The sequence below is a fragment of the Pseudomonas sp. CC120222-01a genome (assembly GCF_003097235.1).
Classification (GTDB): domain Bacteria; phylum Pseudomonadota; class Gammaproteobacteria; order Pseudomonadales; family Pseudomonadaceae; genus Aquipseudomonas.
In genome coordinates this window covers 111,993-227,335 of sequence record NZ_QEQQ01000002.1, presented here as the reverse complement: position 1 = coordinate 227,335, position 115,343 = coordinate 111,993, and the positions used below count along the sequence as shown (strand labels likewise).

The window sequence follows — 115,343 nt, the reverse complement described above, 5'->3', positions numbered from 1 at the left end:
TTGGCGACAGCGGTGGCCAGGACAGTGCAGGCTTGTACTTCGCCATCCGCCAGCAGGGCCGGCCTACCGACCCTTCGCAGTGGTGCCGCGGCTGACACATTACATACGGCATGGCGCCAAGCGCTGCGCCGATGCTCCGCAGGGAGCGTTTACAGGATCAGGAGTTCGTTCGACATGCTGCACTCGCCTCGCCTCACCCAGCTGGCCCTGACCATCGCCCTGGCGATCGGTGCGCCCCTGGCCAGCGCCGCGGAGCCGGCGAAAGCCTCGCCAGCCAAGACTGCCGCCGTGCCAGCCACCGAAGTGACCGCCAAGGCGCCACTGCCGCTGGAAGAGCTGCGCACCTTTGCCGAAGTCATGGACCGTATCAAGGCTGCCTACGTCGAACCTGTGGACGACAAGACCCTGCTGGAAAACGCCATCAAGGGCATGCTCAGCAACCTTGACCCACACTCGGCCTACCTCGGCCCTGAGGACTTCCAGGAGCTGCAGGAAAGCACCAGTGGCGAATTCGGCGGCCTCGGCATCGAAGTGGGCCAGGAGGACGGCAACATCAAGGTGGTGTCGCCGATTGACGACACCCCGGCATCGCGTGCCGGCGTGCAGGCCGGCGACCTGATCGTCAAGATCAACGGCGCGCCAACCCGTGGCCAGACCATGACCGAAGCCGTCGACAAGATGCGCGGCAAGGTTGGCGAGAAGATTACCCTGACCCTGGTGCGCGACGGCGGCAATCCGTTCGACGTGACCCTTGCCCGTGCGGTGATCCAGGTCAAGAGCGTGAAGAGCCAGCTGCTGGAGAGCGGCTATGGCTACATTCGCATCACCCAGTTCCAGGTCAAGACCGGTGACGAAGTGGGCAAGGCCCTGGCCAAGCTGCGCAAGGACAACGGCAAGAAGCTGCGCGGGGTGATCCTCGACCTGCGCAACAACCCCGGTGGCGTGCTGCAGGCTGCGGTGGAAGTGGCCGACCACTTCCTGACCAAGGGCCTGATCGTCTACACCAAGGGCCGCATCGCCAACTCCGAGCTGCGCTTCTCCGCCGACCCGGCCGACGCCAGCGAAGGCGTACCGCTGGTGGTGTTGATCAACGGCGGTAGTGCCTCGGCCTCGGAAATTGTCGCCGGCGCCCTGCAGGACCATAAACGCGGCGTGCTGATGGGCACCGACAGCTTCGGCAAGGGCTCGGTGCAGACCGTGCTGCCGCTGGCCAACGACCGTGCGCTGAAGCTCACCACTGCGCTGTACTACACCCCCAATGGCCGCTCGATCCAGGCCCAGGGCATCGTCCCCGACATCGAAGTGCGCCCAGCCAAGCTGACCGCCGACGCCAGCGACAATGACACCTTCAAGGAAGCCGACCTGCAGGGCCACCTGGGCAACGGCAACGGCGGCGCCGACCGCCCGACCGGCAGCAGCAAGCGCCAGGAGCGCCCACAGGACAGCGACTACCAGCTGAGCCAGGCGCTGAGCCTGCTCAAGGGCCTGAACATCACCAAGGGCGACTGATCCACCCCATGCGTTATCTGCTGTGTCTGCTGTTCTGCCTGATGGCCGGGGTCGCGCAAGCGGCGCCGGCCGGCAAGGCCTACCTGAGCATCATCATCGACGACCTGGGCCAGAGCGCCGATCGCGACAGCCGAACACTCGCCCTGCCCGGGCCGGTGACCATGGCGATCATGCCCGATACCCCGCATGCCACCGACTTCGCCCGCCAAGCCCACAAGGCCGGCAAGACGGTGATCCTGCACATGCCCATGGACCCGGCCACCGGGCCCTATGCCTGGCACCCAGGCATCCAGATCGAAGAGCTGGCGCGACGCCTGGACGCTGCCTTGGCCAAGGTGCCGTACGCCGCTGGCATCAACAACCACATGGGCAGCCGCATGACCGCCCAGCGTGAGCCGATGGCCTGGTTGATGGGTGAGTTGCAACGCCGGCACCTGTTCTTCGTCGACAGCCGCACCAGCGCGGCCACGGTCGCAGCGGCCGAGGCCCAAGCCCAAGGGCTGGCGCATGTGTCGCGGGATGTGTTCCTCGACGACGTGCGTACCACCGAGGCAATTACCGCGCAGTTGCAACAGGGCATCGCCCTGGCGCGCAAGCAGGGCTCGGCGGTGCTGATCGGGCATCCTTATCCACAGACCCTGGAAGTGCTGGAGCGCGAGCTGCCACGGCTCAAGAGCCAGGGCATCGAGCTGATCCCGCTCAGGCAGATGATCGCCGTGCGCAGCAACCTGGCGATGCCGGGGCATGGCAAGAACGGGCGCTACACCAACCGCTGACATTGCAGTACGCACGGTCATTGTGGGAGCGGCCTTGCGTCGCGAAAGGGGCGCGTAGCGGCCCCAGGGTTTCAGCCACGCGGCACAGATTGCCGGGGCCGCTTTGCGGCCCTTTCGCGACACAAGGCCGCTCCTACAAGGGACCGCATAGCCTTCCAGGCATAAAAAAACCCGCTCAGGTGAGCGGGTTTTTTGTTTGCCTCAAGGCCGATCAGCTATACACACGGCCCAGCAACTGCCGGTGGCTTTCGAACTGGTCAAGCACATCGCGCACGATCTGCTCTGGCGCAAAGCCCATCAGGTCGTACTCCTGGCTGCCATCGTGCAGGTACACCTCGGCACGGTAGAAGCGCTGGCGCACTTCCGGCTCGCCTTCCACCGGTGCTTCACTCGGCGCAGCCATGTAGCCGTCCAGGCTCACTTCGTAAACGAACGGGTTGCCCTCGTCCATCATCACCCGCAGGCCCATCATGTTGCGCGACTGGCCAACGCGGGTTTCCACCTCGAAGCCCAGGGTCTGCAGCTGTGCGGCAGCTTCCTTGAGTGCCGGGCTGACCTGCTTGTCCATGAAGCGCTGCACCACGGCCTGGGTCGGCTGCAGGTCCAGCTGGCTCAGGCGCTCGGTGAAGCCGCGGCGACCACGGGCGGCCAGCTCGGCTCGCTCCTGCTCGACTGCCACGTCCTGCTTCATGGCCTTGTACAGGCCGAACATGAACAGTACCAGCACCACCGAGAACGGCAGGCCCGCCAGCACCACCATGGTCTGCATGGCCTCGAAGTTGCCGGCGAACAGCAGGCCGATGGTGACCAGGGTGATGACCACCGACCAGAACACCACCATCCAGTGCGGGGCGTCTTCGTCGACCTTGCCGCCTTTGCACGACAGGTTGGCCATCATCACCGCGCCGGAGTCGGCCGGGGTGAGGAACAGCACGAAGCCGACGAACACCGCCACACCGATCACGATCTTGGCCGCCGGGAAGTATTCCAGCAGCTGGTAGATCGACATCGACGGCTGTTCAAGGGCGGTCTTGCCCAGCTCCACGGCGCCCTGGTTGATTACCAGGTCCAGCGCGGTGTTGCCGAAGATCGACAGCCAGGCCAGGGTGAAGCCCAGCGGGATCAGCAGCACGCCGCTGACCAGCTGGCGCACGGTACGGCCCTTGGAGATACGGGCAATGAACATGCCGACGAATGGGCCCCAGGAGATCCACCAGGCCCAGTAGAACACGGTCCACAGGCCCAGCCAGCGCTCGGACTTGCCGGCTTCGCCTTCATACACATAGAGGTCGAAGGTCTTCAGCACGATGCCGTTCAGGTAGTCGCCGATGTTCTGCACAAAACCGTTGAGCAGGTGCAGGGTCTCGCCGCCCAGCAGGACGAAGATCAGCAGGCCGCTGAACAGCATGATGTTCAGGTTGGACAAGCGGCGGATGCCGTTTTCCACACCCGATACCGCCGCCACAGTGGCCACGCCGGCCATGACCAGGATCACCACCAGCAGGTTGGTCTTGCTGTGGTCCATGCCGAACAGGTATTCCAGGCCGGACGAAACCTGCATCGAACCGATGCCCAGGTTGGTCACCAGGCCCAGCAGGGTCACGAACATGCCGAAGATGTCCACGGCATTGCCCGCAGCGCCCTTGACCCAACGCTCACCGACCAGCGGGTACAGCGCCGAGCGCAGTGCCAGCGGCTGGTTGTGGCGGTAGGCGAAGTAACCCACGGCCAGGCCGACCAGGGCGTAGATCGCCCAGCCATGCAGGCCCCAGTGCAGGAAGGTCAGCTGCAGGCCCTGGCGCGCGGCCTCGAGGCTGGCAGAGGTGCCTTCCGGTGGGTTGAAGTAGTGGTCCAGCGGCTCGGACGCGCCGAAATACAGCAGCGAAATGCCGATACCGGAGGAGAACAGCATGCCGGCCCAGGCGCCATAGCTGAAGTCAGGCTGGTCGTCCTTGCCGCCAAGCTTGAGCTTGCCGTAGTCGGAAAACGCCAGGTAGATGACGAACAGCAGGTAACCGCCGATCACCAGCATGTAGTACCAGCCGAAGGTGCGCGTCAGCCATTTCTGGGCCACGCCCAGCACCTGGCCGGCGGTTTCAGGTACAGCGATCAACAAGGCAGTCAGAACGAGGATCATCAGCGCGGAGGTGAAGAACACCACGCGGTTGACCCGTACCCTCTCGGCGGGGGGCTTGGTAAGTGAGGCAGAACTCATTGCACGAATGCTCCGGGCAGTACGGCTGTGGAGGCTAATCAGTCTTTTCCCGAGCAATTGGTGGAATTCCGCCACTGCATCAGGTGTTATAAAAGCACCCTGGAAACCGCGATCCCGAATCGATACGTTGCAAAAAAACAGACAGGTGGCCTGCTGAAAATGCCACGCCTCAGCGGAGGTGCGCGCATTCGTCACAGATCACCCCGCCCGCTCCAAGGGCCTGTCGCAGGGCCAGTGACCGTACGGCAGAATCTGCATTTCGCATCGCTCATGCCCGTCAACGCCTTGTATTCCGGGGGTTACGCGATTTCCTGGGGTGTCAATCAGTGCCTTCTCGACAGCCTGAAAAACTGTCAATGGCACAAATTGTCGCAGAGCTTATTCTTTATTGATTGAACGTTCAATCAAAACAAAATAGACTGGCCTTCGCCGAGTCAGCCGCCTGTCGTCTGCTCGCAGGCCTGAGGAGATAGCAAGATGCCCAAGGTCGGTATGCAACCCATCCGCCGCCAGCAGTTGATCGAAGCCACATTGCAGGCGGTCGATCAGGTCGGACTGGGTGACGCCAGCATTGCGCTGATTGCCCGTTTGGCCGGTGTGTCGAACGGCATCATCAGTCACTACTTTCGGGACAAGAACGGCCTGATCGCAGCGACGATGGGTTACATCATGAACATGCTCAACGAAGGCGTTAGAGCACGTCGCCAGGCCCTGACGGACGACAGCCCGCGTGCCCACCTGAAAGTGATCATCGAGGGCAACTTCGATGCCAGCCAGGTGAACGGCCCGGCAATGAAAACCTGGTTGGCCTTCTGGGCTTCCAGCATGCACCAGCCCGATTTGCACAGGTTGCAGCGGATCAACGATCACCGCCTGTATTCCAACCTGTGCTGCCAGTTCCGCCGCACCCTGCCGCTCTACCATGCGCGCAAGGCAGCCCGCGGCCTGGCGGCCCTGATCGATGGCCTGTGGCTGCGTGGTGCCCTGTCGGGAGATGCATTCGACACCGACCAGGCAGTACGGATTGCATACGAATACATGGATCTACAACTGGCTAAACAGCACACCCTGGGCACAACCGACCAGGCCGCTGATCAAGCACGCACGGCTCACGCCAACCCGGCAGGAGCGTGACGCGCAAGCCAACCACACACTGCACTTGCGAGGACACTATGGCCCGTTTCGGAACGCAAAAACTCTACATTGATGGCGCTTACGTCGACGCTGGCAGCGATGCCACCTTCGAAGCCATCAACCCGGCTACCGGCGAAGTCCTCGCCCACGTGCAACGTGCCACCGAGGCCGACGTCGAGAAGGCCGTGGAAAGCGCCGAGCGCGGCCAGAAGGTCTGGGCTGCGATGACCGCCATGCAGCGTTCCCGCATCCTGCGCCGCGCCGTCGACATCCTGCGCGAGCGCAACGATGAACTGGCCATGCTGGAAACCCTGGACACCGGCAAGTCGTACTCGGAAACCCGCTATGTCGACATCGTCACCGGCGCCGACGTGCTGGAGTACTACGCTGGCCTGGTACCGGCCATCGAAGGTGAGCAGATCCCGCTGCGCGAATCGTCCTTCGTCTACACCCGCCGCGAGCCGCTGGGCGTGACCGTCGGTATCGGCGCGTGGAACTACCCGATCCAGATCGCCCTGTGGAAATCCGCCCCGGCCCTGGCCGCTGGCAACGCGATGATCTTCAAGCCATCGGAAGTCACTTCGCTGACCACCCTGAAACTGGCCGAGATCTACACCGAAGCCGGCCTGCCGAACGGCGTGTTCAACGTCCTGACCGGCAGCGGCCGCGAAGTCGGCACCTGGCTGACCGAGCACCCACGCATCGAGAAAGTCTCCTTCACCGGCGGCACGACCACTGGCAAGAAGGTCATGGCCAGCGCCTCGAGCTCGTCGCTCAAGGAAGTCACCATGGAACTGGGCGGCAAGTCGCCACTGATCATCTGCGCCGACGCCGACCTGGACAAGGCCGCCGACATCGCCATGATGGCCAACTTCTACAGCTCCGGTCAGGTCTGCACCAACGGCACCCGCGTGTTCATCCCAGCTGAAATGAAGGCGGCCTTCGAAGCCAAGATCGCCGAACGCGTTGCCCGCATCCGCGTTGGCAACCCGGAAGACGAGAACACCAACTTCGGCCCACTGGTCAGCTTCCAGCACATGGAAAGCGTGCTCGGCTATATCGCCAAGGGCAAAGAAGAAGGTGCTCGCGTGCTGTGCGGCGGCGAGCGTCTGACTGCCGGTGACTTCGCCAATGGCGCCTTCGTGGCCCCGACCGTCTTCACCGACTGCACTGACGACATGACCATCGTCAAGGAAGAGATCTTCGGCCCGGTGATGAGCATCCTCACCTACGAAACCGAAGAAGAAGTCATCCGCCGTGCCAACGACACCGACTACGGCCTGGCCGCTGGTGTCTGCACCAACGACATCTCCCGCGCCCACCGCATCATCCACCAGCTGGAAGCCGGTATCTGCTGGATCAACGCCTGGGGCGAATCGCCAGCCGAAATGCCGGTTGGCGGCTACAAGCAGTCGGGCGTCGGCCGTGAGAACGGCGTCAGCTCGCTGGCTCAATACACTCGCATCAAGTCGGTCCAGGTCGAGCTGGGCGGCTACAACTCGGTCTTCTAAGGCCCTGTCCAGCCACGCCCGTGCCACTGCGCACGGGCGTTTCCGCTCCCTGATCACCGCCAACACGAGGGTACTTCCATGTCCCAAGAATTCGATTACATCATCGTCGGAGCAGGCTCCGCCGGTAACACCCTGGCGACCCGCCTGACCGAAGACGCCGGCGTGACCGTGCTGCTGCTGGAAGCCGGTGGCCCTGACTACCGCTTCGACTTCCGCACCCAGATGCCGGCCGCCCTGGCCTTCCCGCTGCAGGGCCGCCGCTACAACTGGGCCTACGAGACCGACCCGGAGCCGCACATGGACGGCCGCCGCATGGAATGTGGCCGCGGCAAGGGCCTGGGTGGCTCCTCGCTGATCAACGGCATGTGCTACATCCGCGGCAACGCCAAGGACTTCGACGGCTGGGCAGAACTGCCAGGCCTGGAAGACTGGACCTACCTGGACTGCCTGCCGTACTTCCGTAAAGCCGAAACCCGCGACATCGGCCCGAACGACTACCACGGCGGCGACGGCCCGGTCAGCGTGGCCACGCCGAAAGCCGGCAACAACCCGCTGTTCCACGCCATGGTCGAAGCCGGCGTGCAGGCCGGTTACCCGCGCACCGAAGACCTCAACGGCTACCAGCAGGAAGGCTTCGGCCCGATGGACCGTTCGGTGACCAAGAACGGCCGCCGCTCCAGCACCGCCCGCGGCTACCTGGACCAGGCCAAGAAGCGCCCGAACCTGACCATCGTCACCCACGCCCTGACGGACCGCGTGCTGTTCGACGGCAAGCGTGCCGTTGGCGTGACCTACCTGGTCGGCGACAGCGAAGAGCGCGTCGAAGCCCGTGCCCGCAAGGAAGTGATCGTCAGCTCCGGCGCCATCGCTTCTCCACAGCTGCTGCAGCGTTCCGGCGTTGGCCCGCGCGCCCTGCTGGAAAGCCTCGAGATCCCGGTCGTGCACGACCTGCCGGGCGTCGGCGAGAACCTGCAGGACCACCTTGAGCTGTACCTGCAGTACGCCTGCACCCAGCCGGTGTCGCTGTACCCATCGCTGCTGTGGTGGAACCAGCCGGCCATCGGCGCCGAGTGGATGTTCAACGGTACCGGTATCGGCGCCAGCAACCAGTTCGAGGCCGGCGGTTTCATCCGCACCCGCCCTGAGTTCGAGTGGCCGAACATCCAGTACCACTTCCTGCCGGTCGCGATTAACTACAACGGCTCCAACGGCGTGAAGGAACACGGTTTCCAGGCGCACATGGGCTCGATGCGCTCGCCAAGCCGTGGCCGCATCCAGGCCAAGTCGAAGAACCCGCGCCAGCACCCGAGCATCCTGTTCAACTACATGGCTACCGAGCAGGACTGGCAGGAATTCCGTGACGGCATCCGCCTGACCCGCGAAATCATGGCCCAGCCGGCGCTGGACCCGTACCGCGGTCGCGAGATCAGCCCGGGCGAGCACGTGCAAACCGACGAGGAACTGGACAAGTTCATCCGCGAGCACGCCGAAACCGCCTTCCACCCGTCCTGCTCCTGCAAGATGGGCACCGACGACATGGCAGTGGTCGACGGCGAAGGCCGCGTGCACGGCATGAAGGGCCTGCGTGTGGTCGATGCGTCGATCATGCCGATCATCATCACCGGCAACCTCAACGCCACCACGATCATGATCGCCGAGAAGATCTCGGACAAGATCCGCAACCGTAAGCCGCTGCCGCGCAGCACCGCCAAGTACTACGTGGCCAACGGTGCACCGGTGAAGGGCAAGGCGATGCGTGAGGTGAAGCAGGCGTAATCCTGCCCCGGCCTCTTCGCGGCTAAAGCCGCTCCCACAGGGTTCGCACAGGTTTTGAAATCTGTGCAGTACCTGTGGGAGCGGCTTTAGCCGCGAAAGGGCCCTCCCAGGCAACACCCGAAAAGGCACCCTCCGCGGTGCCTTTTTTTCATCTGCAGAAACGCTTTACAGCCTGCCAATTCATCAGGTTAGAATCAATTGGCACGCGACTTGCCAAGTCAAGGAGCCAAGCCCCTTTCCCGCGATATCCCGGAGTACCTGCCTTTGGATGCCAGCACCATCAACAGCCTGTTCTTGATCGGCGCATTGCTGGTGGGCGCAAGTATCCTGGTCAGCTCGCTGTCGTCGCGCCTGGGCATCCCTATTCTGGTCATCATCCTCGCCGTCGGCATGGTCGCCGGTGTCGATGGTGGCGGCATCATCTTCAACAACTACCCGACTGCCTACCTGGTGGGCAACCTGGCATTGGCCGTGATCCTTCTGGACGGTGGCCTGCGCACCCGGGTGGCGAGCTTCCGTGTAGCACTGTGGCCGGCGCTGTCGCTGGCCACCGTCGGCGTGATGATCACCACCGCACTCACCGGCATGGTCGCCGCCTGGCTGTTCAACCTGAGCCTCATCCAGGGCCTGCTGATCGGCGCCATCGTCGGCTCTACCGACGCCGCGGCAGTCTTTTCGCTGCTCGGCGGCAAAGGCCTGAACGAGCGGGTTACCGCCACCCTGGAAATCGAATCGGGCAGCAACGACCCGATGGCCGTATTCCTCACCGTTACCCTGATCGACATGATTGCCAGCGGCCAGACCGGCCTGCACTGGAGCCTGCTGGGCCACTTGCTGCGCGAGTTTGGTATCGGCGGCCTGCTGGGCCTGGGTGGCGGCTGGTTGATGCTGCAGCTGGTCAACCGCATCAACCTGGCCGGTGGCCTGTACCCGATCCTGGTGGTGGCCGGCGGCCTGGTGGTGTTCTCGCTGACCAACGCCCTGCACGGCAGCGGCTTCCTCGCCGTTTACCTGTGTGGCCTGGTTTTGGGCAACAAGCCGATCCGCAGCCGCCACGGCATCCTGCACATGCTCGACGGCATGGCCTGGCTGGCCCAGATCGGCATGTTCCTGGTGCTGGGGCTGCTGGTCACGCCCCACGACCTGCTGCCGATTGCCCTGCCAGCGCTGGGCCTGGCGCTGTGGATGATCCTGGTGGCGCGGCCGCTGTCGGTGGTGGCCGCACTGCTGCCCTTCAAGGCCTTCCACGGCCGCGAAAAGGGCTTCATCTCCTGGGTCGGCCTGCGCGGCGCGGTACCGATCATTCTGGCGGTGTTCCCGCTGATGGCCGGCTTGCCGGACGCCCAGCTGTTCTTCAACCTGGCGTTCTTCATCGTACTGGTGTCGCTGCTGGTGCAAGGCACCAGCCTGCCGTGGATGGCCAAGCTGCTGAAAGTCACCGTACCACCGGACCCGGCGCCTATTTCCCGCTCGGCGCTGGAAGTGCACGTCACCAGCGAGTGGGAGCTGTTCGTCTACCGCCTGGGCGCGGAAAAGTGGTGCATCGGTGCTGCCCTGCGCGAGCTGAAAATGCCCGAAGGCACGCGTATCGCCGCACTGTTCCGCGCCGAACAGTTGCTGCACCCGTCCGGCAGTACCGTACTGGAAGTCGGCGACATGCTCTGCGTGATCGGCCACGAACATAACCTTCCGGCACTGGGCAAACTGTTCAGCCAGGCACCACAGCGCGGCCTGGACCTGCGCTTCTTCGGCGACTTCGTGCTCGAAGGCGATGCCGAGCTGGGCGCGGTGGCCGCACTTTATGGCCTGAAACTGGACGGCCTGGACGCGAAAATGCCACTTGCGCAGTTCATCCGACAGAAGGTCGGAGGCGCTCCAGTAGTAGGCGACCAGGTCGATTGGCACGGCACGATCTGGACGGTGGCGACCATGGACGGGAACAAGATTCAGAAAGTCGGCGTCAGATTCCCCGAAGGAACGCGACCCGGACCAGGATTGTTCCTCTAAACTCCGTTTCCGCCTGATCCACAAGTAGTCTGCCTATGTCCTTGCGCGTGTACCTTCGCACAGCCCTGCTGGGGTTGTGCCTGTCCCTTCCTGTCGCGGTCAACGCGGCGGAAACCCCGAGCACCGCCAGCATCCAGAACAGCCTCGACAAAATTGCCGAGCGCAAGTTGCCCGAAGCCGACCAGAAGGCCCTGCAGCAGGTGCTCGAGCAGACCATGGCCCTGCTAAACAGCAAGGATGACAGCGAGAAGAAGCTGGCCGCGCTCAAGCAGCAGCTGACCAGTGCCCCCAAGGAAACCAGCGACAGCCAGAAAGAACTGGCCCGGCTCAAGGAAAGCAAGGCACAGCCAGTCGCCCAGCGCTATGCCAGCCTGACCGTGCCGCAGCTCGAGCAGATGCTCAGCGAGCGCAACACCCAGCAGGGCGAGCTGCAGAAGGCGCTGTCCGAAGCCAACAGCCTGATCATCAACTCGCAGACCCGACCCGAGCGCGCCCAGGCCGAGATCAGCAACAACCAGACCCGCACCCAGCAGATCAACAACAGCCTCAAGAGCGGCAAGGACGGTGGCAAGCCGATCAACGCCGACCAGCGCAACCAGCTCAATGCCGAACTGGCCTCGCTCAACGCGCTGACCCTGCTGCGCCGTCAGGAGCTGGCCGGCAACGGCCTGCTGCAAGACCTCGGCAACGCCCGCCACGACCTGCTGATCGAGCGTGCCGCGCGCCTGGAGCAGGAAATTCAGGACCTGCAGACGCTGATCAACGAAAAGCGCCTGGCCCAGTCCCAGCAAACCGTCACCCAGCAGTCGATCGAAGCGCAGAAAGCCGGCGGCAGCAGCCTGCTGGCCACTGAGAGTGCGGCCAACCTGAAGCTTTCCGACTATCTGCTGAAAAGCACCGACCGCCTCAACGAGCTGACCCAGCAGAACCTGCGCACCAAGCAGCAGCTCGACAGCCTGACCCAGGCCGACCAGGCCCTGGATGAGCAGATCAACGTACTCAAGGGCAGCCTGCTGCTGTCGAAGATCCTCTACAAGCAGAAGCAGGCATTGCCGCACCTGAAGGTCGACCGTGACCTGGCCGACCAGATCGCCGACATTCGCCTGTACCAGTTCGAGATCAACCAGCAGCGCGAACAGATGAGCAACCCGGTGACCTACGTCGACAAGCTGCTGGCCAACCAGCCGCAGGAAGACGTCACGCCGCAACTGCGCAAGGCCTTGCTGGAGGTGGCGATCACCCGCAGCGACCTGCTCGAACGCCTGAACCGCGAGCTGTCGGCGCTGCTCAACGAATCGATCACCCTGCAGCTCAACCAGAAGCAGCTGCTGGGCACCGCCCAGGGCCTGCGCAACACCCTCGACGAGCAGATGTTCTGGATCCCCAGCAACAAGCCGCTGGACTGGGACTGGCTGCGCCTGGTGCCGGAACGCTTCCCCGAACAGGTTGCCAGCCTGCCCTGGGGCTCGGGCATCAAGGAGCTGGCCGACGGCCTGAGCCAGCGGCCGCTGCTGTTCCTGCCGCTGCTGCTGGCGATCGGTGCCTTGCTGTGGCGGCGCAAATACCTCTACCAACGGCTGGGCAAGGTGCACCAGGACATCGGCCACTTCCGCCGTGACAGCCAGTGGCACACCCCTCAGGCCATCCTGATCAACATCCTCCTGGCGATGCCAGTGAGCCTGGGCCTGGCGCTGTGCAGCTACGCCCTGCAGATCGACGCCCGCGGGCAGAACGCCAACCTCGGCGCGGCGCTGTGGCAGCTGGCCCAGGCCTGGCTGGTGTTCTACACCGCCTACCGCATCCTCGCCCCCGGTGGCGTGGCGGAAATCCACTTCCGCTGGCACAAGCCGCAGGTCGAGTTCCTGCGCGGCTGGGTACGCCGGCTAGGTACCGTGGTACTGGCGCTGGTCGGTGTGGTGGCAGTCGCCGAGCACCAGCCTTCGGCACTGGCCGATGACGTGCTCGGCATCGGCGTGGTGCTGACCTGCTACGCATTGATGGCCTGGCTGCTCAGCCGCCTGCTGCTGAGCAGCCCGGCGCACCGTGACACGTCGCTGTTCCGCAGGGCTGTCGGGGTGGCCTTCACCGCCCTGCCGATCGCGCTGTTCGTGGCCGTGTGCTTCGGCTACTACTACACCGCGCTGAAACTGACCGACCGACTGATCTACACCCTCTACCTGCTGCTGTTCTGGCTGGTGATCGAGGCCGCCTTCGTCCGCGGCCTTTCGGTGGCTGCACGACGCCTGGCCTACCAGCGCGCGCTGAGCAAGCGCCAGGCCGCCAAGGAAGGGCTGGATGGCGAAGTCATCACCGAAGAGCCGACCCTGGACATCGAACAGGTCAACCAACAGTCGCTGCGCCTGATCCGCCTGGCCCTGCTTGGCGGCTTCATCGCCGGGCTCTACTGGGTCTGGTCGGACCTGATCTCGGTGTTCGCCTACCTCAACAACTTCGTGCTGTACGAGTACACCAGCGGCACCGGTGCCGCCGCCAGCATGGTGCCGATCAGCCTCGGCGACCTGCTCGGCGCGCTGGTGATCGTCGGCATTACCTTCGCCCTGGCCGGCAACTTGCCGGGCCTGCTGGAAGTGCTGGTGCTGTCACGCCTGAACCTGGCCCAGGGCAGCGCCTACGCCACCACCACGCTGCTGTCGTACACCATCGTCGGTGTCGGCATCGTCAGCACCCTGTCGACCCTCGGGGTGAGCTGGGACAAGCTGCAGTGGCTGGTGGCGGCACTGTCGGTGGGCCTGGGCTTCGGCATGCAGGAGATCTTCGCCAACTTCATCTCCGGCATCATGATCCTGTTCGAGCGCCCGGTGCGGATCGGCGACACCATCACCATCGGCAACCTGTCCGGCACGGTGAGCAAGATCCGCATCCGCGCCACCACCATCACCGACTTCGACCGCAAGGACATCATCGTCCCCAACAAGACCTTCATCACCGGCCAGCTGATCAACTGGTCGCTGACCGACACCGTCACCCGGGTGACGCTGAAGCTGGGCATCGACTACGGCTCCGACCTCGACCTGGTGCGCGACCTGCTGCTCAAGGGCGCCCACGACAACCCACGGGTGCTCAAGGACCCGGAGCCGATCGTGTACTTCCTCAACTTCGGCGAGAGCTCGCTGGACCACGAGCTGCGCATGCACGTGCGTGACCTCGGTGACCGCAACCCGACGCTGGACGAGATCAACCGCTACATCAACCGCGAGTTCAAGGCCCACAACATCAAGATCTCGGTACGCCAGGTCGAAGTGTTCCTGATGGACCCGAAAGGCGGCAAGCAGCAACTGATCCCGATGGAGCAACCTAAACCGGATGGCACTGCACCGGCCTGAGTAAGCTCGAATGCTTTATTCTGTGCTGAATCTCAGGAGCAGCCCGTGAAAGCCCTCGACCAACTCACCTTCGACAATCGCTTCGCCCGCCTGGGCGATGCGTTCTCCACCCAGGTCCTGCCCGAGCCGATCGCCGAGCCGCGCCTGGTGGTGGCCAGCGAGTCGGCCATGGCCCTGCTCGACCTCGACCCGGCCCAGGCCAATGAGCCAGTGTTCGCCGAGCTGTTCAGCGGCCACAAGCTCTGGGAAGAAGCCGATCCGCGGGCGATGGTCTATTCCGGCCACCAGTTCGGCTCCTACAACCCGCGCCTGGGCGATGGCCGCGGCCTGCTGCTGGCCGAAGTGCTGAATGACCAGGGCGAGCACTGGGACCTGCACCTCAAGGGCGCCGGCCAGACGCCTTACTCGCGCATGGGCGACGGCCGCGCCGTGCTCCGCTCGTCAATCCGCGAGTTCCTCGCGTCGGAGGCCCTGCACGCGTTGGGCATCCCCAGCAGCCGGGCCCTGTGCGTGATCGGCTCGAGCACCCCGGTGTGGCGCGAAACCCGCGAGAGCGCGGCAATGCTGACCCGCCTGGCGCAGAGCCATGTGCGTTTCGGGCATTTCGAGTACTTCTACTACACCAAGCAGCCGGAACAGCAACGCGTGCTGATCGACCACGTGCTGGAGCAGCACTACCCCGAATGCCGCGATGCCGAGCAGCCTTACCTGGCCATGTTCCGCACTATCGTCGAGCGCAACGCCGAGCTGATCGCCCGCTGGCAGGCCTATGGCTTCTGCCACGGGGTGATGAACACCGACAACATGTCGATCCTCGGCATCACCTTCGATTTCGGCCCGTATGCCTTCCTCGACGATTTCGACGCCAACTTCATCTGCAACCACTCCGACGACCGCGGCCGCTACAGCTACGCCAACCAGGTGCCGATTGCCCATTGGAACCTCAGCGCCCTGGCCCAGGCCCTGACCACGGTGATCGAGGTGGAATCGCTCAAGGAAGCGCTGGGCCTGTTCCTGCCGCTGTATCAGGCGCACTACCTCGACCTGATGCGTCGGCGCCTGGGCCTGACCACTGCAGAAGACGACGACATGGCGCTGGTCGAGCGCCTGCTGCAGCGCATGCAGAGCGGTGGCGTGGACTACAACCTGTTCTTCCGCAAGCTGGGCGACCAGCCCATCGCCGAAGCGCTGAAGGTAGTGCGCGACGACTTCATCGACCTCGCCGGCTTCGATGCCTGGGGCACGGATTACCTGGCCCGCTGCGAACGCGAGGCGGGCAATGCCGAAGGCCGTCGTGAGCGCATGCATGCGGTGAACCCGCTGTACGTGCTGCGCAACTACCTGGCGCAGAAGGCCATCGAAGCGGCCGAAGCGGGGGATTACAGTGAGGTGCGCCGCCTGCACCAGGTGCTGAGCCAGCCGTTCGAGGAGCAAGCCGGCATGCAGGCCTACGCCGAGCGCCCACCGGAGTGGGGCAAGCACCTGGAAATCAGCTGTTCTTCCTGATTAACGCCAAACCCGCTCCCACAGGGATCTGCGATACACATATTGGAGATGAAATGTCCGACCCACTGGTAATCCCCTGCCCCCACTGCAACGGCCTCAACCGCCTGCCGGCGGCACGCCTGGGCGACGCCCCGAAATGCGGCCGCTGCAAACAGGACGTGCTGCTGAGCCAGCCCTTCGAACTCAGCGAGGCCAACTACGCCAGCCAGATCAAGGGCGACCTGCCACTGCTGATCGACGTCTGGGCCGACTGGTGCGGCCCCTGCAAGTCCTTCGCCCCGACCTTCGAACAGGCTGCCCGTCAGCTCAGCGGCCGCTGCCGCCTGGCCAAGCTCGACAGCGAAGCCAACCGCAACCTGGCCGGGCAACTGGGTATCCGCTCGATCCCCAGCCTGATCCTGTTCAAGAACGGCCGCGAAGTCAGCCGCCAGGCCGGCGCGTTTCCACTCCAGTCGTTGCTGGAGTGGTTGCGTAGCCAAGGGGTTTAAGCGTTCTCTTCGAGCAGCGAATGCAACTCGACAAACTGCTGTGTCAGCTTGTGCCGCGGCTCCAGGTGAATCAGCGGCAGGTTGGCATGGTGCGACTCGCGCATTTTTACCGAACTGCCCAGGTACACCGGTAACACCGGCAGCCCTTCGGCCAGCAGTTCGTCAAGCATCTGCTGGGGCAGGCTGGCGCGGGACTGGAACTGGTTGACCACGATGCCTTCGACTACCAGGTCTTCGTTGTGGTCGTCCTTGAGCTCTTCGATTTCGGCCAGCAGGCCGTACAGTGCCTGGCGCGAGAAGCTGTCGCAGTCGAAGGGGATCAGCACGCGATCAGCGGCGATCAATGCGGAAACCGCATAGAAGTTGAGCGCCGGTGGCGTGTCGATGTAGATACGCTCGTAGTCCTCGTCCAGCTCGTCGAGCAACTTACGCAGCTTGTTGATCTTGTGCTTGGCCTCAAGCTTCGGCTGCAAGTCGGCCAGCTCCGCCGTGGCGGTGACCACATGCAGGTTGTCGAACGGGGTTTCGTAGATATCGACCTTGTTCTTCTTGCTGAACGGCCCACTGGACAGGCTCTGCTTGAAGAAGTCGGCGATGCCCATGGGGATCTCGTCGCCAGTCAGGCCGGTCAGGTACTGGGTCGAGTTGGCCTGGGCATCCAGGTCGATCAGCAAGGTCCGATAACCTTCGCTGGCGCTCACTGCCGCCAGGTTGCAAGCGATGCTCGACTTGCCCACGCCACCTTTCTGATTGAACACCACGCGCCGCATGATTGACCTCCGTGTATCAACGAATGCCCGAGTATGTGGCGGCGCAGCGGCAATGGCCAGTGCCATTTGCCCATTCGCTGGCCCCGCCCGGAATCATCACCCTTGGCCAGCCATCAGCCCCGTCAGCAACTCGGCAAACGCCCGGGCCATCGCCGAACTGCCACGCTCGCGCTGCACCAGCCACACCGCCGACATCGCCCCTTCATCCAGCAGCGTGCGGTACACCACGCCTTCGATGCGCATGCGCTGGAACGATGCCGGCAGCACCGAGACCCCAAGCCCGGCGGACACCAGGCCAATGATGGTCATCGCCTCCCCCGCCTCCTGGGCGAAATGCGGGCTGAATCCGGCCTGGCGCGCCAGGCTCAACAACTGCGCATGCAAGCCGCTGCCGTAGCTGCGCGGGAAGAACACGAACGGTTCCTGGGCCAGGGCAGCCATGTGCACGCCCTGTTCGGTGCCTTCGGCCAACGGGTGTGAGGCATTGATCACCGCCACCAGTGGTTCGCGGAACAGCTCAGTGGCCACCAGGCCCTCCGGCAGCGGCATCGGCCGCATCAGACCGACCTCGATGGATTCGTCGAACACCCCTTCGGCGACATCCCGGCTGCTCATTTCCTTGAGGTTCAGGTGCACTGCAGGGAAGCATTGGCGAAAGGCATGAATAGCCTTGGGAATCTTCGACGTGAACGGTGCCGACGAGGTGAAACCGATCTTCATTTCACCGAGTTCACCCAACTGCGCACGCCGGGCCACATCGGCTGCCTTCTCCACCTGCGCCAGCACCTGGCGCGCCTCTTCGAGAAACAGCCGGCCAGCCTCGCTCAGCTCGACCCGACGATTGGTCCGCTCGAACAGACGGGCACCCAGTTCCTGCTCCAGCGCCTGGATCTGCTGGCTCAATGGCGGCTGTGAGATGCCCAGCTGCTGGGCCGCACGGCCGAAGTGCAGCTCTTCGGCAACGGCGATGAAGTAACGCAAATGGCGCAGTTCCATGATCGGCTCCAATCAGGTCGCTAAACGTCTCAAATAGGTCGAACAATATATTGGATCTAATCATTAGCCAGCTATATGCTTTTTTCATTGCGCCAGAGGTACCGCCCGTGAAAACTGCTGTAGCCCCCCTTCCTGCCGGCCCAGAACCTGCCCCCCTGAACGACATGTGGATCGAAAAAGGCACCCCCGCCTTCATGAAGACCGTGCTGGCCCTGTTCAGCGGCGGCTTCGCCACGTTCGCCCTGCTGTACTGCGTGCAGCCGATGATGCCGCTGCTGTCGAAGGAGTTTTCCATCAATGCGGCGCAAAGCAGCCTGGTGCTATCGGTATCCACTGCGATGCTGGCGTTCGGCCTGTTGATCACCGGCCCGATCTCCGACCGCATCGGCCGCAAGCCGGTGATGGTCTTTGCCCTGGTCTGCGCCGCCCTGTCGACCCTGGCCAGCGCGATAATGCCAAGCTGGGAACTGGTGCTGGCCACCCGCGCCCTGGTGGGCCTTTCGCTGAGCGGACTGGCGGCGGTGGCGATGACCTACCTCAGCGAAGAAATCCACCCGCAGCACATCGGCCTGGCCATGGGCCTGTACATCGGCGGTAACGCCATCGGTGGCATGAGCGGGCGGCTGATTACCGGGGTACTGATCGACTTCGTCAGCTGGCACACGGCGATGTTGACCATTGGTGGCCTGGCCCTGGTGGCTGCGCTGGTGTTCTGGAAAGTGCTGCCCGAGTCGCGCAATTTCCGCCCGCAGTTGATGAGCCCGCGTAGCCTGCTGGACGGTTTCGTCATGCATTTCAAGGACGCCGGGCTGCCTTGGCTGTTCCTCGAAGCTTTCCTGCTGATGGGCGCCTTCGTCACCCTGTTCAACTACATCGGCTACCGCCTGCTGGCCGAGCCCTACCACATGAACCAGGCGCTGGTCGGCTTGCTGTCGGTGGTGTACCTGTCGGGCATCTACAGCTCGGCGCAAGTCGGCGCACTGGCTGACAAGCTGGGCCGACGCAAGGTGTTCTGGGCCAGTATCGTGGTAATGGCCGGCGGTCTGCTGATGACCCTGGCCACCCCGCTGGCGCTGGTGATCGTCGGCATGCTGGTGTTCACCTTCGGCTTCTTCGGCGCGCATTCGGTGGCCAGCAGCTGGATTGGCCGCCGGGCGCTGAAGGCCAAGGGGCAAGCTTCGTCGCTGTACCTGTTCAGCTATTACGCAGGGTCCAGCGTGGCCGGCACGGCCGGTGGCGTGTTCTGGCACCAATGGGGATGGAACGGGATCGGCTTGTTCATCGGCAGCCTGTTGGCGGTGGCGTTGCTGGTGGCCCTGCACTTGAGCAAGTTGCAACCCAAAGCTGCCTGAAAGGCCGAGGCATCATGCCTCGGCCAGTATCATCACGAAACGCGCCTGAAGCAGCTCGCCTTCGGCTTGCAGCTGGAGGCTGAGCGGTTTGCCACCTTCCTGCTCCAGTACGTGCAACCAGGCCAGCACGGCAGCCGCAGCGCCTTCCAGGCTGACATCCACTTGCCCGGACCTGGCCTCCAGGTTGGTGATACGCAGGCCCGCAGCCTTGGCGCGCTCGTTCAATCCCGCAGGTGTCAGCACCTCGACGGGAGTTGACGACCGAGGTGGCCCCTGCACGATTCGCTGCAGTTGGGCACCCAGTTCATGTTCGCGTGCCAGGTCTCGCTCAGCCTGTTGCAGGCGGGCCTGCCCCGGCAGCCACAGTAGTTGGCAAATGACGATCAAGCTCAGGCCCCATGAAGCGGCCTTCAATAGCGTGCGTCGGCTGGTTGATAGCTGTTGCCACTGGCGTACCAACGCAGATTCCCTCCAGTACTTCATTCAGCCTCCCGCCAGGACAGGGTCGCCCGCACACCTAGGTCGGCCTGCCGCCCCTGTTCCATCCGCATACCGGGAACGCGAGCGCCAAGCCGTTCGAGATCGTCAAAGCCGTGGGCAACAACGTCGACGCGCCAACCCTGTTCAGGTGTCGATTCAGCCCGTTCGATCACCACATTGCCTGCGCCGACCAACTGCTCCGAAAGCAGCGCCAACTGCTCCACGGTAGTCGCCTGCCTTGGGCGGTGTTCGAGCAACCTGATCTGCGTAGCCAGGTCGCCGCCTGGAGCCTGCTCAGGTGCCCAGCGCTGCAACACCCGAACACTCTGGGCATGCAGCTGTGATGCCTGCTGCATAAGCCACTGCGCACGCACCTGATCGACCAGGCAAGCCATGAGCAAAGCCAGCACCACGCCACTTGCCAGGCCTCGCCATGCCGGCCGTATGCGCCGCCGACGCATTGCGCCCTGGCGCAGGTCCACAGCGCCAGCACTGCCTTGCATCAGGATGCCCACGGCACTGGCGACTTGCTGATCACAATCGACCGCACCTGTTGAGCCGGCCTCGGCCATCCAGGGCATCGAAGCATATCTCTGCTTCAGTGCCTGTGCGGCCTGGGCACTGAGCGCCAGGCAAGCGCCCTCGCTGCCCCCCAACAGCCATCGCCCCTCGAACCACAGGGCGCATGCCCGCTCGGCACTCAGCAGGTCGGCATCGACGTGTACGGCGATGGGGTCGATGCCCTGCTGCTGAAGCGTCGACAGCAGCTGGCGCAAGCATTCCCGCGCGATCACCCACACCTTGCGCCGGCCCTCTTCATCTTCTGCCCCGAATGCCAGGTGCAGCGCCTCCAGCGGTGCTGCCAGCTGTTCTTCCGTCGCATAGCCCAACGTCTCCCGGCTGGGGCGCCTGCCCGGTATCGGCCCGATCACGCAGTAGCCCGCCAGCTCCATCGGCAAGACAAGCACCACCGCTGCAGCGGCCAGCTCTGGCGGCAAGTTGCCCAAGCGTGACCGGTACTGGTGGCCCTGCGCTGTGCGCACGAGCACCGGCCATGCGCCGTCGTCTTCGACTACGCCCCCGGCCAGCAGAAACAGGTAAACCTCACTCATCTTGCATGTGCTCCGGCTGTGCAGAAAAAAACCGACGCAGCACACGCACCTGATGTGTGTTCGGGTCGATTTCAAGGTCGCTGTAGAGATAACCAAGGCTGCCTTCCAACGCGGCCTGTACCTCCAGGCGGTACCAGCGGCTGGTCACCGACAACCCATGGCTGTCGATGCCAAGCCCCACCAGCTGCGGTTGCGCCAGAAACTGCTGAACGCTGGCATAGCCCCCTTCGGGCCGCTTGCCCATCACGCTCCGTGCAATGGATGCATCGACGCCTTCAAGGCCTTCGAGCACTCGCACCAGGGCGGTATTGACGTTGAGCCCTGCCTGGGTGGGCAACGCCACGACCCATGGCTGCAAGCGTGCCATCACCTGCGCATCAACGCCCGGCAAGGCGCGCAACTGGCTGGGGTCGAGCATGCGCTGCCCGGCCAGAGACTCCAGCGCCGGCGCCTCGATCTGCAAGGCATGGCACAACCGCTGCCAACGTTCGAGCAGCACAGGGTCGGGGGTTTTCCGTGCGGTCAGCGCAGCGATATTGAAGCGCCCGGAGAGATCCTCCAGGCGCAGCCGGAGCTGCCCCTGCTCAAGTTCCAGCAAACGGGTTTGCGCCCAAGGTTGACCGCCATGGGTCACCTGCAACAGGGTCGTAGCCTGCTGCTTCAGCTGCTTCAAGGCATGCTGTTCGCCAGCGTGGGCGAGTTGCAGCAAGCGCGAGGCATCGATCTGCTGCCGGATGCTGCCCAGCATCCCCTGGTGGCTACGCAACATGCTGGCGACCAGCAGGGTCGACAGTGCCATTACCAACAGAACGGTGATGAGCGCCACGCCCTGTTGCCCCGAGTTTTTCACAGGCTTGCCCCCGCCAGGGGCAGTACTCGGCGAATCCCCTGAAAGCGCTGGGTCGACAAGGTGATTTCAAGAGCCTGGGGCGGTTGCACAGCAGTCCAGCGGGAGACCCATCCGCTTTCTGCTCCATACAACCTCCAGCGCAGTTCCTCGACACCTTCAAGCAACCGTTGAGGGTGAACCTGCCCGTGCTCCAGCGTCCGCCGCTGACGCCACAACACACCGTCCTCCAGCCAGTACTCGACAACCCGCAAATCGCTGCGCGCAAACGATTGTCGATCACGCTCGGCAGCAAGCAACCAGCCCACCCGCTGCGGCGTCAGCAACACCCCATGACTCCCACCCTTCTTGCTGCTCGTGGGCCAGTACCCTTGCAGTGCATCCCGCTGCATCAAGCTCATGGCCCGCCCCAGGGCACGCAATTCATCGGCCTGGGCCTGACGTGCGGCATCTGCCCGTACCAATGCAGCCAACAATTGGCTGGTACCTGCCGCCAGCAAGGCAAAGATGGCGATGGCCAGCAACAGCTCCAACAGGGTAAAACCGCGCTGGATAAAGGCAGACTCACTGCGTTGCATCGGCAACCTCCAGCCAGCCAACGACGTGGTAAAGCGGCTGCCGGTCCGATGCCAGGCCGACACTCACGCCAACTTCGACAAGTGCCAGCTCAGCCTGATGACGCCTCGACTCAACGATGAACCAGGCGCGCTGATCGAACTGGATCTCGTGGGGCCGACGTTGTGCAGCCGCAGTCGCGTGCAAGCGAAGCTCGTTAAGGTGGTTATCGGCGATCCAGCTGGCAAACAGTCGATCACGCATACCCTGCGACTGTGCCAGTACCTGCTGGCTGGCAGTGGTCACCGCTGCGGCCAGCACGGCGAATACAGACAGCGCCACCAGCACTTCCAGCAACGTGAACCCACGCTCAGCGTTCGAGCCAGGGGTCATTGAGGCCATCGCTTGAGAGTTGAGCAAGGCCGACACCCGCTTCATCGAATGACAACGAGAAAGGGGTGTACTCGTCGTTACGGGCAAACACCAATTGCGCGGTGCTTCCTGGCCCGGCGAGCATCACCGGGAAGCCGTCGATACTCAGGCGCAAGTCCAGGCCAGTATCCCGGCGCGGCCCTGCCGCTATCCAACTGCTGCCGGACGCCTTCATCAGCTGATAGCCGCGGGCATCAATGTGCACACCCATCTCCTGCCCCTCCAGCACAGCCTGCTGCCTGGCATGTTCGACCAGTTGCAGGAACAAACCGGCCTCCTGGCTGGCCAGGCGTTGCGGGTCGCGCCCCAACTGCAACCCCGCCATGCCCATGACAACCCCTGCCAGCAATAGCACCAGCATCATTTCGAGCAGGGTGAAGCCTTTCGCGCGACGCAGACTCATTCGACCCAGTTACCAATATCGGCATCCGCATCTTCACCGCCAGGCTGGCCATCGGCTCCCAGGGAGAACAGGTCGTACCCCTGCCCCGATCGCGTACCGGGGTTGCTGTATTGATAAGGCATGCCCCATGGGTCCAGCGCCTGGCTCTTGAGGTAGCCTTGGGCATTCCACTGGCGTGGCAAAGGTGCAAGGGTCGGCCGCCGGATGAGCGCCTCCAGGCCTTGGGCGGTGGTCGGATAGCGCCCATTGTCCAGGCGGTATATTTCCAGAGCCGTGGAGATTGACTGGATATCGGTACGCGCCGCCGTGAACTTGGCATGGTCCGGGCGGCTCATCACGTTGGGCAGCACCAACGCGCCGAGGACGCCCAGAATGATGACCACCACCATGATTTCGATGAGCGTGAAGCCACGCTGGGCACGCCGTGCAAAGCCAGAAGACATATCAGTTGACCAGTTGGTTGAGGTTGAGAATGGGCAGCAGGATGGCCAGCACGATGAACAGCACGATGCCGCCCATCAGTAACAGCATCAGGGGTTCGCACAGGCTCACCAGCAGGGTTATGCGACCAGCCAGTTGCCTGGCCTGGAGCTCGGCGGCACGCTCGAGCATGCAGTCCAGTTCCCCGGCACGCTCACCACTGGCGATCATGTGCAACATCAGTGCGGGCATGCTCTGGCTCCGTGCCAGGCTATGGGCCAGCGTTGCGCCTTCACCCACTTCACGCACCGCGGTTTGCAAGCGCTCGCGCAATACCAGGTTGCCCACCACGGCTGCGGCGATGTTCATGGCATCGACCAGCACGACACCACTGCGGCCAAGAATCGCCAAGGTACTGATGAAGCGCGTGGCCTCACTGGCAAGAACAAAGCTGGCGTAACCTGGCAAGCGCAGGGCCATGGCATGCCACTGCTTTCGCCTCGCAGGCGCGCGCAATAGCAAGGCAGCAGCGGTAACCCCTGCCAGCAGTACCAGCAAGGCCAGCAACCCAAAGCGGCCAAACCCATCGCTGAGTGCAATCAGCACCTGTGTCGCCAGCGGCAACTGTGCCTGGTCGCGGGCAAATGCCTGCACCACGTCCGGCACCACATAGCCGAGCAGAAAGCCCACCACCAGCAGCGCGACGATCGTCAGTATCAGCGGGTAGAGCATCGCCAATTGCACTTTCTGGCGCAGGGCCTGTTGATCTTCACCATGCCCAGCCAGGCGCTCCAGTACCCCTGCCAAGTGCCCGGAGCGCTCCGCCGCCTCGACCGTGGCGCGGTAAACCAGCGGGAAGGCCAATGGGTAATGGGCCAGTGCATCAGCAAAGGTATTACCTTCGGCGACTCGCTCAGCCACGCCGAGCACTACCTGCCTGGCCTGACGCTGGCCACTTTGCGCCGCCACCGCCTGTAGCGCCTCGCTCAGTGGCATGCCCGCCTGCAACAGCGTCGCCAGCTGCCGGGTCAGCAAACAGCGGCGCGCCAGGGAAAGACGATTGCCTGGAACCAAGGCGGCAAAAGGCGAAGGCTTCAAAAGTTCGATCGTCATGACCGACCAGCCCTGCTCGCGCAACTGCTGCCGGGCCTGACGCGCACTGGCAGCCTCTAGCGTGCCGCGCTGGCGAGCGCCATCCAGGCGTTGGGCCTGATACCGGAAGACCGCCATGTTCAGTCCTGGCCCGTCACGCGCAGCAATTCCTCAAGACTGGTCTGCCCTTGGCAGACACGCTGAACGCCATGTTGAAACAGGCTGGTCGTGCCCGGGCGAAGTAGACCCTGCATCTGTGCCAACGATGCGCGGCCATGGATTGCCTGCGCCATCTGCGGGGTAATGACGACCATCTCATGCAAGGCCATGCGCCCGCTGTAACCCATCTGACACAGCTCACAACCTACAGCCTGGTAAAGCTGCCGCGGCAGGTCGTCAGGGTTGCCCAGGGCGCTGGCGGTGGCGTCATCCACCTCGTACGCGGCCTTGCAGTGCGGGCACAACACCCGTACCAGGCGCTGTGCCATGACACCGGCAAGGGAGGATGCCAGCAGGCAGGTGTCTACCCCCATGTCCGCCAGCCGCGTGATGGCACCCAAGGCACTGTTGGTGTGCAGGGTCGACAGCACCAGGTGGCCTGTCAGCGAGGCCTGCACGGCAATTTCCGCCGTTTCCCGATCACGGATCTCCCCGACCATCACAACGTCCGGATCCTGCCGCAGGATCGCCCGAAGTCCACGGGCAAAGGTCATGTCGACCTTGCTGTTGACCTGGGTCTGGCCGATGCCGGGCAAGTGGTATTCGACTGGATCTTCGACGGTGAGGATATTGCGCGACTCACGGTTCAGTACCGAAAGCGCCGTATATAGCGTGGTGGTCTTGCCCGAACCGGTCGGGCCTGTCACCAGGAAAATACCGTGGGGTTTTTCCAGCAAGGCCAGGAACGCCTTCTGCACCGAAAGCTGCATCTGCATGTGCTGCACATCCAGGCGCACAGCCTGCTTGTCCAGCAAGCGCAGCACCACCCTTTCCCCATGGGCCGCAGGCAAGGTGGACACACGCACATCCACCTCATGGCCGGCCAGCCGCAGGCTGATGCGGCCATCCTGTGGCACGCGCTTTTCAGCAATGTCCAGTCGCGCCATGACCTTGATCCGCGACACCAGCAAAGCCGCGAGCGCTCTGGGTGGCGACAGCACTTCGCGCATGACCCCATCGACGCGCATGCGAACACGCAACTGCTGTTCGAACGTTTCCAGGTGGATATCGGAAGCGCGCGACCTGACCGCTTCGCTGAGCAAGGCATTGAGTAAACGGATGATCGGCGCATCATCCTGTTGATCGAGCAGATCGCTGGTCTGCGGCAACGCCTCAGCCAGGCTTGACAGGTCAATGTGCTCATCCAGCCCTTGGATGACCGATTGCGCTGCATCCTGGGCGCCGCCGTAGCAAGCGGCGAGGCGCTCTGCAAACTGCTCGCCATCTACCAGGCGCAGTGGCCAGTTCTGCCCCACGACACGCAGCGCCTCTGAAAGCGCTTCGAGAGAAGCATCGTCGCGCATCAACAACACGGGTTCGGCTGCCTGCCGGTCCAGCAAAATGCCATGACGCCGTGCGAAGCCGAATGGAATCAACGGGTTCAAGGCTATGGCTCCCGGCCTTCCGGCATCGACCGCGCTTCGAACAACCTGCGGGGGTCCTGGGGCACGCGCGCCGGGTCGGTGGCGCGAACATCATCGTAAGCACGAAGCCCGGACTCCACCAGTTCAGCCTGGGTACGCAAGATGGTAGGCCGCAGGAACACCATGAGATTGGTCTTTTCCTGGGTATCCCTGGTCCAGCGGAACAAGCCACCTAGCAGAGGCAAACGGCTGAGCAAAGGCACGCCGCGCTGCTCTGTGCGCACACTGTCCTTGATCAGGCCACCGATCACGATGATCTCGCCGTCCGCCGCAAGGATGGTGCTCTTGAGCGTTCGCTTGCTGGTGACCAGGTCACCTTCAAGCGTGCTGGGTGCCAGTACCGAGCTTTCCTGCTCAACCTCAAGGCGCAGGCTTCGGCCTTCGTTGATGTGCGGGCGAACCTTGAGGCTGATGCCGATATCCTTGCGTTCCACGGTGGTGAACGGGTTATCCGCGCCATTGCCCGAAGTGGTGTACGAGCCGGTCTTGAAAGGCACGTTTTGCCCCACCAGGATTTGCGCCTCCTGGTTGTCGAGCGTGAGCAGGCTGGGGGTGGACAGCAGGTTGCTACGGCTGTTGCTGGCCAATGCGGAAACCAGCAGACCGAAGCGGTCGGAGCCCAGCGCCAGCGCTGCGCCACTGGGCAGCGCCTTGTCTGCCCCCAGTACATCGGCCAGTAGCGCACCGCTGTCCGGGAATGTCACCCCGCCTTTGAGGCTGCCGCTGTTCATTCCCCACTGCAAACCCAAGGCCTCATTGATATCGCCACTGACTTCGACAATGGCCGCATGTATCAACACCTGTGCACGGGGCTGGTCCAGTTGCTCGATGATCTTCACCACGCTCCCCAGCGCTTTCGGTTCCCCCAGCAGCACCAGGGCGTTCTGGCTGGAGTCTGCCTTGACCATCGCCCCGGCCGCGAGCGGCTGACCCAAGGCTTCTGTGCCCGCCTTGCCATCCAGCCGCTTGCCCACCTCACCGAGGACCTCGGCCAGCTGCTCGGCATTACCATGCTGGAGGCGCACCACGCGCCAGTTATGCGCGTTTTCAGGTGCCGGTACATCCAGCTCGCGGGCCAGTCGTGCCAACCGTTGGCGGGACTTTTCCGGCCCAAGCACGAGCAGGCGATTGCTGCGCGTGTCTGCCAATACCCGCACACCGCTGTCCGGGCTGCCAGCCGAAGCCTCGACGACAGGCAACACATCGGCGGCTTGCGCTATACGCAGCGTTACCACTTCGTAGTCATGCCGCTGACCGCTGTCCAGTTGGCCCACCAAGGCATGCAAGCGCTCGAGGTTGGCAGCCGAGTCGGTGACGACCAAGGCATTGGCGGAGCTGGACGGGCCGATATAACCGTTGCTCGACACCAGCGGCCTGAGCAGGCCGGCCAGGTCGGCGGCAGTGCTGCCAGACAGGCTGAACACACGCGTGGTAAATGCGGAAGGAATCGCATCGGCCTGCTGGTTGGCCCAGGCCTTGGCTTCGCTTGCCGGTAAAACAAGCAAGCGGTCACCATCGTTCACTGCGGCAAAGCCTTGCGCATTCAAGACCGAGTAAAACAACCTTCGTACACCCTCACGGTCGTGCGCCTCATTGGACAGAACGGTGATGCGCCCTTGCACACGAGGGTCCAGCACAATCGTCTGGTCAAGAATGGCCCCGACTTCGCGAACCACATCACGCACATCGGCATCGCTCATCGCCAATTGCCAAGTTGGCGCATCAGCCAAAGCCAGTGGGCAGGTCAAGGTCAGGCAAGCCCCAAGTGAGGCGGCCCGCAGGTAACGTTGAAAAATCATTGCACCTCCCGCAACAGGCGGGGTGAATCGGCAGGGGCAGGACCGCGCACGGCGCTACTGCCAGATTGAACGAAGACGTTGGCGCGGCCGCCGGACAAGGTCAGGGTTTCTTCACGCCCGTCGACCCAAAGGGTGATCGCTCCCACGTCGATACGCCGTAACACACTGCCTCCCGGCAAGCGCTCGCCCACGCTGTAGAAACTGTCACCCTCGCGGCTTCCCACCAACGCACGGGTTTGGCCACGACTGGGGATGAAACACGCCTTGAGCACCAACCCGGCCTGGCTTGCCAGCCGTTCCCCTGGCTCGCTAAAACCAAAGGCCAATGCCAGGGTCGCCGTGGGTAATAGCTGTTTCGCGGGTAAAGCACTGGCCACACTGACTTGCCCGACAGCTTCAACCAAGCCGGGGCGCGTCACTTCGCGCCAGGCCAGCACGACCAACGCCAGAAGAGGGATTGCGACCCAGGACAAGACCGAAGAATGCTTCATTGGATTAAGGCAGCATTCGGCGAAACACACGCCGCCCGGCAAACTCGTGCATGGCAACTGCCCCCACGTGCAACGCCACGAGCAAAGCCAGGGCGACGTTTGCTGCGATATGCAGCGTCAGCCAGGCGCTTAGCCAGAACGGATCAGTCAGCCAGGGCGGGATTGCAAACCAGCCAAACACGTCGATCGCACGGTCCATCATCAGCACGCCTGAGGTCAGCACCAACGCGGTCAGCCAGTAGATGCCTTCGTGAACAACATGCGCAATGCGCCGTACAAAAGGGTTTTCGTTCAGCGCGCGCGGCCTGGGCTTGAGGTAGCGCATCAACCAACGCAGCAGAAACACCGGAATAAACAGCGTGGTCAGGCCAACATTCACGAAACCGACCCATTGAGCTGTGGCAGGTTCGACAGTAAAGCCTGATACGTAAAAGCCGCTTACCAGCGCCCAGACGATCACCAAGGCAGAGACCCAGTGCAACAGGATCTGCTGCATGCAATAAGTGTGTTGTTGCATAAGAAGACCTGGCATGCCCTATTGGGCTGCCAGGCCGTACTCCTCTTTAGCGCTTGATCCAGGCGTCTTGCCAGTTGCTGCCTACACCCGGCTCATAGTGGTTGGCACTTTCCGAGTAGCTCTTGCACCAGCCCTCGAACGGGAATGGCTTGCACTCGAATACCTCGCCGGTCTTGGGCTGCAGGACAAGCGTGCCTTCCTTGTAGCTGGCAATCGATTGAGGGAATTCGAAGTCGTAGCCTTCAGCCGCGGCTTTGAGCGCGACATCACGTTGCTCTTGCAGCAACACGCGCTGTGCCTTGTCGACACCAACGACCTTGAGCGTGTGCGGGCCCTCGACGCTGCTGGCTTCCAGCACCAACTTGCCAGTGCCTTCGACCTGCTGGCGAACATAGCCAACCTGCTTGTTGTCGGCATCGAACAACCGCGCGCTCACCTGCAGGTTCTTGTTGCTCATGACCGTGAAGTCGAGGGTGGTCTTGCCATCCTTGAGCGGGTACTCAGGCTTCAGGTCATGCAGATGCAGGTAGCCAGGCTCAGGGGTCGCAGCGTCGATTTCCAGCTCGAAGCTGGTGATGCCGCTCTCACGCTTGGCGTAGAGCGTGTTGGCGCCTTGCACGGGCTCGAAGTCGCCATCCGCATTAGGCTTGCCAGCTCGCACGAGCGCTTGGGTTTCATTGATACGACTGGCCAGTTTATATGCCCAGTTGAAGGCAATGCCTTCCTCGGCATGCTCAATGGCGATAGATGTACTCAGTTGTTCACTTTCCGCCCCATTGGCAAAAGCGCGGACCTTGACCTTGTCACCAACTTCCAGGTCGCGATGCGGGTTGATCGTGCCAACCACGGGCCATTCCGGCGCGGGCCCACCTTCAGCCTGGATGTCGACGTCGATCACATTGTGGAATGCGGCAGCGGTGTTGTCGATTGTCCACAGCCCCAGAATGACATGGTGCCCGGTGCGATCGGCTGGCAATGTACATGCGTGCTTTTCAGGCGCCGGGCCACTGCCCTCATGCTCGCCGCCGGTAGCAGGCTTACCATGGCCGTCCACAGTGCAGAAAGGTCTGCTTTCAAATGCCTCACGAGCCAGCGGCGCATTGGGATTCCAGCCTGCCTTGGTAATGAAATACTCCCACTTGGTGGTCTTATGCCCAGTGGTGTAGTACCAGTCGAAGTTGATCTGACGGTCGAGAATGGGTGTCAGATGCCAGCGAGCGGCTGACTGCTCATCAACCAGGGCGAAATCAGGGCGAACACCACCGCTCGCGATTTTTCCATTCTCCGGGCCGAGTTGGGGGAAACCTTTAGCAGCCTCTCCCACAGATTGAGGCTCAAACGTGGCACCACCACACTCGGTATTCAAACCTAACTTACACGCATAAGCGCGGGACGGCGGCTCACTGGCATAGCCATGCGCATTGGCCAACTGGGCATGCATACCCGCACCGGCAACCGCCAGCCAGAGACCGCTGGCAGCAAACTTGCGCAGATTCATTCTTGTACTCATGACGCACTCCGGACTACTTGAGCTTGCGTCGGGGAGGCCCGACAGAAGTGCACGAGTCTAGGAATGGCCATGGCGCCGATATGTAGGAAAAGACCTGAGGATCTTCGGGCTCTTCTTTCTTCAACAAAAAGCCCGGCACTTGGCCGGGCTTTTCGTCTCAGCGCACTTACTGGTGGTACTGCGCCGACAGTTCATGCACGGCGTTGATGAATACACCTGCGTGCTCCGGGTCGACTTCCGGGGTGATGCCGTGGCCGAGGTTGAACACGTGGCCAGTGCCCTTGCCATAGCTGGCCAGGATGCGCGCCACTTCCTTGCGGATGGCTTCTGGCTTGGCGTAAAGCACGGTCGGGTCCATGTTCCCCTGCAGGGCTACCTTGTCACCCACACGGCGGCGGGCGTCGCCAATCTCGCAGGTCCAGTCCAGGCCCAGCGCATCGGCGCCGGCTTCGGCGATGCTTTCCAGCCACAGCCCGCCATTCTTGGTGAACAGGATCACCGGCACCTTGCGCCCCTCGTGCTCGCGGATCAGGCCGCTGACGATCTTGCGCATGTAGGCCAGGGAGAACTCCTGGTAGGCCGCTGCCGACAGGTTGCCGCCCCAGGTGTCGAAGATCTGCACCGCCTGGGCGCCGGCAAGGATCTGGCCGTTGAGGTAGCTGGTGACCGACTGGGCCAGCTTGTCCAGTAGCAGGTGCAGGGCTTGCGGGTTGTCGTAGGCCATGGCCTTGGTCTTGCGGAAGTCTTTCGACGAACCGCCTTCGACCATGTAGGTGGCCAAAGTCCACGGGCTGCCAGAGAAACCGATCAGCGGCACGCGGCCATTGAGCTCGCGACGGATGGTGCTGACCGCGTCCATCACATAGCCGAGGTCTTTCTGCGGGTCGGGGATCGGCAGCGCTTCGATATCGGCCGGAGTGCTGATGGTCTTCTTGAAGCGCGGGCCTTCGCCGGTTTCGAAGTACAGGCCCAGGCCCATGGCGTCGGGGATGGTGAGGATGTCCGAGAACAGGATCGCTGCGTCCAGCGGGTAGCGGTCCAGTGGCTGCAGGGTGACCTCGCTGGCGAACTGCGGGTTCATGCACAGGCTCATGAAATCACCGGCCTTGGCGCGGCTGGCGCGGTACTCCGGCAGGTAGCGGCCGGCCTGGCGCATCATCCAGACAGGGGTGACGTCAACGGGTTGCTTGAGCAGCGCACGCAGGAAACGATCGTTCTTCAGGGCAGTCATGTCGGCATCCGGAAAAATAGTGCGGGCATTTTCTCAGACGCCAGCGCAAAAGGCACGGTCAAGGCCATGCGTTTTGTCTATTGGGTGCCACAGATCAAACGATTTTGTATACAAAATGTGCTGCAAGGGTGGCACCGGCTTCGCCGGTGTTCGCGGCTGAAGCCGCTCCCACAGGTTCTACGCTGCCTTCGAAGCTGCGCGATCCCTGTGGGAGCGGCTTTAGCCGCGAATGCGATGGATCAGACTTCGAGGTAGTCCAGGATGCCTTCGGCAGCGTTGCGGCCTTCGAAGATCGCGGTCACCACCAGGTCCGAACCGCGCACCATGTCGCCACCGGCGAACACTTTCGGGTTGCTGGTCTGGTGCTTGAACTTGGCTTTCTCCGGTGCCACCACGCGGCCCTGGCTGTCCAGCTGGATACCATGCTGCTCGAACCACGGTGCCGGGCTCGGGCGGAAGCCGAAGGCGATCACCACGGCGTCGGCCGGGAGGATTTCTTCGGAGCCCGGGATCGGCTCGGGGCTGCGGCGGCCACGGGCATCCGGCTCGCCGAGACGGGTCTCGACTACCTTCACGCCTTCGACCTTGTCTTCACCGACGATGGCAATGGGCTGGCGGTTGTAGAGGAACTTCACGCCTTCTTCCTTGGCGTTCTTCACCTCTTTGCGCGAGCCCGGCATGTTGGCTTCGTCACGGCGATAGGCGCAGGTCACCGACTTGGCGCCCTGGCGGATCGACGTACGGTTGCAGTCCATCGCGGTGTCGCCACCGCCCAGCACCACGACCTTCTTGCCCTGCATGTCGACGAAGTCTTCTGGCGACTTCTCGAAACCGAGGTTGCGGTTGACGTTGGCAATCAGGAAGTCCAGTGCATCGTGCACGCCTGGCAGGTCTTCACCCGGGAAACCACCCTTCATGTAGGTGTAGGTGCCCATGCCCATGAACACAGCGTCGTACTCGGCGAGCAGCTGTTCCATGGTGATGTCCTTGCCCACTTCGGTGTTCAGGCGGAACTCGATGCCCATGCCGGTGAAGACTTCGCGGCGATTGCTCAGCACGGTCTTCTCCAGCTTGAACTCGGGGATGCCGAAGGTCAGCAGGCCACCGATTTCCGGGTTCTTGTCGAACACCACCGGGGTTACGCCACCACGCACCAGCACGTCGGCGCAGCCCAGGCCAGCCGGGCCGGCACCGATGATGGCGACGCGTTTGCCGGTTGGCTTGACCTTGGACATGTCCGGGCGCCAGCCCATGGCGAAGGCGGTGTCGGTGATGTACTTCTCCACCGAACCGATGGTCACAGCGCCGAAACCGTCGTTCAGGGTGCAGGCACCCTCGCACAGGCGGTCCTGCGGGCACACGCGGCCGCACACTTCCGGCAGGGTGTTGGTCTGGTGCGACAGTTCTGCCGCGGCCAGGATGTTGCCTTCGGAAACCAGCTTCAGCCAGTTGGGGATGAAGTTGTGGACCGGGCACTTCCACTCGCAATACGGGTTGCCGCAGCCCAGGCAGCGGTGTGCCTGCTCCACGGACTGCTGCGGCTTGAACGGTTCGTAGATTTCCACGAACTCCTTCTTGCGCTGGCGCAGCAGCTTTTTCTTGGGGTCCTTGCGGCCCACTTCGATGAACTGGAAGTCGTTGTTCAGACGTTCAGCCATTTTTCAAAACCTCTTTACCGCAGTTGCCAGCCTCAGGCTGCAAGCTGCAAGACGATCACTTGAGCACGACAGGCCCCGCGCACGGGGCCGTCACTTGCAGCTGTTCTTACTGCGGGTTGGCGCGGGTGCTGGACAGCAGTTGCTTGAGGTTGGCTGCCTTCGGCTTGACCAGCCAGAAGCGCCGCACGTAGTCGTCCAGGTTCTCGAAGAGCTCACGCCCCCACTCGCTGCCGGTCTCTTCCACGTATTCGCCAAGGACCCGCGCCAGGTGGCTGCGGTAGGCTTCCATCGCCTCACCACTGATGCGCTGGATTTCCACCAGCTCGTGGTTGAGTTTGTCGACGAAGCTGTTGTCCATGTCGAGCACGTAGGCGAAGCCGCCAGTCATGCCAGAACCGAAGTTGTAACCGGTCTTGCCCAGAACGCAGACAAAGCCACCGGTCATGTATTCACAGCAGTGATCGCCAGTACCCTCGACAACAGCGTGGGCGCCGGAGTTACGTACAGCGAAGCGCTCGCCTGCGGTACCCGCGGCGAACAGCTTGCCGCCGGTGGCGCCGTACAGGCAGGTGTTGCCGACGATGGCGCTATGCTGAGTGGCGAACGGGCTGCCGGCTGGCGGCACGATGGTCACCTTGCCACCGGTCATGCCCTTGCCGACGTAGTCGTTGGCGTCGCCTTCCAGGTGCAGGTTCAGGCCACCGGCGTTCCACACGCCGAAGCTCTGCCCCGCAGTACCCTTGAAGCGGAAGGTGACCGGCTTGTCGGCCATGCCCTGGTTGCCGTACAGCTTGGCGATTTCGCCAGAGATACGGGCACCGATGGAGCGGTCGCAGTTGCAGATGTCGAGGCTGAACTCGCCACCGGCCTGGTCGCGGATCGCCGGCAGGGCCATCTCGACCATCTTCTCGGCCAGCTCGCCCTTGTCGAACGGCGGGTTCTTGTCGACTTCGCAGAACTGCGGCTTGTCAGCCGGGATATGCGAGCTGCCCAGCAGCGGGGTCAGGTCCAGGTACTGCTGGCGCTCGGTGTCGCCTGGCAGCACGTCGAGCAGGTCGGTACGCCCGATCAGCTCGCCGAGGCTGCGCACGCCCAGCTTGGCCAGCCACTCACGGGTTTCTTCGGCGACGAAGGTGAAGAAGTTGATCACCATGTCGACGGTGCCGATGTAGTGGTCCTTGCGCAGCTTCTCATTCTGCGTGGCTACGCCGGTGGCGCAGTTGTTCAGGTGGCAGATGCGCAGGTACTTGCAGCCCAGGGCGATCATTGGCGCGGTGCCGAAACCGAAGCTCTCGGCGCCGAGGATCGCGGCCTTGATCACGTCCAGGCCGGTTTTCAGGCCGCCGTCGGTCTGTACCCGCACCTTGCCGCGCAGGTCGTTGCCGCGCAGGGTCTGGTGGGTTTCAGCCAGGCCCAGTTCCCACGGGGCGCCAGCGTACTTGATCGAGGTCAGCGGCGACGCACCGGTACCACCGTCGTAACCGGAGATGGTGATCAGGTCGGCATAGGCCTTGGCCACGCCGGCGGCGATGGTGCCAACGCCAGCCTCAGCTACCAGCTTGACCGAAACCAGGGCCTGCGGGTTGACCTGCTTGAGGTCGTAGATCAGCTGGGCCAGGTCTTCAATCGAGTAGATGTCGTGGTGCGGCGGAGGCGAGATCAGGGTCACGCCCGGTACCGCATAGCGCAGCTTGGCGATCAGGCCGTTGACCTTGCCGCCTGGCAGCTGGCCGCCCTCACCGGGCTTGGCGCCCTGGGCAACCTTGATCTGCAGCACTTCGGCGTTGACCAGGTATTCCGGGGTCACGCCAAAGCGGCCGGTGGCCACCTGCTTGATCTTCGAGCTGCGGATGGTGCCGTAGCGCGACGGGTCTTCACCGCCCTCACCGGAGTTGGAGCGTGCGCCCAGGCGGTTCATCGCCTCGGCCAGGGCCTCGTGAGCTTCCGGCGACAGTGCACCCAGCGAGATACCAGCGGAGTCGAAGCGCTTGAGGATGGCCTCCAGCGGCTCGATCTGATCCAGCGGCAGGGCCTCGTCGGCCACTTTCACTTTCAGCAGGTCGCGGATCATCGACACCGGGCGCTGGTCGACCAGCGTGGTGTATTCCTTGAACTTGGCGTAGTCGCCCTGCTGCACGGCGGCTTGCAGGGTGTTGACCACGTCCGGGTTGTAGGCGTGGTATTCGCCACCGTGGACGAACTTCAGCAGGCCACCTTGCTGGATCGGCTTGCGCGCGCTCCAGGCTTCGGCTGCCAGCAGCTTCTGGTCACCTTCGAGGTCGACGAAGCGCGCACCCTTGATGCGGCTGGACACGCCCTTGAAGCTCAGGCCGACCACTTCCTCGGCCAGGCCCACAGCTTCGAACAGCTGGGCGCCACGGTACGAGGCGATGGTGGAGATGCCCATCTTCGACAGGATCTTCAGCAGGCCCTTGGAGATGCCTTTGCGGTAGTACTTGAAGACTTCGTCCAGATCGCCCAGCACTTCGCCGGTGCGGATCAGGTCGGCCAGCACTTCGTAGGCCAGGTACGGGTACACGGCCGAGGCACCGAAGCCCAGCAGCACGGCGAAGTGGTGCGGGTCACGGGCAGTGGCGGTTTCGACCAGGATGTTGCTGTCGCAACGCAGGCCCTGCTCGGTCAAGCGGTGGTGCACGGCGCCCACCGCCAGCGAAGCGTGCACCGGCAGCTTGCCCGGGGCGATGTAGCGGTCGCTCAGCACCAGCTGGGTCTTGCCACCGCGCACGGCTTCTTCCGCCTGGTCGGCGATGTTGCGGATGGCCGCTTCCAGGCCGACGCTCTCGTCATAGTTGAGGTCGATCAGCTGACGATCGAAGCCTTCGCGCTCCAGGTTCATCAGCGAACGCCACTTGGCGGGCGAGATAACCGGCGAGCTGAGGATCACCCGCGAAGCGTGCTCCGGGGATTCCTGGAAAATGTTGCGCTCGGCGCCCAGGCAGATTTCCAGGGACATGACGATCGCTTCGCGCAGCGGGTCGATCGGCGGGTTGGTCACCTGGGCGAACTGCTGGCGGAAGAAGTCGTACGGCGAACGCACGCGCTGCGACAGCACGGCCATCGGCGTGTCGTCACCCATCGAGCCGACCGCTTCCTGGCCCTGCTCGCCGAGTGGGCGCAGCACCTGGTCACGCTCCTCGAAGGTGACCTGGAACATCTTCATGTACTGCTTGAGCTGGTCAGCGTCGTAGCTGGCCACGCCCTGGTCGTCGGTCAGGGTCGCCTGGATGCGCAGGGCGTGCTGACGCAGCCAGCGCTTGTACGGGTGACGCGACTTCAGACGGTTGTCGATGGCGTCGGTGTCGAGGATCTGGCCGGTCTCGGTGTCCACGGCAAGGATCTGACCCGGGCCGACACGGCCCTTGGCCAGGACTTCCTCAGGCTGGTAGCCCCACACGCCGATTTCCGAGGCGATGGTGATGTAGCCATTGGTGGTCGTCACCCAGCGCGCCGGGCGCAGGCCGTTACGGTCGAGCAGGCACACCGCGTGGCGGCCTTCGGTCATGACGATACCGGCCGGGCCATCCCACGGCTCCATGTGCATGGAGTTGTATTCGTAGAAGGCGCGCAGGTCGGCGTCCATGGTCTCGACGTTCTGCCAGGCTGGCGGTACCAGCATGCGTACGCCACGGAACAGGTCGATGCCGCCGGTGACCATCAGCTCCAGCATGTTGTCCATGCTCGAGGAGTCGGAACCGACGCGGTTGACCAGCGGGCCGAGCTCTTCGAGGTCGGGGATCAGGTCGTTGGCGAACTTGGTGCGTCGGGCCATGGCCCAGTTGCGGTTGCCGGTGATGGTGTTGATCTCGCCGTTGTGGGCGAGGAAGCGGAACGGCTGCGCCAGCGGCCATTTCGGCAGGGTGTTGGTGGAGAAGCGCTGGTGGAACACGCAGATCGCGGTCTGCAGGCGCTCGTCACCGAGGTCTGGATAGAACGCCGCGAGATCGCGCGGCATCATCAGGCCTTTGTAGATGATGGTCTTGTGCGAGAAGCTGCAGATGTAGTGGTCGGCGTCGTGGGCGTTGGCCACGGACGAACGGCGACGGGCACTGAACAGCTTGATGGCGAATTCCTGATCGCTCAGGCCTTCACCGCCGATGAACACCTGCTCGATCTGCGGCAAGCGCTCCAGGGCCAGGCGGCCGAGCACGCTGGTGTCGATCGGGACCTTGCGCCAGCCGACCAGCTTCAGGCCGGCAGCGACGATCTCGCGGTCCATGTTGGCGCGGGCAGCTTCGGCTTTGACCGGGTCCTGGTTGAAGAACACCATGCCGACGGCGTACTGCTTGGGCAGCTCGACGGCGAAGTGCTCCTGGGCCACGGCCCGCAGGAACTGATCGGGCTTCTGCATGAGCAGACCGCAACCGTCACCGGTCTTGCCGTCGGCGTTGATGCCGCCGCGGTGGGTCATGCAGGTCAGTGCCTGCATGGCGGTTTGCAGAAGGTGGTGGCTCGGCTCGCCCGTCATATGGGCGATCAGGCCAAAACCACAGTTGTCCTTGAATTCTTCGGGATGGTACAGACCTGTTTTCATAGACACTTTCTCACCAGGTTCACCTCTCAACCGGAGGCAAATCTCTTTTATGTACAACCACTTACCATCCACGCCGATCAAACGCCAGCTTTTTTGCGGTGGCCATGGAAAACCATTGTTGCACAGCGACAGTCATACCCACAAATTTTCATGTCTCACCATTGAAAATTTATGTCGCAATTTTGAATGTTTTTGCGCCATGCGCCGTGATAGCGGCTTGGCTCGAGTCTGAAGCGTTTCAGCCATGACTGCAACAGAGGCTTGTGGCCGGCAGTCTGGGACAGAAAAGCCTGCCGCGCTCAGGCGCAGCAGGCTATTCGAATGTCGTTAATCGCTCAGCAACTGGGCGGCGGGGTGATGCCGCCCGGCAGGTATCAGCGGGCCGAGGCCAGCTCTTGTTGGACGCTGGCGACGGTACGTGGCCAAGGTTTACCAGCCTGGACCTTCGCTGGCAAGTTCTTGATTGCCGCAACCGCTGCGTCGCGGTTGGCGAAGTTGCCGTAGGTGACTACATACAGGGGTTTGCCCTGCAGGTTTTTCTTGAAGTAGCGATAGTCGCCACCCTGCGCCTTGACGAAGGCCTGAGCCGACGCCTCGGAGCTGGTGCCGAGGATCTGCACCACGTAGTTGCCTGGCTTCTGCCCCGAGTACCAGCCACTGCTACCGCTGGTACTGGCGCTGGCGGCCGGCTTTTCCACCGGCTTGGCGGCTGGCTTGGCGACAGCGACCTGAGTCGGTGCCGATGCTGGCTTGGCAGGTGCAACCGGCTTGACCGGCTGGGTGGCGACAGGTTTCGGCGCAGGCGCAACCGGCTGTACCGGCGCAGTAGCTTGGGCCATGCTCGGCGCCGGGCCAGCAGGAACGCCCTGCGGCGGCGCGATCGTGGTCACGGTCGGCGGATTGCCTGGCTGCAAGGCGGTGTTGCCGGCCGGGCTGCCTTCTTCGCCATCACCCATGCCGGCAGCTTGCGCCAGCGGCTCGCGCATGACCGGCTGGGACTGACCCACCAGCGGCAGTGGCATCGGCTGCGACTGGCCGGAGAATTCGATGGCCGGGTTGCCGTTGTTCGACTGGGCGCCACCTGGCTGGCCCTGGCCCAGCGGCAACTGGGCCTGGGCCACAGGCGCCTCGGCAGGGGCCTTGTCGCCTTTCTTGGGCATCAGAACCGCAGCACCTACGGCGACCACGACGACAGCGGACAGCGCGAGTACGTGTTTCTTAGGCATTTTGAACCCCATGGATGGTCGCTTGACCGTGGTACGGCTGGCGATCATGGCTTCGATCAAAGTGTCGCGGGCGACCTGGTTGATGTTGCCAGGCCATCCGTCGGAGTTTTCGTGAATATCGACTAGCTGTTCACGGGTGAACACCTCGATGCCCCGACCAGCGCCTTCCAGGCGTTGCTCCAGGTACTCGCGGGTTTCTTCCTCGCTGTAGGGGGCAAGCTCAATGACGTGGAAGCGCTCTTCCTCGACCTGGATCTCGTCCAACCCGGCAATCAGCGAGGGCTCGCCGAACAGGAACACGTGCGGGCGCCCTTCCGGTAGCCCTGCTGCCAGTTCCAGCAACGCTTGGAGTGCCGACTCGTCGAGTTGTTCCGCATCATCAACCAGCAAATAGACTTCCTGCCCGGTCAGTGCCAGCTGCACCACCTTGTTCAGGATCGCCTGCACTTCAGGCTGGGCCACTTCCAGCGTCTGCGCCACCTGGCCGAGCACACTGGCGGCGTCGCTGGCGCCGCGGGCAGAGACCACCACGCTCAGCACCGACTGCTTGTTGGTGCTGGCCACCAGAGCCTGACGCAGCAGGGTCTTGCCGCTGCCCACGGGGCCGGTGACCACCAACATCAGCTGGCTGTAGCGAGCCAGGTGATGCAGCTGGCCCAGCACCGGCTTGCGCTGGGCGGGGAAGAACTTGAAGCCGGGCACACGTGGCGCGAACGGATCGTGGCTCAACTGGTAATGTTCGAGGAACGCCTCATCGGCATGCAAACTGGTCATTACGCTGTCACAACCTCAAAGCTGGGCCACGATCGCGCGGTAATCCGCCGACAGCGTGGCCTGAAGAATCTCTTTCGGATAGTCGTCAGTGATCACGGCTTCGCCCAGCTGGCGCAGCAGCACCAGCCGCAGGCGGCCATCGAGGACCTTCTTGTCGACCGCCATATGCTCCATGAAATGCGCCGGGGTCATTTCCTGTGGTGGCACCACCGGCAAACCTGCGTCCTGCAGCAGGCGGATACCGCGATCACGCTCGGCCTGGTCGATCCAGCCCAGGCGCATGGACATTTCCAGGGCCATCACCGTGCCTGCGGCCACGGCTTCACCGTGCAGCCACACGCCGTAGCCCATGTGTGTTTCGATGGCATGGCCGAAGGTATGCCCCAGATTCAGCGTGGCACGCACGCCGGACTCACGCTCGTCAGCGCCAACCACGGCAGCCTTGGCAGCACAGGAGCGGCTGATCGCTTCGGTCAGGGCGGCGGGCTCCAGGGCGCGCAGGGCCTGCATATTGTCTTCAAGCCAGGCGAGGAACGGCTTGTCGCAGATCAGGCCGTACTTGATCACTTCGGCCAGGCCCGCCGACAGCTCGCGCTCGGGCAGGGTCTTGAGGCTGGTGGTATCGATCAGCACCGCGTTGGGCTGATAGAAGGCACCGACCATATTCTTGCCCAAGGGGTGGTTGATACCGGTCTTGCCACCCACCGAAGAGTCAACCTGAGACAGCAGGGTGGTCGGCACCTGGATGAAGTCGACGCCACGCTGGTAGCAGGCCGCCGCAAAGCCGGCCATGTCACCGATCACGCCGCCGCCGAGGGCGACCACGGTAGTACGGCGGTCATGCCGCGCCGTCAGCAGGCCGTCGAAGATCAGTTGCAGGGTTTGCCAGTTCTTGTGAGCTTCGCCGTCCGGCAGGATTACCGACACCACCGAGTAGGCACCGAGGGTCTTGCTCAGGCGTTCGAGATACAGAGGCGCGACGGTTTCGTTGGAAACGATGGCTACCTGCCGCCCGCGGATATGCGGCGCCAGCAGTTCAGCCTGGTCCAGCAGGCCTTCGCCAATGTAGATCGGGTAGCTACGCTCGCCGAGGTCGACCTTAAGTGTCTGCATGTATCCCCACAATGTACTTGGGCGCGGCGCCGGCTGTACGACCCGCGCGGTAACGTTGAACCTCGCCTCGGCGCTGGCCGAGAATAGTCCCGGCTTAGCGGGGCGGCAACTGCTGCAGCCGCTCGAGAATATCGAGCACCACCATGCGCGGTGGCCGTTCGTCGGTTTCCACCACCAGGTCGGCGATTTCGCGATAGAGCGGGTCGCGCGCTTCCAGCAAGGCACGCAGGGTCGCCTCCGGGTTGGCGGTGCGTAATAACGGGCGGTTGCGATCGCGCGCCGTGCGCCCGACCTGCTGCTCCACCGAGGCGTGCAGGTAGATGACCCGGCCGCCCTCGTGCAGCGCCTGGCGGTTTTCCGCGCGCATGACTGCGCCACCGCCGGTCGCCACGACCACGCCATCGAGCGCGCAGAGCTCGGCGATCATCGCCTGCTCACGGTCGCGGAAGCCCGGTTCGCCTTCCTTATCGAAGATCCACGGGATGTTGGCGCCGGTTCGCAGTTCGATTTCCTTGTCGGAATCTTTGAACAGCAGGCGCAGCTCTTTGGCCAACAGGCGCCCGATGGTGCTTTTACCAGCGCCCATGGGCCCTACAAGTATCAAATTTCGCACAGAATCAACGACTCACAGCAATCGCCTGGTCACTCATGATACGCGGAGTCAGGAAGACCAGCAGCTCGGATTTTTTCTCTTGTAATGCATCGCGTCGAAACAGCCGCCCAACATACGGCAGATCGCCGAAAAATGGCACCTTGTCGACCACATTGTTTTGCGTGGTCGAGTAGACGCCACCGATGACGATGGTTTCACCATCCGCCACTCGGACCTTGGCATTGACCTCGTTCTTGCGAATCGGCGGCACGTCATTCAGGGCATTGACGAAGTCAGGCTCGTCCTTGGTCACCTTGACAGTCATGATGACCTTGCCGTCCGGGGTGATCTGCGGCGTGACCTCCAGCGACAGCGAAGCCTCGCGAAAGGCCACCGAGGTGGCGCCACTCTTGCTGGTCTCCTGATAGGGCACCTCGGTACCCTTGAGAATCCTGGCGGTTTCCTTGTCAGCCGTGACCACCTTGGGCTGAGAGATGATTTCACCGTTGCCGCTTTTCTCCATGGCACTGAGTTCCAGATCCAGCAGCATGCCGCCACGTAACAGGCCTACGCCGATACCGGCACCGCCCTGCTCCACGCCCAAGTCGACAAACAGTTCCTTGCCCAATTGTCGCGGTGCTTCACCATACAGCTGCCGCCCCCAGCGCACGCCCAGACCTTTCTCGTAGTCGACATTGGCCTCCACGATGCGCGCCTCGATCTCTACCTGCCGTACCGGCACATCCAGCTGAGCGACCAACTGCCGCAACTCGGCAAGGCGGTCCGCAGGCTGGTGCGCGACCAAGGTATTGGTGCGAGCGTCGACACTCAGGCTGCCACGCCCCGTCAGAATGCCGTCATCCGCCAGGGTTGCCAGTAACAGCTCGGCAAGCTCGGAAGCCTTGGCGTGATGAATCGGCAGCAATTCACGCTGCAAGGGTTGCAGCTGCGCATCCAGCTCTTGCCCGATACGGGCTCCGCGCGATTGCTCGGCCAACTCGGCAGCTGGCGCCACCAGCAGCACATTGCCTTCTTCACGCCGAGCCAGCCCTTTGCTACGAAGAACCAGCTCCAGTGCCTGATCCCAGGGGACTTCGTGCAGCCGCAGGGTGATATTGCCATGCACCGTGTCACTGGCCACCAGGTTGATCCCGGCGTAGTCAGCCAGCACCTGAAGCACCGAGCGCACCTCGACATCCTGAAAATTCAGCGAGATGGGCTCACCCCGATAGGGCGCCGCCAGGCACCACTGACTGGATATCAACGCCACCACCACCCACTTCAACAGCCATTTCATCACCTTCCCTGGCCTCCGTTGTCACGCTCTTCCTGAGCGTCAGCATCACCGTGCGCTCACGCCACACGCCTCCTAAGAACAGTCGCTCACGTACCTCCAGCTGCCGTTCGCCGACTTCCATCACAACGCCGCCATCACGCCCCAGCCGATCACCGGATCGCACGCGGTACAAGCGACCTGCCGCCAACAGCAACGCTTCGTGCTGCCGCCCCCGTTGCAGGCTACCGACCATCTGCAGTTGGGCCAGCGGGACGCTGACAAGCCCCGCCTGGGCGACACGCGTCGCCCAGACGGAAAACGGATCGCGAGCCACTGGCGGCACCTCACCTCGAGCAGGTGAATCGGCCAGGAACAAAGGCTCAGGCACGACGCCGTCGGCTTGATAGGCATGCACGCGCATGCCAAGGCGCAACAGGCCCGGCCGGTCATTGGCCGCTGCCAGCCACAACCCTTCGGCGCGCAGCAGACGAGCCTGGCCAAGCCAGTCGTCCAACCACATTCGCAGCCCCGAATAGCGCCCCACGACCAGCACATCCAACGGTGTCTGCCAGTAGCCGGGCTGCTTTATCTCATCAAGTACATCGAGTCGCTCGAAATGCAGTCCATGCGCGTGGCCCGAGGCCGCTAGCTGGTCAAGCAATTCGCTCATGTCGCCCCCGGCGGCAAGGCGCCAGCGAGCATCCTGCAAGCGCTGCCGTGCGTCATCGAGGCCCTTGCGCATTTGCGACAATGCCAGCACTTCGGCAGCCTTGCTTTCGTGCGCCTGAACCAGGCGAACCTGCCTGGCGAGCGCTTCTTCCTGAAGCTGCAGCCAATGCGGCAAACGAAACAAGCAACCAAACCCGACCACGATGAGGCCTACGGCGAATGGCAGCGCGCAGCGAAAGCACCGCGAGCGCTCGATGAGGGCCAGCCATGCGCCGTTGTGCAACAGGTTCACGACCAGGACGCCGACATGCGGGCCAACAACTGAAACTCGTCGCCACCCGGCTGACTGTTCAGGCTTTTGAGTTCCAGTTCACGCATCGCACCAGACCGCTCCAGCTCACGCATCAACTGCGCCACGACTGCACCGGAGGCGGCTACACCAACCATGCGCAACCGTGAGCCTTGCAGTTCGAGCCTGAGCAACTGAACGCCCTCCGGCAGCGCCCGCTCCAGATCCGCAAATACAGCGGTCACCAGCCCCTGCTCAGCACGCAGGTCAGCCAGCGCCACAGCCTGCGCTCGCACCTCATCATAGGATTGCCTGATACGCTCATGTTTAGCCACCTGCCTCTCAAGTACCTCGATTGCCGCTTGCTGGCTATCGCTGGCAACGGCTTGCTGTCGGGCTCGCTGTCGGGCCAGTTGGTCGATCAGCAATACCGCAGACAACGCCAGCACAGCCGCCCCCAGCAACATCAGGCGCAAACGCCGGAGCGCCGCCAAGCGCTGGCGCTCTCGCCACGGCATCAGATTCAGACGTAGCATCAGCGCACGCTCCCCATTGCCAGTGCGAAAGCCAAGGCCATGCAGCCGTCACTGCAATCCACGCCAGCCACAGGCGGCAATGGCCGGCATGGCATGCCAAAACGCTCGCTCAATCGATCAATCAAGCCTTGTCCGGTCGCTGCAGCGCCGACGACAAGCACTTCTTCCGGCCCTGCCCCTTCAGCGAAAACGTCACCAGGCAAATCAGGCACCGCGCCCGGGAGCCACTCCCGCCGTAAAGGCAGCGTATCTTCAAGCCAGCCATGCAACGTCGAGCTGCCCGGCTCGATCCGCAGCAGCGCTGCCGGGCCTTTGGCCTGTTTAGGCATCAGACGGCGCAAGGCAATGCTGTCCACTTCCGCGACTTCCAGCTCCAGCCCCGCCGCTTCGAATGCTGCCTGCACAGGCTGCAATGCACTCTGACGACTGGCCGCGACCAGCACATCCATGCTCCCGGGGTGCAGCAGCGAGGCGCCCAGCACCTGAAAGTCCAGCACCAGGTCTTCAAGGGGAAAGGGGAACAGCCGGTCTGCTTCCGCCAGCAGTTGCGCCTCCATTTGACTTGGGGCCTGACTGACCGGCAGCTGACACAGCTTGCAGATGACTTGTGAGGCAGGCAGTGCCACAGCAGCCCGGCGCTCGCGGCAGCCAGATTGCCGATAGGCACTGCGCAGGGCAGTGACAATCTGATCAGGGTCGTGCCGGCCGTTGCCAGCAGCAAATGGCTCGACCGCCCAGACCAGCTGCTTATAGCGCCCCCTGTGGCGCCGCAGCTGTGCAATACGTATGGAGTCGGAAGCGATTTCCACCCCAAGCAGTGAACTGGCATCCTTGCCAAAACGTCCAAGCATAGCGACTTCCTTGTTACAACCATGAACCGCCGCGTTGCCGGGCCTGACCGGCCAGACGGTGCAGCGGGCCGCCTGGCCGGTCACCCGGCGAGGCGAAAAATGCTTATAATGCCCAGCGTTTTTTCGTCCGCCGGCCCCGTGCGCAATTCACCTCTCAATCTGGACACCGAAAAGCCTTGATACGCCTGCTGAAGTTCTTCTGGTGGTCTTTTGTCGCAGTCATCTGCGCGCTCGTACTCGGTGTGAGCGGTGCGTTTCTGTATCTTAGTCCCAACCTGCCGTCGGTCGATTCGCTCAGAAGCGTTCAGTTGCAAATCCCCCTGAGGGTGTACAGCAGCGACGGCAAGCTGATCGCAGAATTCGGCGAAATGCGCCGCTCGCCGATCCGTTTCGCGGAAATTCCGCCACAGTTCATTCAGGCGCTTCTGTCAGCCGAGGACGACAATTTCCTCAATCACTACGGGGTCGACCCGAGCAGCCTGATGCGCGCCGCGACCCAGTTGGTGAAAACCGGCCACATCCAGACCGGCGGTAGCACCATCACCATGCAGGTGGCGAAGAACTTCTTCCTCAGCAGCGAGCGCAGCTTCTCGCGCAAGACCAACGAGATTCTCCTGGCCCTGCAGATCGAACGTGAGCTGACCAAGGACGAAATCCTCGAGCTGTACGTCAACAAGATCTACCTGGGTAACCGCGCCTACGGTATCGATGCGGCCGCGCAGGTGTATTACGGCAAGTCGATCCGTGACGTGAGCCTGGCGCAGATGGCCATGATCGCCGGCCTGCCCAAGGCGCCGTCGCGCTTCAACCCGCTGGCCAACCCGGTACGCGCCAAAGAGCGTCGTGACTGGATCCTCGGTCGCATGTACAAGCTCGGCAAGATCGACGAGGCGAGCTACCAGGCCGCCCTGGCCGAGCCGCTGAATGCCAGCTACCACGTACCGACCCCTGAGGTGAACGCGCCCTACGTCGCCGAAATGGCCCGCGCCGAAATGGTTGGCCGCTATGGCAGCGACGCCTACACCGAAGGTTTCCGCGTCACCACCACCGTGCCGAGCGACATGCAGGACATGGCCAACAAGGCCATTCTCAACGGCCTTACCGAATACGACGAACGTCACGGTTATCGCGGCCCGGAAGCACGCTTCCCGGGCAAGACCCACGCCGCCTGGCTGCAGGAGCTGAGCAAGCAACGCAACCTCGGTGCGCTGGAGCCGGCCATCGTCACCCAGGTCGAGAAAAACGGCCTCAAGGTGCTGACCCGTGACGGCAAGGAAGAAATCGTTGCCTGGGACACCATGAAGTGGGCACGCCCGTTCATCAACACCAACGCCCAAGGCCGTGCGCCGCAGTCGCCTGCCGACGTTGCCCAGGTCGGTGACCTGGTCCGCCTGCAGCGCCTTGACGAAGGCAAGCTCAAGTTCAGCCAGGTACCCGGCGCGCAGAGCGCGCTGGTCACCCTCGACCCATACAACGGCGCCATTCGCGCCCTGGTTGGCGGCTTCTCGTTCGAGCAGAGCAATTACAACCGTGCCATGCAGGCCAAGCGCCAGCCAGGCTCCAGCTTCAAGCCGTTCATCTATAGCGCGGCACTGGACAGCGGCTACACCGCCTCCAGCCTGGTCAACGATGCGCCGATCGTGTTCTTCGACCAGTACCAGAACAATGAGTGGCGACCCAAGAACGACACCAACACCTTCCTCGGCCCGATCCGCCTGCGCGAAGCGCTGTACAAGTCGCGCAACCTGGTGTCGATCCGCCTGCTGCAGGCCATGGGCGTGGATCGCACCATCGACTACATCGCCAAGTTCGGTTTCAACAAGCAGGACCTGCCGCGCAACCTGTCGCTGGCGCTGGGCACTGCAACCCTGACGCCGATGGAGATCGCCACCGGCTGGAGCACCTTTGCCAACGGCGGCTACAAGATCAACCCGTACCTGATCGACCGTATCGAGAGCCGCAGCGGCGAGACCCTGTTCACCGCCAACCCGGCACGCGTGCCGCAAGGCGCCGAAGACCATGCCGGCCTCGCGGCACCAGAGCAGCCGATCAGCACCGCCGCCCTGCCGGGAGAGGCACCGTCCGCCCTGGGTCAGATCGCCCCGCCACCGCAGACGCCCGCTATCGCCGAGCAGATCATCGATGGTCGCACCACCTATATCCTCACCAGCATGCTGCAGGATGTGATCAAGCGCGGTACTGGCCGCCGGGCATTGGCCCTGGGCCGTACTGACCTCGCCGGCAAGACAGGTACCACCAACGAATCCAAGGACGCCTGGTTCTCCGGCTACAACGCCGATTACGTGACCACCGTGTGGGTCGGCTTCGACCAGCCGGAGACCCTCGGTCGCCGCGAGTACGGCGGCACGGCGGCGCTGCCGATCTGGATGAGCTTCATGGGTGCGGCACTGAAGGACAAGCCAAGCCATGCACCGGCGGAGCCGGAAGGCATCCTCAGCCTGCGGGTCGACCCGGTCAGCGGCCGTGCCGCTTCGCCAAGCACGCCAGATGCCTACTTCGAGCTGTTCAAGGCCGAGGACTCGCCACCGTCGGTAGATGAGCTGGGCAATGGCACTGCGCCGGGCAGCCCGCTGCCAGCGGACGAAGCAGCGCCGATGGATCTGTTCTAAAAACAGGGTCCCTGTGGAGCGGCATTAGCCGCGAAGGGTCGGGCCTGGTGGTAGCCAGGGCTGGCCTCTTCGCGGGCAAGCCCGCTCCCACAAGTGCCGCGCCCGACAGTCAGGCCGAAGGCTGGGTCATAGTGTCCAGGTCGCCTTCATGGTCAGTTCAAAACAGCTCTCCAGAGCGCCTGGCTCTACTCATCTTTCAGTTTTTTCCGCTTACTTGTAGGACCTTTCTGAATTACAGTCCCAAGCCGCTTAAGCCATTGCGATGATCTGGGCTGGGCTCTAGTCTCGGGCGGTCGCTGCGAAATCAGCGACCGGCTTTGACAGGCCGTCCTAGTCAAACACATGGCTTTGCCTCTATGGCAGCTGTGCATGGGGCACTTCACGTGCGCCGGGTTTTTGTTTGCCTACCGGTCTGTCAACCCATGTACAGCTGCCGCCTTCTTGTTTGACAGCAAGCGTGTGGTGGCCCCAAGAGGCAAACGATCATGCTTAAGATTGTCCCCGATCCACCCCACACCTCCCTTTCCCTCGAAGACACCCTCATCCAGGCCACGGACTATGCGCTGTGTGCCCAAACCGTCGCGCATCAGGCGATTCTGCTGCAGCCCAAGTCGCCGGCCTCGATTCTGATCATGGCCACGATGCATGAGCTCGAAACGCTGCGCATGCTGCTTGAAACGGCCTTGATCCAGGTGCAGATACCGGCTGAGCCGCGAACCCTGCATTAAGGGCTCAAGCCTTGTGTTGCCTTGGCCGGCCTCTTCGCGGCTAAAGCCGCGAAAGGGCCGAGCCTGGCAGTCGAGATACTTCAGGGAGATCGCAAGATGACCAGCGACGACACCAAGACCACCGTAGGCACGACCTTTTTCTACCAGGGCGAAGGCCAGACCCACCCGCTGTTCTGCATTGCGCCGGGCATTCCCTGCCAAAGTGCGCGCGAACAGGCTTCGGAACTGATGGGCTATGTGCGGGATTTGACCATTGATGGCCTGATGGACAACAAGCCGCAGTTGCTTTGGGCTTCACACTATCTGAGCGCGTTGGCCAAGGCGCTGATGGATGATGCTGAGTTGGGGATGATGCGCTAAGCCTTGTGCTAGCTGGGCCGGCCTCATCGCCGGCAAGCGCGGCTCCCAATGTGATCGCGCCAGCTTTAAGGCAATTGGGCAAGACACCGGCAAACAAAAAGCCCCGGCTCTCACGAGCCGGGGCTTTTTTGTGTCGCTACAGCTGCAATCAGCCGTTGAACACTTCATCCACGCTGTTCAGCGGGTAGTGCTTCGGATACGGCAGGGTAGCCACACCGGATTCGATAGCAGCCTTGGCCACAGCGTCGGAAACGACGGTGATCAGGCGAGCGTCCAGTGGCTTCGGAATGATGTACTCGCGACCGAACTCCAGGCCTTCAACACCGTAGGCCTCGCAGACTTCCTTCGGCACTGGCAGCTTGGCCAGGTCTTTCAGGGCGATGGCGGCGGCGATCTTCATTTCTTCGTTGATGCGCTTGGCGCGAACGTCCAGGGCACCACGGAAGATGAACGGGAAGCCCAGTACGTTGTTGACCTGGTTCGGGTAGTCGGAACGACCGGTAGCCATGATCACGTCGCTGCGAGTGGCGTGCGCCAGCTCTGGGGAGATTTCCGGATCCGGGTTCGAGCAGGCGAACACGATCGGGTTGGCCGCCATCGACTTCAGGCCTTCCGGGCTCAGCAGGTTCGGGCCGGACAGGCCTACGAACACGTCAGCACCGTCCAGGGCATCAGCCAGGGTACGCTTGTCGGTGGCGTGGGCGAACTGGGCCTTGTACTGGTTCAGGTCGTCGCGGCCAGCGTGAATCACGCCGCTGCGGTCGATCATGAAGATGTTTTCGACCTTGGCGCCCATGCTGACCAGCAGCTTCATGCAGGAAATGGCGGCAGCGCCGGCACCCAGGCAGACGATCTTGGCGTCTTCCAGCTTCTTGCCGGCGATTTCCAGGGCGTTGATCATGCCGGCCGCGGTAACGATCGCGGTGCCGTGCTGGTCATCGTGGAATACCGGAATGTCGCACTGCTCGATCAGGGTGCGCTCGATTTCAAAGCACTCTGGCGCCTTGATGTCTTCGAGGTTGATGCCACCGAAGGTGATCGAGATGCGGCGAACGGTGTCGATGAAAGCCTGCGGGCTTTCCGATTCGACTTCGATGTCGAACACGTCGATACCGGCGAAACGCTTGAACAGAACGCCCTTGCCTTCCATCACTGGCTTGGAGGCCAATGGGCCGAGGTCACCCAGACCGAGGATGGCGGTGCCATCGGAAATGACCGCGACCAGGTTGCCCTTGCCGGTGTATTTGTAGGCCAGCTCAGGATCACGGCCGATTTCGCGCACGGGTTCTGCTACGCCTGGGCTGTAGGCCAGGGCGAGATCGCGGGCGGTGGCGGTGGGCTTGGAGAGCTCGACGCTCAGTTTCCCCGGACGAGGTTGAGCGTGGTATTCGAGAGCGGCGGTTTTCAGGTCTGACATGGTGGGCATTCCGCTATTTACTGTTCTGACGGACCGCCGAGGATACGCAAAGAGCCGGGGAGCCACAAGACTGGTCAGTCACTTGTGTCAAGGCCTTTGGCCTACGACTTTAAGCTATCACGCACGGGGGCATTCGACCCACAGTGTGTACAATCCGATAGCGAACTGTCTACATCTTTTCAGCCTGAAGTACGCTCCAGCATCCCGGGATCGGTCAGCGGCAACACCCAACGTCGCTGCCCTGGCTTGAGCCCACCCTTGCGGGAACGATCCAGCACCCAGCCGCGCGCTTCGACCTGGCGTCCCTTGAGGTTAGCGAAGAAGCTGTTGGGAAAGGTGCGTTGCAGACGAGCGGGAATCTGCAGCACCACGGCGTCATCCAGTTCGAGCCAGATACCGCCACGATTGCGTTCGATGCCACGGATGGTGCCGGAGACGATGGCAAACCCGGATTGCCGGATATCTGCCGCCCTGCGCACGGGCGAACTGCGCCACAACCCGGCCCGCGCCTTGCGGGCCAGCCGCTCGGCTGCTTGCTGGCAACCCGCCAGGCGCACATTGGGTGCAAACGCTACGCGGTAGCCAAGCCCTTCGCTGAGCAGCCGTGCCTCAAAATTGTCACCATTACGGCCATAGATGTTCGCCAGGGTGCGGCCGTACTTGTCCTTGCCCTCGACCCCCGGCACCAGCCCGACGCGCCCGTCACTGGCCTTGACCAATGCCTGCAGGCGCTGCCGGGCAGCCTCGGCGTACGGCTCACTGGTACGCCCCTTGCGCCCGATTTCCGGGGCATTGATGCCGATCATGCGTACACTGCGACCGTCGGTCAGGCGCAGCGTGTCGCCATCCACCACCTGGCGCACCGCCACCTGCTGCGGCTTGTCGGGCAGCGGGCAGACCGCCAGGGCCGGGAGCTGCCAGATTGCGCCCATAAAAAAGGCGCCCACAAGGGGCGCCTTTTTCAGCAACAACGCGAAGCCCGAAGGATTCGCCATGCGCATGATTACTTCTTGGTACCGAACATACCGAAGCGATCGGCGAACTTCTGTACGCGACCACCGGTGTCCAGGACTTTCTGCTTACCGGTGTAGAACGGGTGGCACAGGTTGCAAACGTCGATCGCCAGGGTGTTGCCCAGGGTCGAACGAGTTTCGAACTTGTTACCGCAGCTGCAGGTGACTGCAACTACTTCGTAGTTCGGGTGGATACCTTCTTTCATGGTCACTTCCTCGAGCTGCGTGCCGCCACCCAACACCTATTGTTGAATACCGCACGTAATTAGGCGGCGAATAATACCAGAGCACCACGCCAACGCAAGTTGTCGCTTGCACCGACCGTCGTCTGCTAGGCTCGCCAGTCTTTGAAACACCCTCTGAGACCTTTCGCGTGTCCGACGTCATCCTGCGCCTTGCCCTGCCCTCCCCGTTGCGCCGCCTGTTCGACTACAAGGCGCCAGCGAGCATGGCGCGTCAGGTGCTGACCCCTGGCATGCGCATCCGCGTGCCCTTCGGGCGCCGAGAAATGATCGGCGTGCTGGTGGAGGTGTGCGAGCAGAGCGAAGTGCCTGCCGACAAGCTCAAGCCCGCCAGCGCCTTGCTCGACCCGGTTTCGCCGATCCCTGCATCGCTGTTCAAGCTGTGCCTGTGGACAGCCCAGTACTATCAGCACAGCCTCGGTGACACACTGAGCTGGGCTCTACCCACGCTACTACGCCAGGGCGAACCTGCCGAAATGCGCCAGGAGCGCTTCTGGCACGTGGCACCTGGCGCACGCCTGGAAGACCCGCGCATCGCCCGTGCCCCGCGCCAGCGCGACGCCCTCAAGACCCTGGCCCAGCACCCGCACGGCGTAGCGCACAGCCTGCTGAGCAAGCTCAACCTGAACAAGGACAGCCTCGACCTGCTGCTGGCCAAGGAGCTGGTTCAGCTGGAAGTACGTCGCCATCTGCCGACGCATCGCCACGAGCACTGGCTGGCACAGCCGGAGCTGCCGCTCAATGAAGAACAGCGCGAGGCCTTCGACGCCGTGCGCGAGGGCTTTGGCGGTTTCGGCGCCTTCCTGCTGGCCGGTGTCACCGGCAGCGGCAAGACCGAGGTGTACCTGCAACTGATTCGTGAAACCCTTGAAGCCGGCAAGCAGGCGCTGGTATTGATCCCCGAGATCAACCTCGGCCCGCAGACCCTGGCGCGCTTCGAGCAGCGCTTCAACGCCCGCATCGCCCTGCTGCATTCGGCCGTGAACGACCGCGAGCGCCTCGATGCGTGGCTGGCCGCCCGCGACGGCGAGGCCGACATCATCATCGGCACGCGTTCGGCGCTGTTCACGCCGATGAAGAACCCCGGCCTGATCATCATCGACGAAGAGCACGACGGTTCCTACAAGCAACAGGAAGGCCTGCGCTACCACGCCCGCGACCTTGCGCTGGTGCGCGCCCACCAGGAAAACATCCCGATCCTGCTCGGCTCTGCCACACCTTCGCTGGAAACCCTGCACAACGCGCTCACCGGCCGCTATCGCCTGCTGCGCATGAACCAGCGCGCGGGTGGCGCCCGCCCACCGCGCATGCTGCGCCTGGATGTGAAGAGCCTGCCACTGGACAGCGGGATCAGTGGCCCGTTGCAGCAGGCCATCCGCCAGACCCTGGAGGCCGGCCAGCAAGTCCTGGTCTTCCTCAACCGCCGCGGCTTTGCCCCGACCCTGCTGTGCCATGACTGCGGCTGGCTGTCCGAATGCCCCCGCTGTGATGCCCGCATGACCGTGCACCAGCGCTCTGGCGTACTGCGTTGCCACCACTGTGGCTACGACGAGCGCCTGCCGCACCAGTGCCCGCAGTGCAACCACGTCGACTTGCGGCCCGTTGGCGCCGGCACCGAACGCGCCGAAGAACGTTTGAAAGTGATCTTCCCGGATTACCCGATCCTGCGCGTGGACCGCGACAGCACGGCGCGCAAGGACGCCATGCACACCTTGTTCACCACCATCCAGCGCGGCCAGCCAAGCATTCTGGTGGGCACCCAGATGCTGGCCAAAGGTCACCACTTCCCACGGGTAACCCTGGTCGCCATTCTCGATGCCGACGGCGGGCTCTTCTCCGGCGACTTCCGCGCCAGCGAGCGCATGGCCCAGCTGATCGTCCAGGTGGCCGGCCGGGCCGGGCGTGCCGAAGAGCCCGGCAAGGTAATCATCCAGACGCACCTGGCCGATCACCCGCTGCTGGTGCAACTGACCGAACAAGGTTACTTCGCCTTTGCCGAGCAGGCCCTGGACGAGCGCCGCAATGCCGGGCTGCCGCCGTTCTCTCACCTTGCCCTGCTGCGCGCCGAAGCACACAAGCCCGGCCAGGCTGAAAGCTTCCTCGACGAAGCTTGCGCCGCCGCCGAACGCCTGGTCGCCGAACAGCGCCTGCCCGGCATCGAACTGCTGGGGCCGGTGCCTGCCCCCATGGAACGACGCGCCGGGCGCTTCAGGGCGCAATTATTGATTCAGGCCAACACCCGAGCCCCCTTGCATCGACTGATCAGCGCCTGGTTGCTAGTGTTGGAGCAACTGCCGAGCGGGCGCCAGGTACGCTGGTCACTGGATGTCGACCCGGTCGACCTTTATTAAGCTTGGGCCCCAAAGGTTGGCAACCCGCCCCCGGCAACGGATAATGCCCAGTTTTTCCACCTGCGCATCCAGGCGCTCCACCGCGCTTGCGGTCGAAAAGAGATCCCCATGAAAGACACCATTCGCCAGCTGCTCCAGCAAGCCCTCACCCAACTCGTCACCGACGGTGTGCTGCCTGAAGGGCTGTCGCCGGCGATTCAGGTGGAAAACGCCCGGGACAAGACCCACGGCGACTTCGCCAGCAACATCGCCATGATGCTGGCCAAGCCGGCCGGCATGAAGCCGCGCGACCTGGCTGAAAAACTGATCAACGCCCTGCCGGCCAGCGCCGACATTAGCAAGGTCGAGATCGCCGGCCCAGGCTTCCTGAACTTCTTCCAGAACACCGACGCCCTGGCCAACCGCCTGGACGCCGCCCTGGCCGACGCCCACCTGGGCGCACGCAAGGCTGGCCCTGCGCAAAAAGTGGTGATCGACATGTCGGCACCGAACCTGGCCAAGGAAATGCACGTCGGCCACCTGCGCTCGACCATCATCGGTGACAGCGTCGCGCGGGTGCTGGAGTTCCTCGGCGACGAGGTGATCCGCCAGAACCACGTAGGCGACTGGGGCACCCAGTTCGGCATGCTGCTGGCCTACCTGGAAGAAAACCCGATCACCAGCGACGAACTGTCGGACCTGGAGAACTTCTACCGCGCCGCGAAGAAGCGTTTTGACGAGTCCGAAGAATTCGCCACCCGCGCACGCGGCCTGGTGGTCAAGCTGCAGGCCGGCGACCCGGAATGCATGGCGCTGTGGACGCGCTTCAAGGACATCTCGCTGTCGCACTGCCAGAAGACCTACGAGCTGCTCAACGTCAAGCTGACCATGGCCGACGTGATGGGCGAAAGCGCCTACAACGCCGACCTGGCCAACGTGGTGTCCGACCTCAAGGCCAAGGGCTTGCTGGTCGAGGACCAGGGCGCGCAGTGCGTGTTCCTCGAAGAATTCAAGAACAGCGAAGGCGAGCCCCTGCCGGTGATCGTGCAGAAGGCTGACGGCGGCTACCTGTACGCCACCACCGACCTGGCTGCCGTGCGCTACCGCAGCAACGTGCTCAAGGCCGACCGCGCCCTGTACTTCGTCGACCAGCGTCAGGCCCTGCACTTCAACCAGGTGTTCGAAGTGGCCCGCCGCGCCGGCTTCGTCGGCCACCCGATGCAGATGGAACACATGGGCTTTGGCACCATGAACGGCGCCGACGGCCGCCCGTTCAAGACCCGCGATGGCGGCACCGTGAAGCTGATCGACCTGCTCACCGAGGCCAAGGAGCGCGCCTACGCGCTGGTCAAGGAAAAGAACCCGGAGTTTACCGAAGAGGAGCTGCGCCACATCGGCGAAGTGGTCGGCATCGGCGCGGTGAAATACGCCGACCTGTCCAAGCACCGCACCAGTGACTACAGCTTCAACTTTGAGCAGATGCTCAACTTCGAAGGCAACACCGCGCCTTACCTGCTGTATGCATACACCCGGGTTGCCGGCGTATTCCGCAAGCTGGGCAAGGGCTTCGATGAAGTTGACGGCAACATCGTGCTGCAAGCTACTCAGGAACAAGACCTGGCCGCGAGCCTTGCGCAGTTTGGCGAGATCCTCAACAGCGTCGCTGACAAAGGCACGCCGCACGTGCTGTGCACCTATCTGTACGACCTGGCCGGCCTGTTCTCCAGCTTCTACGTGAACTGCCCGATCCTCGCCGCCGAAACCGCTGAACAGCAGCAGAGCCGCCTGCGCCTGGCTGCCCTGACCGGCCGCACCCTCAAGCAAGGTCTGGAACTGCTCGGCCTGGAAACCCTGGAGCGCATGTAAGTTGGCTGCCAAGAAAAAACCAGCTCCAAAACGCGGCGCCAGCCGTCAGACGGCACCAGCCAAACAGCCGATCCCCGGCTGGGTATGGCTGGCGGTCGGCCTGACGGTCGGTGCGTTCATCGTCTTCCTGATGAAACTCGAGCCTGGTGGCGGTGATATCAAGCGCACCAAGCCCGAGCAGCAGAAGCCGGAGAAAGTGGCCGAGGCCAGCAAGGCGACCACCCCCGCAACGCCACAGGCGCCGGTGAAGCCGAAGTACGACTTCTACACCCTGCTGCCGGAGTCCGAGGTGATCGTGCCGCCTGAGGCCGTGCCGGAGAAGACCCCGCCAGTGCCTGCGCAGCCGGTAACCCCGGTGACGCCGGCTGAAGCGGCGAAAATCGACACCGCCCGCGCCCAGGCCGCACTGCTGGGGCAGACACCGCCACCCGCGCCACCGGTGATCAAGCCGGCGGCGACCACGCAATACTTCCTGCAGGCCGGCTCGTTCCGCAAGCAAGCCGACGCCGACAAGGTCCGCGCGCAGATCATCCTGCTCGGCCAGGTGGTCAAGGTCGAGTCGGGTACCGTCAAGGAAGAAACCTGGTACCGCGTGCTGGTCGGGCCGTTCAGCAACCGTGAACAGCTGACCGTGGCGCAGAAACAGCTAGCGGGGGCCGGGTTCAGCAACCTGCTGCTGCAGCAGCGACAGACCCGCCAGTAACGAAAAAGGCCTTGCCGCACAGCGCGACAAGGCCTTTTTTGTGGGCGCCTCGCACCCTATCGGCTGCGGGCGTTGGCTTCGGAAATCTGGCCGTTCAAGGTCCAGAAGTCATACAGCACACCCACCAGGAACAGGCCGCCGGTGAAGAAGTAGATGATCGCCGAGATCCACTTGCCCTGGTACAGGCGATGCACACCAAAGATGCCCAGGAAGGTCAGCAGGATCCAGGCGATGTTGTAGTCGATACGGCCGGACTGGAAACGCATGTCAGCCTCCCGGTCCATCGACGGAATCAGGAACAGGTCGATCAGCCAGCCGATGCCGAGCAGCCCCAGGGTGAAGAACCAGATGGTCCCGGTGACCGGCTTGCCGTAGTAGAAACGGTGCGAGCCGGTAAAGCCGAATATCCACAGCAGGTAGCCGATGACCTTGCTGTGGGTGTCGTGATACGGCGCCCCTTGCTGATAACTGTTCATTCATAGCCCTCGTGGGTTATCCGAAAATTTTCTAAAGAAAAATGTGACTTTTTCATCGCGGCCCGACGTACGGCAGCATGACAATCGACCAACGGCCCTGAAAGGGAGCAAAAAGCTGTTATAAAGTTGCGCGCCAAACACATAAACATTACATAAGAGCTTCATCTATGCCGCCTTTATTCAAGACATGGCTGACCCTCTGCCTATTATTGCCCCTGGCCGCCCACGCCACCAATCGTGAGCAACGTCTTCCCAATGGTTTCACCGGTTACACCAGCAATGCTTCGGTGAAACACGCGCCCGTCAAGCAGGCCACGCTGCACGCACGCTCTAACCATTCGGGCAAGGGCCACAACCTGCCTGCCGTTGCGGCGATGTCGCCGAAGCAGAGCAGCGATGTGCTCAGCCGTGCGGTCAACGTGCTCGGTACCCCTTATGTTTGGGGCGGCAGCAACCCGAAAAAAGGGTTCGACTGCAGCGGGCTGGTCAAGTATGCGTTCAACGACGTGGCAGACGTCGACTTGCCGCGTACGTCCAACGCAATGGCCCAGGGCCACGGCGTGAAAGTGGCCAAGAGCGACCTCAAGCCTGGCGACCTGATCTTCTTCAACATCAAGAGCCGTCGGGTCAATCACGTTGCCATCTACCTGGGTAACGACCGCTTCATCCATGCGCCGCGCACCGGCAAGCGGGTGAGCATCGACAGCCTGAACAAGCCTTACTGGCAGCAGCACTATGTGGTTGCCAAGCGGGTGCTGCCGAAAGAGCAGCAACAGCTGAGCCTGGCCAAGCGCTGATCCTGTCGGCGCTTTCCTGTACCGGCCTCTTCGCGGGCAAGCCCGCTCCCACGGGATAGTGGGAGCGGGCTTGCCCGCGAAAGGGCCGGAACAGCCACTACAGATTGCTGATCAGCCCCTTCTCCCTCAGCCCCCGCATCGCCCCCTCCATCGTCCGCATCCCTTCCGCCGCCCCGGCCTGCATCACCGAACACAACTGTGCCATCCGCCCCTCACGCACCAGGTTGCGTACCGCAGGCGTCGCCACCAGTACTTCTCGCGCCGCCACCCGGCCGCCGCCCACACGCTTGACCAGCACCTGTGCCACCACCAGGCGCAACGATTCCGCCAGCATCGCCCGCACCAGCGGTTTCTCCTCTGCCGCAAACACCTCAACCAGCCGGTCAATGCTGCTGGCCGCGGACCGTGTATGCACCGTGGCCAGCACCAGATGCCCGGTCTCCGCTGCGCGCAACGCCAGGCGGATGGTCTCCAGGTCGCGCAGTTCACCAATCATGATCACATCCGGGTCCTGCCGCAGGGCACTGCGCAGCCCTTGGGCGAAGTCACGGCAATGTCGGCCAATCTCACGATGATTGACCAGGCTGCGCTGGCTGCTGTGGATAACTTCAACAGGGTCTTCAAGGGTGATGACATGCAGCGCCCGCTCTCGATTGAGCCGGTCGATCAGTGCCGCCAGGGTGCTCGACTTGCCGCTACCGGTCGGCCCGCCTACCAGCACCAGGCCATCCGTATGCTGCGCAACGGCTTGAAACACTTCTTCAAGACCAAGTTCATCGACACGGGCAATACGTTTCGGAATCAGGCGAAACGTGGCTGCCAGGCCGTTCAGCTGCCGAAACAGATTGAGACGAAAACGCCCCAGTGATGGCAACTCCAGCGCTAAATCCAGCTCATCGCCCTGCAACCATTGCCGGCACTGGCCCTGGTCGAGCAGCGGCGTCAGTGCGTCGTTCAATGCTGCTGACGTCACGCCCGGCAGCGCCATGCGCCGCAGCTCGCCATCCACGCGCAGCGTCGGTATCTCGCCCGCAGCCAGATGCAGGTCGCTTGCCCCTGCCTCCACGGCCCGGGCCAACAGGTCGGTCACGTCCATGAGACTCCCCAATAGCCATCAAGCAGGTAGAATGCCGAAGATCTCCAGAGCCGACGGCATCGATCCATGTCCACCATAGCAGACAACCTTTCCGCCCTCGCCGCCCGCATCCACAGCGCTGCCCAGGCTGCCGGACGCGACCCGGCCAGCGTTCAGCTGCTGGCCGTGAGCAAGACCAAACCGGCCAGCGCCATTCGCGAAATCCACGCTGCCGGCGTGCGTGATGTCGGTGAAAACTACCTGCAGGAAGCCCTGGCCAAGCAAGAAGAACTGCGCGACCTGCCCTTGATCTGGCACTTCATCGGCCCCATTCAGTCGAACAAGACCAAAGCCATTGCCGAACATTTCGACTGGGTACACTCCGTGGACCGCCTGAAGATCGCCCAACGCCTTTCCGAACAGCGCCCTGCGGGCCTGGCACCGCTGAACATCTGCCTGCAGGTGAACGTCAGCGGCGAAGACAGCAAGTCCGGTTGCGCCCCGGCCGACCTGCCAGCGCTGGCCAAGGCCGTGGCAGCGCTGCCAAACCTGCGCCTGCGAGGGTTGATGGCGATCCCCGAGCCGACCGAAGACCGTGCCGCCCAGGAGGCCGCCTTCGCCAACCTGCGCCAGCTTCAGGAAAGCCTCGGCCTTGGCCTGGACACCCTGTCGATGGGCATGAGCCATGACCTGGAAGCGGCCATCGCTCAAGGCGCGACCTGGGTACGTATCGGTACCGCCCTGTTCGGCGCGCGCAATTACGGCCCCGTCTGATTCCATGCTTTACTCACTCTTTCCTTCAAGGACCTGACATGAGCAAGACACGTATTGCCTTTATCGGCGCCGGCAACATGGCCGCCAGCCTGATCGGCGGCCTGCGTGCCCAAGGCCTGGACGCGGCGCAGATCCGCGCCAGCGACCCCGGCGCCGAGACCCGCACCCGCGTCCAGGCCGAACACGGCATCGAGGCTTTCGAAGACAACGCCCAGGCCATTGCCGGTGCCGATGTAATCGTGCTGGCGGTGAAACCTCAGGTCATGAAGGCCGTGTGCGAGGCACTGAAGCCGAACCTGCAAGCTGGTCAACTAATCGTCTCGATCGCCGCCGGCATCACCTGCGCCAGCCTGCAGACCTGGCTCGGCGCCCGCCCGGTGGTGCGCTGCATGCCCAACACGCCGGCGCTGCTGCGCCAAGGCGTCAGCGGCCTGTACGCCACCGCTGAAGTGTCCGCCGAACAACGCCAGCAGGCCGAACAACTGCTGTCGGCGGTCGGTACCGCCCTGTGGCTGGAGCAAGAGCAACAACTGGACGCCGTCACTGCGGTCTCCGGCAGCGGTCCTGCCTACTTCTTCCTGCTGATCGAGGCGATGACCGCTGCGGGCGAAAAACTGGGCCTGCCCCGCGAAACCGCCTCGCAACTGACCCTGCAAACCGCCCTGGGCGCCGCGCACATGGCCGTGGCCAGCGATGTCGACGCTGCAGAACTGCGCCGCCGCGTCACCTCGCCAGCCGGCACTACCGAAGCGGCGATCAAGTCGTTCCAGGGCAATGGCTTCGAAGCCATCGTCGAGCAAGCGCTGGCAGCGGCGTCGAAGCGTTCCGCCGAGCTGGCCGAACAACTGGGCAAATAAGGAGCTGTTGATGAATGCACTGTCCGGCGCCGCGATCTTCGTGGTGCAAACCCTGGTCAGCCTGTACCTGGTGATCGTCCTGCTGCGCTTCGTGCTGCAGCTGGTCAAGGCCAACTTCTACAACCCGCTGAGCCAGTTCGCCGTGCGCGCGACCCAGCCACTGCTCAAGCCGATCCGCCGGGTGATCCCCAGCATCGGCGGCCTGGACACCTCGTCGCTGCTGCTGGCGATCGTCATCCAGGCGCTGCTGATGGGCTTCGTGCTGATGGTCACCTACGGCACCTTCGGCGACGTCCTGCACCTGCTGATGTGGGCCATCATCGGCATCACCTCGCTGTTCCTGAAGATCTTCTGGGTGGCGATGATCGTCATGGTGATCGTTTCCTGGGTCGCACCGAACAGCCACAACCCGGCTGCCGAGTTGGCCTGGCAGATCAGCGAGCCAGTGCTGGCACCGTTCCGCCGCATCGTGCCCAACCTGGGCGGCATGGACATCTCGCCGATCTTCGCCTTCCTGGCGATCCAGGTGATCCAGTCGTTCGTCATGCCGCCGCTGGCCGCCTATGCGGGCATGCCACAGGAACTGTGGCGGATGATCTGACCCCATGCGCACCTGGCGGCAAGCCTTTGCTTGCCGCTGGGGGTAGCGCTCTTTAGACTTACGCCTCCGTCAAGCGTGAGCAGGGTCGATGTCCACTGTCCTTCCCGAAGATTCCGTCGGTCTGGTTACACCGCAAATTGCCAAGTTCGATGAACCGTTGGCCCTGGCCTGCGGCCGTTCGCTGAACAGCTACGAGCTGGTCTACGAAACCTATGGCACCCTGAACGCCAGCGCGAGCAATGCCGTGCTGATCTGCCATGCCCTGTCCGGCCATCACCATGCCGCTGGCTACCATGCCGCCACCGACCGCAAACCGGGCTGGTGGGACAGCTGCATCGGCCCCGGCAAGCCGATCGATACCAACCGTTTCTTCGTGGTCAGCCTGAACAACCTCGGCGGCTGCAATGGCAGCACGGGCCCGAGCAGCATCAACCCGGCCACCGGCAAGCCCTATGGCGCCGAGTTCCCGGTTCTGACCGTGGAAGACTGGGTGCACAGCCAGGCGCGCCTGGCCGACCGCCTGGGCATCCAGCAGTGGGCGGCCATCGTCGGTGGCAGCCTGGGCGGCATGCAGGCCCTGCAGTGGACCATGACCTACCCCGATCGCGTGCGCCACTGCGTGGATATCGCCTCGGCACCCAAGCTGTCGGCGCAGAACATCGCCTTCAACGAAGTGGCACGCCAGGCCATCCTCACCGACCCCGAGTTCCACGGCGGCTCGTTCCAGGATCAGGGCGTGATCCCCAAGCGCGGCCTGATGCTGGCGCGCATGGTCGGCCACATCACTTACCTGTCCGACGACTCGATGGGTGAGAAATTCGGCCGTGAGCTGAAGAGCGACAAGCTCAACTACGACTTCCACAGCGTCGAATTCCAGGTCGAGAGCTACCTGCGCTACCAGGGCGAGGAGTTTTCCGGCCGTTTCGACGCCAACACCTACCTGCTGATGACCAAGGCCCTGGACTACTTCGACCCGGCCGCAGCCAATGGCGGCGACCTGGCCGCGACCCTGGCCCACGTCAAGGCGGATTACTGCATCATGTCGTTCACCACCGACTGGCGCTTCTCGCCGGCCCGCTCGCGGGAGATCGTCGACGCCCTGATGGCGGCGCGCAAGAACGTCTGTTATCTGGAGATCGACTCGCCTTACGGCCACGATGCCTTCCTGATCCCCACGCCTCGCTACATGCAGGGTTTCGCGAACTACATGAACCGCATCGCCATCTGAGGACAGCATGAGAGCCGATCTGGAAATCATCCACGACTGGATTCCCGCCGGCAGCCGGGTACTCGACCTGGGCTGCGGCAGTGGCGAGCTGCTGGCCTCGCTGCGTGACCGCAAGCAGGTCACCGGCTATGGCCTGGAGATCGACCCCGACAACATCGCCGCCTGCGTGGCCAAGGGCGTCAACGTCATCGAGCAGGACCTCGACAAGGGCCTGGGTAACTTTGCCAGCAACAGCTTCGACGTGGTGATCATGACCCAGGCCCTGCAGGCCGTGGAGTACCCTGACCGCATTCTCGACGAGATGCTGCGGGTGGGCCGCCAGTGCATCATCACCTTCCCCAACTTCGGCCACTGGCGCTGCCGCTGGTACCTGGCCACCAAGGGTCGCATGCCGGTTTCGGACTTCATGCCGTACACCTGGTACAACACGCCGAACATCCACTTCTGCACCTTTGCGGACTTCGAAGAGCTGTGCCATGAGCGTCGCGCCAAGGTCCTTGACCGCCTGGCCGTCGACCACTTGCACCGTAACGGGTGGGGTGGGCGGCTTTGGCCTAATCTTCTAGGTGAAATCGGCATCTATCGCGTCAGCAGCCCGGGCCTGCAGGAGCATCAACTGGCGGTCTGACGCCCACCGGAGGATTCGCACCATGCGTCGCCTAGCCCTGTTCCTGATCAGCCTGTGCCTGGCCCTGCCAGTGATGGCGGCCGATGCCGCCCGACCCGAGCGCAAGGAAGTCTTCGGCGACGTGACGGTGCACTACAGCGCCTTCACCTCGAGCATGCTGCAACCGGACATCGCCGCTGCCACCGGGCTCAACCGCAGCAAGAACCAAGGCGTGCTCAACATCGCCGTGCTCAAGAAAGACAAGCCCGCCATGGCGGTGGTCAGCGGCACGGTGAAGGACCTGACCGGGCGTACCAACCCGCTATCGTTCAAGCAGATAACCGACCAGGGCGCGGTGTACTACATCGCCCAGTTCAAGATCGAGCAGGCCGAGACCCTGACCTTCGACCTCAATGTCGAAACCGGCGGAGTCAGCCATCAACTCAGTTTCAACCAGGAAGTGTTCCCAGGCGAATGATGAATTTCCAGCAACTCGTATTGGCCAGCCACAACGCCGGCAAACTCAAGGAACTCCAGGCCATGCTCGGCCAATCCGTACAGCTGCGCTCGATCGGTGAGTTCAGCCAGGTAGAGCCCGAAGAGACCGGCCTGTCGTTCGTCGAGAATGCCATCCTCAAGGCCCGCAATGCTGCGCGCATCTCCGGCCTGCCGGCCTTGGCCGACGATTCCGGCCTGGCGGTGGACTTCCTCGGCGGCGCGCCGGGCATCTACTCGGCGCGCTATGCCGATGGCAAGGGCGACGCGGCGAACAACGCCAAACTGCTCGAAGCCCTGAAGGACGTGCCGCCTGAGCAGCGCGGCGCCCAGTTCGTCTGCGTGCTGGCCCTGGTGCGCCACGCCGATGACCCGCTGCCGATCCTTTGCGAAGGCCTGTGGCACGGCAGCATCCTGTTCGAGGCCAGCGGCGAGCACGGTTTCGGCTACGACCCGCTGTTCTGGGTACCCGAGCGCAACTGCTCCAGCGCCGACCTCGCCCCTGTGGATAAGAACCAGCTCAGCCACCGCGCCCGCGCCATGGCCCTGCTGCGTCAACGTCTGGGCCTGGCATGATCGCAACGCTGTCCCAAGCTGGCGCGGTGGCGCTCACCAGCCTGCCGCCGCTGGCGCTGTACATCCACATCCCGTGGTGTGTACGCAAATGCCCTTACTGCGACTTCAACTCCCACGCCGCCGGGCCTGAGCTGCTGGAAGAGGCCTACGTCGACGCCCTGTTGACCGACCTCGACCTGGAACTGGCCGCCGTGCAGGGCCGGACCTTGTCGTCGATCTTCTTCGGCGGCGGTACGCCAAGCCTGTTCAGTGCCAATGCCCTGGGGCGCCTGCTGCGTGGCGTGGAGCAACGCATCCCGTTCGCGGCGGACATCGAGATCACACTCGAGGCCAACCCAGGTACCTTCGAGCAGGAGAAGTTCAAGGCCTACCGGCAGACCGGCATCAACCGCCTGTCCATCGGCGTGCAGAGTTTTCAGCCGGCCAAACTGGAAGCGCTGGGGCGTATCCACAATGGCGACGAAGCGATCCGCGCTGCTGGCATGGCGCGTGCGGCCGGTTTCGACAACTTCAACATGGACCTGATGCATGGCCTGCCCGACCAGTCGCTGGACGACGCTCTGGGTGACCTGCGCCAGGCCATCGACCTCGGGCCGACTCATCTGTCGTGGTACCAGCTGACCGTCGAGCCGAACACGGTGTTCTGGAACCAGCCGCCGGAGCTGCCTGAAGACGACATCCTCTGGGACATCCAGGAAGCTGGCCAGGCGCTGATGGCGGCCAACGGTTTCAAGCAGTATGAAGTTTCGGCCTATGCCCAGGCTGACCGTGCCGCCAGGCACAACCTTAACTACTGGCGCTTCGGTGACTTCATCGGCATCGGTGCCGGTGCCCACGGCAAGCTGACCTTTGCCGATGGCCGTATCCTGCGCACCTGGAAGACCCGCCTGCCCAAGGACTACCTGAACCTGGCCAAGCCGTTCAAGGCCGGCGAGAAGCTGTTGCCGGTGGACGAGCTGCCGTTCGAGTTCATGATGAACGCCCTGCGCCTCACCGATGGCGTGGAAGCCGAGCTGTTCCCCCAGCGCACCGGGCTGCCCCTGGCGCAGCTGGCCGAAGCCCGCCGCGCCGCCGAACAAAAGGGCCTTTTGCAGGTCGAACCGGATCGACTGGTGGCCACGCCGCGCGGCCAGCTGTTCCTCAATGACCTGCTGCAGTATTTCTTGACCTAAGGATGACCCATGGATCTGGTACTTGATCTGCTCGCCACGGTTTCCCGCTGGAGCCGCAGCAATCTGTCTGAGATTTCCCTGGCCCTGGTAGGCTGCCTGCTGGTGCTGTTCGGCACCGATATCAAAGGCTGGGTGGACCAGCGCCTGGGTGCCCTGGCGGGCGCGCTACGGGTGCCGGTGATGGCTGCCCTGGTGATGGTCGGCAGTGGTGCGGCGCTGATCTATGCCACGCCGTGGGTGGTGAAGGGATTGGGGCAGTTCAACAACTACGCGCTGGCGCCGGTGTTGTTGGTGGTGCTGGTGTTGATTGGCGTGGTGGCTGACCGCCGCGGGTGAACCTGCTAAAAGCTGCCCCGGGGAACCAGGGCAGCCCCACCACCTGACTAGCCCTTACTGGGCATCATCGAAGTGATCGCGCATGAAGTCTCGAACGGTCTTGAGCACAGTCAAGATCCGGATGAGCTTCCAGACGCGGCTCAGCGCATCAAGCAAACGCTTCATATGCCTTGGCCTCCGTGTTGGCGGGCCAATCTTCCAGCATCTAACCGGTACTTCGACGCCTTCGAAATCTGTGTGGGAGATTTCGGTGAAGTGGCCAGGTCAATGGCCCTTCGAAAGAGAGTCACCGGCACGGTTCTCAGGCCGTGTCGAAGGGGCCGGAAAGTAGAATTCTTCACTTACCCGGCCCATCACCGAATTAATCCTCACAGGAGCAGCGCGATGATACGTGGAATACACGATAGAAGCTGTTAACCGCTCCGACACACATAATGCTGGATATTTCTGGTCATTGACCCACCCACTCGGGATGCCTATGATCCAGTGACTGTGTGGGGGGTTTCGGTGAATTCCCAGAGCGAAGGATACTCAGTCCTGTCGCTCACACAAAAAAACCGCTCTTCTCAGAGCGGTTTTTTTTCGCCTGCATTTCTACAAGCCTCAGCGTATCGAAAGGCTCAATCCGCCAATCAATCCACCTTCTCGAACTTCAAATCCCACACCCCATGCCCCAGCCGCTCGCCGCGGCGTTCGAACTTGGTGATCGGGCGCTCTTCCGGGCGCGGCACATAGGTACCGTCTTCAGCACGGTTGCGATAGCCCGGGGCGGCGCTCATCACTTCCAGCATGTACTCGGCATATGGCTCCCAGTCGGTCGCCATGTGGAACACACCACCGGGCTTGAGCTTGCGACGTACCAGTTCGGCGAACTCCAGCTGGACGATGCGGCGCTTGTGGTGACGCGCCTTGTGCCACGGGTCAGGGAAGAACAGCATCAGGCGGTCGAGGCTGTTGTCGGCCACGCAGCGGTTGAGCACTTCAATCGCATCGCAGTCATACACCCGCAGGTTCTTCAGGCCCTGGGTCAGCACGCCGTTGAGCAGCGCGCCAACACCTGGACGGTGCACTTCGACACCGATGAAGTCCTGTTCAGGTGCGGCAGCGGCCATTTCCAGCAGGGAATGGCCCATGCCGAAGCCGATCTCCAGGGTACGCGGCGCCGAACGGCCGAACACCTGGTCGTAGTCCACCGGGCTGTCGGCCAGCGGCAGGATGAACTGCGGGCCGCCCTGGTCGAGGCCGCGTTGCTGGCCTTCGGTCATGCGCCCGGCGCGCATCACGAAGCTCTTGATGCGGCGGTGTGGGCGCTGGTCGCCGTCGGTGGAGATCGGCGTATCTTGCGAGTCAGTCATCAGGGGCTCTTACTTGATCAGACCATCCAGCGGCGAAGAGGCGCTGGCATAAAGTTTTTTCGGCATGCGGCCGGCCAGGTAGGCCATGCGGCCAGCGAGGATGGCGTGCTTCATGGCCTCGGCCATCAGCACCGGCTGCTGGGCGTGGGCGATGGCCGAGTTCATCAGTACGGCTTCACAGCCCATTTCCATGGCGATGGTGGCATCGGAGGCGGTACCGACACCCGCGTCAACCAGCACCGGCACCTTGGACTCTTCCAGGATGATCTGCAGGTTGTACGGGTTGCAGATGCCCAGGCCAGTGCCGATCAGGCCGGCCAGCGGCATTACCGCGATGCAGCCGGCTTCGGCCAGCTGGCGGGCGATGATCGGGTCGTCGCTGGTGTAGACCATCACGTCGAACCCGTCCTTGACCAGCACTTCGGCGGCCTTGAGGGTTTCGATCACGTTGGGGAACAGGGTTTTCTGGTCGGCCAGCACTTCCAGCTTCACCAGGGTGCGCGACTCGTGGGACTTGTGGCCATCGAGCAGCTCGCGGGCAAGACGGCAGGTACGCACCGCCTCGACAGCGTCAAAGCAACCTGCGGTGTTCGGCAGGATGGTGTACTTGTCGGGCGACAACACGTCGAGCAGGTTCGGCTCGCCCGCATTCTGGCCAAGGTTGGTCCGGCGCACGGCCACGGTGACGATCTCGGCACCCGAGGCCTCGGTGGCCAGGCGGGTTTCTTCCATGTCACGGTACTTGCCGGTGCCGACCAGCAGGCGCGACTGGAAAGTGCGCCCGGCCAGGATGAAGGGCTTGTCGCTACGAACGTTGCTCATCGTTGTTCCTCGGGAAAAGATTGCTGGGCTTGCAGGTGAATCGCCGGGCCGGACTCAGCCGCCGCCGATGGCGTGGACCACTTCGACCTGGTCGCCTTCGCTCAGCTGCGTGCTGTCGTGCTGGCTGCGCGGCACGATATCCAGGTTGAGTTCCACTGCCACCCGGCGCCCGGTCAGTTCCAGGCGGGTCAGCAGGGCCGCGACGCTTTCGCCAGCGGGCAATTCGTAAGGTTCACCGTTCAGTTGAATGCGCATGCGCACGGCCACCATTGTTCTTTGGGGCCCGCATTCTAGCGCCGATCCACGCATGAACCCAAGGGCACTGCACGCCATTAGTCGCGATTGTGGACCGTTTGGTCAGCCCAGGCGCCAGGCAGCCAGGCCCAGGCACAGCCAACCGGCGAGGAAGCAAAGACCGCCGATCGGGGTGATGATGCCCAGTTTGCCCAGGCCGCTGAGGGTCAGCAGATACAGGCTACCGGAGAACAGCACGATCCCCAGGGCGAACAGACCGCCGGCCCAGCCGACCAGGCGCCCCGGCAGGTGCGCCGAGAGCACGGCGACACCGAATATCGCCAGGGCATGCACCAACTGATAGGTCACTCCCGTATGGGAAATGGCCAGGTAATCGGCCGTCAGGCGATTCTTCAACCCATGTGCGGCGAATGCGCCCAAGGCGACGCCGGTAAAGCCGAAAAAGGCGGCGAGCATGAGGAAGCTGCGAAGCATGGGACGACTCCTGTTATCGGGTCTGTATAATGGCCCGTTCCAACGGTCCGGCCAAGCCATTGCCATGCTGTCATCCATTCTCCGCCGCCTCGCCCGCGCCCTGCTCTGGTTCGCTGCCGGCAGCATCGTGCTGGTGCTGGTGTTTCGCTGGGTACCACCGCCTGGCACGGCCCTGATGCTAGAACGCAAGGTGCAATCATGGGTGAGTGGCGAACCGATCGACTTGCAACGCGACTGGGAACCGTGGGAGAACATCTCCGACGAGCTCAAGGTGGCGGTCATAGCCGGTGAGGACCAGAAGTTCGCCAGCCATTGGGGCTTCGACATTCCAGCCATCCAGGCGGCGCTGGCGTACAACGAGCGTGGCGGCAGCATTCGAGGGGCCAGCACCCTGACTCAGCAGGTGGCCAAGAACCTGTTCCTGTGGTCTGGACGCAGCTATTTCCGCAAGGGCCTGGAGGCCTGGTTCACCGCGCTGATCGAACTGTTCTGGTCGAAGGAGCGGATTCTCGAGGTCTACCTGAACAGCGCCGAATGGGGCAAAGGTGTGTTCGGTGCGCAGGCTGCGGCGCGTTATCACTTTGGCGTGGATGCCAGCCGACTGACCCGCCAGCAGGCCGCCCAGCTGGCCGCCGTGCTGCCGAGCCCGATCAAATGGAGTGCCAGCCGGCCCAGCGCCTATGTAGCCAGCCGGGCCGGCTGGATTCGCCGGCAGATGAGCCAGCTGGGCGGCCCCAGCTACCTGATGCAACTGGACAGCTCGCGCAGGCCATGAGCCTCAACAAAAAAGCCGCTCACCCTCTCGGGTCAGCGGCTTTTCAATGCAGCCAGGCTTGATCAGATGGTGATCAGCGCCTTGACCTTGTTCATCGCATTCTTCTCCAGCTGGCGAATACGCTCAGCCGACACGCTGTACTTGTCAGCCAGCTCATGCAACGTGGCCTTTTCTTCCGCCAACCAGCGCTGGTAGAGAATATCGCGGCTACGGTCATCCAGGCCTTGCAGCGCTTCGTGCAGGTTGCTGGTGGAGTTGTCGCTCCAATCGGCGTCCTCCAGCTGCACAGCCGGGTCGTAGCGGTGGTCTTCCAGATAATGCGCAGGCGACTGGAAGGCGCTGTCGTCATCCGCTTCGGCTGCCGGGTCGAAGGCCATGTCCTGGCCACTGAGGCGGCTTTCCATCTCGCGCACTTCACGGGGCTCGACGCCGAGGCTTTCCGCCACGCGATGCACTTCGTCATTGTTCAGCCAGGCCAGACGCTTCTTCTGGCTGCGCAGGTTGAAGAACAGCTTGCGCTGGGCCTTGGTGGTGGCCACCTTGACGATGCGCCAGTTGCGCAGGATGAATTCGTGGATCTCTGCCTTGATCCAGTGCACGGCGAAGGATACCAGGCGCACGCCCATTTCCGGGTTGAAGCGCTTGACCGCCTTCATCAGGCCGACGTTGCCTTCCTGGATCAGGTCGGCCTGGGCCAGCCCGTAGCCTGCATAGCTACGCGCGATATGTACAACGAAACGCAGGTGGGCCATCACCATTTGCCGAGCGGCCTCGAGATCCTGCTCATAGTAGAGACGCTCGGCCAGATCACGCTCCTGCTCGACAGACAACAGCGGAATGCTGTTGACCGTGTGCACGTAGGCTTCCAGGTTTGCACCGGGTACCAGGGCATAGGCAGGTTGCAACGATGTGGTCATTCAAGAACCTCCGACTTTCAAAACTCGCGCCTTGTGAGCGCTGCCAACATTGACCCGGAACGACCGTACAAGTTCCATCGTGAAGAAAATGTCAATGCTGGCACGTAAAAACTATCGCGGTGCCAGCTCGTTCAAGTGGCGGGCGACTGCGATCCATGCACCGATATACCCCAACAGCACCGCTCCGATCAAGAGCGACAGACCATCGGACGCTGGCACTCCGCCCAGAGCGAAGTCACTGCCATACAGCCCGGACAGCCCTACCACGGCCTCGTTCAGCCAGTTCAGGCCGAAGGCCAGGATGGCCCAGGCCAGAACGCCCGCACCCAGGCCGTACAAGGCGCCCATGTACAGGAAAGGCCGGCGCACGTAGCTGTCGGTGCCGCCTACCAGCTTGATCACTTCGATCTCGATACGGCGGTTTTCGATATGTAGACGAATTGTGTTACCGATTACTAACAGCAGCGCAGAAATCAGCATCACTGCCAAACCGAAGACAAAGCGGTCGCCCAGCTTGAGGATTGCCGCCAGGCGCTCCACCCATACCAGGTCCAGCTGCGCGTTCTCCACCCTTGGCAGCTCCGACAGGCGCTGACGCAGGGCTTCCAGGGCCGGCTTGTCGACTTCGGTCGGGGTCACCACCACCACACCAGGCAAAGGGTTATCAGGCAGCTCGCGCAGGGCTTCGCCCAGCCCGGACTGCTGCTGGAACTCTTCCAGGGCCTGCCCGGGGCTTACGTACTGGGCGTCGGCGACACCCGGCATGCGCCTGATGTCGTCGCGCAGGGCTTCACCCTGCTGGCTGCCCGCATCGAGCTTGAGGTACAGCGAAATCTGCGCAGCGCGCTGCCAGGAGCCACCCAGCACCTCGATGTTCTTCAACAGCAGCGACAGGCCCATGGGCATGCTCAGGGCCACGGCCATCACCAGGCAGGTGAAGAAGCTACCGATCGGCTGCTTGCCCAGGCGCCGCAGGCTGTCGGCCAGGCTGGCGCGATGGCTCTCCAGCCAGGCGTGTAGCAGGGTGCGGAAGTCCGGGCCGTCGTCGTCGTGATCGCCGCCCTTCTTCTTGGCCGGCTGCGGGTCGGCGGCCTTGGGCGCAACGCGCTCGGAAACCTTTGGTGTACGTGTAGTGCTCATTGCCCGGCCTCCCCATCGCCGATCAGACGACCGCGCTGCAGGGTCAGCATGCGGTGGCGCATGCGCGCAATCAGTGCCAGGTCGTGACTGGCGATCAGAACCGTGGTGCCCAGGCGGTTGATGTCCTCGAACACGCCCATGATCTCTGCGGCCAGGCGCGGGTCGAGGTTACCGGTGGGCTCATCCGCCAGCAGCAAGGCCGGTTGGTGGACGATGGCGCGGGCGATACCGACCCGCTGCTGCTGGCCGGTGGACAGGTCGGCCGGGAACAGCTCGCCCTTGTCGGACAGCGACACCCGCTCCAGCGCCGAGTCCACGCGCTTGGCGATCTCGGCCTTGGACAAGCCGAGAATCTGCAGCGGCAGGGCGATGTTGTTGAACACCGTGCGGTCGAACAGCAGCTGGTGGTTCTGGAACACCACGCCGATCTGCCGGCGCAGGAACGGGATCTGCGCATTGCTGATCTGGCCCAGGTCCTGCCCGGCCAGCATCAACTTGCCGCTGGTCGGGCGTTCCATGGCCAGCAGCAGGCGCAGCAAGGTGCTCTTGCCCGCGCCCGAGTGCCCGGTGACGAACAGGAATTCGCCCCGGCGCGCCCGGAAACTCAGCTCATGCAAGCCGACATGGCCGTTAGGGTAGCGCTTGGCAACCTGTTCGAATCGGATCATGGTCAGTCTCGCTCGGCGAACAGAGCCTTGACGAACGGCTCGGCTTCGAAAGTACGCAGGTCGTCGATACCTTCACCGACGCCGATGAAGCGGATCGGGATGCTGAACTGCTTGGCCAGGGCAAAGATCACCCCGCCTTTGGCAGTGCCGTCCAGCTTGGTCAGGGCCAGGCCGGTCAGCTCGACGCTCTGGTTGAAGTACTTGGCCTGGCTGATGGCGTTCTGCCCGGTACCGGCGTCGAGTACCAGCAGCACTTCGTGCGGTGCCTCGGCGTCGAGCTTGCCGATGACCCGGCGGACCTTCTTCAGCTCTTCCATCAGGTTGTCTTTGGTGTGCAGGCGGCCGGCGGTGTCGGCGATCAGCACATCGACACCACGGGCCTTGGCGGCCTGCACGGCGTCGAAGATCACCGAGGCGGAATCGGCGCCGGTATGCTGGGCGATCACCGGGATCTGGTTACGCTCGCCCCAGACCTGCAACTGCTCCACGGCAGCGGCACGGAAGGTGTCACCGGCAGCCAGCATGACCTTCTTGCCTTCCAGCTGCAGCTTCTTGGCCAGTTTGCCGATGGTGGTGGTCTTGCCGGCGCCGTTCACGCCGACCACGAGGATCACGTAGGGCTTGTTCTGCGCCTGGACCTTCAGCGGCTGCTCGACCGGGCGCAGCAATGCGGCCAGCTCTTCCTGCAGCGACTTGTACAGCGCGTCGGCGTCAGCCAGCTGCTTGCGGGCAACCTTCTGGGTCAGGTTCTGGACGATGGCCGAGGTCGCCTCGACGCCGACGTCGGCGGTCAACAGCCGGGTTTCGATCTCGTCGAGCAGGTCGTCATCGATGACTTTCTTGCCCAGGAACAGGCTGGCCATGCCTTCGCCGATGCTGGCGCTGGTCTTCGACAGGCCCTGCTTGAGGCGGGCGAAGAAACCGGGCTTGGACTGTTCGGTGGCAACCGGGGCAGCCACCACGGGGGCTGGTTCCGGCTCGGCGGGCGCAGGGACTGCGACAGGAGCCACGACCACCGGCTCCGGTGCCGGACGCTCCGGTATCACCGGCGGCGCCTTCGGCTCAAGGTCTGGCACCAGCGCCACAGGCTCTTCGGCTACCGGAAGCACCAGGTTGCTGACAGGGGCAGCATGCTCGACTACCGGGGCAACCTCGACCGGCGCCGCTTGCAGAGGCATGGAGGCGACAGGTTCAGGCGCCGGCGCGACCAGCGGTGCAGAGGCAACCGGCTCAGGCTCAGGCGCCTGCACTGGCTGGGAAGCGACCGGCTCTGGCACAGGCGCTTCGACCACCGGAAGTACAGGCTCGACCGGTGCAGGCTGTGGCGCCTCGACAAGCGGCTGCTCGGCTGCAGGCTGCGGCGCTACCGGCTCGGCTGGCTGCACCTCGGGCGCTTGTGGCTCGGGCGTTTGAGGCTGTTCGGCGACAGGTTGCTGCGGCTTCTTGCGAAACCAGCTGAACAGGCCTTTTTTCTCGCCAGCCTCGGCCGGCGCTTTTTTGTCGTCGTTGGAACCAAACATGGAAGACGGCTATCTCAGGGTAGCGATGGGCCAGCAGCTGGCGCATCGGGAATTCTCTAAACGCAGAACAGACTATTTTGAATCCGACTGGTTCATGCGCAATGTTTTGTCTTAATGGGCCTGCGGGCCAGAACGGCGACAGGCATGGTCGCCAGGCAACCGGATCAGTATCCTAGCACCTCCTGGCCCGCCGACGCTAAACCAGCGGGCCGCCGAACAGGTTAATCACCGTATGAATGCTCTAGCCCGCCGCGCCGCTGGCCTGTTGCTCAGCACGCTCTGCCTGCCGCTTGCGGCCTTTGCCGCCGACGTGCAACCGACCCACGAATTCATCCTCGACAACGGCCTCAAGGTGGTCGTGCGCGAAGACCACCGCGCCCCGGTGGTCGTCTCGCAGATCTGGTACAAGGTCGGTTCCAGCTATGAGACCCCGGGCCAGACCGGCTTGTCCCATGCCCTGGAGCACATGATGTTCAAGGGCAGCGCCAAGATCGGCCCCGGCGAGGCCTCGCGCATCCTGCGTGACCTCGGCGCGGAAGAAAACGCCTTCACCAGCGACGACTACACCGCCTATTACCAGGTGCTGGCCCGCGACCGCCTGCCGGTGGCCCTGGAGCTGGAGGCCGACCGCCTGGCCAGCCTGCGGCTGCCTGCCGACGAGTTCGCCCGCGAAATCGAGGTGATCAAGGAGGAGCGCCGCCTGCGTACCGATGACCAGCCAAGCTCCAAGGCCTTCGAGCTGTTCCGCGCCATGGCCTTCCCGGCCAGCGGCTACCACACCCCGACCATCGGCTGGATGGCCGACCTCGAGCGCATGAAGGTCGAGGAGCTGCGCCACTGGTACGAATCCTGGTACGCGCCGAACAACGCCACCCTGGTGGTGGTCGGTGATGTCACCGCCGATGAAGTCAAAGGCCTGGCACAGAAATACTTCGGCAGCATTCCCAAGCGCACCGTGCCACCGGCCAAACTGCCGCTGGAGCTGGCCGAGCCAGGCCAGCGCCAACTGACCCTGCACGTGCGCACCCAGTTGCCTAGCCTGATCTACGGCTTCAACGTACCGGGCCTGGCCACCGCCAAGGACCCACGCACCGTACACGCCCTGCGGCTGATCTCGGCGCTGCTCGATGGCGGCTACAGCGCGCGCATGCCGGCACGCCTGGAACGGGGCCAGGAGCTGGTGGCCGGCGCCTCGTCCAGCTACAACGCCTTCACCCGTGGCGACAGCCTGTTCCTGATCTCGGCCACGCCGAACGTGCAGAAGCAGAAAACCCTGGCCGACGTCGAAAAAGGCGTCTGGCAGCTGCTCGACGAGCTCAAGACCACCCCGCCGAGCGCCGAAGAGCTGGAGCGCGTGCGTGCCCAGGTCATCGCCGGCCTGGTCTACGACCGCGACTCCATCAGCAGCCAGGCCACCACCATTGGCCAGCTGGAAACCGTCGGCCTGTCCTGGAAGCTGATCGACAGCGAGCTGGACGAACTCAAGCGCGTCACCCCGGAAGACGTGCAAAACGCCGCACGCACCTATTTCACCCGCGAACGCCTGAGCGTTGCCCATGTACTGCCCGAGGAGTCCGCTCATGAGTGATCGCAGCGCACCACGCTACACCCTGATCGGCACGGGCATCATCGCGCTGGTAGTGGCCGTGGCCGCCGTGCTCGCCCGCCCGGCGCATTCCGAAGCCGAAAGCAGCGCCGCGCGCCCGGCCAATACCCTGCAATCGCTGGCCGAGCTTGACGGCAAGGCGCCCAGCCGGCGCCAGCTGAACATCCAGCACTGGACCACCGCCGAAGGCGCCCGGGTATTGTTCGTCGAGGCCCGAGAGCTGCCGATGTTCGACCTGCGCGTGACCTTCGCCGCCGGCAGCAGCCAGGACGGCAACACCCCCGGCCTGGCCACCCTGACCAACGCCATGCTCAACGAGGGCGTGGCCGGCAAGGACGTGACCGCCATCGCCGAAGGCTTCGAAGGCCTGGGTGCCGACTTTGGCAACGGTTCCTACCGCGACATGGCCGTGGCCTCGCTGCGCAGCCTGAGCGCCAAGGACAAGCGCGAGCCAGCCCTCAAGCTGTTCGCCGAAGTGACCGGCAAGCCGACCTTCCCGGAAGATGCACTGAAACGCATCAAGAACCAGCTGCTGGCTGGTTTCGAGTACGAGAAACAGAACCCCGGCAAGATCGCTGGCAAGGCCCTGTTCAGCAAGCTCTACGGCGACCACCCTTACGCTCAACCAAGCGATGGCAGCGCCGAGAGCGTGCCAGGCATCACCCTCGAGCAGTTGCGCGCCTTCCACGCCAAGGCCTATGCCGCTGGCAACGCAGTGATCGCCCTGGTCGGCGACCTCAGCCGCGAGGAAGCCGAGGCCGTCGCCGCCCAGGTGTCCGCTGCCCTGCCCAAAGGCCCGGCACTGGCCAAACCGGCCCAGCCGGTTGAACCCAAGGCCGGCGTCACCCATATCGACTTCCCGAGCAAGCAGACTCACCTGATGCTCGCCGAACTCGGTATCGACCGCCAGGACCCGGACTGGCCGGCCCTGTCGCTGGGCAACCAGATCCTCGGCGGCGGTGCCTTCGGCACCCGCCTGATGAGCGAAGTCCGCGAAAAACGCGGCCTGACCTACGGTGTGTACTCGGTATTCAGCCCGATGCAGGTGCGTGGCCCGTTCATGATCAACCTGCAGACCCGCGCCGAACTCAGTGAGGGTACGCTCAAGCTGGTCCAGGACATCCTCGCCGATTACCTCAAGAGCGGCCCGACCCAGCAGGAACTGGACGACGCCAAACGCGAACTGGCCGGCAGCTTCCCGCTGTCCAATGCCAGCAACGCCAGCATCGTCGGCCAACTCGGTGCCATCGGCTTCTACAACCTGCCACTGACCTGGCTGGAAGACTTCATGCAGCAGTCCCAGGCGCTGACTGTCGAACAAGTCAAAACGGCGATGAACAAGCACCTGGCAGCCGATAAACTGGTGATCGTCACCGTTGGCCCAAAAGTGCCACAGCAGCCACTGCCTGCCCCCACTGACAAACCGTCCGAGCAGCCGCTCGGCGTACCGGAGCACTAATGCCTAGATCCACCCCTCCCGCCCGCCCGCAGCAGGGCCAAAGCAAGGGCCAGGGTCACCTGCGCATCATCGCCGGCGAGTGGCGCAGCCGCCGCCTGGCGGTACCGGAAGGCGAGGGCCTGCGCCCAACGCCTGACCGCGTGCGCGAAACCGTGTTCAACTGGCTGGCGCCCTACATCGAAGGCGCCCAGGTGCTGGATGCCTTCACCGGCAGTGGCGCCCTGGTGCTGGAGGCGCTGTCCCGTGGCGCCGAGAATGCCGTGGCGCTGGACAGCAACCCGGCGGCCATCAGCAACCTGAAGAACAACCTCGAGCTCCTGCGCTGCCCGCGCGGGCAGATCCTGCAGACCGACGCCCTGCGTTATTTGCAGAATCCGGCCAAGCAGCAATTCGACGTGGTGTTCCTCGACCCGCCGTTCCACCAGGACCTGCTGGCCAACACCTGCAACCTGCTGGAGCAGAACCAGTGGCTGCGCGAACAGGCGTGGATCTACACCGAAAGCGAGGCCGCCCCGTCGACGCTGCCGATGCCCGGCAACTGGCGCCTGCACCGTGAGAAGAAGACCGGCCAGGTGCATTACGCGCTCTGGCAACGGGGCTGACACCGCAAGCCGTACTTAGTTACCGCAAATCCGCCGCCAGCATGGTTGAAGTTGCTCCCTCGTTCTTGCAGGAGCACTTCAACCATGATCGAACGCCCTTTCACGCCCCTCCCGGGCAGCACGGTACAGTCGTTCAGCCTCTCCAACGGCCTGCGCATCTACCTGCGTGAAGACCACCGCGCACCGCTGGTCAGTACGCAGCTCTGGTATCACGTCGGTTCGAGCTACGAACCAGCGGGCCATACCGGTCTCTCCCACGCCCTTGAGCATCTGCTGTTCGAAGGCAGCAGCAAACTGACAGATGGCCAATACTCGGCTGTCATGACTCGTCTTGGCGGTAATCCCAATGCATTCACTTCAACCGATGCCACGGTCTTTCCGCTGACGCTGCCAAGCAGCCGCCTGGAGATTGCTCTGGAGGCCATGGCTGATGTCATGACCAGCGCCACACTCAGCGATACACCTTTCGCTCGCGAACTGAATGTGGTCATGGCCGAGCGCCGAGAACAAGTCGACAACAGCCCCTTGGCACTGGCATTGGAACATCACCAGTCACTGGCTTACGGCTTCGGCGGCTATGGCATTCCCGTCATTGGCCACCAAGCTGATCTTGAGCAGTTGACGCCTGCTGCGGCCAGGACCTGGTACCAGACCTGGTACCGACCCAACAACGCCACACTTGCAATCGCCGGCGACATTACCCTGCCACAGCTGCAAAGCCTGGTAGTACGGCACTTTGCAACGATCCCGGCCAACCGCCTGCCAGCGCGAGTGACACCCGCCGCTCCCCCTTTGCAGAGTCGACGCCATCAGACGATTCGGCTACCGGGCCAGTACACAGGCGCGATTCTCAGTTTCAACCTGCCCAGCCAACGCACTGCCCAATCCAGCGAACAAGCTTACGCATTGCGGCTCCTGCCCGATCTGCTTGCCGACGGATACAGCAGCATCCTGCAACGACGACTGGTTCTGGATGACCCGATTCTGCAGGGCCTGAGATCTGCCTATGAACCCTGGCAGCGCGGTGACAGCTTGCTGGCGCTCTACGCATTCTGCAGTCCGCAGGTAACGCCAGAAATCGCAGCCGCAAGGCTGATGCTGGAAATCGAAGCCTTTCGCCAGTCGGCGCCTTCCAGGGAAGACCTCCAGCGCGCCAAGGTTCGCCTGCTGGCCAGGCAATTGTTCGAAAGGGACGACATCGACCAGCAAGCACAGGTCATCGGCAAACAGGCCGCCTGCGGCCTGGACCCCATTGCGCTGGAAAATGAGCGAAAAGCCATCGAAGCCGTGACAGCCGAACAGGTTGGCCAGGCAGCCCTTGAGTTCCTGACCGATTCCCGCGTCGCCATGACTTTCATGCACAACAAGGAAAGCAATCATGCATGACTCGACTCCTACACCAAAGCCTACCGAGACCAACAGCATTTACGGCGGACTGGTCTCCGCCCAGGGGCTCGACCTGGATCAGTTCGAGTCTGTCCGAACCCAAGTGCAAGCCTGGACAACAGAAGCGGGGGCAGGCGTGAAGTTCGTCGAAGCTCGCGGGTTACCAATCGTCGATGTGATACTGAGATTCAAGGCCGGCACTGCTCAGGACACTGCGCACCCAGGCCTGGCAGCCTTGACGTTGTACATGCTCGACGAAGGCAGCCATCAGTACACGGCAGCTCAACAGGCCGAGCGCATCGAATACCTGGGTGCGATCATCGAAAAGCAGATACGCCTGGAACATGCAACGCTGAGCCTGCGTAGCCTGAGCACCCAGGCCCTGCTAGAGCCGGCCCTGGCGCTTTTCACCAACCTTGTGGCACATCCTGCATTCCTTTCCTCGGCTCTGGACAAGGTCAAACAGCAGTTGCTGCAGAGCAGCGCTTCACGCGAGCGCCGCCCTGCATCGAGGGCGCGTATCGAAGCCTTCCGCCACTTGTTCAACGGCCATCCTTATGGCTGCCCACTGGGCAGCACGGAACAGGGTGTAACGGCGGTTAGCACAGACGACTTGCGAACATTCCATCAACGCGCCTATTCCGCCAGCAACCTGGAGATGGTCATGGTCGGAGACCTTTCCCTGACCGAGGCTCAAGCACTCTCGCACCAGATCAGCCAGGCTCTGCCACAGGGCTGGTCGGCAGCAGACCTCCCCACTGTTCCGCCAGCTACCAGCGCGACCCTGAAAGTCGAACAGCCCGGCACGAGCAGTGCAGTCCTGCTGGCTCTTCCCTTGAACGTACCCGCCAATGACCCGGATTTCCCGGCACTGGTACTGGCCAGCGATGTGCTGGGCGAAGGGTTCGAATCGCGCCTGATGGTGGAATTGCGCCAACGCCGAGGCCTCACTTACGGCGTGCACACCCGTGTATCGCCATTGCGGGCAGGCGGGCTGTTCACCGTCGAATGGGAAGTCGCCCCAGCGCATGTGGAGGGCTCCCAGGCTCTGGTTGCGAACTTGTTGGGCGACTTCATCGAGCAAGGCCCAACAGAGGCCGAGTTGCAAGTGGCACGCAAACAACTGGAAGGGCAATTGCTGCGTGGTGTCGCCCAGAACAAGCGCCTGGCGGGATTGCTTTCGGAGCTGACCCATCAACGTCAACCTGACGATCATCTCAACACCTACCTCGAGCGCATCAACAAGTTGACGCCGGCAGATGTCCGCGCCGCCATGCAGCGCCATCTCGACCTAAGCTACATCGTACAAGTCAGTGTCGGCCCAAGCGTCGAGCAACAACCTCTGCCAGCCCCCTACCAATAGGGCAGGTACAGTGGCGGGGTTTCATGGCACTCTACGCGGGCAAATCACGAGTCGCCCAGCATGCCCAGTCTCACCGCCACGTTCCGCCCGGCCATCGGCCTGTCCAACCCCCACCTGCAAACCCTGTGGGGGCCGCTGTGGCGCAAGCTGCCGACGCTGGAACGAAGCCGTGAACGCCTGTGGCTGGCTGATGGCGATTTTCTCGACCTCGACTGGCATGGGCCGCATAGCCCGGATGCGCCGCTGGTGCTGGTGCTGCATGGCCTGACAGGTTCATCCCATTCGCCCTACGTCAAAGGCCTGCAACAGTCGCTGCAAGCCCGCGGCTGGGCCAGTGTGGCGGTGAACTGGCGCGGTTGCTCGGGCGAACCCAACCTGTTGCCGCGAAGCTATCACTCCGGTGCCAGCGAGGACCTCGCCGAGGTGGTCGCCCACCTCCACGCCCAACGCCCATTGGCTCCGCTGTATGCCGTCGGCTACTCGCTGGGCGGCAATGTGCTGCTCAAGTACCTGGGGGAAAGTGGCTCTGCCAGCCAACTGGAAGCCGCAGTGGCCGTATCGGTGCCGTTTCGCCTGGACCAGTGCGCTGACCGCATCGGCCAGGGCTTCTCCAAGGTGTACCAGGCGCACTTCATGCGCGAGATGATGGCCTACGTGCAGGTAAAACAACGGCACTTTCGCGACCGCGGACATTACGAGGGGCTGGCTGCACTCGACCGACTGGGGCCATTGGGCAGGTTGAAAACATTCTGGGATTTCGACGGCAAGGTCACCGCGCCGCTCAACGGTTTCAACGACGCCCACGATTACTATCGACGCTCATCGAGCCGGTTCTATCTGGGGGAAAACCGCACGCCGACGCTGATCATTCATGCCACCGATGACCCGTTCGTGTTCGGCCACAGCCTGCCCTCAGCCAGTGAACTGGCAGCACAGACGCAATTCGAGCTGCATGAACGGGGTGGGCATGTCGGGTTTGTCGACGGCAGCCTGCGGAACCCGGGCTATTACCTGGAGCGGCGGATTCCGCAGTGGCTGGTCGACGGTCAGTGATTACTCGCCAGTCGCCACACCGTGCTTGGGATCATTGATCCACTCACTCCACGACCCGGCATACAGCCTGCCCAACGGATACCCCGCCAGCGCCAGGGCAAACAGGTTATGGCAAGCCGTCACCCCTGACCCGCAGTAGGCCACCAATTGTTCCGGGGCACGTCCGGCCAATTTCTCGGCAAAGCGCTGCTTGAGCTGTTCCGGTGTCAGGAATCGTCCATCGGCACCGAGGTTTTCGTTGAAGGCTGCGCACTGGGCGCCCGGAATATGCCCTGCCACAGGGTCGATCGGCTCGACCTCACCCCGGAAGCGCGGCAATGCACGGGCATCGATCAGGGTCAGGTCAGGGCTGCCCAGGCGCTTGGCCAGGTGCTCGGCGTCGATCAGCAGCTTGGCGTCCGCCTCGCCACTGAACGTCCCCTCGCGTTTGGCCGGCGCATCCAGGCTCAGCGGCAGGTGCGCCGCATGCCAGGCCTTGAGGCCACCGTCGAGGATAGCCACGCCACTGCGCTTGCCCAGCCAGACCAGCAACCACCAGGCTCGGGCGGCAAAGGCGCCAGGGCCATCGTCGTACAGCACCACTTCGCTGTCGTCATCCAGGCCCCATTCACGCAGGCGCTCGATTAGGCGATGCGGGTCCGGCAGCGGATGGCGGCCGGTACGGCCTTTAATCACCGGCCCGCTCAGGTCACGCTCCAGGTCGGCAAAATGCGCCCCGGCGATATGCCCCTCGGCGTAACTGCGTTGGCCGTAATCCACATCCTCCAGGGCAAAACGACAATCAAGGATCACCAGCTTGGGCGAGTCCAGACGCTCGGCCAGCTGTTGCGGGGTGATCAATTGCGCAAGGGGCATGACAATCTCCTGATCGATGGCTCGAAGGCCCTGGTTACTGTTCCAGGGCCTGATTGAACGGAACGTGGAATTCCTGGCACAGGGCGTCCACGGCGCTGCGGGCGTTACTGGTGACGAAACCCAGCTCCAGCACCAGCACCTGATAGACGCCACGCTTGAAGGCTTCTTCACCCAGGTGCGCAGAATGTTCGCGCGTGGTGCTGAGAAAACGTACCCACGAAGTCAGCACGATCCAGGCATTGATGGTCAGCGATTCGATCTGCGCAGGCGCCATGGTCAGGATCCCGGCATCGACGAAGCCGCGGTAGATCGCCTGGCCCTGGCGCAGGCAGCGTTCGGAAAAGCGCCGGTAGCGGGCGGCCAGTTCGGGGTCGCTTTCCAGCAGGTGTTCCAGGTCACGGTGCAGGAAGCGGTAGTTCCACATCGCCGCGAGCAGTGCCTTGAGGTAGAACCGCTTGTCCTCGACCGTGGCCGCGCGGCCCTGCGGCGGGCGCAGGAAGCTGTCCACCAGCTCTTCGTACTGGCTGAACAGCAGGGCGATGATCGCCTGCTTGTTGGGGAAGTGGTAGTACAGGTTGCCGGGCGAGATTTCCATGTGCGCGGCAATGTGGTTGGTACTGACGCTGCGTTCGCCCTGCTGGTTGAACAGCTCCAGGCTGTTCTGCACGATGCGCTCTCGGGTTTTCATGCGCGGGGCCATGCTCAGCTCCCAGTCTGCGGGCTTTCGATAATGGGTCATCTTACGGTGAATCACACCGCTGATGCACCGTTTGCGCCAGCGAAAAAAGTCGCACCATGGTACGAATTAGAGTATAGGCTCTAGGGACTTCAAGCCCAGACGAGAGACCGCCGTGACCTCGCCCATCGCTTTGCCTCCTATGCATTCCGACACCGACCTTGAAGCGACGTTCGCCGCTCAGCGCCAAGCCTTTGCCGGCAATCCCATGCCGCCAGCGGCTCAGCGGCGGCAGTGGCTGAAAAGCCTGCGCGAGGCGCTGCTTGCAGACCAACAGCAGCTGATCGCGGCTATCGATGCTGACTTCGGCGGGCGCAGCGCCGACGAGACCCTGCTGGCCGAACTACTGCCATCGGTGCAGGGCATTCGCCACGCCGAACGCCACTTGCAGCGCTGGATGCGTCCGGCCCGGCGCGCCGTGGGCCTGGCCTTCCAGCCAGCCAGCGCTCGCGTGCTGTACCAGCCGTTGGGCGTGGTGGGCATCATCGTTCCATGGAACTACCCGCTGTTTCTCGCCATCGGCCCGCTGACTGGTGCCCTCGCGGCCGGCAACCGGGTCATGCTCAAGCTCAGCGAGTCCACCCCGGCCAGCGCGCAGGCACTGAAAACTTTGCTGCAACGGGTGTTTCCCGAGGACCTGGTCAGCGTGGTGCTGGGCGAAGTCGAAGTCGGCCAGGCGTTCGCCCGCCTGCCCTTCGACCACCTGCTGTTCACCGGCGCCACCAGCATCGGCCGCCAGGTCATGCTGGCAGCTGCGCAAAACCTGACCCCGGTGACCCTGGAGCTGGGCGGAAAATCGCCCGCCATCGTCTCGGCCAGCGTGCCACTGGTCGCCGCCGCCGAGCGCATCGCCTTCGGCAAGACCCTGAACGCCGGCCAGACCTGCGTCGCACCTGACTACGTGCTGGTGCCGCGCGAGCGCCTGAACGACTTCGCCGATGCCTATCGCAAGGTCGTGCAGCGCATGTACCCACGCATCGCCGACAACCCCGACTACAGCGCCATCATCAACCCACGCCAGTTACAGCGCCTGCAGCACCTGCTGGACGACGCCCGCAGCAAGGGCGCCCAGGTGCTCGACCTGTATCCCGACGAGACGCGCCAGGGCCGGCGCCTGCCGCCGCACTTGCTGACCCGGGTCAACGACAGCATGCAGGTGATGCAGGACGAGATCTTCGGTCCGTTGCTGCCGCTGGTGCCTTACGACCAACTCGACGAAGCCCTGGCCTACATCAGTCAACGCCCTCGCCCCCTGGCGCTGTACTACTTCGGCTACGACCGCAGCGAGCAGCAGCACGTGCTGCAGTACAGCCATTCCGGCGGTGTGTGCTTGAACGACACCCTGCTGCACGTGGCCCAGGACGACTTGCCATTCGGCGGTATCGGCCCTTCTGGCATGGGCCATTACCATGGCCATGAAGGCTTCCTGACCTTCAGCAAGGCCAAGGCAGTGCTGGCCAAGCAGCGCCTGAATGCCGCGCGGCTGATCTACCCGCCCTATGGCAAGGCCTTGCAGCGCCTGGTCTACAAGCTGTTCATCCGCTGATGCAGCGCCGTGACCTGCTGCGCTTCAGCCTGGGCGCCAGCCTTTTCCTGAGCACCGCCAGCCTGGTCGGCTGCAGCGCGCAAACGCCCGCAGCCGGCTACCTGGTGCTGCGTGACGATGACCTGCCGGCCTTGCTTGCGCTGATTCCGGTAGTGCTCGCCGGCACCTCGGCCAACGACGAACTGGTGCTGCACAGCCTCGACCACAAACTGGCGGCGCTGTCGCCGGAAATGCTCAAGCTCACCCGGCAATTGTTCGATGTGCTCAGCCTGCCGCTGACCCGTGGCCCTTTGACCGGGGTCTGGGGGGCCTGGGAGCAGGCCAGCAGCGCGCAGGTAACGGCCTTTCTGCAGCGCTGGCAGGACAGCTCGCTGAACCTGCTGCGCATGGGCCATGCCTCGCTGCTGCAGCTGCTGCAAATGGCCTGGTACGAGCGCCCGGAAGCCTGGGCCGCATGCGGCTACCCCGGCCCACCCAAGATCTGACAACAAGAGCATCCTCAATGCCAGTAACCGACCCGTTTCGCCAAGGCCTCGAACGCGGCTGGATCACCCATGACGGTTCACGCCTGGAGCAGGACCTGACGCTGGAGGCCGATATCGCCGTGATCGGCAGCGGAGCCGGTGGTGCCACCAGCGCGCAGATGCTCAGCGCCGCTGGCTTCAAGGTACTGCTGATCGAGGAAGGCCCACTGAAGACCAGCAGCGACTTCCACTTGCTGGAAGACGAGGCCTACGCCAGCCTCTATCAGGAAGGCCTGGGCCGGATGAGCAAGGATGGCGCCATCACCATCCTGCAAGGCCGCGCCGTCGGCGGGACCACCCTGATCAACTGGACTTCGAGCTTTCGCACGCCACCGCAGACGCTGGCGCACTGGGCCACAGCCCATGGCGTCACGGGCCTGGGGGAGCAAGACATGCAGCCCTGGTTCGAGCGTATCGAGCACGACCTGGGCATCACGCCCTGGGCGATGCCGGCGAACGCCAACAACGAGGTACTGCGACGCGGCTGTGAACGGCTTGGCTATCGCTGGGCGGTGATCCCGCGCAACGTGCGTGGTTGCTGGAACCTCGGCTATTGCGGCATGGGCTGCCCGGTGAATGCCAAGCAATCGATGCTGGTCACGCGCATCCCGGCGACCCTCGAAAATGGCGGTGAACTGCTCTACCTCGCCCGCGCCGAGCGCTTCGAACACAATGGCGAGCGCATCGCCGGGCTGAAGTGCCAGGCGCTGGATGCTCAAGGCGTACACCCCACTGGCCGGCAGATCAGCGTGCGCGCCCGCCACTACATCGTGGCCGGGGGCGGTATCAACAGCCCGGCCCTGTTGCTGCGCTCCAAGGTTCCCGACCCGCATGGTCGCCTGGGCAAACGGACTTTCCTGCACCTGGTGAACTTCAGCACGGCACGCTTCAATGACCGTATCGACCCGTACTACGGCGCTCCTCAGTCGATCTACAGCGACCACTTCCAGTGGCAAGACGGCGTCGATGGGCCGGTGGGCTACAAGCTGGAAGTGCCACCTTTGCACCCGGCCCTGGCCAGCACCCTGCTCGGTGGATACGGCAGCGACAATGCCCAGCGCATGGCGGAGTTACCGCACACTCACGTGATGCTGGCCCTGCTGCGAGACGGCTTTCACCCCGAAAGTACAGGCGGGGCAGTGGAATTGCGCGGTGACGGCTCGCCGGTGCTGGATTACCCGCTCACCGACTATTTGCGCGACGGCCTGCGCCGCGCCTATCACAGCATGGCGCAAATCCAGTTCGCTGCCGGCGCCTCGCAGGTCACCCCGGCCCACAGCGATGCCCGCGCCGCTACCAGCCTGGCAGAGGTTCAGCGCGTGATCGACGCCTTGCGCCTGGAACCGTTCCGTACCCGGCTGGGCAGCGCCCATGTCATGGGGGGCTGTGCAATGGGTGACGACCCGCGTCAGGCGGTCTGCGACAGCCTGGGCCGCCATCATCAGCTGGAAAACCTGTCGATCCACGACGGTTCACTGTTCCCCACCAGCATCGGCGCCAACCCGCAGTTGTCGGTGTACGCCGTCAGCGCCCGGCTGACCGAGGCCTTGGCTGCCCGCCTGGCACAGAGTGCATGACAACAAATACACGCCCTGTCTATAGTGCCATCAGCCGGCCGCATGACTTGGCCGGGCGCAATCGCTGCGCTACCATCCGACTCCCCAACGCACTCCAGCCAGGATGACGCGATGAACCGAGTGTTGTACCCGGGTACTTTCGACCCCATTACCAAAGGCCATGGCGACCTGGTCGAGCGCGCTTCGCGCCTGTTCGACCACGTGATCATCGCGGTGGCGGCCAGCCCGAAGAAAAACCCCCTGTTCCCGCTGGAGCAACGGGTCGAGCTCGCCCGTGAGGTCACCAAGCACCTGCCCAATGTCGAAGTCATCGGCTTCTCGTCGCTGTTGGCGCACTTCGCCAAGGAACAGGGCGCGAACGTGTTCCTGCGCGGCCTGCGCGCAGTGTCGGACTTCGAATACGAGTTCCAGCTGGCGAACATGAACCGGCAACTGGCGCCCGACGTCGAGAGTCTGTTCCTCACGCCTTCGGAGCGCTATTCGTTCATTTCTTCGACGCTGGTGCGGGAAATAGCCGCGTTGGGCGGAGATATCAGCAAGTTCGTCCACCCGGTGGTGGCCGAGGCGCTGACCGAACGCTTCAAGAAGTAACCTTGCGCGCCTGATCATCGCGCCCGCGTGCACTGCGGGCGCGAATGCGGCACAATTGTGCCCAAAGCGTTGAACATGCCCGGGCGAAGCGCCCCGGCCGGAGTCCCCATGTCCCTGATCATCACCGACGATTGCATCAACTGCGACGTCTGCGAACCCGAGTGCCCGAACGAGGCCATCTCCCAAGGCGAAGAGATCTACGTGATCGACCCGAACCTGTGCACCCAGTGCGTGGGTCACTACGACGAGCCGCAGTGCCAGCAGGTCTGCCCGGTCGACTGCATCCCACTGGATGAAGCGCACCCGGAAACCGAAGACGAGCTGATGGCCAAGTACCGCCGGATCACCGGCAAGGCCTGAACGCAGACGGCTAGCGCTGGCAGCGCGGGCAGAACACGCTCGCCCGCTGCCCCAGCTTCACCTCGCGCAAGGCCGTGCCGCACAGCTTGCACGGCTGACCGCCCCGCCCGTAGACGAACAATTCCTGCTGGAAGTACCCCGGCTGCCCGTCACCGCCAATGAAATCGCGCAACGTCGTGCCGCCCTGCTCGATGGCCGCCGCCAGCACCCGTTTGATCTCGATTGCCAGCTTCAGGTAGCGCGCCCGGGAAATCCCGCCCGCCTCACGGCGCGGGTCGATGCCGGCAGCGAACAGCGCCTCGGTCGCGTAGATGTTGCCCACGCCGACCACCACCGCGTTGTCCATGATGAAGGGCTTGACCGCCATCGAGCGCCCGCGCGACAGCTGGAACAGCCGTTCACCGTCGAACAGGTCGGTCAGCGGCTCCGGTCCCAGGCGCAGCAACAGTTCGTGGCTGAGCGGGTCGAGGCTCCAGAGCATGGCACCGAAGCGTCGCGGGTCGGTATAACGCAGCATCAGCCCCGATTCCAGCTCGATATCGACATGTTCATGCTTGGCTGCAGGCAAACCTAGCTCTACCAGGCGCAGGTTGCCCGACATGCCCAGATGGCTGATCAAGGTGCCCACTTCGGCGTTGATCAACAGGTACTTGGCCCGGCGCTCGACGCTGACAATGCGCTGCCCGGACAGGCGCACGTCGAGATCCTCGGGGATCGGCCAGCGCAGGCGCCGGTCACGCACTACCACGCGGCTGACGCGCTGGCCTACCAGGTGGGGTGCAATCCCGCGCCGGGTGGTTTCGACTTCAGGTAATTCCGGCATGGATCAGTGCCCGCCCAACTCGCGAATGTTCTGTTTCAAGGTCTCGAAGTCGTACTCCGACAAACCGATATAGTCCAGCACCAGCGGGCCGACCGCATTCCACTCATGGTCGATGTTCTGGTTGCCCAGCACACGGTACGAGGCGCAGATGTGCTCGGCCATCTTCAGCACGGCCAGCAGATTCTTCAACTGGCTCTGGGTATTGCGCGACGAATCTTCGCGGAAGATCGCCAGGGCATTGTGGTGGTTGGCGATGGCCGCGCTGATGTGCTCCGGCAGGCGCCAGGACTTGGCCGTGAAGTAGCCGACCACGGAATGGTTGGTATTGAAGGCGCGGTTCTCCGTATCGACCACGCGCGTTTCCTCACCAGCCTTGGCGTAGGCGTCTTCGAGCACCTGCATGTACTCGGGGAAGCGCTTGAGCATCAGCGGTACACCGCAGTCGTGGAACAGGCCGAGGGTATAAGCCTCGTCGGCCGCCTGGATGCCGGTACGCTTGGCCAGGGTCAGGCAAGTCATGGCCACGTCCTGGGCGGTGTCCCAGAAGCGGTTGAGGGTGACGATGGTCTCGTCGGTCATCTCGCCTTTGATCGACTGCGCATTGATCAGATTGATGATCGAACGGCTGCCCAGCAGGTTAACCGCACGCTGGATCGAACCGATCTTGTTCGACAGGCCGAAATGCGGCGAGTTGACCAGCTTGAGCAAGGCACCGGCAAGCCCTGGGTCCTGGGAAATCAGCTTGGCGATGGTTTCCAGATCCGGATCAGGCATGTACTGCTCGAACTGCAGGTCGACCATGATCTGCGGCTGCGGCGGAATGGTGATGCCTTGCAAGGCTTGCTGGATCTGTTCGGCGCTGAGTTCTTGGGACATACGTGCACACTCGTGAAGGACCGTGGGATTCTACCCCCCTTACGCGCCAGGCGACCAACCACTGAATCACTGTGGGAGCGGCCTTGCGTCGCGAAAGGGCCGCAAAGCGGCCCCGGCAATTTCTGCTGCGAAGCTGAAAACCTGGGGCCGCTACGCGCCCCTTTCGCGACACAAGGCCGCTCCTACAAGGGACGCGCAGGCAGGCAACAGGCTATAATCCCGCTCTTTTTTCCCGGAGCGACGTCATGTCCCTGCCCAGCCTTCGCCTCAAAGCCAATGCCGACCGCCGCCTGCGCGCCGGCCACCTGTGGGTCTACAGCAACGAAGTCGACGTCTCCGCGACCCCGCTGCAAGGCTTCCAGGCAGGCCAGCAGGCAGTGCTCGAAGCGGCCAACGGCAAGCCGCTGGGCATCGTCGCGCTGAGCCCGAACAACCTGATCTGCGCCCGCCTGCTGTCGCGTGACATCAAGCTGCCGCTGGACAAGTCGTTACTGGTGCACCGCCTGAACGTCGCCCTGTCCCTGCGCGAGCGCCTGTTCGACCAGCCGTGCTACCGCCTGGTGTACGGCGATTCCGACCTGCTGCCGGGCCTGGTGGTCGATCGTTTCTACGACATCCTCGTGGTGCAGCTGGCCTCGGCCACCATGGAAGCGCACAAGGATGACGTGATCGCCGCTCTGATCCAGGTACTCAAGCCTAGCGGCATCCTGTTCAAGAATGACTCCGCCGCCCGCGACGCCGAAGGCCTGCAGCGCTACGTCGAAACCGTCTACGGCGAAGTGCCGGACTGGGTGCCGCTGGAAGAGAACGGCGTCAAGTTCGAAGCCCCGGTACGCGAAGGCCAGAAGACCGGCTGGTTCTACGACCACCGCATGAACCGCGCGCGCCTGGCCCCCTATGTCAAAGGCAAGCGCGTGCTCGACCTGTTCAGCTACATCGGTGGCTGGGGCGTACAGGCCGGTGCGTTCGGCGCCAGCGAAGTGTTCTGCGTGGATGCCTCGGGCTTTGCCCTGGATGGTGTCGAGCGTAACGCTGCGCTGAACGGCATCAGCGAGAAGCTGACCTGCATCGAAGGCGACGTGTTCGAGGCCCTGCGCGAGCTGAAGGCCGCCGAAGAGCGCTTCGACGTGATCATTGCCGACCCACCCGCCTTCATCAAGCGCAAGAAGGACCTGAAAAACGGTGAAGCGGCTTACCGCCGCCTGAACGAACAGGCCATGCGCATGCTGAGCAAGGACGGCATCCTGGTCAGCGCCTCGTGCTCGATGCACCTGCCCGAGGACGACCTGCACAACATCCTGCTGACCAGCGCCCGCCACCTGGACCGCAACCTGCAGCTGCTCGAGCGCGGCGGCCAGGGCCCGGACCACCCGGTGCACCCGGCCATCGCCGAAACCCGCTACATCAAGAGCATCACCTGCCGCTTGCTGCCAAACAGCTGATATCTGCCAAAAAGGGCCGCCTGGCGGCCCTTTCCTGCTGCAATCTCCCCGCCAGCTATCCACATCTGCATTCCCTCGCCGCGCCAGCGGTGTAGAATCGGCCTATTCATCGCCAGTCATCCCCGGCGGGTTTATGAGCTCTGGCCAAGCACGCGGCGATCCCGCGCGGTCTTCGGCCCCATCCGTGCCAGTGGCAACCGGCCTGCGGTACAAAGGACAAGAGAAGCTCACTCCCCTTTTTGTGACCTGATTAAGCCGCCAGGAGTGTTTCATGCCTGATTATCGTTCCAAGACTTCCACCCAAGGCCGCAACATGGCCGGCGCCCGCGCCCTGTGGCGCGCCACCGGGATGAAGGACGAAGACTTCAAGAAACCGATCATCGCCATCGCCAACTCGTTCACCCAGTTCGTCCCGGGCCACGTGCACCTGAAGGACCTGGGCCAGCTGGTCGCCCGCGAGATCGAACGCGCCGGTGGCGTGGCCAAGGAATTCAACACCATCGCCGTCGATGACGGCATCGCCATGGGCCATGACGGCATGCTGTACTCGCTGCCGAGCCGCGAGATCATCGCCGACGCCGTCGAGTACATGGTCAACGCCCACTGCGCCGACGCCATCGTCTGCATCTCCAACTGCGACAAGATCACCCCCGGCATGCTGATGGCCGCCCTGCGCCTGAACATCCCGGTGATCTTCGTTTCCGGCGGCCCGATGGAAGCCGGCAAGACCAAGCTGGCCAGCCACGGCCTGGACCTGGTCGACGCCATGGTCATCGCCGCTGACTCCACCGCGAGTGACGAAAAAGTCGCCGAGTACGAGCGCAGCGCCTGCCCGACCTGCGGTTCGTGCTCCGGCATGTTCACCGCCAACTCGATGAACTGCCTGACCGAAGCCCTGGGCCTGGCCCTGCCGGGCAACGGTTCGACCCTGGCCACCCACGCCGACCGCGAGCAGCTGTTCCTCACCGCCGGCCGCACCATCGTCGAGCTGTGCAAGCGCTACTACCAGGAAAACGACGAGTCGGTGCTGCCGCGCAGCATCGCCAACTTCAAGGCGTTCGAGAACGCCATGATGCTCGACATCGCCATGGGCGGTTCGACCAACACCATCCTGCACCTGCTGGCTGCAGCCCAGGAGGGTGAAGTCGATTTCGACCTGCGCGACATCGATCGCCTGTCGCGCAAGGTGCCGCAGCTGTGCAAGGTGGCGCCGAACATCCAGAAGTACCACATGGAAGACGTGCACCGCGCCGGCGGCATCTTCAGCATCCTCGGATCGCTCGCCCGTGGCGGCCTGCTGCACACCGACCTGCCGACCGTGCACAGCCGCAGCATGGAAGAAGCCATCGCCAAGTGGGACATCACCCAGACCGATGACGAAGCCGTGCACACCTTCTTCAAGGCAGGCCCGGCCGGCATCCCGACCCAGACCGCGTTCAGCCAGTCGACCCGCTGGGAAACCCTCGACGACGACCGTGAAAACGGCTGCATCCGCAGCTTCGAGCACGCCTACTCGCAAGAGGGCGGCCTGGCCGTGCTGTACGGCAACATCGCCCTGGACGGCTGCGTGGTGAAAACCGCCGGCGTCGACGAGTCGATCCACGTGTTCGAAGGCACCGCGAAGATCTTCGAAAGCCAGGACAGCGCCGTGCGCGGCATCCTCGCCGACGAAGTGAAGGCCGGCGACATCGTGATCATCCGTTACGAAGGTCCGAAAGGCGGCCCGGGCATGCAAGAGATGCTCTACCCGACCTCGTACCTGAAGTCCAAGGGCCTGGGCAAGGCCTGCGCCCTGCTCACCGACGGCCGCTTCTCGGGCGGTACCTCGGGCCTGTCGATCGGCCACGCCTCGCCGGAAGCTGCTGCTGGCGGCGCCATCGGTCTGGTGCGCGACGGCGACAAGGTGCTGATCGACATCCCTAACCGTTCGATCAACCTGCTGGTCAGTGACGAAGAGCTGGCTCACCGTCGTATCGAGCAGGACAAGAAGGGCTGGAAACCGGCTGAAGTCCGCCCACGCAAGGTGACCACCGCGCTGAAGGCCTACGCCCTGCTGGCGACCAGTGCCGACAAGGGTGCTGTGCGTAACAAGGCGATGCTGGAAGGGCTGTGAGGTTCTGACCGCGTGAAAAAGAAACCGGCGCTTTGAGCGCCGGTTTTTTTATGCCTGTACCGGCCCTTTCGCGGGCAAGCCCGCTCCCACAGGTCATGCGCCGCTGCTGAAGTCTGCGCATATCCTGTGGGAGCGGGTTCACCCGCGAAAGGGCCAGTGCAGGCAATACAAGGCTTACTGAATCTGCTCCGGCGTCACGATCACCCAGTTCTTGTCCGCCGTCACCGGCAACCCTTCCTTCGCCTGCGCCGCCGCGTTCTTCGCAATCATCCTGTTCAACTGGTCCATGTACTTGGCCTTGCGGTTTATCCACAGGTGGATGCCGCCCTTGTTCACATCCACGCCATGGAACTGCATGTAACCATCGCTGGTTGGCGTGTCACCCCCCACCAGAACCGGTTTCTTCCATTCATCGATGTAGGTCAGGATCGCCGCCTGCTTGCCGGCCATCCAGGTGGCCGGGGTCCACAGGTAAGGCGTCAGCTCCAGCCCTTCATTGGCCTTGGCGTCATACTGCCCGGCGCTGATCTGCTTGCGCGCCGTGGTCAGCTGGCCATTGGCGCGATCCTTGAGCAACAGGCTGACGCCAATCACGTTCTGCGGTTTGACGTTGTAGCCGTACTTCGGATCAGAAGCGACCATGCGCACCAGCTCTTCGGACGCCGCCGAAATCACATAGACCTCGATGCCATTCTCCATCAGCTTGTTGTACAGCTCGGCCTGGCCGGTGAAGACCTTTGGCGGCTGCACCTCGATGGCCTTGACCTGATCGCCTTCAAAATAGGTGCTGGGGATCGGCTTGCCCGAGGCCATCAGCTCATCGACCTGAGCCTTGAGTTCCTTGAGGGTGAAGCCGGCAAACACCTGCGCCACCCACGGGTAGCAGACCATGTCGTCGATCTCGCAGAGGCGGTAGTAGTAACTGAACAGGCTTTCCTTGTGCTCGGCGGTGTCCTTGAACGGGATCAGCTTGAGCGACGGGTCGAGCTTGTCGCGGGTCAGCAGGCCTTTGTTTTCCATGAACGGCAGCAGCGCTTCTTCGAGGTCGTAGCGGTAGCTGGTGTTGTCCATGTCGAAGACCGCGTAGTTACCTTTGTGGGCATTGGCGGCAATCATGGCGTCGAGCTGCTTGGCTGCATCGGTGGGCCAGTGCTTGAGCTCGGTGGCGAAGCTTTCGACACTGAACAGCAGGGACAAACCCAGGGCGAGGGCTTTCGGAGCGAACTTCATGTGCGAATCTCCTGAAATGACCCGGAAAAACTAGTGCAACATTCGCCGATTCCGGCCCCTCACAACGACCTTCACAAAACTGTAAACGCCGTGTGCATTGCTATCCGCGACAACCTGTTATTCCATAAACGACTAAGCAAATTACTTTTGGGTATAAATTCGTTTGTTTTCAGGCTGTTAGCATTTCCGTTCGCAATCGCTCACCAGAGGCGATGCCTCTTCTGCTTTTTCCTGGAGCTTCAATGAACCTGCCGTTGTCCCTCAACCTGCTGGCGTTCCTGGCCCTGCTGCTAGGCCTGGCGCAAACCAGCCGCACCGATTGGAGCCTGGCCAAGAAGGTCCTGCTGGGCCTGGCGCTGGGCGTCGCATTCGGCCTGGCCCTGCACACCATTTATGGCGCCGGCCACCCGGTACTCAAGGCCACCATCAGCTGGCTGGACCTGGTCGGCAACGGCTACGTCGGCCTGCTGCAGATGATCGTCATGCCGCTGATCTTCGCCTCGATCCTCAGCGCCGTGGCCCGCCTGCACAACGCGTCATCGCTCGGCCGCATCAGCGTGCTGAGCATCGGCACGCTGCTGCTGACCACCGCCATTGCCGCACTGATCGGTATTGTCCTGACCAACCTGTTCGGCCTGAGCGCCGAAGGCCTGGTGGCCGGCGCCCAGGAAAGCGCGCGCATGCAGGTTATCCACAGCGACTACGTGGGCAAGGTCGCCGACCTGAATATCCCGCAACTGCTGCTTTCGTTCATCCCGAGCAACCCGGTCGGCGACTTGGCCCGGGCCAAGCCGACCTCGATCATCAGCGTAGTGATCTTCGCCGTGTTCGTCGGCCTGGCCGCGCTGCAGCTGATCAAGGACGACGCCGAGAAGGGCGCGCGCGCCCTGTCGGCCATCGATACCCTGCAGGCCTGGGTGATGCGCCTGGTACGCGTGGTGATGAAGCTCACCCCTTACGGCGTACTGGCGCTGATGACCAAGGTGGTGGCCAGCTCGAACATGGAAGACATCCTCAAGCTGGGCAGCTTCGTGGTGGTGTCGTACCTGGGCCTGGCGCTGATGTTCGTGGTCCACGGCATTATCCTCGCCGCCACTGGCGTGAGCCCGCTGCGCTTCTTCCGCAAAGTCTGGCCGGTGCTGACCTTTGCCTTCACCAGCCGTTCCAGCGCTGCCAGCATCCCGCTGAACATCGAAGCGCAGACGCGCCGCCTGGGTGTGCCGCAGTCGATTGCCAGCTTCAGTGCATCGTTCGGCACCACCATTGGCCAGAACGGCTGCGCGGGCCTCTATCCAGCCATGTTGGCAGTGATGGTGGCACCTGCGGTGGGCATCGATACCTTCGACCCGCTGTGGATCGCGACCCTGGTGGCGATCGTGACGCTGAGCTCCGCGGGTGTCGCTGGCGTTGGTGGCGGAGCGACGTTTGCCGCGCTGATCGTGCTGCCGGCCATGGGCTTGCCGGTCGAACTGGTGGCACTGCTGATTTCGGTGGAGCCGCTGATCGACATGGGCCGCACGGCCTTGAACGTGAATGGGTCGATGACTGCGGGCGTAGTGACTAGCCAGCTGCTGAAAGAGACCGACAAGGACGTGCTGGCCGGCGATGAGCATGCCGAGCTGAGCCACTCCTGATAAATCGCCGGGGGCGCTTTGCGCCCCTTCGCGGGCACGCCCGCTCCCACATCGGTCCAGTGGGAGCGGGCGTGCCCGCGAAGGGCTGCAAAGCAGCCCCAGCAATCTCAAACCTTGTCCCAAACCTCGAAGTGGTAAGCCGGCTTGCCTTCTTCAGCCTGAGCCTCGCTCGACATCAGCTTCCACTGGCCCTCGTCGAACTCAGGGAACCACGCATCCCCCTCCGGCGCCAGTTCCACCCGCGTCAGGTACATCCGGCTCACCAGCCCCTTCTCCAACGCCTGCCCATACAGCTGCGCCCCGCCAATCAGCATCAGCTCGCCAACGCCCTGCTCGCGCGCCCACTGCTCGGCCCGCACCACCGCGGCCTCCAGCGAGGCAAACACCTCGGCCCCGGCCAGTTCCAGGCCCGCCTGCCGGCTGACCACGATATTCAGCCGCCCAGGCAACGGCCGGCCCAGTGAGTCCCAGGTCTTGCGCCCCATGATGATCGGCTTGCCCAGGGTGGTGGCCTTGAAGTACTTGAAGTCCCCCGGCAGGTGCCAGGGCATGGAGTTGTCGATGCCGATCACGCGGTTCTCGGCGTGAGCCGCGATCAGGCTGAGGGGGAGTGATGTATTCATGCCAGCGAGGATAGCACCGGGCGTGTGGGTTATGCTTCTGCCCTGAACCACGCAATGGAAGACCTTGTGACTGCACCGACTCCACTGGACAAGCGCTGGCTCACCGAAGCGGTACGCCTGCGCGAGGAACACGCCGGTCTCCTGGACGATCAGGAGGCCAACCGCCATGCCCGCCAGCAGGGCGGCGACCTGGCAGCGCGCATCGAAACCCGCGCGCTGTTCCTCGCCGAACGCGACGGCATGACCGCAGCCTTGCGCCACTGGAAACAGGGCGCACGCCTGGCGTTGCTGGCCTTGATGCTGCTGGCCGTTTTCAGCGGCGCAGGCCTGGCTCTCGCCGCCCTGGGCGACGGACAGCGCCCGGTCAATGTGTTCTGGGCCCTGGGCAGTCTGCTCGGGCTGAATCTGCTGCTGTTGCTGGGCTGGGCCGTGGGTTTCGCCTTGAGCGGCGAGCACGGCGCCAGCCTCGGCCGCCTGTGGTTGTGGCTAAGTGAGCGCTTCGCCCGCGACGCCAAGGCCGCGCACCTGGCGCCGGCACTGCTGGTGCTGCTGCAACGCCAACGGCTGAATCGCTGGCTGCTCGGCGTGCTGGTGCACGGCCTGTGGCTGCTGGCGATGGTCGCCGCCCTGAGCATGCTGCTGACGTTGCTGGCAACCCGCCGTTACGGCTTCGTCTGGGAAACCACCCTGCTGGCCGCCGACCCGTTCATTCACTTGACCCAGGCCCTCGGCGCCCTGCCTTCGCTGCTCGGTTTCGCCGTGCCGGACGAAGCGATGATACGCGCCAGTGGCGATACCTTTCCCGCCCTGGATGCCGCCCGTCAGGCCTGGGCCAGCTGGCTGCTCGGCGTGGTGCTGGTGTACGGCCTGCTGCCGCGCTTGCTGCTGGCCGGGCTGTGCCTGTGGCGCTGGCGCCAGGGCCGTGCCCAGCTGGCGCTGGACCTCAGCCTGCCCGGCTACGCGCAATTGCGCGATGCACTGATGCCGCGAAGCGAACGCATCGGTGTGCAGGACGCCGCTCCCGATGCACTCCCGCAGTTTCAGGCCGGCCAGCTGGAAAGCGGCAGCAGCGGCGCCTTGCTGGTAGGCCTGGAACTCGACGACCAACGCCCCTGGCCGCCCGCCCTGCCCAAGGCGGTAACCGACGCCGGTGTGCTCGACAGCCGCGAATCACGCAACAAGCTGCTCGAACAGCTCAGCCGTTTCCCACCGGCGCGCCTGGCCATCGCCTGCGACCCACGCCGCTCACCCGACCGTGGCAGCCTGGCGCTGCTCGCGGAGCTGGCACGCAATGCTGGCGCCACCCGCATCTGGTTGCTTCAGGCTGCCCCCGGCCAGGCCCTCGACGCCGAACGCCTGGGCGACTGGCACGACGCCCTCGACCGCCTCGGCCTGCCCCATGCCGACACTTCGCCCCTGACCTGGCTGGAGCATGGCCATGACTGAGCCGCTGAAACTGGCCGTGGTCGGCCACACCAACGTCGGCAAGACTTCGCTGCTGCGCACGCTCACCCGCGACGTCGGCTTCGGCGAGGTCTCGCACCGCCCCAGCACCACCCGCCATGTCGAGGGTGCGCGGCTGTCGGTGGACGGCGAACCGCTGCTCGAGCTCTACGACACCCCCGGCCTGGAAGACGCCATCGCCCTGCTCGACTACCTCGAACGCCTGGAACGCCCCGGCGAACGCCTGGACGGCCCGGCCCGCCTCGAACGCTTCCTGCAGGGCAGCGAGGCACGCCAGCGCTTCGAGCAGGAAGCCAAGGTGCTGCGCCAGCTGCTGGCGAGCAATGCCGGCCTGTATGTGATCGACGCCCGCGAGCCGGTGCTGGCCAAGTACCGCGACGAACTGGAAGTGCTGGCCAGTTGTGGCAAGCCGCTGCTGCCGGTGCTCAACTTCGTCGCCAGCAGCCAGCACCGCGAGCCGGAATGGCGTGAAGCCCTTGCCCGGCTTGGGCTTCATGCATTGGTGCGGTTCGATAGCGTAGCGCCGCCAAAGGATGGTGAACGCCGCCTGTACGAGAGCCTCGCACTGCTGCTGGAGGACGCCCGGCCGGCCCTGCAACGGTTGATCGATGACCAGCAGGCCCAGCGCCTGGCGCGTCAACACAGCGGCAAGCGGCTGATCGCCGAACTGCTGCTCGACTGTGCCGCCTGCCGGCGCAGCGTCGAGGCCGAGCCGGCAGCTGAAGCCAGGGCTATCGAGGCCTTACGCCAGGATGTGCGCCAGCGTGAGCAGCGTTGCGTGGAGGCGCTGCTCAAGCTGTATGCCTTCCGCCGTGAGGATGCCAATGCCGGTGATTTGCCGTTGCTGGATGGGCGTTGGGGCGATGACCTGTTCAATCCCGAAACCCTGAAACTGCTGGGTGTGCGCCTGGGCAGCGGCGTGGCGGCCGGGGCTGCCGCCGGTGCCGGGGTCGATTTGCTGGTTGGCGGCCTGACCCTCGGCGCTGCCGCGCTGGCGGGGGCCATTGCCGGTGGCGCGCTGCAGACGGCGCGCAACTATGGGTCGCGGCTCATGGGCAAGCTGAAGGGCCAGCGCGAGCTGACGGTGGATGACACGGTGCTGCGGCTGCTGGCGTTGCGTCAGCAGCAGTTGATGGTGGCACTGGATGGCCGCGGACATGCGGCCCAGGACAGCATCCGGCTGGGCGAACTGGATGAGAAGGCCTGGCGTGAGGGGAAGCTGCCGGAGGCCTTGAGCAAGGCGCGGGCGCATCCGCAATGGTCGACGCTCAACCCTGGGGCGAAGCTCAATCAGGCTGAGCGGCAGGAACAGCTGGAGGCATTGGTTTCACAGATCTGATTCAGCAGGTCCGGCCCCTTCGCGGGCACGCCCGCTCCCACAGGTATTGTGTGGTCCCTGTGGGAGCGGGCGTGCCCGCGAAGAGGCCGGTACAGGCAATCCTCAAAGCAAGGCCAATGCCTTGTCCTTCAGCACCACCAGATCCATCACCGGCACCCCGACCTCCTTGGCCATCTCGTCCCACTCGCGCATCCGCAAACTGACCTCGAACAGCGGATCGCGCTCGAAGGCATCTGCCTCATCAGCGCTCATGACCCCACCTTGATATTCCAGCGTCCGCCGGCTCGCCTCGCTCAACCGGTCGTAATACCCCGGCTGGCGCAAGGTCAGGTAACGCTTGGCCTCCACGTGATACTGCACCAGCCGCGCCATCCGCTCGCCAAAGCCACAACGGCGCAGGTACTCGGCACCGATGCGCTCATGGCTGACCACGCCATAGCCCCCCATGCTTGCGTCGCCGCCGCACAGGTGGCCAATGTCGTGGAAGAACGCCGCCAGCACCACTTCATCGTCGTAGCCTTCAGCCATGGCCAGCTGCGCAGCCTGGGACATGTGTTCGAGCTGGTTGATGGCTTCGCCGATGTAGTCGTCGCTGCCATGCTGCTCATACAAGTTGAACAGCTTGTCGATGGTCTGGGCTGGCGTAAGCATTGGCTTCACTCCTGGGCTTTTTCTTATTGTTGCGCCACTTTCTCCGACTTGCCGTCATAGCGCTTGCGCCATTCAGTGAGGATCTCGTCGCGGTTCTTCGAGGCCCAGGCAAAGTCGTTCTTGATCAGGCGCTGTTCATAGTCGGCTGGCAGCTCGGTCTGCGGCTTGGCAATGCCTGGCGCGGCCAGTACGGCAAAGTTGTCCTTGTACAGCTCCATGGCGGCAGGGCTTGCCGAGAAATCAGCCAGGCGCTTGGCTGCGTCAGCCTTCGGCGAGCCCTTGATCACGGCGGTCGCCTCGATCTCCCAGCCCAGGCCTTCCTTCGGCAGCACGATATCCAGCGGCGCGCCCTGGCGCTTGAGCTGCACGGCCGGGTACTCGAACGAGATACCGATCGGGAACTCGCCCGCCGCCGCCAGCTTGCACGGCTTGGAGCCGGAGTGCACGTACTGGCCGATGTTCTGGTGCAGGGCGTCCATGTAGGCCCAACCCTGCGGCTCGCCGAAGGTCTGCAGCCAGGCACTGACGTCGAGGAAGCCGGTGCCGGACGAAGCCGGGTTAGGCATGACGATCTTGCCTTTGTATTCAGGCTTGGTCAGGTCCTGCCAGCTCACCGGTTTGCTCAGGCCCTGCTTCTCGGCTTCGACGGTATTGAAGCAGATAGTCGCGGCCCACACGTCCATGCCGACCCAGGCTGGCGGGTTGGCCGCATCGCGGTAGTTGGCGGAGATCTTGCCCAGGTCTTTCGGCGCGTAGGCTTCGAGCATGCCGTTCTGGTCGAGGATGGCCAGGCTGGAAGCGGCCAGGCCCCAGACCGCGTCGGCTTGCGGGCGGTCTTTCTCGGCCAGCAGCTTGGCGGTGATGATGCCGGTGGAGTCACGCACCCATTTGATTTCGATGTCCGGGTTGGCCTTTTCGAAGGCCTGCTTGTAGCTCTTGAGCTGCTCGGCTTCCAGGGCGGTGTAGACGGTCAACTGAGTGGCTGCGGCCGAAGCCTGCAGGCTGAAGACGGCGGATACGGCAGCGGCAAGTGCAAGGGGCTTGAACATGATGCGTTTCCTATCAGTGTGGGCAGTCGGTCAATGGCCGGGGGCGCGTTGGCGCCAGGCCTGGGAGCGGCGCAGCAGGCCGCGGGAAGCACCAGCCAGCAGCAAGGAAGCAGCGGCGCTGGTCAGCAGGATCAGGGTCGACATGGCGGCGGCGCCGCCAACGTTGCCGGCATCGTCCATGTTCAACACGGCGACGGCGGCGAGGATGGTGTCGGGGCTGTAGAGGAAGATCGCTGCCGACACAGTGGTCATTGCCGAGACGAACAGGTAGCGGATGATGTCCAGCAGCGCCGGCAGGCAGATCGGCACGGTGACCCGCACGAAGTGCTTGTACAGCGGCGCCTTGAGCGACAGCGCGGCTGCCTCGAACTCGCCGTCGAGTTGGCGCAGTGCGGTGGCGGCGGTCATCTGCGCGGTGGTCAGGTAGTGGGCGATGGTGCACAGCACCAGCAGCGCCATGCCGCCATAGAACACGTGCAGCGGGTTGCCGTTGAGGTTGAAGAAGAACACGTAGCCCAGGCCCAGTACCAACCCGGGTACCGCCATGGGGATGAAGCTGAGCAGGCGCAGGGCCTGGTTGAGCAGGCGCTGGCCCTGGGTTTTCTCCATCAGATAGGCGCCGGTGAAGATCACCAGGCTGCCGATCAGTGCGGTGCACAGGGCCATGGTCACGCTGTTGCGGTAGGCCAGCCAGCCGCCTCCGGCCGTATCGTCGAACATATAGTGCTTGAACGACAGGGTCAGGTTGTACGGCCAGAACGTCACCAGCGACGAGTACACCGCCATGCCGATCACCACCAGCAGCGCCGCGCAGACCAGCAGCACGATGGCCAGGAAGCAGGCATCACGGCAGCGCGACGGCTTGGGCTCGAACACCTGGGCACGACCGCTCATTGCCTCACCCTGGCGCCGACGCAGCCATGCATCGACGCCGAAGCTGAGCAGCGCTGGCAGCAGCAGCACCATGCCGATCAACGCGCCACGGCCGAATTGCTGCTGGCCGACCACTGCCTTGTAGGCTTCCAGCGCCAGCACCTGATAGTCGCCACCGACCACCACCGGCACACCGAAGTCGGTGATGGTCAGGGTGAACACCAGGCAGAACGCGGCGAACACCGCCTGCCGCGTGGCTGGCCAGGTGATGCTGCAGAATGCCCGCCACGGCCCGGCGCCCATGCTCGACGCCGCGTCAAACAGCCGGGCGTCGGCCAGTGAAAGGGCCGAGAGCAGGATCATCAGCGCATGGGGGAAGGTGTAGATGGCCTCGCCGAGGACAATGCCCCAGAAGCCGTAGATGTTGTCGCTGATCAGGCTACGCAGCAGGCCCTGGTTGCCGAACAGGTAGACCAGGGCAATCGCCGGCAGCATCGACGGCGCCAGCAGCGGCAGCAGCGAAATGCCGCGCCACAGGCCCTTGGCCGGGATCAGCGTACGCTGCAGGGCATAGGCGAACAGGTAGGCCAGCGGCACCACGATCGCCGCCACGGTGAAGGCCACCGACAGGCTGTTGCCGAGCAACCAGTGGAAGTTTTCGCTGGCGAACAATTCGCGGGCAGCCAGCAGGCCACCGCCCTGGCCGGCTTCAGCGCTGAAGCCTTTCCAGAAAATGGCCAGCAGCGGCATCACCACGGCCAGCAGCAGCAGGACCAGCAGCAGGCTCTTGCCACCGATGACGAACAGGCGATCACCCAGGGCGACGTCGCCGCGTCGCGCATCCTTGGCCTGGGTCAGCGGCAGGGACATTGGCGCGGCCATCTCAGGCAAACACCTGCAGGCTCTGCGGTGGCAAGGCCACCCAGATATCCTGCGAGCCAAGGCGCGGCATGGCTTCCGGCGCCAGTTCGGCCAGCAGCGCATGGCCCGGCAGGGCCTTGAGTTCGAAGCTCATGCGGCAGCGGTTGCCGAGGAAGGTGATTTCGCGGACCTTGGCCGGGAACAGGTTTTCCTCATGCACCACCGGGTTCACGGTGATTGCCTCCGGGCGGCAGAACAGCCGGCCACTGCGGGCGGTACCTGCGTTGGTCGCCAGGCGCATGCTCATGGCGCCAACCTGGGCGTGGCTGTCGCTGCTGCGCTGGAACGGCAGCCAGTTGCCCTGGCCGACGAACTCGGCGACGAACGGCGTGGCCGGCTGGTCGTAGATTTCCTGCGGGGTCGCGTATTGCTCGACCTGACCATTGTTCATCACCGCAATGCGGTCGGCCATGAGCATGGCTTCGTCCTGATTGTGGGTGACCATCAGCGTCGTGATGCCCAGCTGACGCTGCAGCTGGCGCAGCTCGGTGCACAGATGCTCACGCACCCGGGCATCCAGTGCCGACATCGGTTCGTCGAGCAGCAGCAGCGAGGGTGATGGCGCCAGCGCACGGGCCAGGGCCACACGCTGCTGCTGGCCGCCGGACAGCTGGCCGGGGTATTTCTTTTCGCTGCCGGACAGGCCAACCAGTTCGAGCATTTCGGCCACACGCTGGCGGCTCTCGTCGCGGCTGTTACCGGTCAGCCCGTAAGCGATGTTGGCTTCGACGCTAAGGTTGGGGAACAGCGCGTAGGACTGGAACAGAATGCCGTAGTCCCGTGCCTGGGGCGGCAGTTCGGAGATGTCGCGCTCACCGATGTACAGCGTGCCGCGGTCCTGGCGCTCAAGGCCGGCGATGCAGCGCAGCAGGGTGGTCTTGCCGCAACCGGACGGGCCGAGCAGGCACACCAGCTCGCCAGCAGCGATGTCCAGAGACACGTCGTTGAGCGCCGTGAAGGCACCGAAACGCTTGTGGATACCGCGCACTTTCATCTGTGCGCCTGGGGTGGCGTGGTTCATGGCAAGGCCTCATCGAACAAGTGAGGGCCATGCTAGGAAGGCTGTGCGAAGGTTCTGTGGCTTTTGGGCAAAAGCCGGTGATAGTGGTATAGGCAGATTTTGTAATGGCCCGACATGCCGGTGCATGACCTGTAGGAGCGGCCTTGTGTCGCGAAAGGGCCGCAGAGCGGCCCCAGCAATATCTACCTAAATGCAGAAATCCTGGGGCTGCTGCGCAACCCTTTCGCGACACAAGGCCGCTCCTACAGGTGTGAACCCACCACTTCCTGCGCCACGCCAAGGAAGGCAGCCGGCAACCGGGCCTGGCGCCGTTCCTTCAGGCAATACAGGTATTCGTGCATCACCGGCGCATTCTCCAGCGCCAGCACCCGCAGCTCCGGATTGTGCGGCACCTCGTGCCGGGCAATCACGCTGATGCCAATGTTGCGCAGCACTGCCTCGCGGATCGACTCGCGGCTGCCGATCTCCAGCAACGCCCCGGCCTTGACCCCGGCATCCAGCATCATCTGTTCAGTCAGCTTGCGCGTGGTCGAGCCCTTCTCGCGCATCAGCAGGCAATGCCCCGCCACCACATCAATGGAGACTGCCTGGCGATGGGCCAACGGATGGTTACGGTGCACCGCCACCACTAACGGATCGGTGCCCAGCACCCGTCGCACCAGCCGCGCATCCTCCAGCAGCTGCGACGATGCGGCGATGTCCACCCGGTAGTCCTCGAGCATCTCCAGCACCTGCTGCGAGTTGCCGATCTCCACCATCACCTCGACCTGAGGCAGGCGCTCGCGGAAGATCTTCACCAGGTCGAGGATGTAATACGGCGCGGTGGCAGCGATGCGCAGGCTGCCCTGGGCCTGGCCGCTGTTGCGCAGCTCGAACTCGATGTCGGCCTCCTGCTGCAGCAGCGCCTTGACCATCGGCAGCAGGCGCACGCCCTCTTCACTCAGCACCAGGCGCCGGCCTCCGCGGTAGAACAGCTCCACCGCGTAATGGCTTTCCAGGTTGCGGATCTGCGTGGTCACCGTCGGCTGGCTGAGCCCGAGCTTCTTCGCCGCCAGGGTGATGCTGCCCAGGCGGGCCACCATGTAGAAGGCTTTGAGCTCGGCACTCAGCATTGCAGGACCTCATTTGCGCAGCAGGCGCAGACCGTTGAACACCACCAGCAGGCTCACGCCCATGTCGGCGAACACTGCCATCCACATGGTGGCCATGCCGGCAAAGGTGATCGCCAGGAATATCGCCTTGATGCCCAGCGCCAGAACGATGTTCTGCGTCAGGATCGCCGCACTTTGGCGCGACAGCCTGACGAACGCCGGGATTTTGCGCAAGTCGTCATCCATCAGCGCTACGTCGGCGGTCTCGATCGCCGTGTCGGTACCGGCCGCCGCCATGGCGAAGCCTATTTCCGCGCGGGCCAGGGCTGGCGCGTCGTTGATGCCATCACCGACCATGCCGACCCGGTGCCCTTCGGCGTAAAGCTGCTCGATGCTGTGCAGCTTGTCGGCGGGTAGCAGGTTGCCCTCGGCACGGTCGATACCCACTTGGGCGGCGATGGCCTGGGCGGTGTGCGGATTGTCGCCGGTCAGCATGACGGTCTTGATACCCAGCGCGTGCAGTTCGGCGATGGCCTGGCGGCTGCTGTCCTTGACCGTATCGGCCACGGCGAACAGGGCCAACGGCCCGGAACGGTCGAGCAGCAGAACGACGGTCTTGCCCTGGCGTTCCAGCGTATCCAGTTGGGCTTCCAGCTCCGGCGAGCACAGGCCCAGCTCTTCGACCAACCGGTGGTTGCCCAGGTGATAGGTGTCGCCGTCGATATCACCCCGCACGCCACGGCCGGCCAGGGCCGCGAATTCGCTGACCTCGCTCAGCGGCAGGTTCTGCGCCTTGGCGAACTGGGCGATGGCGCCCGACACCGGGTGATCGGAACGGTCGGCCAGGCTCGCCGCCAACGCCTGGGCACGGCCCTCGAACAGGGGTTCAAGCACCTTGGCGTCGGTTTGCACCGGTTTGCCGTGGGTGATGGTGCCGGTCTTGTCCAGGGCCAGGAAGTCCAGCTTGCGCCCACCTTCCAGGTAGACTCCGCCCTTGATCAGGATGCCCTTGCGCGCTGCGGCCGCCAGGCCACTGACGATGGTCACCGGGGTGGAGATGACCAGCGCACACGGACAAGCCACCACCAGCAGCACCAGCGCACGATACACCCAGTCGAACCAGGCGCCGGCCATGAACAGCGGCGGGATCACTGCCACTGCGAAGGCCACGGCAAATACCACCGGGGTGTAGATGCGCGAGAACTGGTCGACGAAACGCTGGGTAGGCGCACGCGCACCCTGTGCTTCTTCGACGGCCTTGATGATGCGCGCCAGGGTCGACTGCCCTGCGGCCGCCGTCACCCGGTACTCCAGGGCGCCGGCCTGGTTGATGGTGCCGGCGAACAGCTTGTCGCCCGCTGACTTTTCTACAGGCAGGCTTTCGCCGGTGATCGGCGCCTGATCGACGCTGGATTGCCCGCTGACCACCTTACCATCCAGGCCGATGCGTTCGCCCGGTCGCACCCGTACCAAGGCACCGATGGCCACCTCACGCACCTCCACCTCGCGCCACTGGCCATCGGTGTGCTGCACCGTGGCCATGTCCGGGGCCAGCTGCATCAGCCCGCCGATGGCATTGCGCGCCCGGTCCAGCGAGCGCGCCTCGATCAGCTCGGCGACGGTGAACAGCACCATGACCATGGCCGCTTCCGGCCACTGGCCAATCAGCACCGCACCGGTCACGGCGATGCTCATCAGCGCATTGATGTTGAGGTTGCGGTTCTTCAGGGCGATCCAGCCCTTCTTGTAGGTGCCCAGGCCGCAGCCGAGGATCGCTGCCAGCGCCAGCGCGGCAACCAGCCATTCTGGCGCGAGGCTGGCGAAGTGCACGATTTCGGCGGCGATCGCGGCAATACCCGACAGGGCCAGCGGCCACCAGCGAGTCTTGTGCGGCTGCGCTGCAACGGTGCTGCCGTCGTCTTCAGCGGCCAGCGGCTCGGCCTTCATACCGAGGCTGTCGATGGCGCGCTCGATCTCGTCGGTACCGCTCAAGGTATGGCGCACGCCGAGCACGCGGTTGATCAGGTTGAATTCGAGCTGCTCGATGCCCGCCAGCTTGCCCAGCTTGTCCTGGATCAGGGTCTGCTCGGTGGGGCAGTCCATGGCGTCGATGCGAAAACGGCTGAGCTGCGCGTGGCTGCTGGCCTTCTCGCGCAGTTGCACCAAAGCGGGCGCGGCGCTGGAGCCACAGCAGCTGTGGGCGTGAGCGGCATGGACGTGGCCTTCATCGCCATGGGCATGGTCGTGGGAATGCTTGTGTTCGTGGCTGACAGGCTGGTTCATGGGGTCATCCTTAAATTGAGCCTGTTGCCAAGTGAACACCCTGTAGCCACTATAGGGTCAAGCCACTTGCTGGAGATTTCGCCATGAAAATCGGAGAACTGGCCAAAGCCACCGACTGCGCCGTGGAAACCATCCGCTATTACGAGCGTGAACAATTGCTGCCGGAGCCGGCGCGCACCGAGGGCAACTACCGGCAGTACACCCAGGCCCATGTGGAGCGGCTGACCTTCATCCGCAATTGCCGAACGCTGGACATGACCCTGGACGAGATCCGCAGCCTGCTACGCCTGCGCGACAGCCCCGACGACTCATGTGGCAGCGTCAATGCACTGATCGACGAGCATATCGAGCATGTGCAGGCGCGGATCGATGGCTTGGTGGCGTTGCAGGAGCAGCTGGTGGAGCTGCGGCGGCGCTGCAATGCGCAGGGGGCCGAGTGCGCGATTTTGCAGCAACTGGAGACGAACGGGGCGGTATCCGTGCCGGACACCGAGCATTCGCATGTGGGGCGAAGCCACGGGCATTGAGATTGCTGGGGGCGCTTTGCGCCCCTTTCGCGACACAAGGCCGCTCCTACAGGCGTACGCGTAACCCTGTAGGAGCGGCCTTGTGTCGCGAAAGGGCTGCAAAGCAGCCCCGGCAATCTAGAGAATCACACCGCCATCGGCGCCGTCATCGGCGCGTGGTGCTCATACCCTTCCAGGCTGAAGTCGCTCGGTTCGATCTTCTCCAGCCACTCCGGCTCGTACTTGCCGGTCTTGGCGAACTCCGGCACACGGTCACTGATCACCAGCTTCGGCGCTTCCAGCGGCGCGCGTTTGAGCTGCTCGTTGAGCATGTCCAGGTGGTTCTCATACACATGGGCATCGCCGATGAAGTAGGTGAACCAGCGCGGGGTGTAGCCGGTCAGGCGGCCGAACAGCGACAGCAACGCCGCGCCTTCGGTGAGGTTGAACGGCGTGCCCAGGCCCAGGTCGTTGGAGCGGATGTAGAGGGTCAGGGAAATTTCCTTGGTCTCGACATTCGGGTGGAACTGGTACAGCAGGTGGCACGGCGGCAGGGCCATTTCGTCGAGCTGGGCGCAGTTCCAGCCGTGGAACAGGATGCGCCGGCTGCCCGGGTCGTTGGCGATGGTGTCCAGGCACTGGCGCACCTGGTCGATGGCCTTGTACAGGATGACGAACGCCACGCCGTCCTCTTCGTCCTGGGCGATACGGCGGAAGCCCGCCTGCTCGGCCATTTCGATGGCCGCCGGGTTGCTCAGCGGGATGCGCTTGTAGCCCGGCCACTGGCGCCATTGCACGCCGTAGATCTCGCCCAGGTCGTCATGCCCCTGGCGGAACGGGTTGGCCAGCCACTGGGCGTTCTCGTTGGCGTTCTGGTCCCAGACCTTGCAGCCCAGCTCGCGGAATTCACCGGCGTTCTTCACGCCACGCAGGAAGCCGACCATCTCGCCGATTGCCGACTTGAACGCCAGCTTGCGCGTGGTGATGGCCGGGAAGCCCTTTTGCAAGTCGAAACGCAGCATGGCGCCCGGCAGGCTGATGGTGCGGATACCGGTGCGGTTGCCCTGCAGCGTGCCGTTCTCGATGACGTCGCGGACCAGGTCCAGATACTGTTTCATGGCTTACCTGTAACAAGAACGGCAGGGGGATCACCCCTGCCGTGGGAATAATCAGGCGGGTTTCGCCGTGGGTTTGCGATTATAAGCCCACCAGATCAGGCCAAGGCCAGCCAGGATCATCGGCACGCAGAGAATCTGACCCATGGTCAGCCAGCCCCAGGCGATGTAACCGAGCTGCGCGTCCGGCACACGGACGAATTCCACGATGAAGCGGAAGATGCCGTAGAACAGCGCAAACATGCCGGAAACCGCCATGGTTGGCCGCGGCTTGCGCGAGAACAGCCAGAGGATGACGAACAGCGCCACGCCTTCCAGGGCGAACTGGTACAGCTGCGATGGGTGGCGCGGCAGCTGGGCCGGGTCGCTGAACGGCGGGAAGATCATCGCCCATGGCACGTCGGTGGGTTTGCCCCACAGCTCGGCGTTGATGAAGTTGCCGATACGCCCGGCGCCAAGGCCGATCGGCACCAGCGGCGCGACGAAGTCCATCAGCTCGAAGAACGACTTGTTGTTGCGCTTGCCAAACCACAGCGCGGCCAGCATCACGCCGATGAAGCCGCCGTGGAACGACATGCCGCCCTTCCACACCTCGAAGATCAGCGTCGGGTTGGCCAGGTAGGCGTGCAGGTCGTAGAACAGCACATAGCCCAGGCGCCCGCCGACGATCACCCCCATCGACAACCAGAACACCAGGTCGGAGAGTTTCTCGCGGGTCCAGGTGGGGTCAAAGCGGTTGAGCCGGCGCGAGGCCAGCAGCCAGGCACCGCCGATGCCGACCAGGTACATCAGGCCGTACCAGTGGATTTTCAGTGGCCCGAGGGCTACGGCCACGGGGTCTATCTGCGGGTAAGGCAGCATGGAACTTCCTCTCGATTCAAATCAGAAAGCTGAGGCCGACGCAGAACAGCAAGGCTGCGAACAGGCGTTTCAACAGGCGTGGCGACATCTTGTGCGCCAGGCGCGCGCCAAAGCGCGCGAAAAACATGCTGGTCACGGCAATGCCGACCAGCGCCGGCAGGTAGACGAAACCAATGCTGTGGGGCGGCAGGTGCTCTTCGTGCCAGCCCAGCAGCATGAAGCTCAGGGCGCTGGCCAGAGCAATCGGCAGACCGCAGGCCGAGGACGTCGCCACGGCCTTTTGCATCGGTAGGCCGCGCCAGGTCAGAAACGGCACGGTCAGCGAGCCGCCGCCGATGCCGAAGATCGCCGACGCCCAGCCGATCACCCCGCCGGCGCCGATCAAGGCCGGCTTGCCAGGGATGTCATGGCTGGCCTTGGGCTTGAGGTCCAGGGCCATCTGCGCGGCGATGATCAGGGCGAACACACCGATGATCTTCTGCAACTGCGGGCCCTGGATCAGCGACGCGGTCTTGGCGCCGATACCGGCGCCGATGAGGATGCCGAGGGTCATCCAGGCGAAGATCGGCCATTGCACCGCGCCTTTGCGATGGTGCTCGAGCACGGCGTTGATCGAGGTGAAGACGATGGTCGCCAGCGAGGTACCCACTGCCAGGTGGGTCAGCACCGACGCGTCGAAGCCCTGCAGGGTAAAGCTGAATACCAGCACCGGCACGATGATGATGCCGCCACCCACGCCGAACAGCCCGGCCAGCACGCCGGCGCAGGCGCCCAACAGCAGATAGAGCACGAATTCCATTCGTATTCCCCGAGAAAACAATCCGGCATGGTAACGGAAGCCGGGCTCGGGGCTCTAGTGAACTCTGTGACAGGATGGATCGACACCCGTGCAGTGGGTACAGTGGGCAAAAACACAGAGGCCCAACCTATGTGCCTGATCGTATTTGCCTGGCGGCCGGGGCATGCCCTGCCGCTGATCGTCGCGGCCAACCGTGACGAGTTCTACGCCCGCCCGACCCAGGCCCTGGCAGCCTGGGACGATGCGCCCGGGGTGCATGCCGGGCGCGACCTTGAAGCGGGTGGGACTTGGCTGGGCGTCGGCCCACAGGGGCGCTTTGCGGCGCTGACCAATATCCGAGACCCCGGGCAGGTGCTGGGGCCACGCTCGCGGGGCGAGCTGGTGGCGGCGTATCTGCAGGGTGAACTGGGGGTGGAGGCCTACCTCGACCAGGTCGCCAGCCGCAGCGGGCAGTATTCAGGGTTTAACTTGCTGGTGGGTGATGGTCATCAGCTGGGCTACCTGCATGCCCGGGACGTGGCACCACGCTTGCTGGAGGCCGGGGTGTACGGGCTGTCCAATGCCGGGCTGGATACGCCGTGGCCGAAGCTGGTGAAAGCGCGCACGGGGTTGCAGGGGATGCTGGACACGGCAGATCCACAGCGGTTGCTGGCGTTGCTGGCAGACAACGAGCCGGCAGCCGACGGTGAGTTACCGGAGACGGGCGTGGGGGTGGCGACCGAGAAGCTGCTGTCGAGTGTGTTTATTGCCAGCCAGAACTATGGTACTCGGGCGAGTACCGTGCTGATTGTTGATGATCGGGGGAGAAGGCTGCTGGTTGAGCGCAGCTTCGGGCCCTTTGGTGGACATCTTGGGGAAGTCGAGCTTTTGGTTTGAGGGCCATGGGGCTGCTTTGCAGCCCTTTCGCGACACAAGGCCGCTCCTACAGGAGATGCGCGATCCCTTGTAGGAGCGGCCTTGTGTCGCGAAAGGGCCGCAAAGCGGCCCCAAAATTTCAAAGAGTTTTATTGGCCCCAGGCCCGATCATCCTCGCCAGCCCAAGGTTTTTCAGGGCCAGTTGCAGCGAGCTGTGGATAACTTGCGGGTTGTCATGGCTCAAGGCTTCAACCAGCAACTCCTTGGCCTTGCTCATGTTCACTTGGCGCAGCATCCACTTCACTTTCGGCAAGTTGGTGGCGTTCATCGATAGGCTGTCGAAGCCCATGGCCATCAACAGGATCGCCGCTGCCGGGTCGCCCGCCATCTCGCCGCAGATGCTCACCGGCTTGCCTTCACCGTGGGCATCACGCACCACGGTATTCAGCGCCTGCAGCACCGCCGGGTGCAGGTAGTCGTAAAGGTCGGCGACCCGCGGGTTGTTGCGGTCCACCGCCAGCAGGTACTGAGTCAGGTCGTTGGAACCGACCGAGAGGAAGTCCACCTGCCGCGCCAGTTCCTTGGTCTGGTACACCGCCGCAGGGATTTCCACCATCACCCCCACCGGCGGCATCGGCACGTCGGTGCCTTCGTCGCGCACTTCGCCCCAGGCGCGGTGGATCAGGTGCAGCGCCTCTTCCAATTCGTGAATGCCGGAAATCATCGGCAGCAGGATGCGCAAGTTGTTCAGGCCCTCGCTGGCCTTGAGCATCGCGCGAGTCTGCACCAGGAAGATTTCCGGGTGATCGAGGGTGACGCGAATGCCGCGCCAGCCGAGGAACGGGTTTTCTTCCTTGATCGGGAAGTACGACAGCGCCTTGTCACCACCAATATCGAGGGTGCGCATGGTCACCGGCAGCGGGTGGAAGGCCGCCAGCTGTTCGCGGTAAATCGCCAGCTGCTCTTTCTCGCTGGGGAAGCGCTGGTTGATCATGAACGGCACTTCGGTGCGGTACAGGCCGACGCCTTCGGCGCCACGCTGCTGGGCACGGGCCACGTCGGCGAGCAGGCCGGTGTTGACCCACAGCGGCATGCGGTGACCGTCGGGGGTGACGCACGGCAGTTCGCGCAGGGCGTCAAGGCCTTGGGCCAGCTGGCGTTCTTCCTCGACGACTTCGCTGTACTGCTTGCGCAGCACGTCGCTGGGGTTGGTGAACACCTCGCCCTTGTAGCCGTCGACGATCATTTCGATGCCATCGACCTTGGAGTACGGCAGGTCGACCAGGCCCATCACCGTCGGGATGCCCATGGCCCGGGCCAGGATGGCGACGTGGGAGTTGCCCGACCCCAGTACCGAGACCAGGCCAACCAGCTTGCCTTCCGGCACTTCGCCGAGCATCGCCGGGGTCAGCTCTTCGCTGACCAGGATGGTGTTGTCGGCATACACCAGCGACTGCGAGCGGGCTTCCTGCAGGTAGGCCAGCAGGCGCCGGCCAAGGTCCTTCACATCCGAGGCGCGCTCACGCAGGTAGTCGTCGTCCATCAGCTCGAAGCGGTTGACGTGCTCGCCAACCACCTGGCGCAAGGCGCCCTGGGCCCATTGGCCAGTCTTGATGACCTCGACCACCTCGCCACCGAGGGCAGCGTCTTCGAGCATCATCAGGTACACGTCGAACAGTGCGCGCTCTTCCGGGCGCAGCTGGGTAGCCAGTTTGGCTGACAGCTTGCGCATGTCGGCGCGCACGCCTTCGAGCGCGTTGTTGAACAGTTTCAGTTCGGCGTCGATGTCATCGACGGTTTTGTCCGGCACCACTTCCAGATCGGCCGGTGGCAGCATGACCACGGCACGCCCGACAGCGGCGCCTGGCGAGCCCGGCACACCGACGAAGCGCGCCTCCTGGATACCTTTGCCCTGGCGGCCCAGGCCACGGATCGAGCCGGTGGCTTCGGCGTGAGCGATAACCCCGGCGAGCTGCGCGCTCATGGTGACAAGGAAGGCTTCTTCACCTTCATCGAACTGGCGCCGCTCTTTCTGCTGGATGACCAGTACACCCACCACACGCCGGTGGTGGATGATCGGCGCACCGAGGAAGGAGGCGAATTTCTCTTCGCCGGTTTCGGCGAAGTAACGATAACGCGGGTGATCGGCGGCGTTTTCCAGGTTCAGCGGCTCTTCCCGGGTACCGACCAGGCCGACCAGGCCCTCGTTGGGGGCCATGCTGACCTTGCCGATGGAACGCTTGTTCAGGCCCTCGGTGGCCATCAGCACGAAGCGGTTGGTTTCCGGGTCGAGCAGGTACACCGAGCAGACCTGGCTGCCCATGGCCTCCTTGACGCGCAAGACAATGATCCCCAACGCCGTCTTGAGATCTTTGGCGGAGTTCACTTCCTGGACGATCTTGCGCAGCGTATTGAGCATGGCTCGGGGTCGAACTCCGTCGTCAGTCGCGCGTCAGCAGACGCGGTGCAAGCTCTTTCAGGGCACGGCGGTAGACTTCACGCTTGAATGTCACCACCTGGCCCAGCGGATACCAATAGCTGACCCAGCGCCAGCCGTCGAATTCCGGCTTGCCGGTCAGGTCCATCCGCACCCGTTGTTCATTGCTCACCAGGCGCAGCAGAAACCACTTTTGCTTCTGGCCGATGCACAGCGGTTGGCTGTGAGTGCGGACCAGCCGCTGGGGTAAACGATAACGCAACCAGCCGCGGGTGCAGGCAAGAATTTCCACATCGTCGCGTTCAAGGCCAACTTCTTCGTTCAGCTCGCGGTACAGGGCATCTTCTGGCGTCTCGTCAGGGTTGATACCACCCTGGGGAAATTGCCAGGCATCCTGGTTGATCCGCCGAGCCCATAGCACCTGCCCGGCATCATTCGTCAGAATGATCCCGACATTGGGGCGAAAACCATCCGGGTCGATCACGGCAGCAACCTCGCAAACGCATGTCACCGCATTGTTCCACAAAGCTTGCAAGCGCAGCAACGCGCCCGCCAAGCTTATGTGCAGCGCGGTGAAAACTCCGTATTCTGCGGGCCTACCCTGTGGCTGACACGAGTGACCGCGATGCGCCTGGCTTTATTCGACCTGGACAATACCCTCCTCGGTGGCGACAGTGACCACGCCTGGGGTGACTACCTGTGCGAGCGGGGCATTCTCGACCCGGTCGCGTACAAGAAACGCAACGACGCTTTCTACCAGGACTACCTGAACGGCACCCTGGACCTGCAGGCCTACCTGGCCTTTTCCATGGAAATCCTCGCCGCCACCGAGCCGGTACAGCTCGACCAATGGCACCGCGAGTTCATGGGTGACTGCATCGAGCCGATCATCCTGCCCAAGGCACTGGCCTTGCTGCAGCAGCACCGCGAGGCCGGCGACCAGCTGGTGATCATCACCGCCACCAACCGCTTCGTCACCGCCCCGATTGCCCGCCGCCTGGGCGTGCGCGTGCTGCTGGCCACCGAATGCGAGACGCAGGACGGCCGCTATACCGGGCGTAGTACCGATATAGCGTGTTTCCGTGAAGGCAAGGTGACGCGGCTGGAGCGCTGGATGCTGGAGAACGGGTTCGACCTGGAGGACAGCTATTTCTACAGCGACTCGATGAACGACCTGCCGTTGCTAGAGCGGGTGACCCATGCAGTGGCGGTGGATCCGGACCCGAACCTGCGGGCCGAGGCCGAGAAACGTGGGTGGCCGGTGGTTTCGCTGAGGGATTGAGATTGTCGGGGCTGCTATGCAGCCCTTTCGCGACACAAGGCCGCTCCTACAGGAACCGCATTCCCTTGTAGGAGCGGCCTTGTGTCGCGATGGAGGGCAAAGCCCTCCCCAGGCCTCAGACCGGCTTGGCGCCCATCAGCCCGGCGATGGACAGGAAGCACACCCCGCTAAACACCGCCAAGGCCAGGGTAAAGCGCAGCCCCACCCCTTCAGCCTTGCGCAGCCGGTTCAGCCGCACCAGCAGCCACCACCCGGCAAACGCACCCAGCGTATAGATGACACTGGATGCCAGCAGCCAGGTCTGCCCCAGCGGCCAACCCACCAGATGCACCAGCCACCAGCCGGTAAACGGCATGCTCACCAGGCACACCCCCATCACCAGCCAGACGAACACCAGCGGCCGGCGCAGCAGCTTGGCATAGGCTTCGGCATCGCCCTGGCGGCGGGCCCGCACGGTCCAGGCGGTCAGGCCCAGGGCGCCCAGCAACAACAGCGCGGTGGCGATGATGTGCAGGGCCTTGAGAGTGGTCAGGTGTTCCATGGCTTCACATCCTTGAGCGATTAGCCAAGCTTAGCCGCTCAACCCAGGAACAGCTTGTACGCCGGGTTATCGGTCTCATCCCAGTACGGGTAACCGATCTTGGCCAGCGCCGCCGGTACCAGGTGGCGCTCGTCCTCTGGCACCTGCAAGCCAGCCACCACGCGCCCGTCAGCCGCGCCGTGGTTGCGGTAGTGG

At 63.6% G+C, this 115,343-nt stretch carries 105 protein-coding genes (2 of these 105 cut by a window edge); 47 read left to right on the top strand and 58 right to left on the bottom strand.

Translation table 11 applies throughout. The annotated features are described in order from the left end of the window. From N430_RS03965 to N430_RS03955, 3 genes are all read left to right on the top strand, one after another. Positions 1-95 carry the 3' portion of a murein hydrolase activator EnvC gene (locus N430_RS03965; RefSeq protein WP_110633087.1) on the top strand. 1,201 nt of this gene lie to the left of the window's left edge, so 95 of the gene's 1,296 nt are visible here — the last part of the coding sequence; its start codon lies beyond the left edge, outside the window; its stop codon occupies positions 93-95. A 79-nt stretch (positions 96-174) separates the two neighbouring features. Further along, positions 175-1,509, top strand: a complete 1,335-nt coding sequence (locus N430_RS03960) for a S41 family peptidase (protein ID WP_110633085.1) — start codon at positions 175-177, stop codon at positions 1,507-1,509. Positions 1,510-1,517: 8 nt separating this feature from the next. Next, the gene (locus N430_RS03955; protein ID WP_110633082.1) at positions 1,518-2,285 is read left to right on the top strand and encodes a divergent polysaccharide deacetylase family protein; all 768 of its coding nucleotides are present in this window, start codon (positions 1,518-1,520) and stop codon (positions 2,283-2,285) included. Between the two features lie 211 nt (positions 2,286-2,496). Here N430_RS03955 and N430_RS03950 read toward each other — a convergent pair whose 3' ends face one another. Further along, complete coding sequence (locus tag N430_RS03950) at positions 2,497-4,443, bottom strand: BCCT family transporter (protein WP_256592080.1); 1,947 nt, start codon at positions 4,441-4,443, stop codon at positions 2,497-2,499. 534 nt (positions 4,444-4,977) lie between these two features. Here N430_RS03950 and betI point away from each other — a divergent pair. The 7 genes from betI to trxC all read left to right on the top strand — a co-directional run bounded on the left by betI (position 4,978) and on the right by trxC (position 16,266). Next, positions 4,978-5,634 carry a transcriptional regulator BetI gene (betI, locus tag N430_RS03945; protein WP_110633074.1) on the top strand — a complete coding sequence of 219 codons (657 nt, stop codon included), beginning with the start codon at positions 4,978-4,980 and terminating at the stop codon, positions 5,632-5,634. 38 nt (positions 5,635-5,672) lie between these two features. After that, entirely contained in the window at positions 5,673-7,145 is a 1,473-nt protein-coding gene (gene betB / locus N430_RS03940; RefSeq protein WP_110633071.1) for a betaine-aldehyde dehydrogenase, read from the top strand. Positions 7,146-7,223: 78 nt separating this feature from the next. Then, the gene (gene betA / locus N430_RS03935) at positions 7,224-8,921 is read left to right on the top strand and encodes a choline dehydrogenase (RefSeq protein ID WP_110633068.1); all 1,698 of its coding nucleotides are present in this window, start codon (positions 7,224-7,226) and stop codon (positions 8,919-8,921) included. A gap of 264 nt (positions 8,922-9,185) precedes the next feature. Then, a complete protein-coding gene (locus tag N430_RS03930) occupies positions 9,186-10,928 on the top strand; it encodes a potassium/proton antiporter (protein WP_110633065.1) in 1,743 nt (580 codons plus the stop codon). Between the two features lie 35 nt (positions 10,929-10,963). After that, a complete protein-coding gene (gene mscK / locus N430_RS03925) occupies positions 10,964-14,272 on the top strand; it encodes a mechanosensitive channel MscK (RefSeq protein WP_110633062.1) in 3,309 nt (1,102 codons plus the stop codon). A 45-nt stretch (positions 14,273-14,317) separates the two neighbouring features. Next, complete coding sequence (gene selO, locus N430_RS03920) at positions 14,318-15,778, top strand: protein adenylyltransferase SelO (protein ID WP_110633058.1); 1,461 nt, start codon at positions 14,318-14,320, stop codon at positions 15,776-15,778. Between the two features lie 53 nt (positions 15,779-15,831). Next, positions 15,832-16,266, top strand: a complete 435-nt coding sequence (trxC, locus tag N430_RS03915; RefSeq protein WP_110633055.1) for a thioredoxin TrxC — start codon at positions 15,832-15,834, stop codon at positions 16,264-16,266. On the opposite strand, the gene N430_RS03910 is transcribed toward trxC, so the two are convergent. Together N430_RS03910 and N430_RS03905 are read right to left on the bottom strand one after the other, a co-directional pair. Beyond that, complete coding sequence (locus tag N430_RS03910) at positions 16,263-17,036, bottom strand: ParA family protein (RefSeq protein WP_110633052.1); 774 nt, start codon at positions 17,034-17,036, stop codon at positions 16,263-16,265. The two genes, trxC and N430_RS03910, sit on opposite strands and share 4 nt — an antisense overlap. A 96-nt stretch (positions 17,037-17,132) precedes the next feature. Continuing rightward, the gene (locus N430_RS03905) at positions 17,133-18,032 is read right to left on the bottom strand and encodes a LysR family transcriptional regulator (protein WP_110633049.1); all 900 of its coding nucleotides are present in this window, start codon (positions 18,030-18,032) and stop codon (positions 17,133-17,135) included. Positions 18,033-18,196: 164 nt separating this feature from the next. Between N430_RS03905 and N430_RS03900 the strand changes: the two genes are divergently transcribed. Continuing rightward, the gene (locus N430_RS03900; RefSeq protein WP_256592064.1) at positions 18,197-19,384 is read left to right on the top strand and encodes an MFS transporter; all 1,188 of its coding nucleotides are present in this window, start codon (positions 18,197-18,199) and stop codon (positions 19,382-19,384) included. Between the two features lie 12 nt (positions 19,385-19,396). Here the strand turns inward: N430_RS03900 and gspM are convergent, their stop codons facing one another. The 23 genes from gspM to pilM all read right to left on the bottom strand — a co-directional run bounded on the left by gspM (position 19,397) and on the right by pilM (position 45,452). Continuing rightward, the gene (gspM, locus tag N430_RS03895) at positions 19,397-19,867 is read right to left on the bottom strand and encodes a type II secretion system protein GspM (RefSeq protein WP_110633043.1); all 471 of its coding nucleotides are present in this window, start codon (positions 19,865-19,867) and stop codon (positions 19,397-19,399) included. Next, positions 19,864-20,976: a type II secretion system protein GspL gene (gene gspL / locus N430_RS03890; protein WP_110633040.1), complete on the bottom strand. Its 1,113-nt coding sequence runs from the start codon at positions 20,974-20,976 to the stop codon at positions 19,864-19,866. Before gspL ends, gspM begins: the two co-directional genes overlap by 4 nt. After that, positions 20,969-21,826, bottom strand: coding sequence for a general secretion pathway protein GspK (locus N430_RS03885; protein ID WP_110633037.1), 858 nt, complete (start codon positions 21,824-21,826; stop codon positions 20,969-20,971). Before N430_RS03885 ends, gspL begins: the two co-directional genes overlap by 8 nt. Next, positions 21,823-22,401 carry a type II secretion system minor pseudopilin GspJ gene (gene gspJ, locus N430_RS03880; protein ID WP_110633034.1) on the bottom strand — a complete coding sequence of 193 codons (579 nt, stop codon included), beginning with the start codon at positions 22,399-22,401 and terminating at the stop codon, positions 21,823-21,825. The genes N430_RS03885 and gspJ overlap by 4 nt, the downstream gene beginning before the upstream one ends. Further along, positions 22,388-22,771 carry a type II secretion system minor pseudopilin GspI gene (gene gspI, locus N430_RS03875; protein WP_371922757.1) on the bottom strand — a complete coding sequence of 128 codons (384 nt, stop codon included), beginning with the start codon at positions 22,769-22,771 and terminating at the stop codon, positions 22,388-22,390. The genes gspJ and gspI overlap by 14 nt, the downstream gene beginning before the upstream one ends. Next, on the bottom strand, positions 22,749-23,213 hold the full coding sequence (gene gspH / locus N430_RS03870; protein ID WP_110633028.1) for a type II secretion system minor pseudopilin GspH: 465 nt from the start codon (positions 23,211-23,213) through the stop codon (positions 22,749-22,751). The genes gspI and gspH overlap by 23 nt, the downstream gene beginning before the upstream one ends. Further along, positions 23,210-23,656, bottom strand: coding sequence for a type II secretion system major pseudopilin GspG (gene gspG, locus N430_RS03865; protein WP_110633025.1), 447 nt, complete (start codon positions 23,654-23,656; stop codon positions 23,210-23,212). Before gspG ends, gspH begins: the two co-directional genes overlap by 4 nt. Position 23,657: 1 nt before the next feature. Beyond that, positions 23,658-24,863, bottom strand: a complete 1,206-nt coding sequence (locus tag N430_RS03860) for a type II secretion system F family protein (RefSeq protein WP_110633022.1) — start codon at positions 24,861-24,863, stop codon at positions 23,658-23,660. Between the two features lie 2 nt (positions 24,864-24,865). Next, positions 24,866-26,329 carry a type II secretion system ATPase GspE gene (gene gspE / locus N430_RS03855; RefSeq protein ID WP_110633019.1) on the bottom strand — a complete coding sequence of 488 codons (1,464 nt, stop codon included), beginning with the start codon at positions 26,327-26,329 and terminating at the stop codon, positions 24,866-24,868. Between the two features lie 2 nt (positions 26,330-26,331). Continuing rightward, entirely contained in the window at positions 26,332-28,167 is a 1,836-nt protein-coding gene (gspD, locus tag N430_RS03850) for a type II secretion system secretin GspD (protein ID WP_110633016.1), read from the bottom strand. Then, positions 28,164-28,640, bottom strand: a complete 477-nt coding sequence (locus N430_RS03845) for a hypothetical protein (protein WP_178083367.1) — start codon at positions 28,638-28,640, stop codon at positions 28,164-28,166. Before N430_RS03845 ends, gspD begins: the two co-directional genes overlap by 4 nt. A gap of 22 nt (positions 28,641-28,662) precedes the next feature. Further along, on the bottom strand, positions 28,663-29,175 hold the full coding sequence (locus N430_RS03840; RefSeq protein ID WP_110633013.1) for a cytochrome b/b6 domain-containing protein: 513 nt from the start codon (positions 29,173-29,175) through the stop codon (positions 28,663-28,665). A gap of 46 nt (positions 29,176-29,221) precedes the next feature. Further along, on the bottom strand, positions 29,222-30,673 hold the full coding sequence (gbpA, locus tag N430_RS03835; RefSeq protein WP_256592063.1) for an N-acetylglucosamine-binding protein GbpA: 1,452 nt from the start codon (positions 30,671-30,673) through the stop codon (positions 29,222-29,224). A 178-nt stretch (positions 30,674-30,851) separates the two neighbouring features. Then, a complete protein-coding gene (gene hemE / locus N430_RS03830; protein WP_110633010.1) occupies positions 30,852-31,916 on the bottom strand; it encodes a uroporphyrinogen decarboxylase in 1,065 nt (354 codons plus the stop codon). A gap of 239 nt (positions 31,917-32,155) precedes the next feature. Beyond that, the gene (locus tag N430_RS03825) at positions 32,156-33,574 is read right to left on the bottom strand and encodes an FAD-dependent oxidoreductase (protein ID WP_060484277.1); all 1,419 of its coding nucleotides are present in this window, start codon (positions 33,572-33,574) and stop codon (positions 32,156-32,158) included. A gap of 106 nt (positions 33,575-33,680) precedes the next feature. Beyond that, the gene (gene gltB, locus N430_RS03820; RefSeq protein WP_110633007.1) at positions 33,681-38,126 is read right to left on the bottom strand and encodes a glutamate synthase large subunit; all 4,446 of its coding nucleotides are present in this window, start codon (positions 38,124-38,126) and stop codon (positions 33,681-33,683) included. 374 nt (positions 38,127-38,500) lie between these two features. Further along, on the bottom strand, positions 38,501-40,126 hold the full coding sequence (locus N430_RS03815) for an AAA family ATPase (RefSeq protein ID WP_110633004.1): 1,626 nt from the start codon (positions 40,124-40,126) through the stop codon (positions 38,501-38,503). A gap of 15 nt (positions 40,127-40,141) precedes the next feature. Then, positions 40,142-41,239, bottom strand: a complete 1,098-nt coding sequence (gene aroB / locus N430_RS03810; RefSeq protein WP_110633001.1) for a 3-dehydroquinate synthase — start codon at positions 41,237-41,239, stop codon at positions 40,142-40,144. Between the two features lie 94 nt (positions 41,240-41,333). Beyond that, a complete protein-coding gene (gene aroK / locus N430_RS03805) occupies positions 41,334-41,852 on the bottom strand; it encodes a shikimate kinase AroK (RefSeq protein ID WP_060509908.1) in 519 nt (172 codons plus the stop codon). A 4-nt stretch (positions 41,853-41,856) separates the two neighbouring features. Further along, positions 41,857-43,128: a type IV pilus secretin PilQ gene (locus N430_RS03800; protein WP_110632998.1), complete on the bottom strand. Its 1,272-nt coding sequence runs from the start codon at positions 43,126-43,128 to the stop codon at positions 41,857-41,859. Further along, positions 43,052-44,068 carry a pilus assembly protein PilP gene (locus N430_RS03795; protein WP_110632995.1) on the bottom strand — a complete coding sequence of 339 codons (1,017 nt, stop codon included), beginning with the start codon at positions 44,066-44,068 and terminating at the stop codon, positions 43,052-43,054. The genes N430_RS03800 and N430_RS03795 overlap by 77 nt, the downstream gene beginning before the upstream one ends. Then, positions 44,065-44,601, bottom strand: a complete 537-nt coding sequence (locus N430_RS03790) for a PilN domain-containing protein (RefSeq protein ID WP_110632992.1) — start codon at positions 44,599-44,601, stop codon at positions 44,065-44,067. The genes N430_RS03795 and N430_RS03790 overlap by 4 nt, the downstream gene beginning before the upstream one ends. Next, entirely contained in the window at positions 44,601-45,452 is an 852-nt protein-coding gene (gene pilM, locus N430_RS03785) for a type IV pilus biogenesis protein PilM (protein ID WP_110632988.1), read from the bottom strand. Before pilM ends, N430_RS03790 begins: the two co-directional genes overlap by 1 nt. A gap of 176 nt (positions 45,453-45,628) precedes the next feature. On the opposite strand from pilM, the gene N430_RS03780 reads away from it, so the two are divergent. The 3 genes from N430_RS03780 to N430_RS03770 all read left to right on the top strand — a co-directional run bounded on the left by N430_RS03780 (position 45,629) and on the right by N430_RS03770 (position 49,170). Continuing rightward, positions 45,629-48,082, top strand: coding sequence for a penicillin-binding protein 1A (locus N430_RS03780; protein WP_110632985.1), 2,454 nt, complete (start codon positions 45,629-45,631; stop codon positions 48,080-48,082). A gap of 485 nt (positions 48,083-48,567) precedes the next feature. Next, the gene (locus N430_RS03775; RefSeq protein ID WP_110632982.1) at positions 48,568-48,810 is read left to right on the top strand and encodes a hypothetical protein; all 243 of its coding nucleotides are present in this window, start codon (positions 48,568-48,570) and stop codon (positions 48,808-48,810) included. 96 nt (positions 48,811-48,906) lie between these two features. After that, positions 48,907-49,170: a DUF3077 domain-containing protein gene (locus N430_RS03770; RefSeq protein WP_110632979.1), complete on the top strand. Its 264-nt coding sequence runs from the start codon at positions 48,907-48,909 to the stop codon at positions 49,168-49,170. Between the two features lie 148 nt (positions 49,171-49,318). Here N430_RS03770 and N430_RS03765 read toward each other — a convergent pair whose 3' ends face one another. The 3 genes from N430_RS03765 to rpmE all read right to left on the bottom strand — a co-directional run bounded on the left by N430_RS03765 (position 49,319) and on the right by rpmE (position 51,806). Next, positions 49,319-50,587, bottom strand: coding sequence for a malic enzyme-like NAD(P)-binding protein (locus N430_RS03765; RefSeq protein WP_110632976.1), 1,269 nt, complete (start codon positions 50,585-50,587; stop codon positions 49,319-49,321). Between the two features lie 179 nt (positions 50,588-50,766). Next, positions 50,767-51,588: a thermonuclease family protein gene (locus N430_RS03760; RefSeq protein ID WP_110632973.1), complete on the bottom strand. Its 822-nt coding sequence runs from the start codon at positions 51,586-51,588 to the stop codon at positions 50,767-50,769. 2 nt (positions 51,589-51,590) lie between these two features. Next, positions 51,591-51,806, bottom strand: coding sequence for a 50S ribosomal protein L31 (gene rpmE, locus N430_RS03755; protein ID WP_027920990.1), 216 nt, complete (start codon positions 51,804-51,806; stop codon positions 51,591-51,593). 167 nt (positions 51,807-51,973) lie between these two features. Here rpmE and N430_RS03750 point away from each other — a divergent pair, with 167 nt between their 5' ends. From N430_RS03750 to N430_RS03740, 3 genes are all read left to right on the top strand, one after another. Next, positions 51,974-54,193, top strand: a complete 2,220-nt coding sequence (locus N430_RS03750) for a primosomal protein N' (protein WP_110632970.1) — start codon at positions 51,974-51,976, stop codon at positions 54,191-54,193. 108 nt (positions 54,194-54,301) lie between these two features. Continuing rightward, a complete protein-coding gene (gene argS / locus N430_RS03745; RefSeq protein ID WP_110632967.1) occupies positions 54,302-56,038 on the top strand; it encodes an arginine--tRNA ligase in 1,737 nt (578 codons plus the stop codon). 1 nt (position 56,039) lies between these two features. Then, positions 56,040-56,741 (top strand): SPOR domain-containing protein, encoded by a 702-nt coding sequence (locus N430_RS03740; protein WP_110632964.1) that lies wholly within the window; start codon positions 56,040-56,042, stop codon positions 56,739-56,741. A gap of 56 nt (positions 56,742-56,797) precedes the next feature. Here the strand turns inward: N430_RS03740 and N430_RS03735 are convergent, their stop codons facing one another. Further along, entirely contained in the window at positions 56,798-57,217 is a 420-nt protein-coding gene (locus N430_RS03735; RefSeq protein ID WP_110632961.1) for a TM2 domain-containing protein, read from the bottom strand. Positions 57,218-57,384: 167 nt separating this feature from the next. Here N430_RS03735 and N430_RS03730 point away from each other — a divergent pair, with 167 nt between their 5' ends. Continuing rightward, positions 57,385-58,014, top strand: coding sequence for a C40 family peptidase (locus tag N430_RS03730; RefSeq protein WP_110632958.1), 630 nt, complete (start codon positions 57,385-57,387; stop codon positions 58,012-58,014). Between the two features lie 97 nt (positions 58,015-58,111). Here N430_RS03730 and N430_RS03725 read toward each other — a convergent pair whose 3' ends face one another. After that, complete coding sequence (locus N430_RS03725; protein WP_110632955.1) at positions 58,112-59,110, bottom strand: type IV pilus twitching motility protein PilT; 999 nt, start codon at positions 59,108-59,110, stop codon at positions 58,112-58,114. A 66-nt stretch (positions 59,111-59,176) separates the two neighbouring features. Here N430_RS03725 and N430_RS03720 point away from each other — a divergent pair, with 66 nt between their 5' ends. The 9 genes from N430_RS03720 (at position 59,177) to N430_RS03680 (ending at position 65,735) form a co-directional block, all read left to right on the top strand. Beyond that, positions 59,177-59,863: a YggS family pyridoxal phosphate-dependent enzyme gene (locus N430_RS03720; protein ID WP_110632952.1), complete on the top strand. Its 687-nt coding sequence runs from the start codon at positions 59,177-59,179 to the stop codon at positions 59,861-59,863. A 38-nt stretch (positions 59,864-59,901) separates the two neighbouring features. Continuing rightward, positions 59,902-60,720 (top strand): pyrroline-5-carboxylate reductase, encoded by an 819-nt coding sequence (proC, locus tag N430_RS03715; RefSeq protein ID WP_110632949.1) that lies wholly within the window; start codon positions 59,902-59,904, stop codon positions 60,718-60,720. A gap of 10 nt (positions 60,721-60,730) precedes the next feature. Beyond that, positions 60,731-61,321, top strand: coding sequence for a YggT family protein (locus tag N430_RS03710; RefSeq protein ID WP_027920981.1), 591 nt, complete (start codon positions 60,731-60,733; stop codon positions 61,319-61,321). 88 nt (positions 61,322-61,409) lie between these two features. Next, complete coding sequence (locus N430_RS03705; RefSeq protein WP_110632947.1) at positions 61,410-62,549, top strand: homoserine O-acetyltransferase; 1,140 nt, start codon at positions 61,410-61,412, stop codon at positions 62,547-62,549. A gap of 7 nt (positions 62,550-62,556) precedes the next feature. Next, positions 62,557-63,177, top strand: a complete 621-nt coding sequence (gene metW / locus N430_RS03700) for a methionine biosynthesis protein MetW (RefSeq protein WP_110632944.1) — start codon at positions 62,557-62,559, stop codon at positions 63,175-63,177. 22 nt (positions 63,178-63,199) lie between these two features. Further along, on the top strand, positions 63,200-63,634 hold the full coding sequence (locus N430_RS03695) for a DUF4426 domain-containing protein (protein WP_110632941.1): 435 nt from the start codon (positions 63,200-63,202) through the stop codon (positions 63,632-63,634). Beyond that, entirely contained in the window at positions 63,631-64,227 is a 597-nt protein-coding gene (rdgB, locus tag N430_RS03690; protein ID WP_110632938.1) for an RdgB/HAM1 family non-canonical purine NTP pyrophosphatase, read from the top strand. Before N430_RS03695 ends, rdgB begins: the two co-directional genes overlap by 4 nt. Beyond that, the gene (gene hemW / locus N430_RS03685; protein WP_110632935.1) at positions 64,224-65,399 is read left to right on the top strand and encodes a radical SAM family heme chaperone HemW; all 1,176 of its coding nucleotides are present in this window, start codon (positions 64,224-64,226) and stop codon (positions 65,397-65,399) included. Before rdgB ends, hemW begins: the two co-directional genes overlap by 4 nt. Before the next feature lie 9 nt (positions 65,400-65,408). Beyond that, positions 65,409-65,735, top strand: a complete 327-nt coding sequence (locus N430_RS03680; protein WP_110632932.1) for a DUF3392 family protein — start codon at positions 65,409-65,411, stop codon at positions 65,733-65,735. Positions 65,736-66,367: 632 nt separating this feature from the next. Here the strand turns inward: N430_RS03680 and trmB are convergent. The 4 genes from trmB to N430_RS03660 form a co-directional block, all read right to left on the bottom strand. Next, positions 66,368-67,090, bottom strand: a complete 723-nt coding sequence (gene trmB, locus N430_RS03675) for a tRNA (guanosine(46)-N7)-methyltransferase TrmB (RefSeq protein ID WP_099814467.1) — start codon at positions 67,088-67,090, stop codon at positions 66,368-66,370. A 9-nt stretch (positions 67,091-67,099) separates the two neighbouring features. After that, complete coding sequence (locus tag N430_RS03670) at positions 67,100-67,912, bottom strand: thiazole synthase (protein WP_027920973.1); 813 nt, start codon at positions 67,910-67,912, stop codon at positions 67,100-67,102. Positions 67,913-67,966: 54 nt separating this feature from the next. Further along, the gene (gene thiS / locus N430_RS03665) at positions 67,967-68,167 is read right to left on the bottom strand and encodes a sulfur carrier protein ThiS (protein WP_110633780.1); all 201 of its coding nucleotides are present in this window, start codon (positions 68,165-68,167) and stop codon (positions 67,967-67,969) included. Between the two features lie 102 nt (positions 68,168-68,269). Beyond that, a complete protein-coding gene (locus N430_RS03660; protein WP_110632929.1) occupies positions 68,270-68,641 on the bottom strand; it encodes a DUF423 domain-containing protein in 372 nt (123 codons plus the stop codon). A gap of 64 nt (positions 68,642-68,705) precedes the next feature. On the opposite strand from N430_RS03660, the gene mtgA reads away from it, so the two are divergent. Continuing rightward, a complete protein-coding gene (gene mtgA / locus N430_RS03655) occupies positions 68,706-69,416 on the top strand; it encodes a monofunctional biosynthetic peptidoglycan transglycosylase (protein WP_110632926.1) in 711 nt (236 codons plus the stop codon). A gap of 62 nt (positions 69,417-69,478) precedes the next feature. Here the strand turns inward: mtgA and rpoH are convergent, their stop codons facing one another. The 4 genes from rpoH to ftsY form a co-directional block, all read right to left on the bottom strand. After that, entirely contained in the window at positions 69,479-70,333 is an 855-nt protein-coding gene (gene rpoH / locus N430_RS03650) for an RNA polymerase sigma factor RpoH (protein WP_079230062.1), read from the bottom strand. 111 nt (positions 70,334-70,444) lie between these two features. Beyond that, a complete protein-coding gene (ftsX, locus tag N430_RS03645; protein WP_079230063.1) occupies positions 70,445-71,473 on the bottom strand; it encodes a permease-like cell division protein FtsX in 1,029 nt (342 codons plus the stop codon). Then, positions 71,470-72,141 carry a cell division ATP-binding protein FtsE gene (gene ftsE, locus N430_RS03640; RefSeq protein WP_012274659.1) on the bottom strand — a complete coding sequence of 224 codons (672 nt, stop codon included), beginning with the start codon at positions 72,139-72,141 and terminating at the stop codon, positions 71,470-71,472. Before ftsE ends, ftsX begins: the two co-directional genes overlap by 4 nt. Before the next feature lie 2 nt (positions 72,142-72,143). Beyond that, positions 72,144-73,661 (bottom strand): signal recognition particle-docking protein FtsY, encoded by a 1,518-nt coding sequence (gene ftsY / locus N430_RS03635; RefSeq protein ID WP_110632922.1) that lies wholly within the window; start codon positions 73,659-73,661, stop codon positions 72,144-72,146. Positions 73,662-73,893: 232 nt separating this feature from the next. On the opposite strand from ftsY, the gene N430_RS03625 reads away from it, so the two are divergent. From N430_RS03625 to N430_RS03600, 6 genes are all read left to right on the top strand, one after another. Continuing rightward, positions 73,894-75,249 carry a pitrilysin family protein gene (locus tag N430_RS03625; RefSeq protein ID WP_110632919.1) on the top strand — a complete coding sequence of 452 codons (1,356 nt, stop codon included), beginning with the start codon at positions 73,894-73,896 and terminating at the stop codon, positions 75,247-75,249. After that, positions 75,242-76,726 (top strand): pitrilysin family protein, encoded by a 1,485-nt coding sequence (locus tag N430_RS03620; RefSeq protein ID WP_110632916.1) that lies wholly within the window; start codon positions 75,242-75,244, stop codon positions 76,724-76,726. Before N430_RS03625 ends, N430_RS03620 begins: the two co-directional genes overlap by 8 nt. After that, on the top strand, positions 76,726-77,328 hold the full coding sequence (gene rsmD / locus N430_RS03615; RefSeq protein WP_110632913.1) for a 16S rRNA (guanine(966)-N(2))-methyltransferase RsmD: 603 nt from the start codon (positions 76,726-76,728) through the stop codon (positions 77,326-77,328). The genes N430_RS03620 and rsmD overlap by 1 nt, the downstream gene beginning before the upstream one ends. 84 nt (positions 77,329-77,412) lie before the next feature. Then, the gene (locus tag N430_RS03610; RefSeq protein WP_110632910.1) at positions 77,413-78,714 is read left to right on the top strand and encodes a pitrilysin family protein; all 1,302 of its coding nucleotides are present in this window, start codon (positions 77,413-77,415) and stop codon (positions 78,712-78,714) included. Then, complete coding sequence (locus N430_RS03605) at positions 78,707-80,077, top strand: pitrilysin family protein (RefSeq protein ID WP_110632907.1); 1,371 nt, start codon at positions 78,707-78,709, stop codon at positions 80,075-80,077. Before N430_RS03610 ends, N430_RS03605 begins: the two co-directional genes overlap by 8 nt. A gap of 60 nt (positions 80,078-80,137) precedes the next feature. After that, positions 80,138-81,130, top strand: a complete 993-nt coding sequence (locus N430_RS03600) for a hydrolase (protein ID WP_110632904.1) — start codon at positions 80,138-80,140, stop codon at positions 81,128-81,130. On the opposite strand, the gene N430_RS03595 is transcribed toward N430_RS03600, so the two are convergent. Then, positions 81,131-81,985 carry a sulfurtransferase gene (locus tag N430_RS03595; protein WP_110632901.1) on the bottom strand — a complete coding sequence of 285 codons (855 nt, stop codon included), beginning with the start codon at positions 81,983-81,985 and terminating at the stop codon, positions 81,131-81,133. Positions 81,986-82,019: 34 nt separating this feature from the next. Beyond that, positions 82,020-82,685: a TetR/AcrR family transcriptional regulator gene (locus N430_RS03590; RefSeq protein WP_110632898.1), complete on the bottom strand. Its 666-nt coding sequence runs from the start codon at positions 82,683-82,685 to the stop codon at positions 82,020-82,022. A gap of 151 nt (positions 82,686-82,836) precedes the next feature. Here N430_RS03590 and N430_RS03585 point away from each other — a divergent pair, with 151 nt between their 5' ends. From N430_RS03585 to N430_RS03565, 5 genes are all read left to right on the top strand, one after another. Next, a complete protein-coding gene (locus tag N430_RS03585; RefSeq protein ID WP_110632895.1) occupies positions 82,837-84,267 on the top strand; it encodes a coniferyl aldehyde dehydrogenase in 1,431 nt (476 codons plus the stop codon). Then, entirely contained in the window at positions 84,267-84,752 is a 486-nt protein-coding gene (locus N430_RS03580) for a twin-arginine translocation pathway signal protein (protein WP_110632892.1), read from the top strand. Before N430_RS03585 ends, N430_RS03580 begins: the two co-directional genes overlap by 1 nt. A gap of 17 nt (positions 84,753-84,769) precedes the next feature. Then, a complete protein-coding gene (locus N430_RS03575) occupies positions 84,770-86,368 on the top strand; it encodes a GMC family oxidoreductase (RefSeq protein ID WP_110632889.1) in 1,599 nt (532 codons plus the stop codon). Between the two features lie 111 nt (positions 86,369-86,479). Further along, the gene (gene coaD / locus N430_RS03570) at positions 86,480-86,959 is read left to right on the top strand and encodes a pantetheine-phosphate adenylyltransferase (protein WP_014861498.1); all 480 of its coding nucleotides are present in this window, start codon (positions 86,480-86,482) and stop codon (positions 86,957-86,959) included. A gap of 108 nt (positions 86,960-87,067) precedes the next feature. Further along, positions 87,068-87,319 carry a YfhL family 4Fe-4S dicluster ferredoxin gene (locus tag N430_RS03565; RefSeq protein WP_008095804.1) on the top strand — a complete coding sequence of 84 codons (252 nt, stop codon included), beginning with the start codon at positions 87,068-87,070 and terminating at the stop codon, positions 87,317-87,319. 10 nt (positions 87,320-87,329) lie between these two features. Here N430_RS03565 and mutM read toward each other — a convergent pair whose 3' ends face one another. Further along, entirely contained in the window at positions 87,330-88,142 is an 813-nt protein-coding gene (mutM, locus tag N430_RS03560) for a bifunctional DNA-formamidopyrimidine glycosylase/DNA-(apurinic or apyrimidinic site) lyase (protein WP_110632885.1), read from the bottom strand. 3 nt (positions 88,143-88,145) lie between these two features. Further along, positions 88,146-88,964, bottom strand: a complete 819-nt coding sequence (locus N430_RS03555; RefSeq protein WP_178083370.1) for an HDOD domain-containing protein — start codon at positions 88,962-88,964, stop codon at positions 88,146-88,148. Between the two features lie 299 nt (positions 88,965-89,263). On the opposite strand from N430_RS03555, the gene N430_RS03545 reads away from it, so the two are divergent. Together N430_RS03545 and ilvD are read left to right on the top strand one after the other, a co-directional pair. After that, entirely contained in the window at positions 89,264-90,460 is a 1,197-nt protein-coding gene (locus N430_RS03545; RefSeq protein ID WP_110632876.1) for a class I SAM-dependent rRNA methyltransferase, read from the top strand. 271 nt (positions 90,461-90,731) lie between these two features. Further along, complete coding sequence (gene ilvD / locus N430_RS03540; RefSeq protein WP_110632873.1) at positions 90,732-92,573, top strand: dihydroxy-acid dehydratase; 1,842 nt, start codon at positions 90,732-90,734, stop codon at positions 92,571-92,573. Positions 92,574-92,747: 174 nt separating this feature from the next. Here the strand turns inward: ilvD and N430_RS03535 are convergent, their stop codons facing one another. Then, complete coding sequence (locus N430_RS03535) at positions 92,748-93,803, bottom strand: haloacid dehalogenase-like hydrolase (protein WP_110632870.1); 1,056 nt, start codon at positions 93,801-93,803, stop codon at positions 92,748-92,750. Positions 93,804-94,045: 242 nt separating this feature from the next. Here N430_RS03535 and N430_RS03530 point away from each other — a divergent pair, with 242 nt between their 5' ends. Continuing rightward, positions 94,046-95,437 (top strand): L-cystine transporter, encoded by a 1,392-nt coding sequence (locus tag N430_RS03530; protein WP_110632868.1) that lies wholly within the window; start codon positions 94,046-94,048, stop codon positions 95,435-95,437. A 107-nt stretch (positions 95,438-95,544) separates the two neighbouring features. Here N430_RS03530 and N430_RS03525 read toward each other — a convergent pair whose 3' ends face one another. After that, positions 95,545-96,060 carry a dihydrofolate reductase gene (locus N430_RS03525; protein ID WP_110632866.1) on the bottom strand — a complete coding sequence of 172 codons (516 nt, stop codon included), beginning with the start codon at positions 96,058-96,060 and terminating at the stop codon, positions 95,545-95,547. A gap of 54 nt (positions 96,061-96,114) precedes the next feature. On the opposite strand from N430_RS03525, the gene N430_RS03520 reads away from it, so the two are divergent. Both N430_RS03520 and N430_RS03515 read left to right on the top strand, forming a co-directional pair. Then, complete coding sequence (locus N430_RS03520; RefSeq protein ID WP_110632864.1) at positions 96,115-97,506, top strand: DUF2868 domain-containing protein; 1,392 nt, start codon at positions 96,115-96,117, stop codon at positions 97,504-97,506. Continuing rightward, entirely contained in the window at positions 97,499-98,863 is a 1,365-nt protein-coding gene (locus N430_RS03515; protein ID WP_110632862.1) for a GTPase/DUF3482 domain-containing protein, read from the top strand. The genes N430_RS03520 and N430_RS03515 overlap by 8 nt, the downstream gene beginning before the upstream one ends. 102 nt (positions 98,864-98,965) lie before the next feature. Here N430_RS03515 and N430_RS03510 read toward each other — a convergent pair whose 3' ends face one another. From N430_RS03510 to N430_RS03480, 6 genes are all read right to left on the bottom strand, one after another. Then, the gene (locus tag N430_RS03510) at positions 98,966-99,514 is read right to left on the bottom strand and encodes a phosphonate degradation HD-domain oxygenase (RefSeq protein ID WP_110632860.1); all 549 of its coding nucleotides are present in this window, start codon (positions 99,512-99,514) and stop codon (positions 98,966-98,968) included. 23 nt (positions 99,515-99,537) lie between these two features. Beyond that, entirely contained in the window at positions 99,538-100,563 is a 1,026-nt protein-coding gene (locus N430_RS03505) for a putative 2-aminoethylphosphonate ABC transporter substrate-binding protein (protein ID WP_099814456.1), read from the bottom strand. A gap of 30 nt (positions 100,564-100,593) precedes the next feature. Next, complete coding sequence (locus N430_RS03500) at positions 100,594-102,318, bottom strand: putative 2-aminoethylphosphonate ABC transporter permease subunit (RefSeq protein WP_110632857.1); 1,725 nt, start codon at positions 102,316-102,318, stop codon at positions 100,594-100,596. A 1-nt stretch (position 102,319) separates the two neighbouring features. Continuing rightward, positions 102,320-103,378 carry a putative 2-aminoethylphosphonate ABC transporter ATP-binding protein gene (locus tag N430_RS03495; protein WP_110632853.1) on the bottom strand — a complete coding sequence of 353 codons (1,059 nt, stop codon included), beginning with the start codon at positions 103,376-103,378 and terminating at the stop codon, positions 102,320-102,322. Positions 103,379-103,620: 242 nt separating this feature from the next. Beyond that, positions 103,621-104,490, bottom strand: coding sequence for a LysR family transcriptional regulator (locus N430_RS03485; protein ID WP_110632850.1), 870 nt, complete (start codon positions 104,488-104,490; stop codon positions 103,621-103,623). 9 nt (positions 104,491-104,499) lie between these two features. Beyond that, a complete protein-coding gene (locus N430_RS03480) occupies positions 104,500-106,752 on the bottom strand; it encodes a heavy metal translocating P-type ATPase (RefSeq protein ID WP_110632847.1) in 2,253 nt (750 codons plus the stop codon). Positions 106,753-106,835: 83 nt separating this feature from the next. Here N430_RS03480 and cadR point away from each other — a divergent pair, with 83 nt between their 5' ends. Continuing rightward, positions 106,836-107,279 carry a cadmium resistance transcriptional regulator CadR gene (cadR, locus tag N430_RS03475; RefSeq protein ID WP_027920939.1) on the top strand — a complete coding sequence of 148 codons (444 nt, stop codon included), beginning with the start codon at positions 106,836-106,838 and terminating at the stop codon, positions 107,277-107,279. A 125-nt stretch (positions 107,280-107,404) separates the two neighbouring features. Here the strand turns inward: cadR and N430_RS03470 are convergent, their stop codons facing one another. Genes N430_RS03470 through N430_RS03460 form a run of 3 tightly spaced genes read right to left on the bottom strand, consistent with a single transcriptional unit; the run spans position 107,405 to position 110,033 of the window. Beyond that, positions 107,405-108,376 carry a thymidylate synthase gene (locus N430_RS03470; RefSeq protein WP_110632844.1) on the bottom strand — a complete coding sequence of 324 codons (972 nt, stop codon included), beginning with the start codon at positions 108,374-108,376 and terminating at the stop codon, positions 107,405-107,407. Positions 108,377-108,427: 51 nt separating this feature from the next. Continuing rightward, complete coding sequence (lgt, locus tag N430_RS03465; protein WP_079230092.1) at positions 108,428-109,234, bottom strand: prolipoprotein diacylglyceryl transferase; 807 nt, start codon at positions 109,232-109,234, stop codon at positions 108,428-108,430. 16 nt (positions 109,235-109,250) lie between these two features. Continuing rightward, on the bottom strand, positions 109,251-110,033 hold the full coding sequence (locus tag N430_RS03460; RefSeq protein ID WP_110632841.1) for a sulfite exporter TauE/SafE family protein: 783 nt from the start codon (positions 110,031-110,033) through the stop codon (positions 109,251-109,253). A 129-nt stretch (positions 110,034-110,162) separates the two neighbouring features. On the opposite strand from N430_RS03460, the gene N430_RS03455 reads away from it, so the two are divergent. Beyond that, positions 110,163-110,909, top strand: a complete 747-nt coding sequence (locus tag N430_RS03455; RefSeq protein WP_110632838.1) for an NRDE family protein — start codon at positions 110,163-110,165, stop codon at positions 110,907-110,909. 118 nt (positions 110,910-111,027) lie between these two features. On the opposite strand, the gene ptsP is transcribed toward N430_RS03455, so the two are convergent. Further along, a complete protein-coding gene (gene ptsP / locus N430_RS03450; protein ID WP_110632835.1) occupies positions 111,028-113,307 on the bottom strand; it encodes a phosphoenolpyruvate--protein phosphotransferase in 2,280 nt (759 codons plus the stop codon). Between the two features lie 22 nt (positions 113,308-113,329). Then, the gene (locus N430_RS03445; protein WP_003249017.1) at positions 113,330-113,809 is read right to left on the bottom strand and encodes an RNA pyrophosphohydrolase; all 480 of its coding nucleotides are present in this window, start codon (positions 113,807-113,809) and stop codon (positions 113,330-113,332) included. A gap of 141 nt (positions 113,810-113,950) precedes the next feature. Between N430_RS03445 and N430_RS03440 the strand changes: the two genes are divergently transcribed. Continuing rightward, positions 113,951-114,607 carry an HAD family phosphatase gene (locus tag N430_RS03440; protein ID WP_110632832.1) on the top strand — a complete coding sequence of 219 codons (657 nt, stop codon included), beginning with the start codon at positions 113,951-113,953 and terminating at the stop codon, positions 114,605-114,607. 115 nt (positions 114,608-114,722) lie between these two features. On the opposite strand, the gene N430_RS03435 is transcribed toward N430_RS03440, so the two are convergent. Both N430_RS03435 and ilvA read right to left on the bottom strand, forming a co-directional pair. Next, positions 114,723-115,148 carry a DUF2269 domain-containing protein gene (locus N430_RS03435; RefSeq protein WP_110632829.1) on the bottom strand — a complete coding sequence of 142 codons (426 nt, stop codon included), beginning with the start codon at positions 115,146-115,148 and terminating at the stop codon, positions 114,723-114,725. A 38-nt stretch (positions 115,149-115,186) separates the two neighbouring features. After that, on the bottom strand, positions 115,187-115,343 hold the final stretch of the coding sequence (gene ilvA / locus N430_RS03430; RefSeq protein ID WP_110632826.1) for a threonine ammonia-lyase, biosynthetic. It continues 1,358 nt past the right edge of the window; only the last 157 of its 1,515 coding nucleotides appear in the window; its start codon lies off the right edge, out of view — the gene reads right to left on this strand; the stop codon is at positions 115,187-115,189.

Bases quoted from the DNA above. Each gene is read 5' to 3' on its own strand.
- N430_RS03575 (WP_110632889.1), top strand. From the start codon at position 84,770: ATGCCAGTAACCGACCCGTTTCGCCAAGGCCTCGAACGCGGCTGGATC.
- metW (WP_110632944.1), top strand. From the start codon at position 62,557: ATGAGAGCCGATCTGGAAATCATCCACGACTGGATTCCCGCCGGCAGC.
- proC (WP_110632949.1), top strand. From the start codon at position 59,902: ATGAGCAAGACACGTATTGCCTTTATCGGCGCCGGCAACATGGCCGCC.
- N430_RS03545 (WP_110632876.1), top strand. From the start codon at position 89,264: ATGTCCCTGCCCAGCCTTCGCCTCAAAGCCAATGCCGACCGCCGCCTG.
- N430_RS03565 (WP_008095804.1), top strand. From the start codon at position 87,068: ATGTCCCTGATCATCACCGACGATTGCATCAACTGCGACGTCTGCGAA.
- N430_RS03760 (WP_110632973.1), bottom strand. From the start codon at position 51,588: ATGCGCATGGCGAATCCTTCGGGCTTCGCGTTGTTGCTGAAAAAGGCG.
- rsmD (WP_110632913.1), top strand. From the start codon at position 76,726: ATGCCTAGATCCACCCCTCCCGCCCGCCCGCAGCAGGGCCAAAGCAAG.
- gspL (WP_110633040.1), bottom strand. From the start codon at position 20,976: ATGAGTGAGGTTTACCTGTTTCTGCTGGCCGGGGGCGTAGTCGAAGAC.
- coaD (WP_014861498.1), top strand. From the start codon at position 86,480: ATGAACCGAGTGTTGTACCCGGGTACTTTCGACCCCATTACCAAAGGC.
- N430_RS03455 (WP_110632838.1), top strand. From the start codon at position 110,163: ATGTGCCTGATCGTATTTGCCTGGCGGCCGGGGCATGCCCTGCCGCTG.
- N430_RS03590 (WP_110632898.1), bottom strand. From the start codon at position 82,685: ATGGCCCCGCGCATGAAAACCCGAGAGCGCATCGTGCAGAACAGCCTG.
- N430_RS03520 (WP_110632864.1), top strand. From the start codon at position 96,115: ATGGAAGACCTTGTGACTGCACCGACTCCACTGGACAAGCGCTGGCTC.
- trxC (WP_110633055.1), top strand. From the start codon at position 15,832: ATGTCCGACCCACTGGTAATCCCCTGCCCCCACTGCAACGGCCTCAAC.
- gspG (WP_110633025.1), bottom strand. From the start codon at position 23,656: ATGTCTTCTGGCTTTGCACGGCGTGCCCAGCGTGGCTTCACGCTCATC.
- N430_RS03610 (WP_110632910.1), top strand. From the start codon at position 77,413: ATGATCGAACGCCCTTTCACGCCCCTCCCGGGCAGCACGGTACAGTCG.
- gspH (WP_110633028.1), bottom strand. From the start codon at position 23,213: ATGAGTCTGCGTCGCGCGAAAGGCTTCACCCTGCTCGAAATGATGCTG.
- N430_RS03905 (WP_110633049.1), bottom strand. From the start codon at position 18,032: ATGGAACTGCGCCATTTGCGTTACTTCATCGCCGTTGCCGAAGAGCTG.
- mtgA (WP_110632926.1), top strand. From the start codon at position 68,706: ATGCTGTCATCCATTCTCCGCCGCCTCGCCCGCGCCCTGCTCTGGTTC.
- N430_RS03595 (WP_110632901.1), bottom strand. From the start codon at position 81,985: ATGCCCCTTGCGCAATTGATCACCCCGCAACAGCTGGCCGAGCGTCTG.
- N430_RS03530 (WP_110632868.1), top strand. From the start codon at position 94,046: ATGAACCTGCCGTTGTCCCTCAACCTGCTGGCGTTCCTGGCCCTGCTG.
- N430_RS03770 (WP_110632979.1), top strand. From the start codon at position 48,907: ATGACCAGCGACGACACCAAGACCACCGTAGGCACGACCTTTTTCTAC.
- N430_RS03695 (WP_110632941.1), top strand. From the start codon at position 63,200: ATGCGTCGCCTAGCCCTGTTCCTGATCAGCCTGTGCCTGGCCCTGCCA.
- cadR (WP_027920939.1), top strand. From the start codon at position 106,836: ATGAAAATCGGAGAACTGGCCAAAGCCACCGACTGCGCCGTGGAAACC.
- thiS (WP_110633780.1), bottom strand. From the start codon at position 68,167: ATGCGCATTCAACTGAACGGTGAACCTTACGAATTGCCCGCTGGCGAA.
- N430_RS03825 (WP_060484277.1), bottom strand. From the start codon at position 33,574: ATGGCTGAACGTCTGAACAACGACTTCCAGTTCATCGAAGTGGGCCGC.
- N430_RS03500 (WP_110632857.1), bottom strand. From the start codon at position 102,318: ATGGCCGCGCCAATGTCCCTGCCGCTGACCCAGGCCAAGGATGCGCGA.
- N430_RS03960 (WP_110633085.1), top strand. From the start codon at position 175: ATGCTGCACTCGCCTCGCCTCACCCAGCTGGCCCTGACCATCGCCCTG.
- gspD (WP_110633016.1), bottom strand. From the start codon at position 28,167: ATGATTTTTCAACGTTACCTGCGGGCCGCCTCACTTGGGGCTTGCCTG.
- gspM (WP_110633043.1), bottom strand. From the start codon at position 19,867: ATGAAGTACTGGAGGGAATCTGCGTTGGTACGCCAGTGGCAACAGCTA.
- betI (WP_110633074.1), top strand. From the start codon at position 4,978: ATGCCCAAGGTCGGTATGCAACCCATCCGCCGCCAGCAGTTGATCGAA.
- N430_RS03900 (WP_256592064.1), top strand. From the start codon at position 18,197: ATGTGGATCGAAAAAGGCACCCCCGCCTTCATGAAGACCGTGCTGGCC.
- gspJ (WP_110633034.1), bottom strand. From the start codon at position 22,401: ATGCAACGCAGTGAGTCTGCCTTTATCCAGCGCGGTTTTACCCTGTTG.
- N430_RS03625 (WP_110632919.1), top strand. From the start codon at position 73,894: ATGAATGCTCTAGCCCGCCGCGCCGCTGGCCTGTTGCTCAGCACGCTC.
- N430_RS03495 (WP_110632853.1), bottom strand. From the start codon at position 103,378: ATGAACCACGCCACCCCAGGCGCACAGATGAAAGTGCGCGGTATCCAC.
- N430_RS03790 (WP_110632992.1), bottom strand. From the start codon at position 44,601: ATGCTACGTCTGAATCTGATGCCGTGGCGAGAGCGCCAGCGCTTGGCG.
- N430_RS03535 (WP_110632870.1), bottom strand. From the start codon at position 93,803: ATGAAGTTCGCTCCGAAAGCCCTCGCCCTGGGTTTGTCCCTGCTGTTC.
- rdgB (WP_110632938.1), top strand. From the start codon at position 63,631: ATGATGAATTTCCAGCAACTCGTATTGGCCAGCCACAACGCCGGCAAA.
- rpoH (WP_079230062.1), bottom strand. From the start codon at position 70,333: ATGACCACATCGTTGCAACCTGCCTATGCCCTGGTACCCGGTGCAAAC.
- N430_RS03440 (WP_110632832.1), top strand. From the start codon at position 113,951: ATGCGCCTGGCTTTATTCGACCTGGACAATACCCTCCTCGGTGGCGAC.
- lgt (WP_079230092.1), bottom strand. From the start codon at position 109,234: ATGCTGCCTTACCCGCAGATAGACCCCGTGGCCGTAGCCCTCGGGCCA.
- N430_RS03730 (WP_110632958.1), top strand. From the start codon at position 57,385: ATGCCGCCTTTATTCAAGACATGGCTGACCCTCTGCCTATTATTGCCC.
- N430_RS03435 (WP_110632829.1), bottom strand. From the start codon at position 115,148: ATGGAACACCTGACCACTCTCAAGGCCCTGCACATCATCGCCACCGCG.
- mscK (WP_110633062.1), top strand. From the start codon at position 10,964: ATGTCCTTGCGCGTGTACCTTCGCACAGCCCTGCTGGGGTTGTGCCTG.
- betA (WP_110633068.1), top strand. From the start codon at position 7,224: ATGTCCCAAGAATTCGATTACATCATCGTCGGAGCAGGCTCCGCCGGT.
- ftsE (WP_012274659.1), bottom strand. From the start codon at position 72,141: ATGATCCGATTCGAACAGGTTGCCAAGCGCTACCCTAACGGCCATGTC.
- N430_RS03460 (WP_110632841.1), bottom strand. From the start codon at position 110,033: ATGGAATTCGTGCTCTATCTGCTGTTGGGCGCCTGCGCCGGCGTGCTG.
- hemE (WP_110633010.1), bottom strand. From the start codon at position 31,916: ATGACTGCCCTGAAGAACGATCGTTTCCTGCGTGCGCTGCTCAAGCAA.
- N430_RS03470 (WP_110632844.1), bottom strand. From the start codon at position 108,376: ATGAAACAGTATCTGGACCTGGTCCGCGACGTCATCGAGAACGGCACG.
- N430_RS03670 (WP_027920973.1), bottom strand. From the start codon at position 67,912: ATGAGCAACGTTCGTAGCGACAAGCCCTTCATCCTGGCCGGGCGCACT.
- pilM (WP_110632988.1), bottom strand. From the start codon at position 45,452: ATGCTTGGACGTTTTGGCAAGGATGCCAGTTCACTGCTTGGGGTGGAA.
- N430_RS03720 (WP_110632952.1), top strand. From the start codon at position 59,177: ATGTCCACCATAGCAGACAACCTTTCCGCCCTCGCCGCCCGCATCCAC.
- N430_RS03620 (WP_110632916.1), top strand. From the start codon at position 75,242: ATGAGTGATCGCAGCGCACCACGCTACACCCTGATCGGCACGGGCATC.
- N430_RS03910 (WP_110633052.1), bottom strand. From the start codon at position 17,036: ATGCGGCGCGTGGTGTTCAATCAGAAAGGTGGCGTGGGCAAGTCGAGC.
- rpmE (WP_027920990.1), bottom strand. From the start codon at position 51,806: ATGAAAGAAGGTATCCACCCGAACTACGAAGTAGTTGCAGTCACCTGC.
- mutM (WP_110632885.1), bottom strand. From the start codon at position 88,142: ATGCCGGAATTACCTGAAGTCGAAACCACCCGGCGCGGGATTGCACCC.
- argS (WP_110632967.1), top strand. From the start codon at position 54,302: ATGAAAGACACCATTCGCCAGCTGCTCCAGCAAGCCCTCACCCAACTC.
- N430_RS03505 (WP_099814456.1), bottom strand. From the start codon at position 100,563: ATGTTCAAGCCCCTTGCACTTGCCGCTGCCGTATCCGCCGTCTTCAGC.
- ptsP (WP_110632835.1), bottom strand. From the start codon at position 113,307: ATGCTCAATACGCTGCGCAAGATCGTCCAGGAAGTGAACTCCGCCAAA.
- N430_RS03605 (WP_110632907.1), top strand. From the start codon at position 78,707: ATGCATGACTCGACTCCTACACCAAAGCCTACCGAGACCAACAGCATT.
- trmB (WP_099814467.1), bottom strand. From the start codon at position 67,090: ATGACTGACTCGCAAGATACGCCGATCTCCACCGACGGCGACCAGCGC.
- N430_RS03600 (WP_110632904.1), top strand. From the start codon at position 80,138: ATGCCCAGTCTCACCGCCACGTTCCGCCCGGCCATCGGCCTGTCCAAC.
- N430_RS03710 (WP_027920981.1), top strand. From the start codon at position 60,731: ATGAATGCACTGTCCGGCGCCGCGATCTTCGTGGTGCAAACCCTGGTC.
- hemW (WP_110632935.1), top strand. From the start codon at position 64,224: ATGATCGCAACGCTGTCCCAAGCTGGCGCGGTGGCGCTCACCAGCCTG.
- N430_RS03580 (WP_110632892.1), top strand. From the start codon at position 84,267: ATGCAGCGCCGTGACCTGCTGCGCTTCAGCCTGGGCGCCAGCCTTTTC.
- ilvD (WP_110632873.1), top strand. From the start codon at position 90,732: ATGCCTGATTATCGTTCCAAGACTTCCACCCAAGGCCGCAACATGGCC.
- gbpA (WP_256592063.1), bottom strand. From the start codon at position 30,673: ATGAATCTGCGCAAGTTTGCTGCCAGCGGTCTCTGGCTGGCGGTTGCC.
- ftsY (WP_110632922.1), bottom strand. From the start codon at position 73,661: ATGTTTGGTTCCAACGACGACAAAAAAGCGCCGGCCGAGGCTGGCGAG.
- N430_RS03815 (WP_110633004.1), bottom strand. From the start codon at position 40,126: ATGACCAGTTTGCATGCCGATGAGGCGTTCCTCGAACATTACCAGTTG.
- N430_RS03735 (WP_110632961.1), bottom strand. From the start codon at position 57,217: ATGAACAGTTATCAGCAAGGGGCGCCGTATCACGACACCCACAGCAAG.
- N430_RS03510 (WP_110632860.1), bottom strand. From the start codon at position 99,514: ATGCTTACGCCAGCCCAGACCATCGACAAGCTGTTCAACTTGTATGAG.
- N430_RS03485 (WP_110632850.1), bottom strand. From the start codon at position 104,490: ATGCTGAGTGCCGAGCTCAAAGCCTTCTACATGGTGGCCCGCCTGGGC.
- N430_RS03480 (WP_110632847.1), bottom strand. From the start codon at position 106,752: ATGAACCAGCCTGTCAGCCACGAACACAAGCATTCCCACGACCATGCC.
- N430_RS03840 (WP_110633013.1), bottom strand. From the start codon at position 29,175: ATGCAACAACACACTTATTGCATGCAGCAGATCCTGTTGCACTGGGTC.
- N430_RS03660 (WP_110632929.1), bottom strand. From the start codon at position 68,641: ATGCTTCGCAGCTTCCTCATGCTCGCCGCCTTTTTCGGCTTTACCGGC.
- gspI (WP_371922757.1), bottom strand. From the start codon at position 22,771: ATGACCCCTGGCTCGAACGCTGAGCGTGGGTTCACGTTGCTGGAAGTG.
- betB (WP_110633071.1), top strand. From the start codon at position 5,673: ATGGCCCGTTTCGGAACGCAAAAACTCTACATTGATGGCGCTTACGTC.
- N430_RS03705 (WP_110632947.1), top strand. From the start codon at position 61,410: ATGTCCACTGTCCTTCCCGAAGATTCCGTCGGTCTGGTTACACCGCAA.
- N430_RS03955 (WP_110633082.1), top strand. From the start codon at position 1,518: ATGCGTTATCTGCTGTGTCTGCTGTTCTGCCTGATGGCCGGGGTCGCG.
- N430_RS03765 (WP_110632976.1), bottom strand. From the start codon at position 50,587: ATGTCAGACCTGAAAACCGCCGCTCTCGAATACCACGCTCAACCTCGT.
- N430_RS03725 (WP_110632955.1), bottom strand. From the start codon at position 59,110: ATGGACGTGACCGACCTGTTGGCCCGGGCCGTGGAGGCAGGGGCAAGC.
- ftsX (WP_079230063.1), bottom strand. From the start codon at position 71,473: ATGAGCACTACACGTACACCAAAGGTTTCCGAGCGCGTTGCGCCCAAG.
- N430_RS03680 (WP_110632932.1), top strand. From the start codon at position 65,409: ATGGATCTGGTACTTGATCTGCTCGCCACGGTTTCCCGCTGGAGCCGC.
- N430_RS03515 (WP_110632862.1), top strand. From the start codon at position 97,499: ATGACTGAGCCGCTGAAACTGGCCGTGGTCGGCCACACCAACGTCGGC.
- aroB (WP_110633001.1), bottom strand. From the start codon at position 41,239: ATGCAGACACTTAAGGTCGACCTCGGCGAGCGTAGCTACCCGATCTAC.
- N430_RS03800 (WP_110632998.1), bottom strand. From the start codon at position 43,128: ATGAAATGGCTGTTGAAGTGGGTGGTGGTGGCGTTGATATCCAGTCAG.
- N430_RS03525 (WP_110632866.1), bottom strand. From the start codon at position 96,060: ATGAATACATCACTCCCCCTCAGCCTGATCGCGGCTCACGCCGAGAAC.
- gltB (WP_110633007.1), bottom strand. From the start codon at position 38,126: ATGAAAACAGGTCTGTACCATCCCGAAGAATTCAAGGACAACTGTGGT.
- N430_RS03775 (WP_110632982.1), top strand. From the start codon at position 48,568: ATGCTTAAGATTGTCCCCGATCCACCCCACACCTCCCTTTCCCTCGAA.
- N430_RS03860 (WP_110633022.1), bottom strand. From the start codon at position 24,863: ATGGCGGTCTTCCGGTATCAGGCCCAACGCCTGGATGGCGCTCGCCAG.